We start from the raw sequence: 115,343 nt of genomic DNA, 5'->3' as shown, positions 1-115,343 counted from the left end.
CCACCAAAAATGTATAAGCCTTCTCCAGGTTCAGCACTAGCAAGCATCTTAGCGTTTACAGTATCTTTTTCTTCTACTCGGACATCATCGTTATCATGGACCGCCCCAGCCAAATTATTCTCTATTCTATCCTGACGGGAACCAAACACTTTGCCAGTTCGACCAAGCGCCAACTGTAACGATTCACCATGGTCTTCATTTTTAAGAATGAATTTATTGTTTAAGTTGCCCATTAGTGCTTCATATTCATCCCGGCCGCAAACCTTCTGGAACATTCCGGCTGTCTGTGCTCCAAAAAGAACGTGAAAACCATATGAACGAACCAAGGCAACAATCATGTAAAAACCTTTAACCGCATACATTCCGTACTCATCAAAGAAAAGTCGTACAGGATATCTAGCACTGGAAGGCCTATTGTCTACTGTAGTAATTCGAGAACCTTGTAGCTTGTAGCCAGCAGCTCTCATCAAAATAGGCCGTAATCCCTGCAATAGAAGCCTACCCAATGCTGCAACGGAATCGGGGTTTTTGGCAATGGAAGGAAGAAGAACTAATAATACTCGCCCCCCTAAGCATACATCCGTCATATTTACTTCCGAAAGTTTTGTCACGAATATATGCCCCATGGTTTCACTCAGGTCAGCCATGGTTTCACTAATCATCATCACACAATATGTGTGCTGTTCATCTGCTTTACTATTAAGATCAAGGTTGTCTATCTGTTCCTCAGTCATATCAAATATGGCATCACTAATAGAAGGCAAGGTTTTTAAATATTGCTGGAGTGGTTGTCGGTACTTTAAAGGCACATCTTTTCGCGCTGCCTTTTTGAGCATAGTTTTAATGACAAGAAAGTTTCGAACCACTTCGATGTTTAAATCTAAGCCTTCCACATCCCTTTCGTAAGCAAGATACTGATATGCTCCCCCAATCATAGTAGAACTACGACCTTCCCAAAAAGAGCTATCCCCTCCATCCGTTTCACGCCCTAACCCCATGGTTATAGTCTTCATCTGGTCAGGGGTTCCCGCATTTAGAATATTCATGTTATTCGAAATGCGATCGTCGTCGTGCATGTTAGTAGTATCTAAGGAGTCCATGGGAGTCAGAAAATTGAGAACCAACAAATCGTGGAGTCTATCTAATCGTTTCAAGATAGCGAAAATTGTCCAAAACAATTTTATATCTGCCTTACCATCAACTATGACTGCTGATGTTCCTCCTGGCTGGAGAAGTGCTTGAAATAGCAATGTCAGTATAAGTACAGTTTTACCCGAGCCCGTACTGCCCATGACGAGTGTATGTCTTGTTTCCATATCCGGGTTGGATACGAGTAACCTACGTAGAAAAAATTCAAACCCGAATATTAATGTACCGTTTCCTCTTTTACGCTGGGGAATAAGATGGCCAGCTTTAACTGCGTCTTTTAACGACTCCTTTTTTGAAATAAACTGCTCCCACTCCGGCGCGTCAAAAGGATATTCATGCTTCTCTCTTGAGTTTGTAAGCTTCAGACAAATTGCAAATGCAAAAATAAAGTCCCCATTTTGAGGGAACATAAACAAAGCAATCCCGCATGCAGCAATTAATAAAGGAAATGACACATTTACTGCTGACTGTATTCGCATCCACATAGTGCGAGAATCACGATGAAAGAGCTCTGGGTTATTCAGTTCAGGGTTTGTGTTTAGAACCGACTGCTTCTTAAAACTGGCCATACTAATCAACTTCCTTGTACTGCTTCATTAACTCAGGAATATCCTCATAAGGGTCATTGAAGACTTTCTCATCCTTTTCTATATCGACACCTAGTGACTTTAGAATCTGTTTTGCTTCATTCTCTCGGCCATCAGCCTTTTTCTCTATCTCGCTGAGATCAAATAATCTACTAAATTCATCCTCATCCATGTTCAGGAGGTCTTCTCCTTTCTTACCTGCTGTTAATATTCTCTCTGCATTAATGTGAAGGTCTTGCACTGCTCCTAGGACACTTGGAATTGTCATTCGAAATCCGGCTTTTCTTTCCATAAGAAAATGCGAGCGAGTACCACTTGCTTCTAAGAAAGGCGTTTCTCTGCCGATAGACTGCAATACCATTCCTAAATTTCGGTCATGCTTAGTTACCCAAGTAAACTCGTTTCCTGCAATACGGTTTACATCTTTAAAGAGAAGCATCAACGCCCAGATTACAGTAGTAGAATAAGCATGCTTCTTTGTTACCATTGCATAGAGGATTTCTTCGAATGTACGGGTTGTCTTTCCATCCATTTTTTCCTTAAGCTGTGTAAGAACCTTTCTTTCAATACCGTTAAATAAAAGTATTGTGTCTTCGATGCTGCCAGCGTAAGGGACGCCATCATTCAATAAAGTTGTTGGACGAAAGCCACCTATTATCGCTCCTCCTCTCTTAAACTTATCCGCTTCATTACCCTGTTTATCTACATATTCAATTGGAATGGTTTTCCCATTATCATCAAACAACCGTGCTAGTTTATCTTCCGAATGTAGTTGTTGCGGTAAAGGACAGAGGAGAAGCCTCTCTAAGCTGATAGTCGCTGTTCGAGAGCAAAACTCTATTGTTGAGTCTTTCGGGTTCTCGCAGTAATAGAAGTAACAAATAGGCCTAAAATTGCTAACAAACCCCGTTTCTTTTTGCATTTCTTTGTCACGTTCTATTTCATCTAATGTGACACCCAAAGGAGGATTTGCTGTGAGCATTTCGTAAGGAGATACACCCATAGCGTATCGGTTTTCATAGTCAGAGCGATTTTCGAAATTGTAATCATGTGAATAGTCACAAGGGTTTTCACCCTCTAAACGTTCTTTATATTTAGGAAACATCCAGCCAATGGAATATCCCATCAATTTATCGTAGAAGTTGGGCGGTACTATACGTTTTAAATGAGGATGAACCTTGGAAGCAGCCCGTATCATTGATTCAACGTTGTGTTCTTTTCTGGTTTTAGAGCGTATTGAATATTCTTTACAACCTAAGTAGATCAGAGCTAAAGCGAAGGGCCATTTAAGTATATTTCCGAAAATAGAGTCGTAAGCTCCAATATACTCGGGTGTAATCATCGTATAATGCAATTCTAATATTTGATATAGCCCCTCCTTAAACCCCCATCCTTGAAATCCTGTTAGCCAAGAGGTAGTTACAACCACGAGGTTCTCAAAAGCAAAAAATGTAAACATCTGAGCTATCTTTAGCATTCTCCACACAAAAGCAAGTATGTGGAAAAAGTGCGCGTAAACCCCGTAACCCATACCTATTGCTAATGCTAGAGCTAGGGCGACTGAAGCATTCAACTCTGATTCTTTTTCTGGCGTACGCTGACTCATAACTTAGGAATCCTTAAAAATTATGTTTGTGTCATCAATACGTCGCTCTTTAAGAATCATTTTTAGAGAATCATACTTTCCTTTGGTCAATGGAATGGGTAACACAAGCCGTGCCCTTAGACCTTTTCGATGAAGTATAAAGTTTACGGTTATGACGAAGTAGTAATAGAGGAAGACAACACATCCGAAAGTCGTTAAAACTTTTGCCGAAAAGTTCTTGTCGGAAGCTGTTAACGATTGCATAGCTTGAGTTATTTCGAAGGTTAAGACGATACTGATCACACAAAATATGACCGAAGCTCCGACAATCGCTTGCCCTACTAAATGTGACTTAAGTACTGGATGTATCGTTCTGAACTGTTTCCACATTCCGATATATGTGACGAATAAACTAAGTACCGGAGCAAGAAGAGAAACTCCACCTGAAACAGGCATTAAGAGTAATGAAAGATACTGTAGAAATATTAAAGTTAACATTTTTGCACCGTTGCTTTTAATCCATTTAAGGCATATATTTTTCACATCATAGCAAATTTATCAACGGATGGAATGGTTTTAGCTAAACGAAAACAACCAAATCTAACATCTCGTTCAACCCTCAAAATCAAATCAACCAAACAACCAAACACCAAAAAATATGGCATTGCTTTTCATCCGTAAAAGACATATATTTTTGTGATTATAAAATATGTCATAGGTAGTAGTAGTTTGGAGTCACTGTTAGGAAGCAACGTCATTTTGTTTTCTCAAAAAGAAAAAGAAACTTTATGCATTATCTCGAATGTCGAATATGGACGCCGTGTTGCTGAGTTACAACTATCTTCGGCTGATAGCTACAAACCTGTTTTGAGTATTCTTGTCTCTATTGTCGATAGTAACCATCCAGAGTTGGACACCCTCGATCGCTGCTTCCTTGTTAACTCATCAATCTCTACAGATTCCATTGAATTAACAGAGCTTTTAGAAAAGTTTAAAAGCTCAACCCAGTCATACCAACAAACGATAGAGATTGATGGTGTTGAATTTTCCTATCTGCGCAAGGAAATAGAAAGGTTACAACTAATAGGATAAATGTAATGGAAAACGAAGAGTCTGTTGGCTTTAAATCAGTTACCCAATCTGCCGAGTTAATTATCCATGCAGGGTCTTCTCCCATCCCAGGAGAAGTCAGAAGCCGCCTAGAAAAGATACCAAGTATAAAGCCAAGACCAGCGCGCAGAATAATGGGTGTGAAATTGGCTGAATTGGGTGTCAATAGAAACCCTTATGTTGCAAATAGAGCAACTAAGGCTTTACTTGCACTGACTTCAATTACGTGGGGCCTCACCCTGCTTTTATTGACTGGTTCGCTGGTTAATTTTTACCTGCTTGAAAGAATAAATATCAGCGCTACCTCCCATGACGCAAGGATTGAGCCTACTGGCAAGCCTGTACGCATCGGTAACTTGGATTAGAGGAAGGATATGTTTCGCTCATCCGTAATTAAGAATCATCGAGGGCTCCTATCTGGTTTCGTAGTGCTGGTGGTCATTATCTATTTCTTAGAGTTTGCACTAAACACTCTTACAACAAATAAATCTGGTTACTACAAGATCCCCACTTACAACGATAAGGGCATTACCCGAATAGTTCCTCAGGTCCCATTAAGTGACCGTCTTTTTTCTGACTCTGAAGTTATGGATTTTGTAACTGAAGCTATGTACAACACACTCTCTCTATCTTTCGATAGTTATGAATTGTCTATGACAGAATCAGCATTACTATTCTTTACTACTTCTGGCTGGAAGTCATTCTCAAGCGCAGTTCAAGAAGCAGAAATTTTATCAACCATTTTCTCTAATAAAGAAATTATTGAGTTTTACCCTACCCGAGCGCCTTTTATGGAATTCAGTGGCACAGTTGACGGGAAAATTGATGGAAGATTCACAAAAGATGCCTACTGGGTATGGCGAGTTAAAGTTCAGGGCAAGATTATGAAAAAATCTTTGAAGGTTAAAGACGCAACTGAAACTGAGCTCGAGGCTATTCAGAATCAAAGGCACCAGGCCGCTAATGTAACTTTCTGGCTTGATTTACAACGTGTGCCAAAGGGTAAGGGGGCAAGTGCAGTTAAGATCATAAGTTCTTCTAATTGGGATGTTGATTGGTTATGAATATTCCACGACTTATTCGCATACTTAAATTCGACTGGCCATTTGTGCTTGCTATCGTTTTATCTGTTTTAGCTATTTTTAAACTTTCCGATTTCAATGAAGAACTATTAGGGAACCCGGATAGAGTTTTTCTTTATTCTGATGGTAATGGTGGTTACACAAGGGCCTTTGTATCACGTGACCCACGCTATACAGACGAGAAGGTTGTCAGGTTTCTTCGTCGTATGGTGAGCTCATGCTATACCGTCGATTATAAAACCGCTCAACACCTAATGAACGGTGAACGCGATAACGATTATGCCAACTGTATTGAAAAGCACTTTGCGCCAATAGCCGCCACATCACTGTTCAATGTTTATCCTACTGACCCTATGATTGAGGCGATTCTTATGTCAGAAGGTAAGGCTAACGTTGTTGTTCCTTACGATCCTATCGTTACCTTAAAGAACAAACCTGGTAAGCCTTTAGTTTGGGTAGTTGAGGTTCCGATAATGGTAACAGTCCAATCGGTATCAGGAGACCAAACAACCTCATTCATTGCTCACTACACAGTTCTACCTGAACCTAGAGCGGATAACGCAAGTTCATTACTCATCGACAGGGTGGTTTTTAGATGAACGTTAAAGACCTATTCAATTTTATTAGTACAGCTTTGGGGAAGACTCCGTTAACAGGAAGACAAAGTTCGAAGTCTACTGAGGATAGCTTTGTTAAAGGGGATACCTTTAGTTGCCAATCAATACCCTCCAGCGAGGTTAACCGTAACCACGATGCCGTGTTTGAAACAGATAAACGTCATAATTTAATCTATGACAATTTTAAGTCTGTCCAGCGATCTCCATACTACGCTCTGGTTTTATTTTTCTTAGCTATTGTTGCATTTTTATACGCCTTGAACCTGTTCATAGATACCACAAAGATTACTTCAACAAACTACTTTATTGCATCAACGACAAGTGATACTGCTGTATACCCAATACCCACAGATAAGCATATCTTGCCGACTAAGGACCAAGAAAGAAACCCTGGCGAAACTTACTCTGAAGAAGAGTCAGAAGTATTAGTTCGTGAATATCTAGTTGATAGCCTTAAAGACTGTTTTTCAATGAACTACTTAAATGCAGCAACAGTACTGTCTAGGTGCAAGTCCAACCATTTGGACTCTGAAACAGACACCCAAGACATATTTATTGAGCTTCTAAGAGCAAGTAACTATATAAATATAATGAAGAAATACCAGACTTCTGCATTACTCCACGTAGACACAAGCTCTATTAAACTTTTGAACAAAGCAATAGCTCAGCGTGAAGCCGTACCTGGCAGCGGCGTTATGCGTAGCCGCGCTGTCTGGATTTACCAACTTAAGATGCATTATACGATGGAGAAAGTTTCTGTCTCTTCTCCCACCTTGTGGCAAGTTGAGATGATCAGAGAATCTGCTTTCAACAAAGAGTTCCCTGTTTCTATCTTCAAAATACGCGATATCGAGTGAGTGAACATGAAAAGTCAAAATAAAGAGCTTCAAGTTAACCCGAGAAACTTTCAACCGTCTTTGTTGCAAAAAAATTTACATAAATCACGCAAAGGAAAGTCAAAAACTAAAAAAGCGTTGGCAAAAGCTCCAAACTACTATAGAGACCTTTTTCAGCCAATTGAAGGGGTCTTTAGCCGACCTTCATTTGGCGAGTTTCAATTCACTTACTGTGGATACATGATAGCTAACCAGCGTGAGGGTGTTCTCAATATCTATGTACCACAAGAAACAGACTCCCCATTACTAGAGTCACTCGAATCATACGGGTTTTATCTATGTAAAAAGTACCCTATTTCTGTACCCAATAGCTCTAGATCCTCAAGACTTCTTATGAAGCGCTATCTTTCAGAAAAAGTATCAGATCAGCAAGCTGTGGAGACAATAATGCAGTTAAAGATCATGCTAAATGCAGCAATAAAAAAACAACAACAAAGTGAGGATTTAGATATATCGGCAATGCCTAGCCTCAGTCCTACAATATTTAAGTCACTAAAAGATATCGGTATAAATAAGCAATCAGAGTTAAGGAAGGCAGACTTAAATGTTTTGTTCCATAAGATCAAAAGTGGAAACTCGAAGAGCTATAAAGGGGTACGCTTGTTATTTCAGCTACATTGCTTAAGAGAGGATACTCAAGTTCCTTACTTATCTAACGATACCAAACAACGCTTAGTTGATTCTTATAATTTTTTCGCCAAAATTAGAGGATACGCCCCTCTGACTTATATGTTTTACAGCTAGAAAATAACCTTGCATTAGTTTCTTTCGACATGCAATTAAACCATCAGTTACAAGGTAACCAGTCGCTCATTAGGCCTCTATTTATTAGTTAGTTTCAAACAGCAATAGATGTTGAATGTATGTAATTCTCCACAAAACATATGGTGACGTTAGCTAGGTATCGTTCACCATACTACAAGTGCTGATTCCCTCATTAACTCTATATTTTAAATCCTTCGATTCTAGTTTCCTTTACCTCTACTGTTAGCTTGGGGTGTGGTAACTGTCCTCTAGCCAGCATTTGAATAGGATTTCCTGTTCGTTTTGTAGTGGTTTCTTTATTACTTTTTTCATACGCTACTTTGGGTGATATTGAAGACTCCCAGTAAAGAAGGTCTACTGGAAGAGCGCATAGAAATTGTAGAGGTTTCCGTGTCTTGAACTCACCGTGAACTAAGCGCCTTTGTGCATATGAGTAAATTAGATCCTTTTCTGCACGAGTGGTGGCCACATAGAATAGCCTAAGCTCTTCATGAACATTGTCTTTCTCATTACCTTTGAAGTGTGCTTCTTCTTCGCAGCCAATGACATATACACGCTTAAACTCTAAGCCCTTACTAGCGTGTTCTGTCATTAACTGAACCGCACTAGCCCCTTGCTCACCAGAATCCACCAGCATGTTAAGTTCTTTGATACAATCATGTAAGTGTCCATGAACCTCAGTGAAAGCAAAAAGGCGCTTTGTTAAGGTAATGACGTTTTGCTCTCTTTTATTAACTTCTGAGATTACTTCTGCTGTCATCTCTTGAGTTTTATACTTCTTCTTAGCGTTATCTATAATTTTGGGTTTGAACAGCTCGACCCAGATTTGATGCAAACCTTCCTCTAAGCCAGAAAGTACTTCTCCCCACTTATTTCTCAGTTCAGAATCACTAAGTTCATAGTTATTTATTTTTGCTAAGTCAGTGATTGAACCGCATTCGAACAATGCTTCTTTGATAATTGAGTGGCACTCCAACAAAGAGGCAAATCCAAGCTTTCTATCTTGAGATTTTACAGTTCCATACGTGGTCATGTACTTACAGTATTCAATAACTGTTAGGTTTTTATCAATGAGCTTTTGGCGCATAGTTACGCCCTTAGTTTTAAGGCTTGCTGCATCAATGACACGTGAAGCAGCCATAACATCCTTCTCATTAGCACAGAAACGTAGGAATGCACTCCAGTCCTTTACTTCTTTACTATCAAAGAAATCCTTGTCGCCAACAACTCGGTATTCTACCCCATGCTCAATAAGTTGAGCTTCAATTGGGTCTTTGATTACTTTTGAACGATACAGAATGGCAATTTCTTCTGGTTTTAATTCACCAGATTCGATAGCCTGTTTAATCTCATTGGCTGTCGTAATTGCCTCATCCTTGTCATTGGCAAATTGTCGGGCAATTGGCTTATCACCCTGAATATTTGCCATTGCTATCATATGTCCGTCTGTAACCTTTTGGTCTTCATGCATTAAGTCAGCAATAGCATTGGCCACATTTACAACTTGTTCAGTTGATCGAAAGTTCTCTCCCATCTGAACAATCTTCATGTCTCCGAATTCTTTTTGAGCATTTAGTAACTGACCGACATCTGCAGCCCTGAAAGCATAAATACTTTGTTTTTCATCACCAACCATAGTTAGGTTATTGCCTTGACCAACAATAAGTTTTAACAATAAGCCTTGGACTGGGTTAGCATCCTGATGCTCATCGGCAAGTACTGCTTTAAACTGGTTTTGCAACCAGGTTCTAAAACCTACATCATGTGTGAGAATTTTTACCGCATGGACGAGAATGTGGTCGTAATCAATAGCATTCAGCTCAATCATTCGTCTGTAGTAGACCTTCCAGATACAAACGCAATGGCTTAACAAGGCTTTCTCATCAAAAGTCAGATTTGGGTTGGTTTTGGACTGGTGCTCGAACTCAGACTTAGGACCACGACCATAGGACAAGGATAGCCCCATGAAGTTTTGAACATACTTTGCACCACCGTGCTCTTTTAAGAACTCATAGTCTGAGTTCGATAATGTTTTCTTAGCTGACTCATTTATTAGTGTAAGGGACTCAGTTTCATCCAAGATAACTAAGTCACTCGATGTATAACCGCACTTTACAAAATATGGGTGTTGCTTTTTGATGGCAGGTTTTATGACTTGGTTTAGTGCAAAGGAGTGCCAGTTACAGATAACAGCTTGATAAGCTTTGATACCTATACGTAAGTAAAGACGCTCTAACATTTCCGCAGCAGCTTTCTTGGTAAAGGTTATGGCACAAAGTCGACAGGGTTCCAAGCCTGACTCAATGAATGTCGCGGCCTTCTCCACAATAACGCGAGTCTTACCACTACCTGCCCCCGCATTAATCATGCAAGGTACTCCAGTCGTGTTGACTCCTTCATACTGACTCGCGGTTAATTTCATTCTCATCCCTCCCATTTAAGTGTTTATATATGGTATTTTAATTCAACCTCAAAGTCAACTTTAGTCTATTGTTTTTTGTTGCTAAATGATATATTTCATTTAACGGAGGATTGCGTCTATGTTTGAATTTTTGGGTGTAACAGCAGCTGACGGTCTTGAGCAACTTAAAGAACCGGAAAGGTCTTATTACGAATATGTAATAGAGCATGGCGACACGGGGCTGTACAAAGCCATGCCGTGGAAAAGTAAACGAGATTTACTTCTTACTTACAAAGGTGAGATTGAAGAGTGTACTTTAATCTCTAGCAAGCTAAACAATATACATCCTAAATACATACGTACAATCATGAGAAGCGAGAATGGTTGGCCAGGAGCTGACCAGAAAGCCAAGAACGGTTCTGGTGATTTAGGAATAATACAAGTTAACCCTAAGGTTTGGGATCAAGAGTTTCGTAAGCTTGGTGTGACTATAAACTGGGAAGACGTCAGAGATGATGTATGTGCAAATCTATTTATTGGTGGTGTCATTCTGGCCAGAAGATTAAACGCAACGAATGACATTTTTAAAGGCCTCGCTAACTACCATCGATATGCAACTTCAGACAATAAATATTTTCATTACTCGTACCGCCTGAAAGCAATGAAGCACTTTGCTGATATTGAATCTGAGTATGGTCGTTGGATTTCTCACCGAATACACGCAGTCAATAAACTAGGAGAATAGCCATGTGGGTCGCTATTGCAGAGAAGTCTTCTCAAGCTGAAAAGATCGCATCAGCTTTGAATCTTAGAAAGCAAGGTGGATTATATTCAGGCTTCTACAAAGGGCAAGAACTGATCCTTTGGTATGCCGCAGGTCACTTCCTCGAACTGTCTCCCCCTACAGAGCAAATACAGAACTTCAGTTGGAACGATCCTCGTACTCACGAACGCATCCCTCGCAAGGTTCCTTATAAAGTTTGTCCGGACATACCAGCTCGTGACGGATACCCGGCAAGAAAACCAGGAGAGCGAATCCAATTACTTAAACAGTATGTCGACAAAGCGACTTTAGTCATTGGTGCTACAGACCCAGACCGAGAAGGTGAAGTCATATACCGTAGCATTTTAGATTTCCTTAAATACGATGGCCCATTAAAACGAGTTTGGTTAACAAAGGGGTTATCCAAGGATGCAATACAAACCTCTTTCGATGAAATGGTCGATGCATCTCAATACTACGGCGAATATTTAGCTGGGTCTAGTCGTCGTATGGCAGATTACGCAGCCATGGTTCTAACTGCCACCTACACTTATTACTCAAGAAGGGGAATGCTTGGAAAGTACCTAGGCTCAGGGGATAAGAAAAGCTCAACGACATCTGTTGGTCGAGTTCAGTCGACTGTTGTAGGTTTTACTTACCATCGTCATCAAGAAAGAGCAAACTTTAAATCTGTAACTCACTTTCGTCCGGTACCGCTGATCAGGTGTAACGGCGCTGTAAGTTTTGAAGGCCGATACCTTCCAGAGATAAAAGACTCCGACTATGACTCCCCTATCCCTGGCGTAAAGTGGGATGAAAAAAATCTAGCATCCAAAATATCGCCTGATATGTCTGAGGAAGAAGTCGAGGAGTTAACCATAAACAATAGACCTAAACCTCTTTATATCGACAAATCTATTATGATGGATTTTACGGAAAGGCTTAAGCAAGCGAGCATATTGGATTTAGATATAAATGAAAGTATGGCGACTTCTGCCCCACCAAAGCCTTTATCACTGACCAAACTACAGAGTCTGATTAGCAACGCTAGTGCCACTGATGTCCTCAATGCAGCACAACGCCTATACGATTCTGGTTTTATCACTTACCCAAGAGGTGAAGAACAAGAGATTTCTGACAAAGATTACAATCCTAGGGATATTGCCGACAAATGTACTCAACTAGCAAAATGGGACCAATTTGGCCAAGCCGCCCTTAAAGTCGCTGCCATTCAAACGGGACAAGACGATACCTGCGCAAGTTTCAAACCAAGCTGCTATACGCCAGGAGATAAAATACACGATGCTCTAGCTCCTGTTGTTATACCTAAACCAGGAGAGCTACAGGGGCTAGCTCTTCAGGTCTTTGAAGAAATTACGTCGCATTACTTGCAAGCACATTTGCCTCCATCAAAATATTTAGTTCAAGAAGGGGTTTTAAAATTCGATACCCATGGGCTTTTTGGAGAACCGGTATCTAGTTTCAAGATCACAAAGCGATCTTGTATAGAAACTGGGTGGGAACATTACTTTAAAGGTAAAGAGACCGTCCAAACTATCAGCTTAAACGATTTAGACAAAAGCAATGTTTCAATTCCAGATGTTGAGCTAAAGGAGTCTACTACAACTAAGCCCCCTCTCTTCACTGAGGCCTCACTACTTTTTGCGATGTACCATGCGGCAAAATTCGAGCCTAATCCTATTCTTAGGAATTCACTCAAAGAATCAAAAGGCATTGGGACACCAGCTACTAGGCCAACTCAAATCGCAACTATCTTAATGCGTGAGTTCGTAGCGTATACTAGCAAGGGTAAAAACCCTTCGATTGATATCACCCCAAAAGGGATTGAATTGTATAAGGCACTACCTGATTCATATAAAAGCCCTGGTACTACTGCCAAATGGGAACTCAAACTTTCTGACATGAGTAAACTCCCTCAACGAGAAGCAGAAGCAGCGTCTCTGGAATTTATAAACACTCAAATTGAAAATACTGAAAAGCTAATAGGTTTCCTGAATAAAAACCTGTTTGATAAAACACCAAGAGACGGTGTGAATCCTAACATGCCACTTTCAAACCAAACCAAAGATAAACTTCAGAAGCGTTGTAAAGGGCTCGGACTACCAATGCCCAGACAGGCCTTAGCAAGTGAGGCTAAAGCGAGGCAATGGCTACGAGAGCACCCTTGGTTGGTAACTGACGCTATGCGAAGAAAGATTTCACAAATATGCTCTTTCAAAAAGATCCAGCCGCCAGCGCTTAAAATGACTGACTTTGGTAAAGCTCTAGAATTTATAAAAGCTCACGAAGATGATGTCCCAAGTACTCCATCTAAAAAGTTTCTTGATTACGCAAAACAGTTGGAATCGAAGACTGGCCTGAAAATTCCTTCTCAAGCGATTAGTAACGCCAAATTACTATCTAAATATGTAGAAGAGGCAAAACGTATTAAGAAACCAAGTAAAAAGACTATTGCTGCTATTAACGAGCTGGCCAAAAAGCTAAACGTTAGGGTTCCTGCTAGTGAATTAGAAAATGACGAAAGAGCAAAAAACATACTTAGCCGTATGAAAGCAATGATTGCTACAGCATCAAAATAAGGGGTTCAAGTAGATATGATGAATGATATTCTCGAAAAGTATAATATTCTCGAAAAGTATAAACAGGCGTTCCTAACTTCTGACTTTTATAATGACCAAAAAGTTTTAGCACCGGATGATTTAGTCCCGATGATAAGAGGGTTTCTCCATGCTAATGGGGAAGATTTATTAGTGGACAATCACACTAATATCTCTGCGTTCGCCAAGTCAGTCTTTGCGGAGACCAACCAGGAAAAGTTCGAAAGCTTCTTAACCGAACTAAAGTTACTTGTAGACGAGCTTAATTTAGACTTTAGAGGTTCTGCCGACATACCTAACTATGACAATCTCTCTATTACGCTTAGCTTCGACACAGCAAGCGAAGACCAGATTGATAGATTGATCCGTTTCGTCAGAAATAACCTCACGAATAATTTCCGAGCATCAGGCCAATACCCTTTAGCTGTATGGAAAGCTTTCATTATCTCCTCAGATTGCTGGTCGGTAGAGTTCCGATTCTCACCGAGATGGGAATTTAAAGAAGATATCCAAGGATAGAAGATTTAGAGTTAATGGTGTTAAATGCTGGAGGACATTATCAGTATTGGCAAATCAACTAACTAGGAAGATCTATGCACAAGGTGACTACGATATTAAAAACAAACATTGGGAACGTGGAAGGTTACTTAGATGAGAGCGGTAGCCTGTTTATTCTGAACCCGGCTAAGATTGAAAATCGCAAGCTTGCTCACTTCCTCCCAACACCTTCGCAACGTTCAAAAGATGATGTGGAACAAAACCCGAATAACTACCTAAAGGTCGAGGAACCGAGTGAGTTCGCAGGGGTTTGGGAAGTGAGTGGACCAAATGTAGGAAAAGGGGATGCGTTAAGAACTTATCCTTTTATGTTTAAAAGAGTGAGCCCCCCATCTGAAGGTAGTTAATACGGCACAACTATATTTTGGGTGGTTTCTTAATTGTCAAGATAAATATTTTTAGGTGCGGTTATTTCTAAATCGAATTAACAAACCGTAATTTGGACTTATAGACAGGGTCTTATTCAGTTAGTTAGTGTTCACTGACTGATATTTTGAATTTTGCTTTTTATCCACAAATGATCCTCGAACTGCACCTTGATAAACTTTTTTTATCGCACTATCTTGATACCCGTGAGCTCAAGTAGTTCAGTGCATGGAAGCAAATAGTAGCTGTGCTTAGTTTCTTTCGTGATATTAAACTGGAGCTCAAAATCACTTAAACCCCACCATAGGCAGGGTTTAAGAGAGAAGCCAAATCGAGTAGCTGCAACTACTCATTATGGCTGCTGGGTATCATTCTCGACACCTGACACACGAGACTATAGATCACCAGTAGCCTATTTGGCAATTTTCTTGTTCAATAGTTAATGGTGATTAATATGTACCCACAAAGGTTTATCTATCTGATTATGAGAGTATGGAAAGCAATGGTCTCGGTATTCAAACTCAATCCACACATATGTATCAAAGGGTTAATGTATCTAGTCGAGTTTTTTAGAGACTAAACCATTTGTATGTACACACTTCTTAAGGTGTGTACATTATTTAGACAAAAATGTTAAGTCCGTGTGCTCTAACTTCTTATACACATTTGGGTATTGGGCTCGAGAAATCTTTAAGTTTAAAAGACCTTGGGCTATTTCATCACTTTTAAATTCGGAGAGGTCAAGTTTGCTTTGCAAATATCTACCATAATCAAACATTCTATTTACCTTAGCTTGTAATACTCCCAGCTCAACTAGTTGATATTCCGCATCTTCTCTCCAACTAGGCCTACGGCTCGACTGCTTATTCTCATATTCATTTTCTACTCTAGCGGATAAGTACTGAGTCTTACTTAGTATTTTTGCCATTACCAGAACAACATCTATGTCTGCGTTTTCCATGCATTTTGTGAATATGGCTGTTGTATTGGCCAAATCTAGTTTCGGTGGTACAGGCTTCTTACCTGTTCTTTTCGGCATACCTTTCCAAAATTCAATTGATTCGGTGTAGAAGCTAGCCATCTCAGTTGTGTATTTAGTTAAGTCAGACAGAGTTTGAGGTAACAATGCTCTTGCTGCTAAAAGTTGGCTCTCTTGTCGCTGAACAACAAAGATTGAAACTTTTCTGTTACGCGGGGCAGATTGCTACGTGACACTATAGCAAAGAACTGACAATAAAGATCAAAACTCAATTTCACTCAATAGGCCAACTCAAAGCAAGAAGTAACAATAAAGTTCGAAACTTTTCGACGCTTTTTGTCATAGTTTGTCTTTTGCTGTAGCAAGCTTTTGCCCCTTTCCTTCTTAGAGAAAAAACCGTTCAAATACTGTTAATTAGATTTTCCCTACGAAAACTAATCTGGATGGTCGGTTCGAGCGTTTAAAAACAGAAGCCAGTGAAAGGAAAATTCTCACTGGCTTTGTCGTAGTATTGTGGTTCGAAATACACCTGACTTGTAATAGTTGGCGTCTTTAGCATTAGGTCTGGCTATCGTTTTGTATCTTTGTTCCAAGCGACTTTTTGCCAAGCTCCTCCCTCACGCCACACAATCCCCTCAGAACGACGCCAACAAGACTCATCATTGTTTCCGTTAGGCCACGTGTTTCGCTCCGCAATCATTACCCACATTGGTTCTATGTCAAACTTGCTAACATAGTCATGAAGAGTTTCATCATCAATAACTACTGCAGTTTGATGCTCAAAAGGCTCTTGAGCTTGTATTACAACATCACCATGTATGTTTAACCATTTGCTTGGCTCACTTTGAGACAACGAAAGTTCAAGTTCATCGGCAAACCATTTTTGTGGCATATAATTCGAAAAACCATCAGGAAGAGATTTGTCTAAATGACTTTCCCAATGGTAGTTAACTGTAGGTATTGCAAATGTACATTCTTCAGGCCCGTTCCAAAGAGAGTCTGAAAACTTTTCAGATTCCCACGTATTGCGCCAATATGCTTCGCGAAGGTACGGACCGTCAGTAAACTCCCTCGGTTTAAAAGAGTCAACATCAATACTTTCATTCTCTCTAAGAAACTCGGCTAGCTTTCTCACACTTCCTTTTTTAAGAAATACGCAATAAAGGAATCTGAATTCTTCATATCGCATTCCATGCATGCCGACTCTACGACCTTGATATTTTTCGCTAGAACAATTGAATTCATACAGCACACTCCACGCCTTATTATTTTCATCAATCCTAGAGAGCTTCTCAATCATCGTCAGCGTCGGATCTTCTTCAAAAGGCCACTGCTTCAAATTCTCTTCTGTAACTTCGGGAAGCTCGATAATTGGCTCTACCATCCATTTTTCAAGGTGGAGGTCTTGTTTTACGGGAGGTAATATAGTTGGTTCAATATTTCGTCGAAAGTCATGATGGCTATATCGATAAATACACGGCTTTTCAGCTCCCCATCCGCCTTCAAGAAACCAGTAGTTGTCAGCTAATCGGGCTTGAATTTCGTCTAAAGCAATTCTTTGGTATTTTTTACCTATCCGCTCTAGGTCATTTTCATGTCTTGAGTTACTAGTACCATATCCATCTCTAGGAAAAAGATCTGAGTTCCAACCAAGTTCATAGGCTCTTTTAGTGATCCATAATCTGCATTGTTGTATATCAACCGAATCAAACTCCTCGTAGCCACCATCACGAAGGTAGTCCAACGAAAGTCTTTTCCTCTCGTCTTCACTTAATAAGCTTTCTAAGCGGTGGCGAGCATTAACTATTGCTTCTTCTAGAGCTGTAGCTTCCGTTTTGACAGCCTCATTCTCTGGTTGAGCAAAAAATATAGCTTGAAAATAATTGGGACTGGATGCTTTTTCAAACTCCTCTAGAGCGTCGACGCGCTCAGTGAAGGGATGTATCACTTCCTCTAAAAAAACTCGCTTTAGTTCTTTCTTCGAAACTGGTTTTGGACTACTAAGGGGAGTAGTTAAAAAATTTCGCACACGACCTGGGATACTGTATTTCCCATAGTCCCCCCACTCACTTGAAGCAGAACTAAATATTTCTTTGCCTCCTCTTTCTTCAGCAATTTTCTCTACTTCATCTTCAGTCAGACCAAATATTGGAGGTTCAGAGCCTAGAGGGTGATAGCAGTCTTCTAGGTTAATACCTTCACTCAATGCGTGCTTGCTATTTGCAAGTTCAATTATCCCCAATGCATAGTCTCTAGTAAGTAGTGCTACCGGTGGCTGTTTGTCTGCAAAAACTTTGGCGAAGACTTCATGCGAGTAAACATTTAGACGTTCAGAGCTTTGATCGATGCAACAAGCTCCAAAGGCTGCTGCATAGAGTCGCTCTATAACATACGGATCATCGCAATCGTGCAACTTTTCGAGCAGGAAGGTAAATATGTTTGAGTTTACTAAAAATAGCGTCGTTAGTGCTTTGGTCGCTTGGTCACGCAATGTCTGGTTAGACGAAGATAAGGACCATACCAAAACTAATGACGCTAACTCCAAATGTTTTAAATCTGCAGTGCGACTATGCTTTGATAACGCCCATGAGACAATTCTTTCAACTTGATTGAGTTCTTCTCGCGACGCCCAATTAATCCAACGTGTCCAATGACTATCTCTTTCTGGCATTTGCCATTGCTTCAGACGTTCATGAAGGCGAAGAGCGTTAAAAGGATGGTCAATAGTCATTGAAACTTCCAAGAGTAACCCTAGAGGCTCAACATTGTAGCCATCTAATCGGTTCAGTAATTCTCGCGAGTCATTCGAAAAGGCATCTGCACTCCTCCACTTGAAGCTTTCCGCAAAGCTCTCCTGCAGTGACTGTTCTCTTTCCCAATGTAATTCCCAATCGGGTAGAGTTTTAGCAAATTCTACCCCGAGTTTCTCTGGGTAGATTGTGGATAGAGCGCTAATCAATCCTGTATATTGATAGTGAAGACCATGGTCTGGCTTCCCATCATAAAATAGGAAATTCAGAGGAAAGCCCGCATCGAAAGCCGTATTTAACTGTTCCCTAGACACTTTCGAAAGCAAGGATGTCGCCATGAGGTGATCTTGGAACCTCTGAAATGAGAAGCGCACTAGTTCTGATGGGGGATTAAAGGGATCATAACATTCCGAATAAGGAGGCGGGTCGCGTCTGAATAAACTTGTTTCTATTAACACCTGTAGCCAAGTTTTTCCTTCTGGCGCAGTTCTACCCTTAAAGCTCTCGTCTGCAATTGCTATCGCATCTTCGACTTCTATGAAATCGCAACCATTCATAGCCATCATACTAGCGACTTGAACAACACATTTTTTAATGGAATTTGAAATGGTAGCTGAGTTTGCTGTTTGTATCCCAGTGCGCCAACTCAACGCATCGAGATACAGGGCCATAGTTTGTGATATTCCGTTCAACCCGCGAGGAAATTCCGTAAGTCCTTTAGCATGCAAAGCCTCACTAGTCGTTTTTAGGAATAATGGATTGTTGAATTCTGGCGATAACCATGGTGTATTGGGCCGAGCTATGCCTTTGGTATCAAGGTATCGAATTGCTGCACGTTCCATCTCCTCCGGAGTGGAAAACCCATTTATCCGATATTTAGGAAGTTTTTCGAGCAAACTATCCGGAACCGCATAAGGAAGATACTCATCACGACAAGAGAAAACTGCTGATAGGTAAGGGTATTTTTGAATCGCGTTAACTATTTCCGGGAGATTACACTTCCAGTAATGTGCACCAACACCCTCGTTGATTGCGTCAAAGAGCAGAATGGTCCGCTCACCTTTACGTTCGCCAGCTGTATTCAGGGGGCCCAAAACATCATCGACTGTTCTACCCTCTAGACCACAAATTCCGCCGAATTGCTCCCAAAATACTGACGTCGAGAAACTCTGGCCTAACACTAGGACTGTTGGTAATCCTGCACTAGTTCGCTGCTCTGCAACTTGCCCTAGAATATGAGACTTTCCCGCACCTGCAGGTCCATAAATTAGAGCGCAGCGTAATGACTCTGCTATAAAGTTAGAATTTCTTAGAATTTCTCTTAATGAAAAGCAAGAGGATGAAAGCTCTTGGAGACGTATACGCACATTTTCAAGTTTGCTTTTATCATCCTCTATCAATATACCTTTATCTACCGAAGCGTACTGTCTTTCAAGTTTCCAAACAGCGTCTTGAAGCCGATCTAAAATACTCGTTGCTACCTCAATGTTCCATTCTTCATTTAAGTCGTGTGTAAACGAACCTTTAAGCTGAACAAGTTCCTGCCATGTCTCATTTGCAATTAAAAGTGTGTCGGCATCTGATGCAAGATCTGCTGAAGAGAACTCTATAGTGGGAACTCTTGATTCCTCAAGCTCATTGAATGCGCCTATCAACTGCTCAGTCGTGCTTGGACCTCGAGCTATGGTGTCAAACAAAGATTCAACCGAGACTTCTACGTGATCGTGAGGATTGAAACGGTCATCTAACGCTCGTTTCGCAGTATTAACTTGGTCTTCAAACCAAGAATCGTTTAGTACATCACCTCCAAACCAAAACTTGATCAATGCGGCATTCTCTTTTCGAAGGAGCATTTCTTTTAGAGTAGTTTCGGACCAAAGCTCGAATTCAATGTCAATTGACTTTTCTTCTGCCCAACCTTTCCACTTATTTACTCGCTCATCCCACTTTTCTCGCTGAGATTTACCTTTCGTCCCTCTAGGTGGAGTTAAGTCTTTTGGTATTGCGAAAATATAAGTTTGAAGTTCAGGGTGTACCTTTAACGCTTGTTCTACCGACTCATCCATTTGACTCCATTGGGAGTCACCAATCGAAGTGAAATACTTTGCTTGATAACCAATTTTCCTTCCATTGTTTAGAATCCAAAGAGCCTCTACACCTCCATCTCCTCCACAACCATCATTCGGTTGGAATTCAAGACCATTTTTAGGGTTCTCTCGACGAGCAAGCACACAAATTAGATCTTCAAAGGACTCTCTAGGCCCTTTGTTGAACGCATTTATAGAAGAAAAATCAATCAAGTTTGTATGTCCTTTTCCTGTCTGGAAGGTTGCGAAATTGGGGTTTGAAAGATAACAACTAGGAAAGAATAATATATCAAACAACTAGAATACTTTGTTGACGTAATTCAAACATCCAATCAATGACTTACACCTCATTAATAGGAGTAAAACTCAGGTCTAACCGTCTTGACTCGTTTATGCCCCAAAGCTTGCCAGCCAAAGATTTAGGACAAATTTCTTTTGTCATAAATTGACCAACTTTTTCTAGTGGATGATTATGTACTTAGTTTGATACGAAGTTGTAGCTCGATTCAGAAACGGTAAGTCCAATTATTTTGTATATGGAGACAAAGTGAAACAGTTAAAAGTAAACACGCTTCATGAACTGCAAGAGTTAATTGCCACGTATGGCGAGGCGGTACTTTTCAGGGGGCAGCTTGAACATTACGGTGAGCCTAGTCATCCTTCTGTTATAGCCTCATTTGACCGCAGAGTTTGCGTTCCTTCTGAAGCCGTAAAGTGGATGAGTTATGCCAGTAAAGTTCTTGAGGTCCTTATTGGTGACCATGTTAAAGATATTAGTTATGTACAAGCACTTTTACAGCATTATGGATGGAGATCATTTTATATTGATTGCTCATCCAGCCCAGCCGTGAGCGCATGGTTTGCTAGTCATAAGTACACTGAGTCACTAGGCATCGATATGTGTGAAGATTGTGGTGAAAACTTTCTCTGGGAGCGCAAGAAGTTTGCGCAGTATAATTTTGAAGAGGGTGACGGGCATCTTTATATAATTGATAAATCAATCGCAAAAGAAGTAGGACTTGTAGATTTGTCTACATTAACACTTAGTGGAACTTTTCTCCGAACAGATGCGCAAAAAGCATGGCTGTTAGGACCGACTTTAGGGAAACCGATACCCAAGGAGTGTTTTGTTGCTCATATTACAGCGAGTAGGAGCATCTTTCGGGACTATGCAAGCTTACACGATTTAACAAACACTGATTCTTTGTTTCCGCCAGCTTCAAAAGATCCAATTTTGAAAGCACTACTAGAGTTGCCGTGGCGAGAAATAAAGTCGCTCCGTGATCCAGAGTTTTCGGTTCCAGTCTTTCAGCGAGCACTTGAATTGCCAGAATATCAAAACAGTTTTGAAAAAATCGCTTCACCTACAACTGCTTTTTACCGAGGTCAGACGATAAGTGAAATGTTCGATTCATTAGAGTCTCGCTATGGATTACTGACTGGTGGTGAAATTATTTCTGCATCAGAATTAATTCTTTTCGGAAGTGCTGATACAAACACACCATTGAATTTTCCTAAAATCGAAAAAAAGCTTGAAGGGAATAACTACCTAGCATTTGAAATAGATGAAATCGTTAAACATCCTAATGTGGGAGATAACATTATTTATCAAAAAGGGGTTGGTATAATTTCTCACTCATCGGAACTTTTTGAAGTTTGCGCATTAGTCGTTATGCATCCTGGTATTGAAATGACCAATGCTGGATTTAGTCCAGGCTGGTTCTATCGTAGAAAGTCGAGTGGTTTATGGGAACGGGAATATCATGAATATGAATGCGACTGTGGTAACGAGAATATACATAATCGTAATATTTCTGCACTGCACATCGCTGAAGAGCTTTTAACGTTGTAAGGGGAATAGTTTACATGGACCATGAAATTACCAATTACGTAATGGCTTATTAAAGTTCGCCACGAGTATCGAGTTTTCCCTACATGAAGTAATTCGTGGTTTGCTAAATTAAGTAAATACTCTAAATTGATTCTGTCCAAAAACGATTCTGAGATTAAATATCCTTTATAAGGAGCAGTGCTTATCCTGTAAGCACTGCTCCTTATAAAGTTTCAATCTTTAATGTAAAAGTGGCGAACTTTATCGTCAGAGTTTCGATCTTTGTTGTCCACCGACATCTCTCGATTCTTTTCTTCGTGATATTTAGCCGCATAAACCGCCAATAAGCTTGCTGTAAAAGCAATCATTGCTGCATTCAGAGTTTGCCAATGAGACCAAACTTCTTGGACATATGACCAATTTCCACCACCATCAAACCATGGCTTTAATATCATCATCACGAAATACACCCCAATCAAAATACAACCAAAGGTAGAAAAGTATACTCTTACAAAAGTATCCAAGAGAGTTTTGGGAGACCCCATTCTTTTCTGTATTGAGCTAAGAAATTCAGTACTGATACCGATAACTTTGCGAAGATAATTGGCCCCATCACGAAGCTTCTCTACCCCAGATAGTTCTTTATCCATGTTGTACCACTCCTAGTAAACAATTTTTTAAAGCTTAAGGTTACCAAATTGTACTCGTTTCTATGCATAATGAGCGCGATACTCAACCACAGTCAACTAAGAGGTTCATAGTTTCGTGTCTATGCTCTAGATAGCCGATTAGGTTGAGGAGCTCTCGGAAGGAATTAGACCAAGCGTAAGTAGTAAGCTTACGCTTGTTAGAAGAGTTCTTAGTGAGGATTAGAGACGTTCTTGGTCAATGAGTTGCTCTAACGTATTTCAAATGTATTCCCGTAGGAGTGATATTGGTTAAATCTCGGCTATATACATACCCATACTTTTGTAAGAGATCAATTGAGTGATACGTCCAGCCAGCGGCAAAGGCTACACCAGCCAAGGCAAAATAAACACAGATTTTATTAGCTAGCTGCATTGCACTTTGAGAGTAAATTTCATTGATTTTTTTCCCGCACAACATAGCTTTTGGGGCCATAAAAAAAATACAACCTAACGCCCCTAATAATCCAATCGGCACCCACAGAGTTAGAACGGATAGCTGAACAGTGTCTGCTTTATTCAGTAGTTCAAGATAGTCTCTATAGACTACATAAGATGGATAGCCCCAACAAATTATCCCAAACAAAAGAACAAAGATACCAGCCAAACGTAATCTTGTTTTATGTGACATTCTCAAGCATCCTTACGACTTGATTAGAAACTTTGTATTCACCCCAAACAACCTCAATTAAGACATATGTTGCTGTAACAAATAGCGCACCAACCATTACGGGAGCTCCCAGAGCTGCCGTAGCAAATAACAGAACTTCACCAGCTGCTGTTTGCAACATGAATTTGAACATATCGGCACCTACATTGCCAAACCAATCCACTAAGTGATAGTCGTCTTTAAAAACTAAGTCGCTGGTGGCTAGACTAGCGGACACCACAAAGGTTAAGGCACCCGCACCTTTGAAGTTTGCAGTTCTAGATTGAGGACTAAAGCCTGCTTGCACCGACTTAAATGAATTTAGAGGGTACTTCTTACCATTCATATTAAGCCGAGTACCATTGACAAACGCATGCCGTAGCACTTTGCCATTCTCGTTTGTCCCTGAAAATGCGACAAATAATTTACCTCGGCTTTCTACCAAATCAGCTTTAACGCCTAGATCGCCAAACTGTTTAGCAATTGATATCGCATTAAACATAGGCTCTGTGTGATTGAACCAAGACTTAACGGTGTTAATGCTCAAGGCGATAGCAGCGACATCCTTACCAGACTCCAGCCAAACGTTATGTAATATTTTATGTGCATCCTCTAAATCTGTAATTAACACATGCTGGTGGTTTTTAGCCATTTCATCCCCAAGTGAACACTGTAATCCTATTGAGTCACTGAGAAGCTGAGGAGCATTCAATCCTAGAGAAGTAGGTCCTAACCCTGCTTTTTCTCTATCTCTAAGAACCCTCTCACGATTTTCCATCGCTTGCTGAAGGAGTTAATTCAGCTCTACGCTCTCGTTGCTGACGAGCGAAGAGCTCTTTTGTGGTTTCCGGCTTTCTTCTGGGGTAACAGGGGCAGATTCATATCTCATAGGATCATACTTACACTATAAAAATATGATTATATCAATATTTTCAATACGTTATCATTATCAACAATGCCGATCTACGCTTTAACTGCCAGAAAAGCCATTATGGCTAGTTAAATGTTCACATTGAAACCTAAATCACATCAACTTGAACTCAAGTAGAAAGCTTTTAAAGAATAGTTCCCAAATTGGTATGTAATTTATGATATCGATACTATTCATCTCAGACCACTGAGTTGCTTTAATGTGAACTGGAAACAGCATCAAAACTTTACTATTAAAACTAAGAGTCTATTGTAAGGCTTCCAGACCTTTTATTAACTTATAACTAGGTACTTATAAATAATGAAGATTCTCAGCTTTATAACCAAAATCTTTATAAGAGAAAATCAATTAAGTTCCCAAAAGTTTTCAGCTTCACGTGACTTGAATGAACTTGCATTCCGTGCCCAGCAAAACTATCGAGCTAATCCGGATAAGCTCGCAAATAGAAGAAATATAACAGCAATTGTGAACGCATTTCATGCACTCCATTCAAACTTAGCAGCTCAGCCTCACGACAATTATTTCTTTGGTAATTTAATCAAAGACCATAAAAATGGTTATACCAGCATGGATACAGCAGTCAGTTTAACTCTTGACCTTATCAATGAACCTAAAGCACTTTTCTCATCACAATGTGAATATTTTTCAAGGAACTTAGAAGTCATCCTAAGAGATTACTCATTCACAAGTCCACCTGAGAAAATTATATCCCCTTACCTAAACGAAATAAGTGATGTGGCATACGGAGGCATTTAACATCTCCCTAGGCTAACTATAAGCTAAATTGCTTGCATGTAGATGGTGTAGTCGGAACTATTCCCTCATCTCTAATTTCCCGACATAGTTCCTCTACACCTTTAACAAACGCCATGTACCACCCTGAGCCATTATTAAACAGTTTGCTAAGTGTAGTAATCGCTGTAAAACACAGATTCTGCGCCTTGGTGGGCTAAATGCCAGTTTTTCCAATGCTCCCTTTCGGCTTCAACTTGTTCTCTATCTACAACCCTAGGGAGCAACAACTCGATGCCTCCCCTTTCTTCATGGGATATTACGCAGTTATGGCAATTCTCGACTATCATTCGGTTAATTTTATGTGTTTGGTCTCGCGTAAGTTTTGTACCTCTTGGAATTGGAGGAGAAACTCCAACTTGTGTATACAGCAAATGCCTTGGTCCCAGTGGTAAAATGACCTCACTGTTTGGATTTGCCCAGCCACCATTAAAATCATAATTTTTGCTATCTTCATAATTTAACCGTACCACTGGATTGTCTGACGTATACCAACTCATCCCCTCAGCAGGAAGGAGTATGGTCCACTTGTTTCTATGTAGTTGATCAGCAACAGTGGTAAGGACATGTTTTATAGACCACAACCAAGAAGCTCTTCCAACCAAAGATGTAACTTTTACTACAAACTCACCCTTAGCATTGTCTATGATCTCCACTCTTAAGGGTAAGCTATCATGGTAACGAGCCTTCCCATCAGGCTTATAACCCGGAGGTATTTTTGATTTAACCTCTTTAAGGACATCTTTGACCACTTCATTAAGTGCCACTTCATTGAAACGCTCTAAATGCTCTAGGTAACGCTTTGGAGTCCGTAAGTCCTGAAGTGCAACGAAGTTAGCTAATTTCTTATAATCATTCCTTGTAAGCTTCTCATTGCGAGCTACTTTCTCAATCGACTTACTGGCAGGAAATTCATACTTAGAATCGAACCAATTTTCTAATATATCATCTGGGCTACCGTTTTGAGTGTTTACATACAAATATTTATGGTAACCGATCGCTGATGGATAGTAGTCCTTCCATAATGGCACATTCTCGTGTTGAACAACTTTCCTATAGTGGAATACCTTACCCTGCTCGTTGCACCAATTTTTTAGATACATCTCAGGTAAAAAGTGATTGTCTTTTTTTACACTCAATGAAGCCTCCATTTTCTCTTTTAACGCTGCATTATGGTGCTACAAAACCTTACCGTACCACCGGGCTTATACCTTACTACTCGAATCTATAGTGCAATTACAGTGTCTCTCCATGCTCATGAATCGTATACTCAAAAACCTATGGTTCACAGATGTGCACCAGGCCATCTAACCATCCCAATAGCTCATGCTCTTCCTTACATTGCACCAGTACATAGCTGGATATATAATTACTGTATATACATACAGCAGTCAGACGTGTTTTTAAAATGGGTGTTTTACAAATATTTGATCAGTCAATAAATTGCGGCATAACAGGCTTTGAAGACCCAACAAGCGGGAGTGTCCGTAAATCCCTGTCATTGTCAAAACAGCTAGTTCATCATCCTAGCGCAACCAAATTAACTGTTGCTCATCAAGATGTACCTTACTTCGGTATTTCAGATGGCGATTACCTGCTTGTTGACTCAAGCCTTCAACCTGAAGCAAACGACTGTATTTTGGTTGAATACCTTGGCGAAAACGCTCTTGTGTCATTTCAAGAGATACAAAAGCAAGAAGATATTGTAGTTCAAGGCGTTGTATCTGCTCGTTTTCATTGGTACAGAAAAGGCTATTCGATACCTATTCATAACTCATTGAAAGAGTTCGACCTTCATGAGTTATTAATACCTCCTGAGCAACAACATACATGTGTATTGATGCGTGCAAACGGTAAGTCTATGTTACCAATCATTGATAACGGAGATTTGCTACTCCTTAACCGCAGCCTCTCATTTAAAGAAGATCATCCCGTTATCATGGCTTTAAATGGTGAATTGGTATGTAAGAGGTTGAACAAAAGACTGAAAAAAGCATACAGCGACAACCCAAAGTTCAGATCTGTTTATCTATCATCAAGTGACGAAATTCGCATTTACGGCTGTGTCTCTATGGCTATCCGAATTTACCGGAGAGAACTTCGTGGCCGATAAATCATTCGCACTAATAGACGGAACAGGATTTTATGCGCACAGTAGTGCTCAATTTCATCCTGGTTTAAAAGGGAAACCAGTACTCGTGTCAGCAGGCCAAGGTATTAGTATTGCCGGAGCAAATATAAAGGAATTTGGGATACCCAAGTTCTCTCCTATTTGGGAAATCGACTCTAAAGTTGCCATGCATCATGGCGCAATATTTAAGTGTAATTTTAATACCTTAGGGCAGATATCTAGGAACTTTAAGCAATCACTTATAGATGTTTCCGAGGGGCTACCCATTTTTCATTACAGCGTCGATGAATCTTGGGTGGAGACTACGGAGCTACTGAAGAATGGCATTGACCTGGAACGCGAAGCTTGGCGTTGGCGTGAACACATTTGGAAAACAACGGGTGTTCCTACAGGAGTCGGGATTGGTCCTAGTTTAACTCTTTCAAAACTGGCTTCGTTTGCAGCCAAAAAACTTCAGGGTAGTAACGGTGTATTTGTCATTAGTAAAGACAATTTGATTCAGACATTAGAAAAGGTACCTGTTTCAGAGGTTTGGAACGTAGGCAGGAAGCTATCTAAACACTTTTCTCATATGGGCATTTATAGCGCGTTAGATTTAGCTCGCCAAGATCCTAAAAAAATGCAAAAAGCCTTTTCGATTTCCGTCGCCAACACGATCCATGAGTTAAATGCCACACCTGTCTACAATTGGAACGACACACGACCTAAGAAGCAACGAATTTGGTCCACCAGCTCATACCGGGACCGTTTACAATCAAGGGAGTCCATAATGTCGGAATTATCTCTTCACCTTGCAGAGGCATTTTTTAAATTACGAGCGCAAAAATCAGAAGCCCTGGCTATAACAGCATTTGTGTCCACATCCATACATGACGATCCTCAGGAGCAGTTTAAGGCTAGCCGGAGCATACACTTCAGTTACGGTGTATGCGATACCTCTGTAGGTCTAAAGACTTTGAGAGCTATTCAGGGTGACCTTATTCCTACTCAACCGACAAAAACGCGCATTTATAAGGTTGGAGTTGGCCTTACTAGTTTAATCGACGCAGAACACAAGCAAGCAGATCTATTTGAACCAGAGGTTAATAACCATAAATTAAGCAAAGCAATCGACTGCATTAATTCGCGCTTTGGGAAAGGGACAATAGAATTTGGAGCACGTACAAAGCGGTACTCAGAGCGACCAGGGAATGTAAAGTTGCTAGAGCTGGAGAATTATTTCAGCGATTTTAATGAGCTACTTGAGGTTAAGTGTATTTGAATGTATTGGGTTGTGTGAATTAGTGAGAATGCAATCTGTCAGTTTGGTCTCCTGAGGGAGATAAAATCTGAAAAATCTGAAAAATCTGAAAAATCTGAAAAATCTGAAAAATCTGACAGATTGTTTATATTGCTATAGGAGAGGAATAAAGTTTCATACTAATTCCTACTACAAAGTCTGAGTCACGCTACAACTTAGTAATAAAGTATCATAATGGTTGTCTTGAGCATCCACAGATTGAGCGGTCCCATTTAAACACGTTTCTGGACAGAAGTTTGCCAGTGATTTTACTAAATTAGTAATTCATGAATAACTTTATGTATCGAAAAGCCGCTTAGTGAAGTGTCCAGTCTGGCTGGAGCAGATTAGTCGAGCAGTTCATCCTTTTCTTTCGCTTGAAGTTGCGTCTGATATTCTTTGAAAGTGGTGAGATTACCGATAATCCCCGCGAGCGGGGTTCTCAAATCATGAGATACGGAAAGCAAAATTTGGTGGCGCAGTTGAACTTGTTCTAGCGCATTTTGTTGGCGTCGATATCGCTCAGCGAGCTGACTGGTAGTAAAGGCAACCACAATAAAAACAAGTAAGTTGATGATGTCATCTAAGTGGAACATCTGAAGCGAATATCGAGGCGTGGTAAAGAGGAAGTTAAAACTGACGGCTTCGGCAATCGCAGCCACATAAGCTATTTGTGAGTGACATTGAAGGGCAATCACAACGATAGAAAGCTGGAGTATCAGCAACACCGCAATGGTTGAGCCTAACCAGTGATCAAGTCCTAAAGATACGACAAGTGCAAGAACAAACACCGATGCCGATAAGAGATAACGCTTCTGTAGCCAACTCATTGCCATATAAGTCATTTGAAAGAAAATCTTAACAGCGACTCTATCAGATGCGCAGTCAGGGTTCGCGTAAAAAAAGCGTAAAAAAATGGCGAAATCTAGAGGCGTTATATCCAATCAGAGGAAGTCACAAACAGCATCATAACTTCCTCGACTTATGTATTGGTTAAGGTTTTGCAGAGCCTTCATCAACCCACTTCATGTTCAGATCTCTCTGCGGGAAAGGGATGGTTAGCCCCGCCGCTTCGATATTCGGTTTCACTTGCTTCTGCACCGCCCAATAGGTTTCCCAGTATTTGTCCGTCGGACACCAGGCGCGAAGTTGGAGGTTCACTGAACTATCGGCCAGCATGTGAACAATCACTTGAGGCTCAGGATCTTTAAGGATATGTGGCTGGGACAACGCCAACTCTTTAAGCACATTCAATCCGATTTCTACTGAATCTTGGTAAGAGATGCCAACCGTGATATCCATACGACGTTTGTTGTTTCGGCTAAAATTACGAATGGTTGAATTCCAAACCGCACTGTTCGGACTAGAGATGTAGAGACCGTCCGCTGTCTCGAACACAGAAGTGAATAGACCAATATCGACCACGCTACCAGAGTAGCTTCCGAATTCGACGAACTCGCCTTTTTTGATTGGCTTCAGAAATAAAATCATGATACCTGCGGCAATGTTACTCAGTGTGTCTTTCAGAGCTAGGCCAATCGCTAAACCCGCTGCACCGACTAAGGCAACCAAGCTGGCAGTATTCACACCAAAGAGGTCTAGAACAATGACCAACGCGACTAAATAAACCGCATAAGACGCGACTTGAGAAAGCAAGCGAGCGATAATTTCATCCCCACCGCTGACTTTCTCTGTTGCTTTAAATACCCCGCGCTTGACGAGCTTGGATACCACAGAAGCCAAGATAAAAATAAAAATCGTCAAGAGCGCATTTTGCAAGATCTGCATAATGAGTGCCTGATGAGTATCGTAAAAACCAGCGATATGTTCCATGGTTACTCCTCTATCTCTTTTTGTACGGATTGATAATGGTTACTACGTGAATCAATAAGTTCACCGTTCAGTATTTGTCTATTACAGCGCTCCATAGATGAGATAACCATTGTACCCCAAATAACACAACAACAGAACAGCGCCTTCACTGCGAGAAATCGTCTGTGATTTGCCAAAACGAGCGGCGGTCAACAGCAGTAATCCCGTGACAAAAAGCATCGATGTCCAGTCACGCCAGAAGACTTCAGCACCAATATTGGCAATAGGTTCAATGGTACCAGCAATACCGATGACGGCTAAGGAGTTAAACATATTTGAGCCGACCACATTACCCACAGCTATATCATGCTCGCCTTTACGAGCTGCCACGATGGATGCTGCTAATTCGGGTAAGGACGTTCCTAAGGCAACAATAGTTAGGCCAATCAATAAATCGCTGACACCGAGTTGTTGTGCGATTTCCACCGCTCCCCACACCAAAATACGCGAGCTGATAATCAGTAACACTAACCCTGTAATCAGCCAGAAAATGGATGACTTCAGTGACATACTTTGGCTAGATAGTTCGTCGTCCATCTCTTGTTCTAAGTGGTCTCCCTTTGAGCGTAATGCGCTCCAGATTGACCAACCAATCAAAAGCATGAATCCACCAATCAACGCCCAGGCTTCTAATGTGCTGATATGGTGATTCCACAGCATTGCGCCAATGACAAGCGTGACGACCAAAAGGATGGGAAGTTCTTTACGGATGATGCTTGAATGTACAGCAATCGGTGCAATGATCGCGGTTACACCGAGTATTAAGGTAATGTTGACAATGTTCGAACCGACAGCATTTCCGAGCGCCAGAGCAGGGTTGCCATCCATAGCCGCCATAGCCGAAACCACCATTTCAGGTGCAGATGTACCGAATCCGACGACCAACATACCAATCAATAAAGGTGGCATTCCTGCGTAGTTGGCACTAGCGGCTGCGCCTTCAACAAATTTATCTGCACTCCAGACAAGCAGTGCAAAGCCAGCGATAATCGCGAGTGAAGCTAATAGCATGTTTAATCCCTATTAAATAACGTAAAAGTATAGAATAACGGCCAAAATTAATCGGTAGATGACATAAGGCATCATCCCAAATTGATTCAGGAATTTGAGGAAGTAGTGGATCGCAAGTATTGCGGTGAGAAAAGAGGTAACGCTACCAATTAAAAGTGCCAGCCAATCTACGGTTACCGAACTATCCATCGCTACTTCAGCGATTTTGGCTGCTGCCGCGAGAGCAGTAATCGGTATTGCAAGCAAAAAGGACAGGCGAGAAGCTGCTTGTCGATTAAATCCTAGTATCAATGCTGCGGTGATGGTTACACCTGAACGAGAGGTGCCAGGGATTAAGGCTAATGCTTGCGCACACCCGACAATCAGTACATCTCTCCAACCGAGAGATTCTAACTCTCTAACTTTTCGACCAAAGATATCGGCTAAACCCAGCATCACGCCATAAGCTACGGTTGTAAACAGAATAACCATAACAGAGCGAAGCTGGTCATCGATTAAGTCAAGAAGAAATAACCCAGCTAATGCCGCAGGAAAGGTTCCCCACAAAATCGCCCAGGCTAAGCGACTGTTGGCGGAGGAATATTGACGTTGAGTGATCGATTTACCCCATTCAGTGATCAATAGAGCAATATCTCGTCGAAAGTAGACGAGCACGGCGAGCAGCGTACCGATATGAGTGGCGAGATCGAAGCTAACTCCCTGATCGACTACACCAAGGAAGGTCGGCATTAAGATCAAATGAGCAGAGCTAGAAATGGGGAGAAACTCGGTAATTCCTTGCACTATCCCTAAAAACAAAGCGTACCATGCATCCACAGCAGGTTTCCTTTTGTCATCTCGGGCAGGCAACAACAAAAGCAAAATAGCAATCCTGCCCGCATCGCTATTTTGCTTAAGTCTTGCCAGAACATGTTGAACGTGAATACCACAAGCATAAGGCTTGGAGACTGTTGATATTCACTCCACTACTAATCAGTAGTGGAAGGCTACTCCCTTAAACGAGCTGAATTGTAACTAACAAATACGATTTATATCAAATGTTAAATAAATAAGTTGAAATAAGAAAAATTGGGCTGAGAGTTTGTGTGCGAGTTTTTGCTCTAACTAACAATACACAGTTTCACAATCCATCAGAGATAAGTTTTGTGAGGGCTACGCATAGTACAGTTGACAGTAATGCTCTTTGCCGCAAAGAAGGAATGGGGCAAAACCGTCTTAGAACTATTACATACACAACGTGCCCACTACGAATGTGTTCACGGGTAAAAACACCATATGTATCGCTTCAACTAAACAGGTACCGTACACAAAGACCACAGCCAACACCGACCAACTTCTTGGATTTATATCCAACTTTTTGGCTCGATAAACAAAAAATTGTATCGGCGTATACTACTATCATCCTACCTGGCTGATTTTGCAGAAGAAAGTTCATGGCATGCTTACTGCTTATTGCCGTGATAACTAGTATTCACTTTAGGTATTTGTGTGTCCTATAAAGTTCTTCCACTGTCGGAAGTAATGTCTCATGAATTTGGATTGATAGAGGGCAACTTCCATAATATTTCGGAAGCGGATATCGCCTCTGCTATTCCTTCACATCTTACTTTTGAACAGCTAAAGCAGCATCTCTACGAAGGCAATCTCGTACTCGTGAGTGATACGCCTCAAACTCCCGCTCTACTTAGTTACAACGACCCAATAGGTCCTAAAACTTGGAGGCTGAACTCTGAGGTTATCCCAGCATTCTCTGATGATGCCGCTAATAATTTATTAGCAAAAACGAAAATCACCAGAACAACGGGAGGATACAGCTCTTGTCTAGGGGAAACCTCGACGCTCGAACGAGTTTACACGCCGCAGCCAATCGCAACCGAAAGTGAAGAGGAAATCACCAAGGAATTTGAGTACAGCTTCGAAGTTGGCTGCTCGGATGCCACCATAAAGAAAATGGTGCACAGTGACTTTGCTTTAGCGAAAACTGAAAAAGAGAACGCGTTAACTCGCTGGGAACAAACCAATACCGAGCAAGGCACCCGCTACACAGCGTTATGTGTATTTGATGAGCCAAAGCGTTTAAATATCCACATCGCTGATGACAATCTCGGGCTGACGCCACAGGAAGCCGTCACACTAAAAAAAGTCGGCAGCCATAAAGCTGAGGAAGGTTTTATACCTGTTGTCCCTGCAGTGCGATTGGGCGAACGTTTAGGTTTGCCTACTGAAGGCTATTACTACCACTTTAATGATGGTGAACTTGTCCAAGAATACAAAATTCTTGGGGAAGAAAAATGGGCGTTTTACGCTACGCAATCGACACAAGACAAGCTCAATGACGAGCGTGGTTTTACTAAAGACCAAAGCGCTATTTTGGTGTATTGGAAATTAGCCGATCAAATCATCGAAAATCAATACATCATTTATCTTGAGCGACAAATCACGCGTGAAGAGCTCGATAATCTCAGTGAAGATTGGCTGTGTGAAAACGGGATAAAGTTGGATATCCCCGCATTGTTTAATGCGGTCAAACAGCCGGAAGAAGCGCGCTCAGAAGGTAACAACGATGAGACGCAAGCGGAACAAACCGCAGCGACGCACACCGTAACGGTAGGGGAAGACTGGCAAAGCATCGCTGAACTATATGGTATGGGAGCTAAAGCCTTGCTCTTGCTTAACCCAGTGTTTGAGGCCGACCCTCTGTCACTTGCGGTAGGTGATGAAATTATTGTTGCTGAGAAACAGCAACAACAAGCACCGGACAAAAAGAATACCTTTCCGCCGCTGCGCCCACAAACTTACAACAACATCCGCAACAGTCATTATCAGCACAGTGATCCATTGCTCGGGTTGACCAAATATAGAGCCATTAACACTGCCGATTGCATAGAAGGCGATGTGGTAATCCTCAATTTAAAAGACGCCACAAGCTCGCTCGTGTTCGCTAAATCCTGCACCAGACCAGAGGGATGTATTGAAATTGGCGACCAACAAGAGTCAATAAGTAACTTTGGTCCTTGGTCATTCTTCTTTGCACAAGCCAATGCAAACCCAGCTGCTGTCATACCCGCCATTCAAGCGACACAAGCACAAATGGCTATGGGCAGTTCCGCAGCTGTCGCCGGTTCCCCAGAGCAAATGCAGCAAACCCAAACCGCAGCGATGCAGTTAGATAAACTGGCCGGCACATTGAAAGACAAAATCGTCGAGGGCTACCGCTGGCAGGTCGAAGGTATTGGCGCTTTGTTTGCCATGCAGCAAAGCTTATTTGGCGATAACACCCAATACACAGACCAAGATTTACGCCAAGTAACCACGGCGCAAAGCCGCGTTCGTGTCCACATTACCGAGCCCCAAGATGGCGAGTTTTATCCGCACGTACAGGGCTATCATGTAGATGACACACGAATCCCCATCAAATATGTGAAACAAGGGAACAATGGTCAGTTGTCCGTTGCGATTGAAGAGAACGGACCAACCATATATTGGACTCCAGAAGAAAACGGTGAAGCAAGTTGGCAAACTACCCCCGATCATAGTGATGGGTTTGAAAAAGACGATATACTGGTCACGCCAATCCACTCGGATAGCGATGCGAACGTCACCGTTACGCCTGCGCCTGAAGAGAAAGACTGGCGTGATGCGATCTTGGTATTCCCTGAAAGCTCAGGCATTGCTCCGCTCTATGTAGTTTACAAAGAAAGACTGAGGGATAAGCCCGGAGTCGTTACTGGTAAGGGCGAAGATATCTTGGGTATCTGGTTAGCTGATGCGGGTAAAGATTTAGGAGCTCCAATACCGTCTCAAATTGCTGATAAGCTAAGAGGAAGTGAGTTCAGTAGCTTTGACGATTTTAGAAGAGTCTTCTGGGGCGAGATTGCCAATGATCCTACTCTATCAAGTCAATTTATACCTGCGAACCTTAAACGGATGATGGATGGCAAAGCTCCTCGAGCAAGGTTTAAGGATACCGTTGGAGGAAGACGTTCTTTCGAACTACACCATGTTGAAGAAATACAACATGGCGGTTCTGTATACGATGTTGACAACTTAAGAGTAAACACCCCCCGTAACCATATTGATATACACAAGAGTTAACGATGGAATTAAAAGACACACTGAGTGCTTATACTGAAGCTGATTTCATAAACTTAATAGATGAGATAATTGAATCAAAGGGCAGCGATGATTATCAAGATAAGTTGCTTGAACACTTCATATTAATTACGGAGCATCCGGCGGGTTCAGACTTAATTTACTACCCAGAGAACCCGGGTGAGGATACGCCTGAAGGGATAGTCAAAATAGTGAAAGATTGGCGTGCTAGTCAGGGACTTCCTTGCTTCAAAGAGTAAAAGCTAAAAGGCGTCACGATGACGCCTTTTCTCATTCCCATTCCTCAACCTGCTCTAAAAACCGCTCAAAATCCTCTTGTGTCAGAACCTTATGGCAGCTCTCGGTGAACTCAATATTTTGTCCATTGCGATTGAAGATAACGTACCAACCATCAATTGGACGCCAGAAAAAACGGTGAAGCAAGTTGGCAAACTCCCGATTCAAGTCAATTTATACCTGCTAACCTTAAACGGACGATGGGTGGCAAAGCTCCTCGAACAAGGTTTAAGGATACCGCTGGGGGAAGACGTTCTTTCTAAATGCACCATGTTGAATAAATACAACATTGTGGTTCTGTGTACGATGTTGACAACTTAAGAGCCCCCGTAATACAACATGAGGATTAACAACGAATAGCATTAGAAGAATGGATTACTTTTAGTAAGGCAAAACCCAATTAACAGGATATGAATGAGTATTTACTCTGTCTTATAATGGGGCAAAGGTGTGTTTGCCGTGATTCAGCGATATCACATCTCTGGACAGAAATGAGCGGGAGTATTAGCTCGCAAGCATCTTCTTCGGATAACTTAAATTTGGGGTAACTATCAACTAGCTTAGTAAGCTCATCACCCACATATCTAAACCTATGTGGCTGATGCGATAGAGGAGGTAACCAACTTAGGCTTTTTCAGCATTGTGCCCTACAACTGGGAGTGTAGCCCAAAACAGGGGTAGGCATTGGAAGGGTTAGCTAATAAGCTGCTCTGAAATACCTTTGAATGAGGCAAAACAGGTATCAAAGTCATGCGGCTCTGTGTTGTACACCATTGGAGCAACAAACGCGTCAAAACGTTTACGAAACTCCTCGTTGGATTCTAGCTCTTCTAATCCTAGTTTTAACTCATTGCGCGGATCATCGACAAACTCATGATGTTGATTGCCATATCGCGCCCTGTCTTCTTCCAAAACGGTATCAAACATCGGCTTTAATACGCCCATATCAATCGTATGCTCGGCGCTAATACAGTGAACATCGTAGATATGACGAACCAATGTTTCGTCATCCTTACGCTGTGGATCTCGCTTGACTGACATGGTGCGACGCAACATGGAAAGCACTTTTTCAACCAACGTCGAGTCAATAGATATACACGACATTGTGCTTACTTCGGCAGGTTGATTGTAGCTCTGCGCGACCAGCGATGAAATAGAGCGAGGCTCAACGCCCTGAAGTTCGATTGTCTCGATAAATTCCAGTTTGATATAAGGTCTTAGACACGGTGCTTGATGGTATTGTTGTGGGTACTCTATTTCGATTTCAACATAGCGATAGCTATCACGTACCGTTTTATCGCTATAATTCAGATAAGTGTGGTCAGCTAACCTCGCTATGAGGTGCTCGACTAACGCTTTGCGAGCTCTTCTCTTCGCACCAGGGCCCTTATCGAGAAACTCCTTAGTTGGAATTAATTTTATGTCGACGTCTTCAGACATTCGCAGAATCTTAATATTGGACTTGGCCAAAGCAGTTCCACCTGAAAAAACAAGCTGGTGGTGCTCACTTTCCACACCTTCCAACATGGCAAGCAGAGACACCACCCAATAGTCCTTTTCCGCGATCGACGGGTTGCCTAACTCAAGGGCATCAGATACTTCAAGAAATTGATTTTTTAGTTTTGATATACTCATTGTCGCTTGTTCAATACTCTGTTACCAACCTTAAGGCTGCGATTGAAATGCTTAGAGTCCCACTTGTACCTGATGGACGCTGGTATTTGAGTGGACTGTCCATTGATACTCTTCAATGACATAGCATCCAGCTCAAAGTCTACACCGCGCATTTTTAGGATCTCACGCATGATTGCGTCAGTACCACCGGGATTCGTAGGCATAGGTTTATTAGTTAAGCTGTTGATTGTTGACTTGGTGTATAAGCCATACCCGATTTTCATCAGCACACCTTTATCCACAAGTTTCTTCAATACACGACCAACCTGGTCATAGCTAGCATAGTTGTCGAAGTCTTTACGTTCGAACACATAGCGTCGAGAGCGCTTTATCTTTTGATAAATAAGATCAGTTGCTGTCATGACTCACCCTCCTACATAGTGCTTGACCCTAGTATACTCGAAGCCCATCGTTATTTGAAACACATACGGCATTCATTTAAGAAAAAATACGACGTGCATATTTTTAATAACAACCTATGAGTATGTTTTTACTTGATTTTTTTTCACTTACAAATTAACGACCTCATTTAAAAAAAATAAGCGACCCAATTCAAAAATAAACCTTTACATTGGTGTAAATGGCTATATAGCGCGTGACTACCGAATGAAGCTCATGTGTGCTCACTGACAGGGAGGAGTTATTGGGAGGAACTGATTGTAGTTGATATGACCGAAGCTATTCATTTGTCTGGTATACTAATTTCAACGTTTAATGCTCATGTTTATGTCGGGCGGCATGATAATGAAACTAATGAATAACTATTGGCTGCTCCTTTCAAAGAGAATGAAACCAATGGAAGTATTGATTTAGCTTAAAAGTCTTAAAGGTGAAAAGATGCAGGACTTTGATTAAGCGGCTCAGTCCGCTTTAGAAATGCTTGAGGCCAAGATTCTGGAATTGTTAGTGAAAGCAGATAAAGATGGATTATCCGAGGCCGAAAGTTTCTACTTTGAAGATTTGCTTCAAGAACGTCACGAGTTAGCAAATGAATTAGAAACCAAATAAGCGGGGAAAAGATGGCTTTGAAAACAAGCAACTAGTGATTCTGATATTTACGCAGCATTACAACATCTAATGTCATTACCTCATACTGTGACTGCAACAATGCCGCAACCTTGGGCTAAACAAACATTTTTGGAATGGTTGAAAGAATCACTCCCCAAAAAGATTCAGTACGGGGATCATTTTGATGTTGCTACTGGTGTTTACGCGCATGTAGTTCCAGTTGGTCACGGTTACTCAAAATGCCCAAATGATGATCGATACTTGATTGTTTTGTCTATTCGGTCAGGTAATACAGATTTAGACCATTTGAACGAAATTAACTGATAAAGGGAAAAAACGTGGATATACATGATTTTACAGGTTTCAAGCTTGAACTTGTTCCTAACTGCTCAGAGTCTCCAATGATCTTGAAGATTGATGGAACAGCGTCCCTTAGCATTGAATTACCATCGACAGGAGAATTTCATATTTTCCCTGCTGATGATGATTCCGATTATCACGTTGTAATGTTCAAAATGAATGGAGCGAAAAATAACCCGCCTGAAGTTAGTTTTCACGTGCTCGCGTCAGAGCTGGAAACATTCAAGAATACTACCGTTCTGCCAGTAATCAGTTAGAGAGGAAAATTCATGGCTATGAATCTAAAAAGTAAAGCAGATGATGGTTGATGTCGAGAACGCAAAGCAAGGGATGCGAGGCTACAAAACTGCCTAGAAGCTTGGGTGGCATGGCTTCGATGATTCAGGTTTGTTTCATTGTTCAGGAAACAATTGTCTATGGATTTACGCTGGTTGCATTGTGACCGTTCTTGGCTCGCTACTCAAATAGTAAAAAGTGGCAGTGAAACTAGGTAACGCTGCCAATTTAGTATGAAACTTTAATGCTCAGTATGAAGCTTTATTCTACTCACACTATTACATAAGAAAAAACCAACTAAGAATTCAACACTTACTGCCTACCAGTACTCTCTTTATAGTCAGGGAACCTTTCCTGATATCGTTTAGCAATAGAATGATTGCTATTGTTTTCTGAGACAGCCCTGCCCCCTTCTAAAAACAAAATGTGCCTCACTGGTATACGTTCTCTGAGTAATTCTTCTAGTTCACTAAAATCGAAACGTTTCCCTAATTTACATTTGCAAACCGTACGTACTAAGCTCCCCATTTTGGAAACCCTTTGCTTCTCTAGAGCAAGGGTATCAATATCATTATCACTCCAAACGTTCGGATTAGGAGGAATATCATTATGGTAGTATGCAAGATAATGGAGAATACAGGTAGAACCATTAGGATTTCGGTCACCTATAGGTGTACCATTTGGTTTGCTTGAATAAAACTGCTCCCATACAACAAATCCCTGTTTGTTAGGTACTACCTGACGGGCTATTTGAGATGAAAAGTGAGAGGTAGGTGGTTGATAATTAGGTTTCAGATAGTCCCAATTTGGCCGATCACTTTTTGCTTCAAACAAACATAGTTTCCCGACTCCCTTGTCATAATCAATCAATAAAACACAAGCATCAACGCCCCATGCTTGCTCTTCATTTGATTTCAACTTCTGTGAAAATGCAGCTGATTTTAACGGTAGCCTAGCATTAATCCTATTACGAATTTCTGCAGTTAGGACAGATGTATATTCATTTTCACTAGAAATGATACCTATACTAAAATCGGTTCGAAGATCAACATCAACTTGATTGATCAACTTTTCTATCAACTCTCTCGTTTCTCTGTCAAAAAGTGCCATTTACTTACTTCTCCTAATTTACTCATCTCGATAGAATTATGATTAGCGTCTCTTTTTAAAACGGCCTGAGCTACTTCTTTTGTTCTTTTGAAACTCTCTTGCCAGTTCAAAAATGTTTTGTGAGCAACGTCGTACAGAATGAAATGGATGGGATTCTACGAATCGTAACTTGGCTCTTGTGATGGCGACATACATTAGATTCAACTCATCTCGAATTTCGTCTTCTGTACGCTCGATTAATTTCAATTGGTCACAAAAATCATCCCCTAGCACCACCTGGTCAAACTCTAAGCCTTTCGTTCTGTGGCAAGTTCCTACGACAACTTCAGCAGCCTCAATTTTATCCACTTTAGAAAGCTTCAAGTTCTCATAAATATCAAACAAACCAGTATCATATTTAGAGACAAGTCTGAGGATTCTAGCCATATCGATGTTTTTCGTTTTTTTCGCAACTTCTACGAAATCTTCGAATGTAGTAAAATCACGCTTAAAGTCGCGTGAGCGTATTTTATCGTACTGCTCTAGCTTCAAGTAGAGTAAATCAAAGAGCTCGTTAAATGGATAGTTATTAAAACCTCCAGTCCAGTAAATGCTCTTGCCACGTTCGTCAGCTTCTATCGCGACTTCAATCGTTAATACGATCGTACGGTTGATATAGGCTATCTGGAGATTTTCATCTAAATCGTTTTCTGAAGTTAAAACAGACTCGATAATGCCATTATCGGTCCCCTTAAGCCGTTCATGAACACCAAGTTGGTTCAGAAAGGCATTGGCATATGTAGCAACCTGTTCATTGAAGCGAAATGACTGGGTTAATGAGAAAACTTCGGCTCCACTATTTTCTTGAACTTTCAGTGCATCTTCGGCACCGCGATAACGATAAATTTGTTGCGACTCATCACCACATACATAGACTCTCATATTAGTTTGAGCTTTCATAAAAGCTCTCACTGCAGGGTTAAGGTCTTGCCCCTCATCTACAAGTAGCACATCAAAATGCTCGCTCAAATCTACTTGGGCAATAGAGAAACCTTTTAGGTAACCATCGTGCGTCATGGGAACCGGACTTTCCAATAACTGCATTTCATTCCAGATTTGCTTGGCACTAGAAACTAGCTGTTCTTGAATATCCAATGATTTTTTATTTTTGGGGTTGTATGGAGCGTGTTTTTTTTCTATTTCTTGATCTTCACTACAAAAATAGTTTTCTAAAGTAACCATAGTCCCGTTTGCGATGGACCAGTCGCACCTGAGGTGCTTTCTAATCAGCCCCATGCTGAGGTTTTCTGCAAACTTGTGGCGGTAGTATTTTCCTACGAATTGATATGCTAACTGATGGCCAGTGAGTGATAGACAATTGGGAGGTAAATTAGCGGCATCTGCGATCGGACGATTATAAGTAATATAGAGCATTCTTAGCTCTGGATATGCATTCGCGAACAATCTAAATAATGTAGTTTTACCAGTTCCTGCAAGCGCTTTGATCACAGCAAGCCTAACAGGTTTGTATATGACGTTTTGTTGTTCTAACGTTGGTTTCATTTTGCCCCCAAAGCTGTTTTAATATGGTATATTGTGACAGCAAAACAAAAAGCAGTCAACTATCATATATAATAAACCCCGGAAAATATCCAGGGTTTATCAATTAGTTAGATTTCAGTTTCTAGAGATTACATTGGTGAGGTTTTTCGAGATTAGAAACCGTTAGTGGCGTTAATTCATCGCTAAAGCAATGGTACTCATCAACGAAGTTCTTTTCACACATACGGTAGGCAAAGAGCTCATTACCCACATTTGGAAGCATAAGTTTTCCATTTGTAGTGTCTGTAACTAATTCAGCACCTGCCACATCTAATGAATCAAGGCTTGAAACTTTATAAACTTCTATTTTGGTGTTATCGCTAGTGACATGATCATTTAACTTAAACTCCCCCATTGAACAAACATCAATAGAACCACCGAGAGTATCTAAGTAAAACTCTACATCACACTCACCAGCTAGTGGACTTTTTAACGCTACCCCTTCCTCTGACAACTTTCTCATTTGAAGCATTGCCTCATATGCATTCAAAACACCATAGCCGCAATATCCATTGTCACAAGAATAATTAAGAAAACCACTTCCCGCTTCACCGACCACTGGTTTGCCTGTCGATTGTTTAAGAATGGTAATGATTTCTGTAGGAGTTAAATCGGGATTTTCGTTGAGCATTAGTGCAATTGTGCCCGTTACTAGAGGTGTCGAAAGACTCGTTCCAGCCGTTTCGGTGTAGTCCAAAGCTCCATCATTATTCGAATCAACGATTGTCGGCAATGAGAGGCGGTCACCATAAGCAACAATGTCTACGTTAACATCAAAGTTAGAAAACCCAGACTTATATCCATCTAATTGGTTTGAGCCTACTCCGATCACACCGGGACAATCTTTTGGTAACCCTGTTTCATAATTAACGCCTCGATTCCCTTGCGCTGCCACAAAAGTAATCCCCTTATCTTGCGCTACTCGAATCGCGTCTTGAACGTCACCACCACACATTGTGTTCCGCAACGTTAACGACATATTTATAACATCAACTGGCTCTGAAATTAGCGGTACACCAGGAACCTCTTGTCCACTCAGCCACTTGATTGCAGCAGTTAAGTCTTCAACTTTTGCTTCACTACATTTCAGTGCTCGAGCTGCAACCAATTCAACATCAGCTACACCTTTTACGCCATCCCCTTGAGGGTTGGCACCAATTAGTGATGCAACCATATTGCCATGACCTATATCGCAGTGTTCACCACGGTCAGATATCGGTGTGTCAAAATTTGCTGTGTAACCTTCAGTTCCGATAAAACTATATCCATCAACAAAAGGAAGCTCTGGAGTATTTAAAAAGCCTCCATCTATAACACCCACACGTGTCACGTTATTGGTTTTTGCAGTATCTCTGGCCTTAGAAATACTATTCGCCCCTTTAAGTAAGTCTTGGTCTGCCCAATAGGTATTTAACTGTGACTGGTGGTAACCAGTTGAGTCTGACATCGCTAAAGGATCGACTCCTTTAAATAAGATAGGTTCTGCAATGTTCGCATGAGCATAACCTTTAAAAACTGCAGCGCTAATTAGTAGAGATAGGGTGATTTTGTTCATTCTATTTGTCCTTAAATGCTGCAATTGCCGTAAGTAGGGTCAGTTAAATTTTCAACAAACTGAAATTCAGGGTTGAACTTGAAAACTGACAGTTCAGTAAACTGACCGTAGTTCACATTACCTTTAAAGAATGAATAGCCTGTCGAAGAGGCATTGAAATCCACTGCTGGGAGTACACTCAGGCTATTCTCTTTTGCGGCAATCTTGTTCAGATGATCTATGTATTGTTTAGCGCTTGCGTTTAGTTCAGATTCAAAACTTGATAATGGATTAACAAGTAGAGTCTCTATACCACCATTATGCACCTTGCTTACTGCCAACTTGATGTCGTTTAGTTTGTCCAGGTATACCTGCTCATCAAATTCGGGTGTAAATGGGAGCTGACCATGACCCATCAATAAAAAAACCTTTTCATAAGCATGTTGGAGTGATTTTAGCTCCGAAAACTGCTTAATCTCTTCACTGTTATCGATGTACGTTGAAGCGACTTCAAGACGCTCATTAAGACTTGTGTTAACAATATCAAGGCTAAAGTTCGTAGATATTTGCTCGCTGCCATCTTCAAGTGTCAGTGTGAGGCTCAAATCACCTGAAGACTTAAGTAATTCATCTGCTGAAAGAATTAAATTCGATTTATTTACAGACCAATGAATATTTTTTTCATATTCACTTAGAGGAATTTGATTGAGAACCGACTGTGGATCTCTTACAGTAAGAGTGTAGTTATCTGATTTTGAGTTTGTTTCTAATTGGACGGTTATTGACGCCCCATTCTCCACTAGTGATTGAGTTGGATCTGTTACAGTAAGTACAAGTGACTTATCGCCACTACTGCTATTGGTGCCACCACCTTCTCCGCCACCACCACAGCCAGATAGGACTACTAAAATCGAGAGTGCTAAGTAGTTTTTCACTTCAAATCCTTTTTTTTATACGTAAATGACATAGATTAGTTTTCTAAATAAACCAGCGATTTCGCTAGTTTATTGATTGCTCTCAGATTATCCTTATCCAGATTCACGTTTTGAGCTTGCAGTTCAACTTTTGTCGTTAAGTTGAGGACTTAGAATGCTTTTTCATAAGCTTTTCTTTCAAAGCGGGCAATTTTCGCTCAGATGTCTCGTATTCGACAGCTAGTTCCAAGAGCTCATCATTACTAAATCGACTCGTTAACCCAACGATCGCTGCCAAGCCTTTTGACATGGCGCCTTTTTTTCGTGCGTTATCCACAACGCTATTACGAGTACCCAATAATGAATACACCCCTAACTTCGACATACCCAGCTTCAGGAGACGACTCTCCAGAGCATCATAATGCTTCACTTTACAGCGCTGTGACTCTGTAACGCTTAAGATAGGATTGTTTACACTCTGAGATAGAATGTGGATCTGTTGCTCTTTTGGCATTTTCAAAAGAAAATCAACGCATCGAATATGCGATTCCTTTACAGGTTCGTCGGGATTATTTTTGTACTTTTGAATCGCGACTTCATTTGAGCCAAGAAAATAAGCTAATGAGCGTACAGACTGCCCCTTTCTCCGTGATTGCAATTCATCAAAAGGTAATTTGTCTAGATTTTTCTGAAAGTCACTAAATAACATTATGCCTTTATGTTGCGGTTTTCCCGCAACATACCTTAATCTAATTAATCCGAGATAATATCTCTTCAAGAAGGACTTTGTCGTTTTCTAAGGCCTCTGTCGCTGACAATCTGCCCTGCCCAAGCTTAAGGTTTTTGTAAAGGTACCAAGTACCACGTTTGTCTATAATTCGAGCATCTAAGCCTAAATCAAGAACTTCACCGTAGTAATCGAAACCCTTACCAAACAATATTTTGGTTTCAGCTTGTTTAAATGGAGGGGCAAGTTTGTTTTTGACAACCTTAATCCTGGTTTCATTACCCATTGTACAATCGGTGACTTTATAGCTCCCCGTTCTGCGAATATCAATTCGCGTTGTAGCGTAGAACTTTAAAGCATTTCCACCTGTTGTTGTCTCAGGGTTTCCAAAACCACCAATTTTAAAACGAATTTGGTTTATGAAAATAGCCATGGTATTCGTTTTCTTTAGAATACCTGTTAGCTTCCGGCATGCTTGCGACATTAACCTCGAATGAAGGCCCATACTAGCTGCCCCCATCTCTCCTTCTAACTCCATTTTAGGACACATTGCTGCGACACTATCGATAACAATAATGTCTACTGCTCCCGATAGAGCAAGAGTTTCTGCAATAGACAGAGCTTCCTCCGCACTATTTGGCTGCGAAACATACAATTCTTCGCTATTAACGCCAATTAATTTGGCATATCCAGGATCAAGCGCATGCTCAACATCAATGAAGGCACAAATACTTTCTTTCTTTTGTGCTTCAGCAATGACTTCCAATGCCAATGTCGACTTTCCGGAGCTCTCCGGGCCAAAAACTTCATGAATACGACCTCGCGCTAACCCGCCCACTCCTAAAGCTTTATCAAGCTTAGGTGAGCCTGTAGATACGATGTCAAGATTGTTAGTTGTTGCTTCGCCCCCAAGGCTTTGCACAGCACCCTTGCCAAATTGTTTTTCAATTTGCCCTAAAGCAGCAGCAAGAGCCACGCTTTTAGGTGAAGGATTGCTGTTATTGCTAGCTATTGTAACCATAACTACCTCGCTCTGTTTTGTTATATATTATAGTTGAGCAAAGTGTTTGTCAATGGTATTTAATACCATATTAAATCATTTTATAGCTACTGTTTATTTCTGGAATGAGGTACTTCGGTAGGCATATAGGTAAGAATTGTATCCAGATTGATCAGGCTGTCATCTGGCTCCAGATTTCCGGCTTTTGACTCTATCTGACTTGCACTTGCATTATCAATTGGGCTAGGTAATAGCTGAATCCCAAGTACAATGCTAGAACACAGAAACCAAACAATGAGTATCGTCTTTTGCAAATTATCTCTACGCTTGTGCATCTCTAACCCTCCAATTTAATATCATATATTATAGATTGGTTTGTAAATTTTTCTATCTATATTCGGGCTTATATCGATATAGACGCAAAGTTGAGATATAGGGTTGCTCTTCAAACTTACTACGAGCTTTACTAGACCCCAGTCTTTTAGACTTTGGGGTAGACTCAATCGAAACCATAGAACCAATGAGTACCGTTCTCGCTGAATCCATATCGGTAGTTACAACAAATATTGGTAACGAAGCAACTCTTGAATGACTTTTCTCTCCCACTCCTGGTACATATTTAGTGATGTTCGCTTTAATACTTGTTGGACTTGGCGTCCGGTGCACAAGAAACTCCGAATCAGAAATCTCTGCAATTTTCTTAGAAACGATGTCAAAGCTATCAGAACCGTTATCAATGATTTCTTTAGCTAACTCAAGCGCTTCTTCTTTTGAGTATTTCTTTTGGTTACCCCACCCTTTTGATTCGTTATAAAAAACTATTTTTTTAGGTAGCGCCTCTTCTACCACCAGCAAGCGTTCACATTGTTTAAAGTGAACCCTTTGCATGCCTATCTCTGTTAATAATTTTCTTACATAATTCAATGCGGCAGTATTGCTTTTGCATTTACTCGAGGCCTTAGCTTCTTTTACAGCGTCTGAAAATGCCTTTTTGGCATGATTTACTTCTAGTAATTTGGGAACTACATCTTCAGGAATGAAGACCACTCCAGGTAACTGGTTTAACTCTCGTCCTGATTGGTATTCATCGTAAGTGATCGCCGTTATAGCTCTAATGACCGCTTTAATTGGTTTGATGTCAGAGGGATTGTTTAACTGAACGTTAAAGTACGTTTGCTCTAAGGAGTGAGCAAACGCATGAAGTGAGGATTCTAATGACTGAAGTTTTCGTATGACTGGCACACTGTGTAGTGACTTGGACACTCTTCTTCTCTCTCTATCATTTTGGATTGATTTGTTTCAACCCGCTTAGAGCCCCTTTGAGAATAGGTTGCCACCTTATCAAGGAAACCTCTATCGTTAAAAACAAAGTCAACATACTCTTCATACATCGGCAACCCAATTTTATTTTCCCAATATCTATAAGTAACTACTCTACCCCATGGGAAACTTTGGGTTAGTTGGGGCTCACCGAATATCTTAAATAGTTCAGTTTCAGTAGTTAACCCAGGATCAACTAAGTATGCTGGATTATTAGGGATTCTTGTACCACCAGCACCATATTCACCAGTAAAACCAAATACTGGATCAAGACTATCATTTTGAGCACAACCGAAAAGGGAGGCGCTCAACATTACAGCTAACATTAATTTCTTATTCATCATCTTTTCGTTTCGTCATGATATTGAGGGTTTGTTTTACAAAACTAAAATCAGGTACAACTGGCATAAATGCCGCTCTCATATACTGTCGAACTGTTCGATGTATTGAGAACAAGAACCGCCCAATAAAACTATCTATTTCCGATTCATTTAGTTCTTTGTATGTCACCTTAATTTGGAATATTGAGGCGACTACCACGACGCACACTACTGGAATTAACCAGTTAGGAACGAGTGTGTAGTACATATTCAACCCCCAAAAAATAGCCGCTATAACACCAAGTAATGGAAGAAGAGCAATTGCAGCAACCATAGGAAGCCTCCTGTTGTTTTATAATAGGTTACAGCATATACAACTTAAAATCCAATTCCTAAATTCATATCAGTGTCAACCTCTTGTTTAACTTTTTCGTCTACTTGTTTGCACTTGTCTTTTACTGGTCCAGAAAGCTTATTGAGAATTTCATTATTCACAGATGTATCTATAGTGAACTCATTAACTATATTACCAAGCTTGGCTTTAACAACTGCTGGTGGAGTTGGTTCAGCCCTGTCAACAGCTTCTATTTCAGTACTTATGTTAGAATGCAAAGATGGTTTACCTGTCCACGAACTTACCTCAACCTGCCTTAATATCTCAAGAAGGTCCTTGGGGTTTGCAGAGTACGGTAGGCTTAACTGACTACCTTCAAGTTTGGGTTCATTATTATTATCGAAAGTGATATTTAAGAGTTTAATGTGCCCATTGTTCGAGTACTTATGGATAAAGTCTTGTTTAGCTGCAATCTGCACCTCTGTAGATAAATTTCTACCAGCGTCTAAATTCGCTTTATAACCACGATACAGGTCAAACGACTGATGCTCATGTTCAACATAACCTGTTTTTCTAACGACCAAACCTTGATCAATTACTTTACCATCAATGAACTGGTTGAACTCTCCAGCCTTTTTAATCGCGTTTACCAGGAGCTCATCCACATTTAAAGAGGTCTCGGTAACCTTGCCTAATTTCTTGAGAACAGAGTCCCTAAACCCTTGGAGCTTGTTAACCAATGAAACCTTAATAACTGGCTGTATACGATCAATATCTCTTAGATCAATACTTTCAGCCTTCATTGCTAACCATTCTTCCGCAAGGCTACGTCTATCTAGAGGCTTGTTTTCATCAAGGTGCCCATAGTTTTGTTTTATTGTAGCCTTGTCTTCAGTGGAAATGTTTTGCCAAACAGTCTCCATAAGGTCCACATACTCGGAGTTTGTGAACATCTTCTTAAATCCCAAGTGTACCGCTTCATGTGCAATAGTCTTTCGAAGTCCTGACTCATATGCGTTATGTTCACTTTGTAGATTCACATGCATTTCACCATTGTGGGCAACCCCAGCGAGTGTAGAGCTGTAACTTTTCAGATCATTACTAAGAAAGTTCATTGAATCTATCGTTTCATGTACACGAATCTTTAAGTAAGGGTGATTAGCCTGAATCTCTTCAAGAATCTTTATTGATTTGGGGATATCCAGCTCAGGATCTACTTGGGAAGTGGGAGCAGCACCTATTGTTCTTAACGTGTCAGGATTATGTTTTATAAAAGAATGTACAGCTTGAGCTTTACCATCACGCTCGAGCTCACTGTAAAGAATAGTTTTACCTTTAAAGCCTTCCTCCCTCAGCTTCTCTATTGCCAACATTTGATCGATAATTTCAGGCTCAGTTACTGCTTCAGGTAAAATGATTGCTCGAACATCTTTTATGGTCAGTTTTTGAATGGGGTCAGCTTTCTCAGAACCTATTGGCGAAAACCTTGTAGCCTCAGCTAGCTGGTATAATTCATTCGATAAACTATCGCTCAAAGCTTCTTGCGAAACAGGTTTGTTTAGCGATAAAGATTCCACTATTCTACTGAATACATCTTCCTTTGCTTTTGATACATCAATACCTTGGTCCACCGATAACTGGGATACTATCCCTTCAAATTTTTTAATAAGGTCCGCATAATACTCAGATGTATGGTTAGTTGACCCAACAAGCTCACCATCCAGGGTCGCTTGTATTTTACTAAGGTCTTGGTTAGATAAATGTACTAATGCTGCCATCATCTGCGGAATAGTGACATTATTGGAGTTTTCAAGGAAGGCCATAGCTTCATGTTTACTTTTTAGTTCTACACTCGGCTCTAACTTGCATTCTAAGATGTTGTTTAATAACCAAGTATTGAAAGCATCCCTCTCACTGTACTCATCCAACTGCAAATTTAATTGTAATGATAGAGCTTCATGGTCTACTTCTGATTCTTTTGTATATACGTCTAGTAGTTGTTCAAGGTGGTACCTTAAGCCCATTAATTCGTTTCGCGGATCTAATTGTTTGTATAGTGTTGTTGCAGTTTCGTCTAGTAACTCAATACTTTCTTTGGAGTCATCGAGCTGCATCTCATTCATAAACGATAAAACTTGTGATTTAACGGCGCTATCAATTTTGTCATTTAATGATTCCCCTTGCTCTAACAAAAACTGTTTAAAGTCTGGTTCAACGCCCTCAAGCTTTTGAGCAGTAGTGAACTTCAAGTACTCTTCAGCAATTTCTACTAAATCTAAATTCTGAATAAATCTTGCACCGGGTAGATTCTTCTTTGGCAAGTCTGCAAATCTTCCCTGGCTATATTGATAAGCTAAAAGTACTTCTGGTCTTTTACAAAGCTCCAGAGCAGACTCTAAACCATTTTCACTAATAGCGTTTTCTAAATTTGTTGAATCAATACCTAGATTATTTAGTGCTTCGAGCATGCCGGGCCACTCTGAAAGACGCTCCATATCCACAGTGAAGTTCGATATTAATGGGTTGTTTAATTTTCCTTGGGGTGTCCAACAATCAGACTGAGTGATCGTATTTTGAAAATCTACGATTAAATCGATACCTTGATTCGATTCAATGAACTCCTGGAAGGTATTCGTTTCTACCTTAAACCCCTCTCCACTTTTGACTTTATCTAAAAGTGAACTTAGGTTTCCATTTAAACTAAAGCTCGCAATGAGAGAGTTCTCATAACCATTTTCATGAGTCACATCCCAATCTTGCTGTTTCAAATGGTGAAGGGTGTAATAGGTATTGGCCATGCCTTGAGGCACTAGTTTTAAGGTATCTACCATCTCATTTGCTAATGGATGATCAAGGCTTAACTCTTTCCCTTTAATTGAACCATTAGAAAACTCACCGTGTTCCATTAGGTTGTCTACAATACGCTCTCTATCTCGGGTAATGATATAGCTATAAACCATAATTTTAGACCTTGTTATTTATCCGCAAATGACATATTTACTATATTCCATAATCTTTATAAATTCGATTTATTTCAACTCGCGCGTGTGTTAATGTGGTATTTATACTGTGTAATTATCCTTCAGGTACAGCTCATGAAAATCTCAAATTGGCCATCACTCATTAAATGGATTATCTCTGTTGGACCAAAATCAGCCTCTACAAGTCAGCAATATATTACTTCACTGCAAAGTCGTGACCGAGACGCTTGGCGAAAACGAGTATCAAAGTTTAGCCCCAAATGTACTTTTGCTGGTGTTATTAGTGATGCAATGCACGAAAAAAGAGGCGGACTTGTAATTGGTATCGAGACTAAATGTGAAGGCAAGATAAATTTGTTGATCCCTAAAAACAAATGCAACGAAATGGATTTAGCGAAGTCGATACTATCTAATGCATCTATAGTTTCTATCACTTTCACTCCATACATTCATTTTGAGTACGGTCTAATTGGGCTAGTAGAAAGCATAAGTTCTTTATGCCACAACACAGAGAACCAAATATCAATTAAACCTAAACAATTGCCGAAAAATGCAACCTCGACCAACACTACTATCACTCAAAGTGTTCCTCGTTCCACCAATAGCTGGAACAGTTCGAGTGACGAGCAATTGATGAATTACTTGAGTCAAGATATTGGTTTGAGGCAGATAGCTTTACAGATGAACGTAACACCAAAATTCATTACAAATAGAATGCTGCAACTAAGCATAATTGACATTGACCAGTTCGCTGAAATAAAAAGGCAACTGTTAGATTTAGGGTGCTTTCAATAAATGGCTAATGCCACTTGATACCGAAGAGGATTAAACAAGTGGTAGTTTTGTAGAAATATCTATCGTAGAAGCAGCGATCAACAAGTGCTTTGCTTGGTCAAAAACCTCAGGCAAAAACACTATCAAATGAACCAAACAAAGAGGAGCACCAACTTAGTAAATGGTCTCCGAACGGAGCACGGCTTTGAATGTCATATCACGTTTGACCTTGTTTTGACTCACAGCGTTCCGGCGACGGAACGCGATTCAATTCTTGTATAGCGCCAAATGAAAAATTTATATTAGTATCCCCGATGATGATCGTTCAGGCCTTGATATATAGCACTAGCGATTAAATAACCTGTCAATCCAAATACAGACAGAGCATTAGTATGTAGTGCACCATTGAAGTAAGTAGTGATTAGAGATGAAATAAACACCACTACAAAAATTAAAAGCGCTATCTTGAAGCCCCAGTCAACAAAGAAGTCTATTGCAGGACCAAAGCTCAAAGCTAGGTTGTTATTCTCCATTACATTCTCAAGCCTTTTCACAAGCTTCTCCTAGTTTTCTTTATAGGGTTTTCGAATAGATTTTGGCGCTTTGGGTAGCCCGTTAAGCATATCTATATGAGCTTGTTTCTTACTATGCCCTAGCTCAACTTCCTCTGCAATTTGGTAGACTCTTACCTTGCTAAACCCCCACCGATTGGCTAGGTGTGCTGTAGTCCAACCTTTTCGTTTATAGCACTCAATGTATTCGTCTTTAGTCACGGTAACAAGAAACCTATCTTTGTAAAGTATGCTTAACTATATACGTTAAGCATACTTTACTCAACAACTCAAGATTTTTAGTCTTCGCGTTTCACTAATAACATACTAGAATCTGAGTATTCGTTTAGTTTGCACATAGGCCAGCTCTTAATAATTTCGTAATTTTTTCTGTTGATTTCTAAAGGTACTTCTATCATCACATCAATGAAATGTTTACTGTTATATGGAGTAGACTGCCGATGTAATACAATTTCTAACTTATCTTCGCGTGGGATTGCAGTACTTTTTACATAAACACTCGGAGACACAACAGCCTCTACCGCGGTCCGTTCTCTCAAAAATACTAGCAATTGCTCTTTAATGTCGCTCATTATTTTTTCTCTATTTATTAATAACTTAGGGTATACATTGTGTTTCTGTACACTCAGATATCTGACCATATACAGCGACAAAATCAACCTATAGATTCTGTTCGCACTGTATTTGACTTTTTTCATTAGGATTCTGTGATGAAAGCCTCAAATAAAAATGATAGCCTCAACATATCATTGATACCCATTAATTATCATTGACAGTCATCACCTGTTAATTGACAATGTGACTGTCAATTTTATGGAGAGTCACAATGTCATCAGTCACTGAATCCGTTTTGCAGAATTTGGAAAAAGCAAACGAGAGCGTAAGTCGTACCGAGTCAGAACGTCGAGCAAACATCCTTCAGCAATCGAAGGTTGTACTCGATGAACAGTTTGAAGTCAGCAAGGTCATTCTTAATCACTCAGTTCCACAAACCAAAATGAGCAAAATGTGTGGCTGGGACTCTGTCAACACGTTTAAGAAAAAGGAAGAAGATTGGGTGGAGCAAGGCTATCAACCACCTGAAATGATCCGTGGTAAGTATGCGTATTCGCCAGACTATATTCATGAAATTCTCGATTTAGCTGGTAAGCCAAAATGGTCTGATTTTAATCGTGGTACTCATATTATCAATGTACAGAACCAGAAAGGTGGTACAGGTAAGTCCATGACGACTATTAACCTGGCTCAGGCATTAGGTTTACAGCACCTTGAACGTATCCGCATTCTAATCATTGATTTAGATCCACAGGGTTCACTTAAATTGTTCGCTCAATCTAAGGAATACAAACAAAATGATCTGGACCAACTCACTGCCGTTGACATTATGACAGCGGATCTTGAGGGTAAAGATTCTCTATATCAAAATTTCGTGAATTATGGTTTAAGTCATGAGGATATTATTGATGAAGCAATCCTTAATACCTTCTTACCTAATGTTCGAATCATGCCAGCGTTTCCTGAGGATGAGCGATTTTCGTCTTTACATTGGCTCGGAGAAGAAAACCTAATTCCAAGATTAAAAGAACGAGTTATCGACCCTATTCGTAACCAATACGACTTAATCTTTATTGATACAGGACCTCAAATCAACCCGCTTACTTGGAGTGCACTGTACGCTTGTAATGGTTTGTTGGTACCAGTATCTCCAAAGGCTCTCGACTGGAGCTCCACAACTCAATTCTTGGATAATTTACCTAACCAGGTTCGAGCTTTGCCAGAAGGTTCAGAAGGTATTCGTTGGATTAAAATTGCCCGTACCAACGTCGAAGAAGAGAAAGACCGAGATACTGAGCTATCAAATCGTATCAAAGATGAGTACCGTTCCATGGTATTCAATAACTACATCATTCGCTCAAATGCTTTTGATACCGCAGCCAAAAATTATCGAACAGTACTAGATGTCGCTTCTAGCGAAGGTATTTGTATCCCTCGACAGCTACGTGACTCTAAGGACTCAGTAATTGATTTAGCAAATGAGCTTAAAGATCACTTAAAAGATATCGATTTATAAAGAGGGCACCATGTCAAGTCATAGAAGAAATGTCCAAGCTTATACACCAGGTGGTAATCGTACCTCGAAGTTATCATCAGATAGTGTTGCAATCACAACGAAAGAGGAGCAACTCCTTAACGAGGCAGCTCAAGCAGGAGTATCCGAACTAGAAATTGCGGTTGATGGCCAAGAAGTCTTGTTTCAACTGGTCGAAATTCCTTTTGATAAAATTGAAGCCGAAACATTCGTATCAGAGGATAATGTTCGAGATCAATCAATTATGTCTCGGCTGTCAGTTATAGATATTACCAACAAGATCTCTGATAAGGGTCAACTCTATCCCGGTCTTGCTATAAAACACACTGATTCACAAGGGGGTGTCACTTATGAAGTTATTGATGGCTCTCAACGCAGAAGCGGTTGTTTCTACAGTAAGCGCGGTTTTAAGATCTATGCTACAAGTCAAAATATTACACGCGAAAGTAAGCAGTCTTTATCTGAAGTAAGTAATACACATAGACCCATGTCTCTCTATGAGTTAGGTAAGCAATGGCTGAACCTCAAGAAAGAACAAGGTTTGAACAATATTCAGATTGCCACCGAGAAAGGCTATGACAAAAACTTAGTCTCAGCTGGTATAAAAGCGGCAGAGCTACCAAAATGGCTAATAGATGTCATTCCTAGTGTTCCTGATCTAGGAAGACCTTCAATAATTGAATTAGACAAGAAAATAACTAGCCTTTCTGATAAAGAAAAATCAGGCTTTGAAAATTTTTGCTCATCTTTATTAGAAGAGACAGAAAACCTAAGGCTTACAGCATTAAGCGCTAAACACGCCAACGCTCAAATCGTAAAAAAGATTCTGTCATACAGCTATGCCGAGCATGATGAGGATCAAGGGCAAGATGCATTGACAAAGCCAAAGAAACTTAAGAAGAAACTTGATAACGGCTCTGAAGTTCACGTAAAACATGACTCCTTGAAAGGTGAGTTCAGTTTCACAGTTAAAAATATAAGCGATGAGCAAAAGCAGCAGCTTGATCAGCTTTTAGGAGATTGGGGATTATCCATATAGTGTGGCGTTTATCTATCATGCTGAAAAATTGGGCATTTAACTGTTTATAGTGTCATTTTCTTTGAACTAAGCTGTAAACCTGTATATAATTCGCTTCGGAGTTAAATTGCCCCCAAGCGTTTATCTCTGTCCCCCTCTTACGCTTTTGCGTAGGAGGGGGTTCTTTTTTTCAAACCAGAAAATATACAACTCCCCCTCCCCTTATATCTTTACTTGATCAACTCCAAACTTGCGAAAATAAGCTTGTAGCCACAGAATTCTTTAGGCCAGTGTATCCTTTTACTGATATAAGTTACTCTTTTATCAACCTCAATGGCTTGTACTATTTTAAGAGAGTGATGAGAGCAAACCAATGGACTTGTATACTAATCGAACTTCAAAAAATGATTTCATTAAACATGGCATCACAGATCATATAGAAGATGGAATGGACTTATTCATTGCTTCAGCTTTTTTCACAGAGTTTGATGTTATAGATGAGGTCCTTGGAAAAGGATGTAATTTAAAAATCATTGTGCGACTTGGTTTTCCAACCTCACCATCTGCACTAGATAGATTACTAAACAATAATAAGGTTGAAGCTAGGTTCTTCACGACCAACTCATTCCATCCTAAGCTTTACATTTTTGGTGATAAGTCCATCTTGTTGGGTTCAGCGAATCTAACTCGATCCGCCATATATTCTAATCAAGAAGTTATGATTGGCATCCACCCGGAAGATCATAGATTTATAGAACTGCAAGAGTTATTCAGTGAATACTGGCGTGACGCAAAAGTGCTCAATAGAGATGCAGTCAAATGCTATCGGAGTATCTATAACAAGTACTATCATGCAAATAAACTATTAAATGACATGGAACACGATGTCATCGACACCATGGGGGATGTGAACTTCTCGAACATCAATCGCGGTAAAAAGAAAGCATCACAGAAGTCTATTTTCCAAGATACATACCAGCGTTCATATCAAGAATCAGTTAGTGCTTTTAATCGAATAGTAGAAATCTACAAAACCTTCGATAGAAAAGTTAACGGTGACTTAATACCATTAAGATTAGAAATTGACTCATTCTTCAGCTTTGTTCGCGACTTCTATGCCACTCAAGACACTTGGAAGCACCAACCTCTTGGATGGGATGAACAACAACGGTCTAAAACGGCAAAACTTATTAATGAATGGATGAATACAAAATGGGAACATTTTGAGGATCGCATTGTTCCGCATAATTATCCCCTTATAAAAAAAGTCCTCGGTTCAAAGGAAGCAATCATATCAGCTTCAATGATTGATATAGTTGAGGCACTTTGCATTCTGCACTCTTTCCATGACCGGTTTCGCTTCTACAAAGGTGGCCTCAATACATTAAAGGAGAGCTTTATGGGAAGTAATGAAGAACAGAGGGTAAAAAAGACTCTGATATACCTACTATACGGCACTGGAGACCCTGTAACACGTATGGCAAACTGCATATACGATAGTGAGTATAAGTTGAACCAATTCGGAAAATCTAATGTTCAGGAGCTAATTGGATGGATTAACAAAGAAGATTTGCCAGTCATCAACGGTAGGACAACTAAAGTACTAAGATACTTCGGCAACAAAGTTGTTCAAGTAAGTGAGTAACGAAAGTTATAGTTATTGACGCCTCACTTCTGTTGAAATGAGGCAATATGATATCCTAAAAACTACGCTACTTCTTCTACCTCTGCATCGGTCTCAATAAGTCTAATCATTTGCTCATATAAATTAGTCCGCTCAAAGTTCTCCTTTGTATATTTGCTTCGAAGATACTTCTCTACCCCTTTGACAGTTACATTTCTATCTGATGATAATGGTTGCTTAAACACTTGAGCCAGCAACTGGCAAAAGTCATGCCCATTCGCGGTCTGATATATACAATAACCAGCTTGATTTAACTCTACGTATTTATTGTATATGTCGATACAATGAGTTTGTTCTACTCTCGGACTTCTTCTGATTGCAGCTTCGATTAAGATTTGAATGTTTATTGACACATTAAAATCGTTAACCGTCACAGCTTCGCTAGTAAAGTAGTTCATACCTTTGAATCTCACATTCAAATTCAGCAACCTACAAGCGAGTTTTACAAGACCGATTTCATTACAGACGCTCATCAGATTACTCATTAATCTCTGACCAACTTCATCGATCTGCATCGGACCCAGAATATGATTTTGTGTATGTTCAGTTATAAAATCTGTGATAAATTCATCATGAAGCATCATAATTTCTGTATCATGCACGTCCGTCATAAATGTATCGTTGTAAGTCTTTTCTAGTACGTGGTCGAAGTCTGCATCGACTATACCGTAAACTTGATTAGAAATACGAGTCCTCAGCCTATCAACAGCTTCTATGACATCCGCCTTTCCACTTGCTGGAGTGCAGTAAAAGAACTCTGTATTTCTCAACACCATGTTAAACAGAGTAATATCGGAGTCGCCTTCAACAACAAATATAATCCTATTGCCTACGTGGTCAGTTTGGACCTGTAAAAGCAGAGCGCTAAATTTAGTTTCATCGCTACGTTCTCTGGTAGCATCTCTTAAACTCGACATAACTAGTTACTCTTTGCAATCACATGCTTGTCAAAGAGGTCAATTGAACTTTCCCACTCATCACCAATCACATCCGGTGAATGCGTTGTTACTATAAGCTGTGAGTAGTGATTAAACTTTGATATTTGAGAGAACTCATTAAGGAGGTCTTTCTGCCATGAAATGTGTAGAGATACCTCAGGTTCGTCTATCAAAATGATTGCACCATTTTCTGCTTTGAAAATTAGATCAAAGAAAATAGATACTTGGTTCTTCTCGCCTGAAGACAACTTTTCTAAAGGTATATTAGCACCAACATGATTGAAGAATGCGAAGCCGTATTCCGGGTTAACTGCTATAGTTTTAAATGAAAACTTTTTCTTCTCAATTAGCTTCGAGAACTCGCTCAAACGTCCTACAAAGTCTTCATGCAAAGATTCTTCATAGAATATTTCATCCAATTTATCACTCAAGTTAATGGTGTAGTCTGATACAAGGTTTAAGTCATTCAATTCGAGATACTTACTCGACTTTGGTAGCAATCCGAAACGAGTGTAAGGTGCTAACAGGTCTTGTAGGCCAACTATCCTCTCTTTCTGCATGTACGGTAATGCGTTATTTTGAACTTCGTGTGATTCTATTGAAATGCATGAAAATAAGTCATAAACCAACTGGTCAAGCTTGTGCAATTTACTTAGCGCAAACTTCATTTTATCTTCTAGAAACGCTCTTTGCTTTGTAATGATGCTATATGCTTCAGTTTCGTCATTCAGATGTACAGAATGGATAAGAATAGAAAAAGCTTTTCTGTAATCAAATACCTTTTCTTCAGACAAGTTTTGGGTTGAAGGAATGATGATCTTTTTTGTGTCATTAAGAAATGACTCGATCTGCATACCAGATTCTGAGTTGAAGTAACGGACAAGACCAAGATTGGTTTTCAGTTCGAATGTATCAAAACTTATTTTAGATAATTCTTTGTAGTTATTTGAGATAGCATTATGAATCAATTTGAGAAGCATAGTCTTACCATAGCCATTGGGGCCTGTAATAACCACATGATCGGACTCTGGAAGTTCAATGTCATAGTTTAAAAAACCAAACAGATTCTTAACTGTAATTTTTTCTATTCTTAGGAACATTTTGTAGTATTTTTATTGAAAATTATGTCGCATTGTACCATTAGAGGTAATGTCGTAAAGTGCATATTGATTCTGGGTATTTCTGTTTCTGTGGGTTATTCAGTGATTTATGGGTAATGACCAAAGACCAACGTAGCTTGAATAGTAAAGATTTATTAGTCTGAACTCGTTACTTTATCTAGACGATTTATATCCACATTCTTAACCAAAGCATCTGCATCAAATATCAATTGATTTTTTTCATTAACTTTTGGTCTGAATAAAACTAGTACTTTACCAAACTCCCCTTCTGCCTCAGCTGTTAAGGTCGTATTTCCTGAACTATCAACCAAGTAGTTTGTTGAGTCTGAATCCAACCTTCCAATTCGGCCATTCACGTGAATAATTCCAACGTCATAGTCTCTTGATGACAAACTCTCGGAAAAATACTTTTTTAACTCTTCAGGGTTATCCAATATAGATTCAGGGTCATCAACGTACGCACTTGCAACCTTAAGTTCTATATTCTGTTTATTATGAATTGATGTATAATCCGGCCCATTTGGAGTATTTGAAATGCCAGGGCTAACATATAAGCCCACAATTGCCCAAATTGCTGAACATGATGTAACTATTGCTCCTCCACCTTTTGATGAAACCTTGAGATTGTTCCATTCGATTAGTTGCTCCTCTTCCTTTAACGAGGCGCCTCTTTTGAAAATTTTATAACCAAAGTACGCAACGAAAGAACCAATAGAGAAACACAGAAGCATCCCTATACCGTTAAAGACAATAATACCCAATCCTGTCGGAGGACATTAAAGTTTGAAACTTTTCTATTTCCGAAGTGCGTTACTATCGTGGCTAAAAGAACCCAATACTGACAATAAAGATCGACACTTAGATTCAATCAATGTGGCTATCCAACGAAAGTGTGACAACAAAGTTTGAAACTCGCTTTTGGACAGAAATGAGTTAGAGCCGACCAACGGCTCTGTGCCATTTGCGGACGTTGTTAACGCCTAGGTCACATGCTGCGCAAACTAAGGCACGAAGAGTTTGCTAAACTGCCGAAGGCAGAGCAAACCGAGTGACGTGTTAGCAGTCATGTGCACCGACTTGTTAGATTTCATTTAAAGAGTTAATGCCCTGTTCATGTAGTTTATTTAAACCATCTTTCATTGCTTTAACTTGCTCTATTGAATGACCCTGCCAGCTTGATACTTCACCTACAACTTTAAATGAATGGATTGAACGATATGACATAGTTGGATTCCCTGGGAACTTTCTATCCGTTAGGTCAGGATCATTTTCAATTGGACCTGTTGGCTCAACCAAATAAATTCTTTCGCGACCATTACCTAGGGCAAGCTCTGCTCCCCAAATGGCAGCATCTAGTGTAGCTGTCAAAAATATATACTTAGCCTTATTATTTTGTCCAAAATTTGAATTAAACCCTGTTTCTATAAGATCTCCCAATTTAAGATCTGCTTTGGTTCCATGAAAAAACGTTTGAGAAAAAGGTTTTGCATTTTTTTGGGCATTCTCAGTCATATCTTTTTTCCTAGTTATGGTTTTTATACTAAATATTGCGAAATTATAGCTAACATGAAATCTAACGTTTTAGTATTTATTTACACATGAGTGTAAATAAATCATTTGTTGAACGGACGGCGACTTGTGAATCACTGTATTGGAATCATTTATGCTAATGGAATTTGCTTTTTTAAGCCTGAGGATGATTGATGACGTTATCCGATTTATCTTCATCATTGCATTCCATTGTCACTGTCGTTCAGTCGATTAATGGTCTTAATTTACGTTACTTTTCTGGTTAATTGCAAGTGTATTTTTTACACACGCAAGCGCCAGTCTATCAGGCGGCATTCAGTCTAATATTTGCGTAAATGGTTTGACGTCATCATTGTTTAACTTGAATCCAATCCTCTTATCTGTTGCGTTAAGGGGAGCACGATAGCGACGAATATCAATTGCCCTTGATGGCAGTGCGAGCAAACCCAATGCAGTTTGGTTTCCACGTTATCCATGGCGATTTTATCGGTTAAATCACGGCACTGTGCTCGAATGAGGGGGATGCGCTTGTTACGACAAGCATTGGCTAAAAAGCCATAATGGCGAATACGCATAAAGCCTTTAGGCAGGACATGTTGTAAATAGCGCCGAATGAACTCATCCATACTTAAGGTCATGAATTTGGTTTTATTGTTGTCACGATAATCCTTGTAACGAAAGCGCACACGACTGGCGTTATAGTTCACTAATCGTGATTCAGATAAGGCACCTTTGCGGGTATAACGTGCAAGATAGTGCAAGAGTTGATGTGGGTAGACACAGGCTTTGCTGTACACGCACCAAGTGGCGGGTAATGACGGTAGCGCTATGGATTGTGCCTTGAGTGCCGCTATCATTTTACCTCGAAACACAGTGGATAAAGCCTTAACAGGATAGAGATAACCTTTAGTGATAGGTTGCCACTGCGATTGTCGATTGAGGCTACCTGCGGGGATTAAACAATGCACATGAATATGTTGGCTGAGGTTTTGCCCCCAAGTATGCAACACACAAGTCATGCCGAGTTGACCCTGATGACGATGGGCAGCGAATGTCATGAGTGTTTGCCAAAGGCTCTTAAATAAACAGTGATAAAGCACGTTAGGTGCATAGTGTGCGATTAGGTTAAGTTCATGCGGTAAGGTAAACACTAAGTGAAAGTAAGGGCAAGGTAGCAGTGACATCGCTTGTTTGGCAATCCAAGCTTGCGTGGCTTGTCCTTGGCAGCGAGGACAATGCCGGTCTCTGCAACTACAACTAAATTGCTCCTCATGACCACACTGGTCACAACGCCACTGTTGATAACCGAGTTGTCCTGTTCTACACGCCAAGATATGTGCACACACTTGATATTGTTGACGGGTTAATCGGTGCTGTTGTTGGTAATGCGGTAATCCTTGGCTGAGAATATCCGCCAGATGAAGCGGTGGCATGCGTTACTGCAAGTTGGCTAGTAAATCAACGCCCCCATGCCCAAGCTCTGGCAACCAATGCAGATAGCACTCGGTCGTTTTAATGCTGCGATGCCCAAGCTGGTGCTGTAATTGATGCAACGGCATCCCTGCCTCTAATTGATGCGTGGCATAGGCATGGCGTAACTGATGCGCGTTCACTTTATCCTTAAGCCCAAGCTGTGCGGCGATTTTTTTCAGTGCCTTCGTATAGGTGGAGCTACTGAGAGGTTGGGAGGCTAACCAGCGAGAATAGAACAGCCACTCTTTGGGGTGATAGGCTTGCCAGTACACGTGGAGTTGATGCAATACCGTCTCAGGAATCACCACATAACGAGACTGGTTGCCCTTGCCGTGTTCAATAAAGGCCGTTTTACGTTGCCCATCAATCTGTGCCACTTTGAGGTGGGTTAATTCATTTAAGCGTAATCCACAGCCATAACTGAGCATTATCATGGTTTTTAAACGTAAATCTTGGCAATGGTGAATCAGTAAGTGGATATCTTGTCGGCTTAAATATTGGGGTGGCTTATGCCGTTGCTTGGGTAAAGTGATGGCTAATTGCAACGGCCGGTGGAGTATGTGTTTGAATAAGAAGAGGACACTATTAATTTGCACCAATTGGCTCGCTCGGGTTAATCGGCGCACCTCAGGCTCATTAAAATAGTGATTCAATTCCGCATCCGTGACTTGCGCTAAGGATTTACTGAAATAGTTCTCAATGCGCTGTAAGCAACCACAGTAGGTCTCGCGAGTTCGTTGTGAATAGCCCATGAGTTCAATTTCAGTGGCGACTTGTTCAATGAGAGAGTTCATTGTTACCTCCAGATTAATGGGTTAAATCTCAAGGTAAGTGTGGTCGTTGATTGGGATGTTTGCGACTCCGCGCAGCGGCTTAGTTCAACAATTTAATAGTGTGCAAATCGCGCATATTTCTACCACGTAATAGCTCACTTTTCTGGTTCATACGTTTTTATCAAATTAGCTAACCTTTTGCTAGCTATGAAAATATTTGAAAGTTAATGACGTGGTCTAAGGACAAAAATGCGCAAATTGCTCATTTACCTGAATATGGGGGAAGTTTGTTGATTTTGGATATAAAAACGGTATCAGCTGAACATTTTTCACCGTCCGCTGATCGCTCATTTGCGACGCTCGACTAGACTTGTTTTGGGGCATAAATGTGTTGACTCGTTTTTTTGTAAGAGCCTCTTGCAAAATTGGGCAGTGGGATTTGTCCAGCAGCCTGTTGGTCAATTGCGAAACAATTTGCTTCACAAATGAGCTGTCCTGAATTTAGTCAACAGCCTGTTGACCAAATTATTCTTATGAAGGTTTACTGCGTTCTAAACACGTTTAGGAGCAGAAATGAGCCGTTTAAGTAACCTCAAGCCAAAGCTTAATGTAATGAGAATAAGGAAAACGACTATGAACATAAATATTGGCTTGTAGAAATTAAACGGTTCTTCAGTACGGAAAAAGTACTGATAGATACTATCTCCAGCAGCAATGCCTAATGCGATATAGCACTTATCGGCAACTTCCTTTGTCATATATCCTCCTTCGCATATAACGCATTTTATACGGCTTTTCATAGTCCTATCATGCAGCCTTTTCAATCACAGTTCAATTAATAATCAATAGTTTAATGAGATGTTATCGGTATTAGATTGCAAAATGACGTATGATTTTTAAAAAGCTTACTTCGACACTTCCTCGAATAACTACAAGTAAGGCAAACGTACAATCACAAATTGTGAGTAGACTTTCGCGCAGAGAAGGAATGGGGCAAAATCGTCTCAGAGAAGAAGGCAAACTACGACAAATGGCACCGAAAAGTTTCGTACTTTATTGTCATAGTTCTAATCTTTATTGTTCGAGTTTCAAACTTTGTTGTCCACCGACAAATCCTTCCATGGATCTCCCTTATCTTAATTTTACTATTATTTTGTTAATTCATCTAAACAAGCTTAGATCATTCTTGTATCAACAGAGCTCAAACTTAGATTCTTTTTTCTTAGGCTCACCTTACATTCTGTTTACTTATGAACTATTAGTTATTCCGAAAGTATTTATCTGTATTCATTAATTCGTATCGGCAAGTGAGCTTTTTCTAAGGAGTATTTTGTGGCTACCATTCATTCAAACGCATTTGAATTTAATCTCGATGGCTTAACTAATATCAATTTCATAGAACAATCCCACTGTATCACCCATGGTCAACCTTATGATGGAGTCCGTTGCTACAACGCTTGTCACAAGGAGCCAGCAAAATTGGTTGTACTTGCTGGCAGGAAGGGGTCACATGAAGTTTCTAACTGGCTAGTGTCAAATGTAAATTGGCCCAAAGAAAACGGCCTAGGAGGTGCAATAGCAGATACCTATATGGATGACATTCCACGTAAACTCAATTTTGCCATTCGTGGTTGTATCATACTCACCATCTTCGGTATTGAGTACACAATCGAAGACATTGTCCTCGCACAAGGTAAGTCTGGTGCTTACAACAACTGGTGGCTTGGTTCGAGCTCAATGATAAAGATAAAGGCAGAAAACATGACAGATTCATATGCTCAGGAGCTGTCCGAAATGGCCAACAAGTTGATTATGGCAGGACTATCTAAGAGTTTCGCTAGAGCAATCAATGCTATCGGCATTGGAATATACAAATTAACAAAACCACATAAAGTGGGTCGTTGTCTAATTGGGTGCACGAATGACCAATTCGATAAAAGTAAGTCCGTGGTTTTCATAAGTATGAAAAACAGTTCGGCTGATGCAACTATGATGGGTACTTACGCGCTTGATTCTGAAAAATTGTAGTATTTAAAACACTTTAGATTAAGAATATACATTGTATATTCTAATACTTTTTTTTTGAACAACCATGTTGATTAATAGTTAATCAAGAGTTCTGGAACACTATGCCAGATGGATATCTGAGTAATATACACTGTATACTATTTTAACAAATAGCTCCCTTTAAAATATACAGTGTATATTTACAATGTGACATCAATACTGGTCCCATTAGAATATACACTGTATATCACCCCAAAAATTCACATCACTTAAGCGTATTGATTAACTTAATTAAACTATCTGGGTCAGAGGTGTAGAGCGATACCAGCTCCTTTTTACTTAGGTTAGTTAGTATCTTGGCTATCAAATCCTGGTTAGTATTGGTTACTAGGTTCTGAACCTTAAACTCTGAATACCCCATAACCATCGCAACATACAAGTGCCTGTTTTCCTTAAACCACTTCCAATAGGCAGACTTAGAGAAGCCTTCATCTACAAGTCGATCTGGAGCACTAGGCAATCCTAGTTCGGCGTTAACCTCTTTTATGGTTTCCAATTCCACCAGCCTGTTGACAAATAGCTTTAGTTCATCGTAATCATTACAGTAGTTGAATGCATTATCCAACATGAAAGCCTGTTTCGGCTTTGATTTCTGCCACAGTTTTATTGTGCTTTCACTCTGTTTAAACGCTTCAGCTAAGAGAGATAAATCGTTTTTATAGTCATAAGTAAACATAATTGTTTTATAGATTTAATAGTGATTCGAGTAAGGGTTTTGGCGTTACATTTCTTGTAGAACGTTTAGTTACTTTTGTCGTATGCATATTACTATCGACTCGATCAGGAGAAATTGTAACATTCGTATTTACTGGCATTGTACATAAATCCGTTGATAGAGATAGACGCTGTTCGAGTGAAAACTTTGATATTGTTTCACGAAGAGAAAATCTCTTTATATCTTCAATTTGAGCTTTAAACCACTCGAGGGTGATAAGAGCCTCAGATAGGTTTGACTCATATTCTCCCAACCGAGTTAAGTAGTTTTCTACGCTTGGGTTAAATGAAGCTAGAAAATCTTGTTTGTCTAAGTTAATCACATTTGAGGCTGGTGTTTCGATATTACTTAGTCGCGTGTATAGAGCTGCATTCAGATTTCTCAATTCAGTTTTTAGACAAAGATATTCCTCTGAACTTTTATACTTAAAAACATCGTCAAATTTCAAGTTAGATAGGTCTTTAGATACCTTAGCGATTTTTGAAACTGTTTCACTATCAATACTATTAATGGCATTTGAATACACTCCTTTAAGTGCCCAGTTCATCGCAATAGATTGCTCTAGTACTGAAACAACTGAGTTTAGCTGTTCGATTGTAAAGTGTGTAATTTCCTTCTTAATAGATGGCTTAGCATTCAGTTCTGTTAGTTGGTTAGTAGAGAGAGAACTTTTGTAGAACTCTTCAATCGATTTGAACGAGTCTGAGCTTAATAAAGACCAGCACTTTAATGTTCGATGAATCTGAGGCTGATTATCGGTCAAGAATAGTGTGGGATTGTTTAGCTTGACAGTTGATTCACCAAATCGAGCCAGGTATTTCTTCAATCTATCACAGTGATTCCTTAATCTACTCTCACAGCCTTCCAACGGCCTAGACAGTTGCAGCTTTATTTTGTGTCTTATTGCGTTTCTACGCTCCCGAACATGAAGTAATAGCTTAGCTTTATCGATCCTATGCTTTTGCATAGAAACCATAAAAGGCAATTGTTTTAGTTCTGATGCATTCATGTCTTGGTAGTCGAAACAACCAAGTTCTGACAGTAACTCTGTTCTCTTGGCTATGTCGAGGAATGTCGGGTAGTACTTTAACGATATCCTAACGGCCCCTGTCTCTACCATAGAACGTGCCACAGCTCCTAATTGCGTGGACCGTACTGATTGTTTTCTATTAGAGAGAGACAATCTACGTCTTCTTATGTTCTGAATGAGTGCAAGATCATGTTCAGCTTTAATTCTTTCGTAAGGTTGGGTTAAGTGCCACTGACTGAGAGTTCTTTCATTAACTACAATATTTAACTTGTCGCCTAGAGCGGCATTAGGGTCAATATAATGTGCTGGTGTAAAAACATCTTTAACTTCTTCGCCCAAGAGATCGATGTCAGGGTGAAGCACTCTATGATTATCTGCATGCGCATAGTGAAGTCTTGGATTTGTTTCAAGATTATAGAAAGAGAGTCTTGTTGTTCCCTTAGTAAGTTTACCTGATCTAATTTTTGCTACACGTTTTGTGAAATCTAATGAAGGTTTAACTTTTCGAGCCTTTTCCTGGTATTGGATATCAGTAACATGCGATAGATAGGGTATAGAAAGCTTGGTGTTTATCTTTCCACCGCCAAACATAGAACTAAAGGATGCATAAATCACTTTCGTAGCTTCTTGGATAGAACTAAATTCAATGCTACTAATTTGCTCATCAATTTCGTTATACCAATTTAGTGCTTTTTTGTTTGCATAACCCTTAAGTAGACTAGTTTTAAAGTACTCTGAAAATGCACTAGAAGCTTTACGTCCATTACACTCCAACTTGATTACCTTATCAGAGTTACTTGAAATCAAATCAAAGAGTTCAACTCTCTCAGCATTGACCATCACTGAAATCCTTCCTAAGAGATCACAATGTTTAGATCGAGAAGTGTCCTGGCTGATTGGTTCCAGCTTTAAATTATGAGCAATACTCACTTTTACAGGTAACTGTGTTTTAGGGAGGATCTTCGTGGTGCAGTTAAAATCGCTTTCATTCAAATCGCTCGCATCTATTGGACGCTCCCAGTAGCTAAGAAAGGACTTATGATTATCAATAAACCGCACTGGGTCATTGTCAACATTAAGAGTTTTCATTAATACGGCTTCAGGTAATTTCGATGAGTTAATGCTGATTTTTCCATGAATAGATTCGTACTCTGCATTACTTTTAGGATAAGGAATCCAGCCATTACCTCTCAAAAGTTCATTCCAGATAACCAAAGGTCTATAGGGAAGGGCATTTACTCCATCTAGACTCCATCTAAACGAAAGATAAGCAGCATGCTTTTCAGAAAAAATGTTTATTAAGGGTTTCTGGGCCTCTTGAATGTACATATCAAGAAATGCTCTTCTGGCTTTAGCGTTCAAGCTTCTATCATTTTTGATGTCTATAACGCCTTCATGTTGGTCGACGTACCCACTTTTATATAGTCGTTTGAACTCTTCAGCTTTTTTAGATGACTCAATTGAAATTTGAGCAAAATACCTAACCAACTTTTCTAAATACTTTACTTTTAGAACGTTCGGCTGAAATGCTACTCGTTGATATGCTGCAAAATCGATAGCTTTGGCATGCATCATTCTCGCATCCATATTGCAACTCAGCTGAAACATGAAATCTCTAATGCGCAGAACCTCTTCCTGTAAAAACACTTTCCATCGAGTATGTTTAGCTAGTGAGTTTTGGGTTTTATCGTGTTGAACCATTGTGCATAGTGTGCATCCAAATCGACTAGATCCATTGCAACCATTTGAATTCTTTTGTCCTACTGCAATCTCACAGACATCAGAAGAAGCATTCCCATAAATGGCCAAAAGCAGGGCGAAATCAGAAAGGAAGCCGGGAAGGGGAGGGAGCCCAGCTAAACTACGAGTAAGAGGCTTAGCTCCAGAAAGTTCTAAGGAAGTGAAAACCTCTTGGGTAGACCAGTCACGTATTGGAGCGTATAGAAACAGTGGGTAGCCTGTATTTAAGTCAGACTCTTTCATCTCTTTCAATAAATCACTTATAGACTTATCACTGGTTCCCTGAATAACCATATTACCTTTTCGCTTTGTACTCTCGTTGTTTCTTTGCCCTGTAGCGCAAATCACATCAAAACGGGTGTATTGCTGTAGTTCTTCGTCTGATTTAAAGCGGTCCAATAGGTTTTTTAAATATCTTTCGCTAGGAACAATTTTGAGAATAGAGCTGCAGTCACTATTACGTTGTGCATTTGGTATTAGCTTATTACTAGTCAGGTATTTGTTCGCGTACTCTTCATGAAATGACGGAGTGACAATATCGTAGTAAACGTTAATATCGTTATCTTTTGCATAGTCAATAAACTTAGATTTAACCCACCTGGTGTACATAACCATTGGAAGTGATTCCGAAAGAGTGTCAACCGTTGAAACAATTAAGGGGCGAGTTTTTTCGATCCAACCATTTTGAATACAAACTCGATAAGCTTCAGAAGCAGCATTCAAAACTGTGCTGGAGTCTTTACCCATACTGCAAGGAACAAACACTAGCGAATCACTAGATCGCAAAATCGTTATAAACTCTTCTACAACCGCATTGAACTTGAAGCTAACACTCTCGTGCAAAGCCACCAATTCGTTTTCTATTAGGTTTGTTGTTTCAAAAATATTAACCATTGGCTGAACCATTACTAAAGACCGACAACTATATAATACCATATTTAAACACACTTTATAGACTTAAATATACTTAGTGCACTTTTTTGTGCACATATATTGAAGGAGGTGTATTTATATGGTATTTTACTTCTATTCTTTTAGTCATCGGGTCAAGACATGTACACACCAATTTATTCTGAACAAGACCTTCAATTAGTACTCTTCAGAGCTAACGAGGGTATTTGCACGAATGGCATTTCTGTATTTGAGGGGGTAATAACAGGCAAAGAATTTGCTGAGAACTTCACTGAAGAAGAGAGCTCAGATAGTTTAAATGAGTATCAAAAAAGACAGAGAGACCTTGAGAAAGGTCGTGCACAAGGTTTGATTAAGTATTTCGACAATAGGGAGGATACAGTACTCCCTAGCATTACTGTCTTTGTTTCTTCATTAAAACTCCATGAGGAAATATCTATTGGTAACAAAGAAGTCGTCACAGCCACATTAGAAAGTTCATCTGACCGTCTTGTATGTGATGGTCAGAACCGTTTGAATTTGTTTAAGGACAGAGTTACGAATGCTAGTCCTACTCAGTACCATACGCTGGGAGTTAAATTCATTGTTACAAACACGGACACCTTAGAGCCAGTCACTCAAAAGATTAGACAGGTATTTTCTGACTACCACTTACACCTTCGTAAACCAACATCAGCACAAAACTTATTCTTTGACAGCTCGCAAAGCTTTTCCAGATTAATTAGGGACCAGATACTCGATAATGTATTAGTTGATGGTCATTCACTAAAGCGGTTTATAAGTACCACAGGAAAACCCAAGAAATCCCAGTTAATGGACTTGAAGCAGTTAGGCGATTTCATTTGTACCGCATTAGGTACAACTCCTGTAAAAATGAACAAATTGCTTGAAGGTTCAAGCGATACCGAAGCTGAAATAATTCGCTTAACAACTCCATTCCTCACCAAGTTTTTTTCTCTTATACCTATGAGGTTTCTTTCAGACTCAGGGCCAAATGTTATGTACACGAAAAGTATATTTTGGAAAGGGACTGCGATAGTAATTCGATCTATCTTTGAAGAGCATTTGTCTCGAATGCATAAAGCCCCCATTGATTGGTCAGTACTAGATGGGATAGTTCGATTGCCTGTGAAAGATATTACACATGACTTTTGGCTAGAGAATAATGTAGTACAGAAATCTATTTCAAGAAATGGAAGTATTAAATACAGAATGATCCGCAGCTCAGAGAGAAGCTGTGCTACTGCTATTTGTAAAGAACTAGAACTACCCTCAGTGGGAGAAGAAGTATGAAGTCACCAGAGAGTAATGACTTAGACCTGAAAGCACATCGATGCCCTAATGCGATGACAATGGCGAGAATGGGTCTATCTCGAGCAATTAAGGAAGGTGTTAATGAGTACAACATATACAGCATAGAACCACTGTTAGGAAAGCACATATCTGCTTACTTAAATGATGTCCAATGTAAATTTGAAATTCACATTGAATCGGTAAGGATACGTGACGAACATAAAAAGTTATGGTGTAACGAAAGCACAATCTTTGATGAAGATGATTTCGAGTTTGCAGAGCACTACTGTCGGTACCGTATCGCCTTCACCAACAAATCAAATTATGGTGAAAGTTGAGTACAACCCTTAAAAGAAACCGTGAACCAATTTCCTTAGTTCGAAAACTAAAGTTGATTGTAATTCGCTCAAGGCCTATATTGCTTTTTATCCATAAATGACAATGGTAGATTGCAATGAATAACATTAATCTCATTACAGTGGGGATTGCTTTAGCGGTTTCCGCCCCCTCTGTAATTGCTTCAATCAAAGCACCACACAATGCAGGGAGCTACAATAAAGTTATTAAGGTTCCTTCACACATGAACCAAACAAGTGCAGTTGGCTTGGATGATACTTTAGGCTCCAGAAACATCTCTGACGAAACAATCGTTGAGCTCCCAACCGTCCCAGATGATCCAGTAGGGGACTTTGAGATCCCCAAACCTGGAGAGGATGAAGATGAGGCAGTAGATATTACTATTAACTGTGGATGTGCTTCTGTGAATGTCGCAAGGGGAGCATGTTTTTCTCCAAAAAGAGCTAAAAGCGCAATGGACAGCAAAGCAAGTGGGTACTTTAGCTCATCTTATGGTTCATATTGGCCTAACTCGTCGAACATTGATTTCCTTGTAACATATAACCTGGAAACCAAAGGGATCACAAAAATAGCCATCACTGATCATAGTAAAATATACAATCTCACTGATGAAATCGCTAATGCTGGTTTATTTGAAATTTCCGGGCCAGTGACATCAACTGCTACACCTAGCTGTAGAGTAAGCTTAACTCGTGCTGCGTTTGCTGACATGGGATACTACACAATGGGTGCAGATGATCCATGGAGAGTAAGGTATAGAGGGTGGGCACATTACAACAAACCTTCCGGTTCCAGATACAAAACTGTAAATGGTGGTACCACAAGCACTCGACCTCCATCCGGGAAGACCTACTATTACTAGATAGCTTGAGTTTGTAAAAGCTTTTCTGGGCCTCTCAAACAAACCTTCCTTGGTGTACCAGGTCTTAATATACAAGTGGTACATCAAGGACGTTTTCTTAAAGCGTTAGTTTTCGTCCTAAATGTCACCCCAGACACTATTGGACCATAGTAAATCAATAAGATAGAAGAACACCTCTATCTAAGTGTGACATCTAGGACGAAAGTTTTCTATCTAGTGCCACCGCATATATTTAACTCATTGATATGCTTTTCTACTTTCTTATACTCAAGTAGGCTTTACGTCCTAGATGTCACAGAGAAGAGATTTTTATCTTTATTTTCAATGCTTTAAATATATTCAATGATATCTATAGTAACTAGCTTTTCTTAAATTCCCAACTGGGCTAAACCATTTTACCCCTACGAATGTTTTCGTCCTAGATGTCACCTATCACTCTTTACTGTATATCGAACGTAGAGAAAGTATGACTCCAGTGTGTAGCTTTTTATATCAGCCTAAGGCACAAATAAAATATCTTTTATTTTCAGTCAGTTATAATCATTAAGTTTGAGCTTTATTCTATAGAGTACTGGACACACATTGTTGCTTCTTAAAGTATCATTTTAAAACCGTCCTAAATGTCACCCCTCACGCTCTTGACACAGAAAAACAATTAAAATACATATACTTATAAAAAATCCGATTAAAACATCGCCATAGAACAGTGACACCTAGGACGAAAATAGAGAAAAAAACGCATTGCATATTCATTGATCCCTTACTTTCGTCCTAAGTGTCACCCCTCCAACTAGAAGCAATAGATACTATCCTTATAATTCAATACGTTAGAAGGAGTTCTGAAAAATTAGCTTAACCTTCATTTACAGGGTTTTCATTCAAAGGAAGCAAAAAAGCAGGTTATAAAGAAGGAATTGGGTCTTCATCACCCACAAAACAACTTCAATCACGGATAAAAAACAACAATTAGGGAGTTGGATCACAGTTATTGAGAGGTTTAGCCACCAGCAATATCTGGTAAAGGTGACACTTAGGACGGTATTTTGAGGCAGAACTAGCACACTTGATTGTTGAATGTGCTAGTTGGATGGAAATTTACTTCTTTGGTGTGCTAGTTGAAGCTAATCTTCATCATCTGTGACTATTTCATAGTCGGTTACATCAATGACGTCATCTGATTTCTTCATTGATGTACCTTTAGCATCTTTTGACTCTTCACCAAACTTCTTAATAGCGCTTAGGACAGCAGGGGATATATCTTCACCATTCAGCAATAGTTCTCCAATCTGCTCAGTCAATGCGACCATTTCACTCTGCTTTGGTTGAAGGTTGGCATTGATAGCTTTGATTGCTGACCTTGCAAGGGATAGTTTACTTGGGGCCTTTTTAGAAAGCTCCCAGGTAAACTTAAATGCGACAGTCTTGGTACCTTTTCGAACATCCTCGTAGGAAAGACTTTTGAAAATGTGCAACTTATTAAGTTCTTCAATTGCTGGGTTAAGCCAACGTTTCTTAAGAACCGCAGTTCTGTCATACGAAGAGGGCAGTTGCCACCTAGAGCGCATCCAATCAACATCTAGAATTAGGTTATTTCTTAAATTCTTCCACTGATTGATAGCCTCATAAAGCCTCATGGTATAAACGGAAGATAAGTTTCCTGCTTCACCTATCAGCAGCTGTGTATAGTTTGATGTGGTTTGGTTAATGATACTAATCAACTCAGCATTCAAATACAGCACTACATGTCCTCGTTTAGGACGATAGCTCTGTTTAGTGGTCCAGTGGATAGCATCATAAGCTTTTTCACCATCTTTGCTGTCTTCATCAGGAAGATAGATAACCACACTTTTCTCATGTAAAGATTGTGCTGCGCGTTGTATGTCTCTTGATAGGTTTTTCTTCGACTCATCATCTATCTCGAAGTATTCGATGAACTCTTTGTTAGAAATAGTGATCGGATACTGACCATATTCCATTGTTTTTAAATGTTCGGGAGTAGGGTTTTCCTGATTAATCCGCTTGAGGCACATGTATACAAGCCGCTTCTCATAACGAGTAAGGCTATAAGCTGCCGTTGTTAAAGCGTTCGCTTGTCTAACAGTAAGATCGTTTTTGCTGTTGTTCTCGGTCATGATACTGATACACACAATAAGAAATTGTACCAAATGTAACATTGTAGGCTTAAATGTGCCAGTAAGTAAGCAAACCAACCTTATACATACTTATACAGACTTATCCACAACCGAAAGCGTCCTAGATGGCACGGTAAGTCGTCCTAAGCGATCTTCAAATCTTCCTAAATGTAATAGTGTTTCGTCCTAGATGATCTTAAACGAATTCCTAACTACTTGAATTATAAAAACATAGATAAGTTATCAACACCCTAATAAGATCTTAAAAAAGATCTTAATAAGATCAATAAAAATATTATTATTAAATAGTGTCTAGAAATTAATCAGTTAGAAGGGTAAAGGGACGATCTTGGAGAACAAAGAAGTAGTAATAGTTCTTTTTTTGCATGTTAACTCAAAAAGCCACTCAGTAGAGCTATATGAGCTAATTTGCTCTATTTAGACACATATACCGGGTTGTGTCCAATCATAAGCATAGAGGCGCTCTCAGCTTGCATTTGCCCTAAATTTTCAATGACGATCTTTAGATCATTCATTTAATTAACCATTTGGTTTAAGGATCATACGCACGAACACAATGGGTTTAATCTTCCGAGGCTCTCCAGAACCATCATGTCATATAAACAAAGAAAGTTAAAAAATCATACACAAACAACTGTTATAATATGGTATTTACTGTTATACTAATGGGGAATTAACGGTTCTATCCCGTTGAAATATATGTAATAGCTTGGGGGCTAAAATGAAAAGAAGATCTTTTGTAAGTAGAGAAGAACTAAACTACGCTAAAAATTTACTAGTCTCTTATGGCTGTATGAATAAGGTGATTAACAGCGCAATTCAAATGGTAGATGAACTTGATATTGAGCCTGGCCTAAAGTTCCAGGCTAAGATGGGATCATTTAAGAAGGAATTGGATGTAGCTATATCAGCTATAGGAAAACCAGAATCACGTGCCAAGTTCATTCTAAACATAACGAACTTCTTGGTATCATGGTATGAAAGTGGAAATAAGTGCTTAGACAAGTTCTCGGTTGCCAGGTTTTCAATTTTGCTCTTTCATGCTACTGAACTTAAATTAATATCCGCTCGACAACAATTGGATATCATTTATGGGTGTTTGAAAGTTAGCGAGTTACCAAAATCAGACACACATCTGTTAATCCAGCTGCCCATAACCCAGGATATCTTCACTTTAGAGAAAGTGCAGTCTCACCAATCTAAGGCTCATGTTATCAACCAAGACGATCATACCCTCGTTCAACTTGATATATCTGATGTTCCAAAAGAAAACCAAAGTGCGATAATTGGTGCGCTAGACGATTTAAGTCTGGATGAGGTCTCACTTTCAAAAGATGGAAAGTACCTTTCATTACTCGCTCCATTAACCTTGGAATGCGGCTTAGAAGATACACTCAAGAAGGTTGAAGCTCTAAAGGCGTGTTCAATGCTTGATGTATTTTGCCAATTTAAACCAATCTCTTTAGAAGAAATAGCTGTTAAGTATTGGGATGGTAAGCAGTACTTTGATGAGCTGGCGACAATGTATAAAGCAAGCTCTCAGTCAGAATCTACTCGACAAACTATAAGCAGTGCACTTGAACTAGTTAATACCGGTTACATTCTGAGTTCTTTAGATGGTTTATCCACTCTTTGTCATCGTTTAGCTGTAGATACGGACAAGGACTATAAATATAAAGGATCGTCAGCTCTATATGAGCTTCTGGACACTCTAAGGGGGTTTTATAGAGACTTACTATGGAAACTCGAAGATATGGGTTATGAGTTTCAATATACATCTGCATTTTCGAACGTGCTTTAGTTGATTTTCGGGGATTCCGATTAATGCTTCCACTAACTAAACACATTAACTCGGATTCCCTTTGCTCCCTGTCGCACTTACAAGGTCATAGCGCTAGATTTTAGCTGTATGTACTGGATAGAAACTAGGCATGGGTATAGAAGTTAATCAGAAACACTTCGACTTGATTTAACGTTTGACACTAATTAATAAATCAGCACTCAGAGGGAAACATTTTGTCAGATTTAGACTTCACAAAGCACTGGACATCCGAACGTACCCGCAAAAAGCAAACAGCTCTAACAAAGCTATCAAATGGACTTCTAAAAGAAGTAGTCGAAGACCCATTCTCTAGAGACTTGTTTGAACTCGAAGAAATTGAAGCGATGAAAGTCGCAGCAAAGGCTTTGAGTAAAGCAAAAGAAAAGTTTACCAAAATTAAAGAGAAGAAAGCCCGTATCGAAAAACGTAAGGCTCAAGAGTTAGCAAACATCAATAAACAAGCGAAAAAATATGCTATTGAGGTATTAGATTCGCTTAATTCCAATCCGGATACTTTTACACGAGAACAGCTGTGCCTATGGGTGACGGTCGCTCACTTTACTAGTTCTGTTTTAGATCCTGAGAGTTGGGAGATAGACATTAACGATAATATTGCTAATCACTATTTAGAGAGTGATCACGCATTAAGAAGGCGTAATGTTTGGACTATGAGAAGTAAGGCTCTAAACGCTTTCGAAAATTATTTTAAAAGAGCATGGCAATTCTCTTTTGAAACAGACTCTTGGGTAGTACGAGTGCCAATTAAAGAGTCCGTAGCACAACTTAAGGCACTAATAAATCATGATGAGTACATCAAAAATGAAAAGCTATATGCTCATTTACTTGAGCCTTTAGAGGCTTACAATCGTGAGGTTGATGCAATTAAACGACGCAAGAACATGAAGTCTATTTAACCAGGAGAAGATTCACCAATGACATACGAAGAATTGTACGCCGACTGGGAGTATTTGTTTAAAAAAGTTGGCTGTGCTGAAGACATGACGGGTGGTTATGTTGACTCTGAAGATTTAGAGGAACTACTTAAAAAGCCAACTAAATCTACAGCAAAGAACTGCTTGAATAGACAGATCGATTATTGGTTCAGAGCTGGAATTCAGTTCGACTATGACCTCAAAGGTAGGTCGGTTTTCGATCTCATAGAAGAGTATCCGAAGATAGAAGAAATCGCAGACAGACACTTTGTTGATTTAGATGATTGTCCCGACCCTTTCGTTAAGACAAATGATTAAAGGGGAAAGCATGGTAGATTTATCTATTTATAATATTCGACCTGAGCCTAAAGAAGCTGTCTGCATTGGCTGCGGGTGTAGTGATAATAATGCATGTTTTGAGAACTCCCAGGCATGTTATTGGCTAAAAGTGGATAGAGAAAAACAGCAAGGTGTTTGCTCAAACTGTCATGACCTTTTGTCTCAGTAAATTTAGGAAATGGATGAATTTTCTATAATCACAATCGCTTAATGCCTAACTATAGGAAGGAAATAATGAGTCGTCTTGAAACACTTATAGAACAGAGCAATGATGAACTTTGTAGTGTGTCAGTCCCTGTTAAAGAACAGTGTCTGAACCGATGCAATGAATGTCCAGTTGATGATGAGTTAATTGGAACGTTGACAACAGATAGTAAGAGCTCAACAGAAGAGTCACCAAATGAGTGAGAAAGTACTTCTAGGCACATTATTGGTTGCAGGTTTTTTGTTAGCAGTGAGATGGGCATTTAAGAGTGATACATCTTCATTTGATGAAGCACTTAACAGGTTTCTATCAAGTGAACAACGAAAAGAGAAGAAAGGTAACTCAAATCCTAGTAGTGCTTACGAACGACGCAGGAAGGCTATGTTTAGCGGCACAGATTCGATGGGTTGCTATCAAAAGCACAAAAAGGCCAACGAAAGGCTTCATCGTAAAAGGTGAACCTTAGATAAAAAAATAGGCCCCATATCATGCAATATGATGACCTGGTTTATTAATTGGTCTGGGATGTATTGGTGTAGGAGAGGAATAAAGTTTCATGCTGGTTGTCTTGAGCATCCACAGATTGAGCGGTCCCATTCAAATACGTTTCTGGACAATTATCATTTTCGGAAAATCAAACATTAGCAATCCATGAACAACTCTATGTCTGGGAAACTACTCCCGAACTCATTATTAAGGTTGATTTAAAACGCCCAGCCCCAATATTCTTATAATCCACCCACAACGCTACCTTGGCTATGCAAATCAAACGAGACTTTGACTACTACCACAACCTTCACAACGTCATTACCCACGCCCTGCTTCATTTGCTGTGTCAGGTTTCCGCATCTTCCCGTTTTGTTCCAGTAAAATCACGCAATGACATACTGATAAAGTACCTTAAGCCAAAGCTCAACGATAAGTCGTTATCGAATATCAAAAAAGACATCAAACTGATGATCAGCTTAGCAAGAAAAAAAGGTGGGAACCTAGAAATGAAACTGCATCAACTTAATTCACAATCGAAGCATACAAAACTCATCGGTGCTGAAAAGCTTTATAACCTACTCGTACACCTTTATGACGTAGAGGGTATCGAATCAAGACTGTTTGAGGAGGGTAGTGAAGCGGAGCCTGGGATTCTTTATATGCTAGAGGAACAAGTCGAACACGGTTTTGACCAAGAACACAATCAACTCACCCCGTTATCGATGCTTATCCAACTAGAGCGTGCACCTGAATTAATTGAATCGATTAATGCTCACGGCCTATTTCTTGCTGAAATGAAAGAGTGGAACACCGAGAAACATCAAGCCCACATCTTAGTACACCCAGCTTAAAAAAGCTGGCTAGCCATCATTTAAACGCCCGCTCATTCTATCTTCCATGAACTGGCTTCACCAGCTAGTTCTAAGTTGGACATAAACGTTTTAGAAATGGCGGCGTACTCTGATGGCTGCCATTAAGTATAAAACTTTAATACTCAGTATCAAACTTATTGCTTAGTAACGAAACTTTATTCCTCACAAACAAATGGAGTTAATGGGTTTGAAAGCTCTCCACTAACAGGGTTCCCCCTAGTCGCCACCGAGGCCCACCCGCCGGACTTACCCCTGCATTACTAAGTCTCGTTCCTCGCCAAGTATTGCCGCTCATGGCTGTTATCCACCAGCGCTAGTACGATGCCAACAAAACCCCATTGTCACCGTCCTAGCAGAATGCTGGTGGCCATATGATCCGCCTTCGGCGAGCTAAAAGCATTTGTATCGCTTTTCTTAACGGCTTCGCCTAAAAAGCTGACCCTCTATCGAGCCCTATTGTGTCGCCTTTGTCCGGCCCAAAGTCCAGATAATAAGTTAATTATATTTCACAAAGGTTAGTGTTTAAATGTGGTATCTATTTGTTGTTTTTTATATAATTATGACATAGTTAAGGCAAGTGAGATCAATTGCTTGGGGGCAGTATGATAAAGGTATTAGAGAAGAAAGTTTCTCTCCATAGAAATAAACTAAGAGTATTCTTCGAAGGGCAGTATTTACTAATGGCGGGTTTTAAAGGAGGGGCTAAGTTTCAGCTTAAGTCTGACCGTACAAAGAAAGAAATTAAAATAGTTATTGATCGTTTCGGCTCTCGACAAGTGACCAACTCAAGACGAAACGGTAAAGAGCGACCTGTCATTGACTTAAAGCACGCTGATTTAGATATTTTCGGAGACCATGTAAAAGCCTACATCAAAGATGGTGAAATCCGAATTGTCGAATTGCATTCAGTCCAAGAGATTCATGACAGAGAGCTGAGGTTTAAGGATATGACGAGAAATCTTAAGCCATTAAACCATGCCGTATTCAGCTTTAATTCTAATTTGGTACTCCTTTCTAACGAGTTGGAATACAACTCGCCAATAGAGCTGTTTGATCTAAAGAAGAGTAGCATCAAGGCTGAAGTGATTAGCTTACAAGGTGCGCCAGAGGCTAATTGTTACTTTTACTTAATGACTGCCTTCATCAAAACACTTCAACCATCTGCAATTTTTATAGATACACAGTGGACAGAACCTCTTGAAGCCGCATTTTCCCATACTATGAAAAATATGGGGTACGTAAAAAGTGATGAATTGAATGGTTACTTATCTAAAAATATCTCAGGGGCTGAGCTTGGTTCTGCTTCTGTTGAACTAACTCCGGCTTCACTTATCAAGAAGTTATGTCTCGATAGAGTGATAAAGACTTGGAGGAATCTAAAACAAAAAGAGCGTGTTCAGAGAGCTATGTCAAAGTACAAAGCGAATATACCTTTATCCACTTCAGATATATTTAATGGTATAGGGGTATTGTGCTCAAGTATTTCCGATGGACTTAAGCGTAGTAACCTTTCTACTTTCGTAAAGGTAATTGTCGAATCGAGTGAAAGGTACTTCAATGCATGTCTGCAAAATAATCCTGTGTGGGCTGGGGAGGCACCGGAAGAGCAATACGGATTAAATATGCGATTGGAGAGTGTTGATTTGTCCAGAGGTGGTGTTAGAACGGAAGTCAATTCAGGATCGCTGCCTTGCGAAGGGAGTTCCATAAGCGGTAGATCTAAGAACGGAAATAAATTTGCAGAAGCACACAAAAATACAGGCGGGTGTTTTATCGATTTCTTGCACTGGCAGTCGATAACGAATCCAATTATTTCTGTTTTTGAGAATGTTACTTCATTTACTAAATCAAACTCATACGCTGTTATCGTAGATACGTTTAGTAAAGTGTTTGGGTACAACTTTATAAATATGACATTAGCAGGTTCTCAGTTTGGTGCACTTGAAGATAGAAAGAGGCTTTGTGGTATTGGATACTGCAGCTCCTTCAAAGAGGGTTTAAAGGACTTTATGCCCCAAAAGGTAAGGACAACTTATAAATATAGCTGCTTAGCTGATGTACTCGATGATATACCTGAAACTCATGAAAGCTATAAGCCCTATACATATTTAGTGGAAAAGGAAAAGAGAGACATTGCTCAAAAGAAAGGCTTTCGACTCCAGTGGCTTAAGCCTACTGCTACAAAGGTAGGGTGCATAACCAAATCATACCAAAAGTGTCGATCTACCGATCCATTTCTAATCCATAGCAATGGTAAATTAGCTAGGTTATTTACAACTGTTGAACATGCCAAGTGCAAGCAAATACCAGAATCGTTCGTTCGCGATCTGACCGTAGGACTAGCCCACGAATGTTTGGGCCAGTCGGTGATTTACTCGGCCTTTTGTTGGGTTGGTGAATGGGTTGGTAAGTGGCTTAACAATGTGTTAAACACACAATACGAGCGAATGGCGGTATAGAATCTAAATAGAATATCGACCTGCAATAGAGCTCTTTTTTATTGCTGGTTATGAATTTCTCTCCACTAACAGGGGTTCCCCCTAGTCGCCACCGAGGCCCACCCGCCGGACTTACCCCTTGCATTACTAAGTCTCGTTCCTCGCCAAGTATTGCCGCTCATGGCTGTTGTCCACCAGCGCTAGTACGATGCCAACAAACCCCCGTTGTCACCGTCCTAGCAGAATGCTGGTGGCCATATGATTCGCCTTCGGCGAGCTAAAAGCATTTGTATCGCTTTTCTTAACGGCTTCGCCTAAAAAGCTTTCCCTCTGTCGAGCCCCATTGTGGTCCCTTTGTCCAGGCCAGAGTCAATCTAAATAGTTAATTATATTTAACATTTATTTGTGTTTTAATATGGTATTTATTGGGGGTTGTTAGTATAATTAACACATCAAATAAATACGTCAAATCATTTGTTAAACATAGATAGCTTGGGGGCTACAGATGCAAAATTTAGTTAATAAAAAAATCGAGGAATACATTGGAGAAGACAAGGACCTGCTTGAATATAAGAGCCAGCTTGATCCTTCATCAATTGAGCGAGCTTTTAATGGCCAATCTCAATTTCCTGAGCGTCACGCCGCTCAAGCAGTAGTTGACTACTGCAACGCATTACGGACATTCAAAATTTCACTTCATGAGCTGATCAAGTCCACTTCGGAAAGCGCACCATCGAAGGCGTTTAATTGTTCAGTGGAAGAAATTGTTGAAATTGAGTTTGAAGAATTTCAAAGAAAGTTAAAACGCTACTTCGATGAGTACATAAGTGCAGAGTCCAAATGTATCTCATGGCATGTAACAGGGCCAGCGAGATTCCCTGTGGCGAAAGCAGAAAAGGCCAATAAGAATAGTAGGGATAAGCTTAATCAATATGCAGATTATCCTCAGAGAGCCTTAAAAGCCATTGCAAAGAAACTGTTCCCCGATGGGGATGGTTCAGTTGTCAAAATGTCATCAGATAACCCGGTTGAGCAATTAAGAATTAAAATTAGTGAAGCGGAAACAATGCATGGCTACATGAAAATAGCTAATCGTTTAGTGCCAGCTGCATATAAAGCGTCTGAAAATGGAGAGCTTACAGATAATAGTGCTGCTGTACTTGAAAACAAGATGCTTGAACGTGGTATACCTCAAAACCTCCTTAAAACGTTTTTGGAGCCAAATCCAATAGTAAACACTTGGGGACGATTTAGCTTAGCAAACTCAAATGCTAATATCCGACGATTAAAACAACGTTTAGTCGAAGCAGAGCGAGTCGAAGAAAGTCGAAATTCAAACTCATTAGAAGGTGAATTAGAAAATGGAATTAAGCACGGGGTTATTGATGGGCGCATTGGTATTTGGTTAGGTGGTAGGCCACCGAAAGAGGTTACCCAAAGACTAAGAAAGTTTAGCTTCAAATTCTCACCAACCCGAAATAATGCATGGGTTCGCGCTCATACTGTGAATGCTGAGGCGGTATTTAAGAGAGACGTAGTACCATTTCTTGAACAGCTAGATCCTCAAACATTTGATTAAACGCTCCCCAAGCGAAAAGCCCTTGCTTACAAAGCAGGGGCTTTTTTTTGTCCGTATAAATTCAATAAAAGAAATAGAGACCTTGCAAGAAAATTTCTCTCCACTAATAGGGGATACCCCTAGTCGCCACCGAGGCCCACCCGCCGGACTTACCCCAGCATCACTAGGGCTCGTCCCTCACCAAGTTCTGCCGCTCAAGGCTGTTGTCCACCAGCGCTAGTACGATGCCAACAAACCCCCGTTGTCACCGTCCTAGCAGAAAGCTGGTGGCCACATGAATCGCCTTCGGCGAGCTAAAAGCATTTGTATCGCTTTTCTTAACGGCTTCGCCTAAAAAGCTGTCCCTCTGTCGAGCCCCATTGTATCGCCTTTGTCCGGGGTAAAGTCAACCAATATAGTTAAATATACTTAACTATATTTTATGTTTTAATGTGGTATTTTAGAGCGTGTTTTAGTATAATTTCCTTAGTTGCTTATGTAACTATCTATTTTAAAACAATTGCTTGGGGGCAATATGAAGATTTCATCATTCGATAAGAAAGTAGTCATTTCATTACTTAATCAGCTAACACCCGAAAAGACTGAAACATCCACGGAGAGAAACGGCGAAATAGACAAAGTAGCCCTAGCTGTTCGATTAGGGAAAATCCGATTCATTAAACAAGAAGACCAGTATGTAGATTTAAAAGCTCTATCTGGTGACCTATTTGATCCTGATGTGAACATCGATATAAGTAAAGAAGAACTTAAGCGAAGTGAAAGTGCTTTTAGAGTGCGTGTTCATCGTGAAGGTGTTTGGATTGTCGAATCGCAATATTGGACCGGGAGAGCTTGGGAAGGTATCGAAGGTATCTCAAACAATGTTATTTGTGGCTTTGTAGGTGATGACTTTGTTGGCTCTGGATACGAACTGGATTTAGGTCGCGAAGCACTTACTGCATACAATAGCCAACCCCTAGACGCGCTTGGCTTTGTAATTGATCCGTTCCGTCAAGAATAGTAATCGGTAAATCTAACGTGTATAGAGGGCTCAATGGCCCTCTTTTTTAAAAAGTTGCTTGGGGGCAGTATGGACAGAATCGTAAAGATCAACGAAGAAAAGAAGGTACAAGTAAAAAAAGCACTTACACTAGCATTCAAGTGCGTAAATGCTATTCAAGGCAAACGTCTTAGAAGCATCCGAACCCAACCTATTCAGAGCAAATATGGAAATTCCGACAAGGTGCAAGCATGCTGGTACAAACAGGTACGTGAATTCGAAACCAAACTTGGGTACTTACTGGATGATTTAAATACGGTGCTCCCTTACCTGGAGTGGGTCAATCAAGTACAAGATTTAGGAATCAAAAAATCTGAATGCAAAGGCCAACTTTTAGAGGTTGATTACATTACATGTAATCTCCTTACTAATCTGATTTACAAGTGTACCGCTTTTACAGAATCCTCAGAACACCAAGTAGGTCGATTTACATTCCACGAAATACTTCATGAGTTCATAAATTTAATGACTGTAAGGCATGCACTTGTTTACGGGCTACCACCTAAAATTGAAACAGTCTTCCTAAAGATGATCCGCAATAAACAAACAAGCTTTTTTAAGAATGGCTTTATCCCAGATCTGTTTGTTGTTGATGCTTGCAGTGAGATCAATAACACACTTAAAGCCATTAAATGTAGTAAAGATCGCGTATCTACCCACTCTGTAGAGCCTGGGTATAAGCTTACAGCTGAAGAAGCTAGCTACTACGATTTATATATACTGTAGAAAAATTTGACTGGTCATTATGGCCAGTCAAGCGCTCTCCACTAACAGGGGTCCCCCCTAGTCGCCACCGAGGCCCACCCGCCGGACTTACCCCTGCATCACTAGGGCTCGTCCCTCACCAAGTTCTGCCGCTCAAGGCTGCTGTCCACCAGCGCCAGGACATTGCCAACAAACCCCCGTTGTCACCGTCCTAGCAGAATGCTGGTGGCCATTAGAATCGCCTTCGGCGAGCAAAAAGCATTTGTATCGCTTTTCTTAACGGCTTCGCCTAAAAAGCTTTCCCTCTGTCGAGCCCCATTGTGGCCCCTTTGTCCGGGCCAAAGTCAACAAATATAGTTAATTATATTTAACAATCACTTGTGTTTTAATATGGTATTTATGTGTGAGGTTAGATATAATTATTAACAGTTAATCAATGATATACATTGCTTGGGGGCAGTATGGAAAATTTAGCATTAAAGTTAGTACCCGTTTCAGAACAATTTGAATCAGAATCCTTTTATCAAACACCTGAAGAGATCAAGAAGGAGTTCGAGGTCTCCTCAAAAACTTCAATCGCACGTAAATCTGTTAGTGCCCCATTAAAACAGTTTCTCTCACAGTTCCCTCATTTAGTGTCAGCCCCAGCTTTGAACTATGCGAAAGGGCGTGAACAAGAAAGTAAGGACACTCAAGCTATATACGATTTATCAGGTATGTGTGCAGAGTACGATTACACATTTTGTCCTGATCTAGACATTCTTAAAGCGCATTACTCATTTGTATATTGTGGATATTGCACCAATGTATTGCCCCCTTTACCCAGAAAACAGGTCTGGAAAAACCTAGCTAAGCTCTGTAGTCAAGAGGGCGGCATAGTCGTTGTTTCAGCTCGCTCTAATACGGACCGAGGAATTAAGGGAGTACCGGAGTTTGATGGGTTTCGTACACTCCGAGGTACGTATCAAAAAGGATATTTTAAAGATGAGTTGTTTTTTGAGGCGAAAGAAGTCTTTTCCCACGTAATAGAGCTCAAAACAAAGGGCGCATTTAGGATGGTCATTTGTTCACACTCGAACATCAATTTAGACCAAGGGGAAGGCTAATGTTTGATATCAACAACCAATATACAACAGTTGAGCTTAGCACTGGCCATATAAAGGAAGGAGATGTAGTTGCCCTTGATGAAATCTCTAAGGAAGAATTTTCATTAGTAGCAAAACGAAATACGGGCTATTTCATTAAATTGCATACACAACACGATTTAAATATCCGTAAAGAATATTCTGACGAGCTAAATTTTATCCTTTCGAAAGCAGCCCAATTGGGTTTTAAGTGTGTCGAGTTAGATTCAGATGCAGGAGAAGAGCGATCATTGCCGATCTTTGAGTGGTCCTAACCTATAGAATTTAGCCATCGTCTCGGTGGCTAAATTGCTCTCCACTAATAGGGGATACCCCTAGTCGCCACCGAGGCCCACCCGCCGGACTTACCCCTGCATTACTAAGTCTCGTTCCTCGCCAAGTATTGCCGCTCAAGGCTGTTGTCCACCAGCGCTAGGACATTGCCAACAAACCCCCGTTGTCACCGTCCTAGCAGAATGCTGGTGGCCATATGAATCGCCTTCGGCGAGCAAAAAGCCTTTTATCGCTTTTCTTAACGGCTTCGCCTAAAAAGCTGACCCTCTATCGAGCCCTATTGTGTCGCCTTTGTCCGGCCAAAAGTCAATCAATATAGTTAAATATATTTAACTGAAATTAGTGTTGTTATGTGGTATTTAGCAGTCTGTTTGGTATAATGGCTATTATGGATTGGGGCAGAAATGCTTTAATCGTTGATTGATATTCAAGGCTTGGGGGCTTTATGAAAATTATCGTAACTGAAGGTGCATTTAAAGGTTGCAAGGGAGCACTACTTGAAGTGCTAGAAGATGGATTCTCTTATGTAAAACTTGAGACTTCAAAGGGTAGTGAAATTAAAGTAGTTTTGCGGGGCAATGAATTTGACCAATATACGGAGTTTTTAACTTCAGTTCGATTTGGCTCTTCAGAGAGCAAAGCTTTCGTTGTCAGTGCTATCAATCCTAAGCATGCAGCCTATATTGCAGCCCAGAACATTAAAGAGTGTTGTAAGAATGAAAATGTTCATGACTTTTTTGTAGATTTGGTAGCTGACCGGGAATTCAACATCAGTCAAGGATTTCAGTTCTCATCCAAAGAGCTAGAGCAAGATTTGTTTACTGGCTTAACAGCTTAATCTCAAGGAGTAAGAGAGGAATATCCATGCTGAAATATATTGAAAATAGCTTAACTTCAATACCATTGTGCGAATCAAGGTTTTCTTCTGGAGAGGAGGTCATTGTCGTTAATGGTTATGGCTTAGTTCTGCAAGGCTACAAAGTGATAGGTTTCTCACAACCGTGTCAAGAGAGGCAAGCCTATATTCACTTAGATTGGGACTGCTATTGGTTCTCATTACCAGATAGCAGGGTATTTAAAACCTATGAGCTGAGCTCTTTTTATCGTATCTACTCACCAACCAAAGGATTTTTAGGTTTGGACGATGATAACAGCCTGATCTGGCTCAGTAACTCGCAACACAGTGAACTTTACAGTCAAACCACAAAAGACAATTTTTCAGCTACTTCAATGTGTGAAAACGGTGTTGCTGATGCTGTTTATGTTAAAGCATTAGACTCAGAACCTACCAGGGATTAACGCTCCCCAAGCGACCAGCCCCGGCAATATTGTCGGGGTTTTTTTTGTCTCTCGTGTTAATGAATTCATAGAACTAAAATAGAAACTTAAAATTGCTCTCCACTAATAGGGGGTTCCCCCTAGTCGCCACCGAGGCCCACCCGCCGGACTTACCCCTGCATTACTAAGTCTCGTTCCTCGCCAAGTATTGCCGCTCATGGCTGTTGTCCACCAGCGCTAGTACGATGCCAACAAAACCCCGTTGTCACCGTCCTAGCAGAATGCTGGTGGCCATATGATTCGCCTTCGGCGAGCTAGAAGCATTTGTATCGCTTTTCTTAACGGCTTCGCCTAAAAAGCTGACCCTCTATCGAGCCCTATTGTGACGCCTTTGTCCGGGGCAAAGTCAATGTAATTAGTTAATTATATTTTACTTTATTTAGTGTTTAAATATGGTATTTGTCTATAGGGTTAGATATAATTATTACCAGTTAATCAACTAGATATATTGCTTGGGGGCATTATGGAAATTACAACAGTTATAGACGAACAAGGTCTGTCATTCATTCTTTCACAATCATTAGGAAATGTTGAGGTGCTTTATGACTGCGGTTCTTCCGTACTTCTAGACACCCCTAGTAGTGCGGAATACAAAAAAAAATTTGGTGCTAGTCGTCCCTCAAGAGCAGTAGTTGTTCACAGTGATATAAAGCCCAATTGCTTAAAGAGTCAGTTCATTATCAACAATATGAAAATGTCGGCACCCTTAGAAGACACTTTCTATTACCAATGGCTGGAGAGAAATGAGTGCGATACTCGCCAGGTAACAGGCAATAAGATCATTGATAAAGCCAATTTTTTGAACGCTCTTGGTTTCCACCCAGACATTCACTTCCTCAGTGAGGATACTTTGACTGTAATCAAGCATGCACATGACCATTTCTTTTTCAACAAACTTAATGAGAAAGAGCAATCTGATGATCACTCCATTGAACATGAACTGTCATTGCTTCTACCAATAGACAACACACTAGTATTACCTCAAAAGCAGCTGAAGCACTACAAAGCGATAAAGAACTTATTACTTAAGGCTGGAGGCAAATACAAAAAAGGTGCATTTCATTTCGAGTATAGAAACGTAGTTGATATACAAAAGAAACTTATCGAAGGAGAAGAGCTCAATGATAAGAAAAAATACCAAATGTTTTTCTCTCCGGACACTCTAGCAGATGAAATGATGATTGACTTAGATCTCAGGCCTGAACATAGATGGATGGAACCTAGTTGCGGCGATGGTAGGTGTGCAAATCGTATGGCTCGAATTAGTGATAATGGTGTTGCTATCGAGCTGAACCCTCAGAACTTCGACATGCTTAAGCATCATAGATACGCAACTCACTGTATGGACTTTATGGAGTACCCTGAGGGTAATAAGTTCGACCGTATTTTGGCTAACCCCCCATTCAATAAGCACCAGGATATTAAGCATATAAGAAAGATGTTCAATCACTTAGACATCGGTGGCCGCTTAGTTACCATAGCAAGTGATGGAGCGGTTAACGGGACCCGTAGAATTCAAAGAGAATTCCAAGAATGGCTGAAGGAGCTGGGCGCATCGGTCACTAGTTGTAAAGAAGGGACTTTCTCCGAATCTGGTACACAAGTGAAGACTGTAAAAATAGTGATTTCAAAAGGTAAATCTAATGAGTGTTAAATGTATAGCAAGACCTAAAGAAGGCGAGAGCTGTTTAATTACTGGACTAGAGGCATCTAATCTATATTGCTATGGGGAAAATTTTATCTTGAAGGAGTTGGTACCAGCTCCAGCTGATGGTTGGACCTACGAAGATTTAGAGGAGTGCTGCTCTAAGTTTGAATACGATTATGCAGATGTCTATCTAGGCGAGCAATGGATAGGCAGCACAGAAATTTAGTGGTTAATTGAGAATGCCATGGCCTTAGATTTTTTAAGGGCCATGTCACCCCAGGAATTCACTAAAGACGAACAGAGTAATAGAAAAAATACCACAACATAGATGTTATAATGTGGTATTTTAATTCGTGTTTTGTTATACTCTTTACATGGCTTGTTAATAAATTCAATTGCTTGGGGGCAATATGAGACACAATAATATTCTCATTTCTTTTGAAGAAATGAAGCAATTTCTCAAGTTTCATTACAGACATTCACGGCTATATGGCCGTAACAAAGATAATGGCTGGGATGATGGATACGGTGACCGCATTGTAGAGGCTTATCATATCGATATCATTAACGGTAAGCGCTGCTATATCTCCCGGCATGAGCACCAGAAAGCTGATGGCTTAAGTTTCTCTTCCCAGGATGTATTCAACTATATTGGATACATTTCATCAAATGACACCCTCGAGGCTGAGCTTGAAGTGTTAAAAGAAATGCTAGGCACTGACAGTCAAACAGAACCTAAGTTAGGTAAGAGCTCACATGTTACTACTAAAGATTTGGCAAAACAGAAATATGCTATTTACACGAGAATTTTAAGCCTTCGACCTCGAGCTAAAGTTTCTTGAGGATTACCAGTATAAAGTTTTATTTCGTTCGGCAACTAGGAGCTAATCTTATGAGTAACAATATTATCGCTTTCTTATTAATAGCAGTACTTTCTCCCTCGGTCAGCGCGGTGGGTCAAATCGATGAGAACGTGAAATATACCTCAATACCAACGGTTCATCATCTGAACCAAAAGTAGTAGAGATACTTCAAAACCCCTCAAAAAAACTCAGTGTTAAGCACTGAGTTTTTTTTGTCCTGTGAACAAGATATTGAGATGAATTTTCTCTCCACTAATAGGGGTTCCCCCTAGTCGCCACCGAGGCCCACCCGCCGGACTTACCCCTGCATCCCTAAGGCTCGTTCCTCACCAAGTGCTGCCGCTCAAGGCTGTTGTCCACCAGCGCTAGGACATTGCCAACCAACCCCCGTTGTCACCGTCCTAGCAGAATGCTGGTGGCCATATGAATCGCCTTCGGCGAGCAAAAAGCATTTGTATCGCTTTTCTTAACGGCTTCGCCTAAAAAGCTGACCCTCTATCGAGCCCTATTGTGACGCCCTTGTTCGGGCCAAAGTCAATAAATAAAGTTAAGTATATTTTACTATTTATAGTGTATTAATATGGTATTTATTGAGGGTGTGAGTTATAATGTTTTTAAGTTAAGAGAACAACTTATTCTTAATCTATTTTTCCGATGCTTGGGGGCAACGATGATTAAACCAATTTCAGTTACTGTATTATTTTCTGAATCAAAAATGCTTGAAGAGAAAGATTACTCTATCGAAGATTTTGAACAACTTGCTCATGAAGTAGCTGCAAAATGCGAACTAGGGTATGAAAAGACAGATGTTAAGGTAACTTTCGATTCTGGCACGATTTTCAATATTGACCTAAGCCTGGGTCGTGGTTGCGACAAAAGTATAAAAGAGCGCCTAGGGAAGTTGAAATCGTATGTAGAAGAATTCAAGGAGCGATTGACACGAGAAGAGCTGCTTGAGTTTGGTTTTCTAACTAAGGTCGATTTAGAAGATATCGACAACAGCAAGAACAAGGCACTTTATTCCTCTATTATTGCCGAAGAAGCTAAGCGCAAGGAAGAGGAAGAAAAGAAAGCATACGAAGAAAGGCAAAAGCGCATAATGGAACATCGGAAAGCGGTAGAGGCTTTCCAGGACAACTTATCTATCCCTGAAGATGCCCAGGCGGTTATCGTTGCCAAATTTACCTCTATGAGTGATAGATCAGACCCTTATACTGATTATTATGAAACACTAACTAATAGAACCATCATCCTGGCATGGTCAAAGCACACCCGTGATCTATTTTCTGAGATGCGTAAAGCAGCGCTAAACCACCAAGACACCGCAGCCCTATCCGACAAAGAGCTTAGTACAGAGCACAGAGAAAAGTATTCTATGGGACGAGGCTTTTATCTGACAAATAAAGATTACATTCGTTGCGGTATAGAAATTAGGAAGATAGTGCTCAACACGAACGATAAAAAATCAAGTGTTCCTTATGGAGAAATAGCTATTCCAGAAAAGAAGGTTACTGGCAAGAAAACAGAAAACAGTAGTAATCAATCCGAAGTAGACCTTAAGAACTCTATTGTTGGGAAGGCCAAGCCAATTGAGGTGATGCATCACACAAAAAAAGGCCATTTAGTTTTCGTGGTGAACTTCGAAGAAAAACAAAGCCCTGATGTTTTTAAGTCGTTGCTTTCAGTGGCTAAGGAGAACAATGGGTATTACTCAAAGTTTAAATCTGATGGCGCTATCCCAGGTTTTCATTTTACTGACCGTTCGGATGTAAATGGCTTCTTCAAATGCATTGGTATGTTGGCTGATTACTCATGCCTTAACGAGCCATCTAGTAATGGTCAGCAAGACAACTCTACCAAGGAGCCTATCAAGCTTAATCAGGCCGAAGTCGTCAGCGTCGAAAGTGGAAAAGTGAAGGAAGGGCAAGGAAGTAGCTACATCAAATCTATGATTGCCAATAAGAAAAAGCAACATGAAGATGTAAAGAAATGGATTGGATTTACTAAGGTTATCACAGTACAGGTGGGTAGCTTTCCACAGGAACAGATAGATAAGCAGTCATTTCTCGATATGTCAGAGTTGTTCTTAATGTCAGAACCAATCGTTAGTAATAACACTGTGGTTTATAGCTATGAAGATACGATTTTCACACTCGAACTTGAAGCAAACATTAGCTTGAATGTACATTAGACCTGGTATTGGTTTTGGGTTGTTTTTTATGTGGAAATTATATTATTACAATTTAGGTGGGTCAGCAGTAGAGAGAAAGCCTGAACCTCTTTCGCATACTTTAGAAGACAGCCTGAACATTCTCGAGCGAAGGTTTAAAAGCCAATGCCTAACAGAAGTGGTGAAGGCTAAACATTTTTCCTTGTACTCTATCTGTGTCCCCCATAAGGGAAAGAGCAATCAAAAGTCAATTAGTGGAAGATTGCTGGTATATAGAGAACCAGCACCAGAATAACCGCTCCCCAAGCGACCAGCCCCGGCAATATTGTCGGGGCTTTTTTGTCTCTGGTGTACATAAAACCAATCAACTACAATCGAAACATAAAAATTACTCTCCACTAATAGGGGTTCCCCCTAGTCGCCACCGAGGCCCACCCGCCGGACTTACCCCTGCATCCCTAAGGCTCGTTCCTCACCAAGTGCTGCCGCTCAAGGCTGTTGTCCACCAGCGCTAGGACATTGCCAACCAACCCCCGTTGTCACCGTCCTAGCAGAATGCTGGTGGCCATATGAATCGCCTTCGGCGAGCAAAAAGCATTTGTATCGCTTTTCTTAACGGCTTCGCCTAAAAAGCTGACCCTCTATCGAGCCCTATTGTGTTGCCTTTGTCCGGTCCAAAGTCAATCAATATAGTTCAGTATATTTTACCATGTAAAATGTATTAATGTGGTATTTTAGGGCGTATTTTAGTATAATTTCCTTAGTTGCTTATGTAACTATCTATTTGAAAACAATTGCTTGGGGGCAATATGAAAACAGAGTTCTGCAATTACGATAATCTTAAAAAAGTCGCTCAAGGCCAAGCAATGCTCTTTGTTTGGCCAAATGAACTAATCAATAAATCACTCACAACAATTTCTTTTACTGATGAATCTAAAGAACTAGGTCTTCAACCACTACTGATAGACGCATTCACTGCTTCCATACTAGTAAAGGTGTTAGATGCGCTAAGAGAATCAACGCAAGATAAGGTTAAAGAGAGAATTCAAACAGACAGAGCGAACTTCTGTCTGTTCTACGAAAGAGCAATGAGTGTCATCTGACAATCAAGATCATTTGTAAATGTTAGGAGGAAAGACATGTTTAAGTACTTACCAATAGCAGCTTTTCAAGCTGAATCGTTGCCAGAGACGAATGCAATTGCTACTACCCCCGATAAAACTGAATATTATCTAGACATAGCCGCTGCCAAGGAGCTTTCAGTATATGACCAACTGGTAGATATTGAACCAGAAATTGCTACATTGGCTGAAAGCGGCACGGAAGTAATAAACCTAAGTGTTTACTAATTAATGGGTATTTGACCCCAGGTAAGCCGCAATGAGTTAACATTGCGGCTTACCTACTCTCCACTAACAGGGGTTCCCCCTAGTCGCCACCGAGGCCCACCCGCCGGACTTACCCTTGCAATGCTAGGTCTCGTGCCTCGCCAAGTATTGCCGCTCAAGGCTGTTGTCCACCAGCGCTAGTACGATGCCAACAAACCCCCGTTGTCACAGTCCTAGCAGAATGCTGGTGGCCATATGAATCGCCTTCGGCGAGCTAAAAGCATTTGTATCGCTTTTCTTAACGGCTTCGCCTAAAAAGCTTTCCCTCTATCGAGCCCTATTGTGTCGTCTTTGTCCGGGCAAAAGTCAATCTCAATAGTTAACTATATTTAACTTAAATTTGTGTTTTAATATGGTATTTAATGGCGTGTTTTAGTATAATTCCTTTAATTGCTAATGTAACAATACATTCTAAAAAACAATTGCTTGGGGGCAATATGACCAAAACAATAAGCAGCTTATCTATAAGCAAGAGAAAGAAGTACATAACTACCTGCGGAAAGACCATATCGTTGTGCCCTGAAATGCACATCTGTAACTATAATTACATGGATCAATATCGTACTCAGATTGCGAGAAGGAAAGAGCTATTCCAGAAGAATGAAAATGCATATCTCTATTTTTCATACAATCTGGAACCAGGCAGTCCAGTGTATTACTTTTCGAATGGTTACAATGGGATTCACATCGATGACGTAGACCGGGAGGACTGTCTATTCTTCGGTATTATCCTCACTACTCAGATCATAGAAACGGACCTACTCATCATTTTTTTAATGTCTAAGATGCTGGTCAAAAAGAAAATCAGAGAAGGGACATATGTCTATGGCATTCATGACAAGACACTACCAGGACAGCTAGCACACCACGAAGTCGTATGGGATAAGCGCAAACAACTTTTCAACGATCATTCTGAAGTAATTAAGAAAATAAATGAGATTCATAGCTACCTTACAAGCAAGGAGATATTAGAGCTCCATAAGGAGGCCGTTCATCATTCAATCACTGCTAGTAAGGAGAATGTATGAGATTAGTAGGATTAAAGGTATTCAATAAAGATAAAGTATTAAAAGGGAAGGTTACCCAGCAATACACATCCAGTACTGATGATAGGGAGGTGCTACTAATCAACGATGATTATGAGATCTGTATAGAGCAGGTTGATTACATACTCTTCACTCTAAAGCCGGATGAGCGTGGTGAGCATCTAAGAATAAAATAACCCTATGATAGCGGCTCAGGTCCGCTATCGAGCCTTAAGCCAGAAGAAAACATAATATCAGTCTCTTTCAATATCAAAGCTCTCAATAGACTACCAAAATTACATGTGTATAAATGTGGTATTTAACTCGGCCACTTGCTATAATATATAATAGTTGTTAGCAATTGCTTGGGGGCAATATGAAATTTAGAGAAATTGATGGAAAGCAACAGGTTTGTTTCGAACTGGAGGACATTCCAAGTTTTGGCAGTGACATATGGTTTCAGGTCGAATGCTTAGATGGTCTGTATTGTCTGCTTCTTAGTTACCTACGAAATTGCGGACCAACAAAGCAAGAAGAGACGATAAATAAAAAACGTAGACTCGCATTGCTACACATAAGAAAAGCATGGTGGATAATAAAAAGACAGAGATTACCTTTAGATGTCGTCAAAGGATTTAGTGTGTCAAACAAGTTTGCAAAACTTAAAGGCTTTACAGTTCTAGGATAGATTAAACTACAAGGTAATTGAGTGATGACTGATACAAGTGATCTAAGACATGTGTATAGGCTAACACTGCTTGGCAGTGGTACATGTAAGTTTGGCGACTGTGAAGTTTGCAACGAGCATTTTGATACCGGTTACTACCTAGTTCAAATGAGAGTGTATCTGAATAGATTTACCGGGAATGAACATTTGTCATATTCAGGGTGTTTTGCACTATTTGGTCATAAAGAGTGCTTGATTACTCAAACATGACTATATCGATGATTTTTATCATACGCTAAAAAGAGGCTCCCAAGGGAGCCTCTTTTTATTAGGTGGGTTTGTGAGATTTTAGCTCTCCACTAACAGGGCCCCCCCTAGTCGCCACCGAGGCCCACCCGCCGGACTTACCCCTGCATCCCTATGGCTCGTCCCTCACCAAGTTCTGCTGCTCAAGGCTGTTGACCTCCAGCGCTAGGTCGGTGCCAACAAAACCCCGTTGTCACCAACCTAGCAGTTTGCTGGTGGCCATAAGTTTCGCCTTTGGCGAGCTAGAAGCATTTGTATTGCTTTTCTTAACGGCTTCGCCTAAAAAGCCGACCCTCTCACGAGCCCTATTGTGTCGACTTTGTCCTTCCCAAAGTCAATAAAATATGGGAACAATAATTTATAAATATTTGGTGTTATAATGTGGTATTTATAGGGGTAAGAGTGTATAATAAATACATGAAAACAAAGACATAGTTTTCATGTTAACTGATTTTTAAATAGCTTGGGGGCTAAAATATGTCAATTGATAAAAACTTCGCATACTCACTTCCTTGTACTGTAGGTAAGCAATTCAAACCATTTCATCTAGTGAATGTTCCAGCTTCAGTATTGGTCTCACTACTAAACATCGATAACAAGGGTAGTGTACTTAAACGTAGCCAGCGAGAGGTAAATATGAAGCGAGCGAAAGATTTCGCGAAATACCTTGTGAACAACTATAAGCGTTTTTACATCATTCCAACTATCATTGGTGTGGTTGTGTCGAAGAAAGATAAAAAGCCTGAATTTGAAGAGGTTATGGAAGGAGCGCGAGTTGGTCTACTTCATATATCTATGGATAGCTCCATTAAGCTATTCGATGGCCAACATCGTTCTGTTGGAATCGACTTCGCTCTAGAAATGTTGTGTGATGAACTCGCCGAGTTAGGTTTTGATCTAGAGAACGTAGATGTTCCTATTATGCTATACACGAACTTGACACTTAAAGAGAGGCAGTTGGGCTTTTGTGACATCAACCAAAACTTGGCCAAACCTCAACAAAGTATTTCAGATGCCTTTAATACACGTGACCCTCTTCCATGTTTAGCTCGTTACATAACTGAGAACTGCGTTGCGTTTAAAGACCTGGTTGATATGGAGCACAATACTATCACCAAGAAGTCTGAAAAGTACTTTCCTTTGAAAGCTATCAAAGATATCAACCAAATCCTGCTGGGGTTGAGTAAGGAAGTAAAAGAAATCTCTGATTCAAAGTACCAGCTAGCAAACGAGTTTTGGACTACTGTTTCTAGAGCCATGGGTTGGGGAGGCTTAGCATTTAGCGATACGTCAGCAGAAGAATTCCGTAATACCTGTATTCTGACTCATGTAGCTACACTAAAGGCTATTGCAGTAGCTGGAAATATCGCAATGAATCACTATGGCTCTCTCGAAGCAGTTCAGTGGGATAAGCTTGAAGAACTTAACTACTCACGCGATCTAGGTACGTCTGACTTTACTGGCCGCATCATAGATGACAAGAGTGGCAATATGTCAGTGAATAAAACTAGCATTGACTTGGCTGCAAATAAACTCCTTACAACCCTGGGTGTACCACTTTCTGAAGCACGGCAAAAGTTAGAGGATCAGTACTTTGGTTCTCAAAGTATGAGCGATGATAGTGGTGACATTGATGGAGCAACAGAACAAGCCGCTTAACCAAGTTTTAATTAGAGAAGCCCTGACTAAGCTCAGGGCTTTTTGTTGCGAGTAAACAATATAACGCATTCACAATTTTCTCTCCACTAACAGGGGTTTCCCCTAGTCGCCACCGAGGCCCACCCGCCGGACTTACCCCTAAGCACTAAGAATCGTTCCTCTTCAAGTGCTTCATTTAATGAAACCCTAGAGCAATCTGATTGCCAAAGAAAAGAATTTGTCATTCAGATTGCTACCCTAGGGTCCAAAAGTTTATCTCGCTCAAGGCTGCTAGACCTCCAGCGCCATAGCAATGCCAACATCAACCCCGTTGTCATTGCTATGGCAGTTTGCTGGTGGTCTAAATGAATCGCCTTCGGCGAGCTAGAAGCTTTTGTATCGCTTTTCTTAACGGCTTCGCCTAAAAAGCTGACCCTCTATCGAGCCCTATTGTGTCGCCTTTGTCGGGGCTAATGTCAATCGAAAGGACAATACTTATTTTTTAATATATCGTGTTATTATATGGTATTTAACTGGGTGGTTTGATATACTAAACACAAGTAAGTTACTGTTTATATTGTTAAATTGCTTGGGGGCATTATGAAGACAGTTATTCAAAACATTGAAAAAGTGACTATTGGTCATATAGTAGGCGGGGTTAAACAGGAGTCAGAAGTACGTCTATTAATCATTGAATCTAAGGACGTTGGCACGTTCGCTACATGTGTAGTAGAGAATGATGAATTTGGTACAAGCTTGTATGAGGTATGTAGCGTCAAAAGTCTAGACAACATTGTTGATGATGTTCAACAAGGCAGAAAGGTCGCGCTTAGTACATGGGAGCCTACCTTAATCCCTAATGTCGAGTATGTAGCGGAGCAGTTTGAGATCGCAGAGCTATTAAGTAACAAACCAAATCACATTAGTTTATTGAAGTAGGGGCACCACTATGAGAACCGAGAAACAGATTGAGCTAATTAGTAAGCACTATAAAGACCAGATCAGTGTATTCAGCGGAGAACCGCATCTAATGGTATGGACAGAAAAAGGAACTGGCTTTGTTTCAGTCAAAGAAATGTCTCAGAATAAATTCGATGAATTCTTTAAGGTTGCCCTTAAGCGTGAAGAAAAAGCTAACAATGAAGTTAAGCTAAAACAGATTTGTGCAGATTTCGGGGTTCTAGAAATACTTCAGTCAACGGCTCAATGGCGGGATTCAATCGAATCATTATTGACCTTGTTTTCATTTGCGTTACTTCCGACACGCCTTGTGGAGCTAGAGAAGGAGCTTGAAAGAGCAGCGTTGTCATTCGACCATCAATAGATAAATATTGCTCAGATTTACTGGGCAATATTTGCTCTCCACTAACAGGGGTTCCCCCTAGTCGCCACCGAGGCCCACCCGCCGGACTTACCCCTACATCACTAAAGCTCGTGCCTCGCTAAGTGCTGTCATTGAAATTTCATTCAAACCTAAATCACTATGGACGCCAACAAAAATCCGTTGTCATCCATAGTGCAGTGGTAAGGTTTGATGAATTTCAATGTATCGCTCAAGGCTGTTAGACCTCCAGCGCCATAGCAATGCCAACATAAACCCCGTTGTCATTGCTATGGCAGGGTGCTGGTGGTCTAAATGAATCGCCTTCGGCGAGCTAGAAGCTTTTGTATCGCTTTTCTTAACGGCTTCGCCTAAAAAGCTGACCCTCTGTCGAGCCCTATTGTGTCGTCTTTGTCCGGTCTAAAGTCAACTAAAATAGTTAAGTATATTTTACTTTATTGTGTGTTCTAATATGGTATTTATAGTTGCGTTTATTTATAATACATACTCTGAACAAATAAATATCATAGGCTTGGGGGCAGTATGAAATTAGAAGTTATCATCAATAATTACACCATTATTTGCAGTCGTTTATTCGGTTATGTTGGGAAAAACAATGTCGGTTTAGTAGAGGGTAAGTTTATTTCGATTACCTATGAAAAGGTGATCAATGATTCAATATACATGGACTCAGACATAGCTTTTATCTTAGGTACTAACTCGGATATCGACACAAGACATAATATCGTAGAAATCCTAAGTTGCTTATCAGAGGAAGGGCATCGTGGTTCTTCTTTATCAAAAGTAATTTCAATAGGTAAGTTTCTGCTAGGGAAGAAGTTTAATGAACCTAGGTTAAAAGTGATGAAACAGTTTAGGGGAAAGACGGTTTCTACTTATGAATGGGATGTGTCAGGACAATCCTTAATAATCGAACAGACCAATGAGCCAGATTCATTATTATCTAGTTTCAAACTTATCTAGCGATATCTGTCATATATCAATTGAACATACTAGCTAATTGAAAAGGAATATATTAAGGGTAGGGGGAACATATTGAATTTAGCAGCATTGTTATTACGCATTTACGCAGTAGCTGACGCTCTAACATTTATTTTTGAGCGTTTGGGTTTCTCAAATGTGGCTGATGCTTTTACAGTATTTGTACTAATTGTTGGGTTTGCAGAGGCTTTCGGTCTAATAGATAAAATTGTAGAAACTATCAAAACGAAAACGAGTACAAAGCAAAGAGTAAAATTGGCGATACTTTTAATTTTAATACTAATAACTATCCAATTGTAACAAGTAAATTTGTTTCAATTGGACGCTCTCCACTAACAGGGGTTCCCCCTAGTCGCCACCGAGGCCCACCCGCCGGACTTACCCCTACATCACTAAAGCTCGTTCCTCGCTAAGTGTTGTCATTGAAATTTCAATCAAACCTAAATCACTATGGACGCCAACAAAAACACGTTGTCATCCATAGTGCAGTAATAAGGTTTGATGCATTTCAATGTATCGCTCAAGGCTGCTAGACCTCCAGCGCCATAGCAATGCCAACATAAACCCCGTTGTCATTGCTATGGCAGGTGCTGGTGGCCTAAATGATCTGCCTTCGGCAGCTAAAAGAAGTTTCAACGCTTTTCTTAACGGCTTCGCCTAAAAAGCTAACCCTCTATCGAGCCCTATTGTGTCGTCTTTGTCTGGATATAAGTCAATTAAAATAGTTAAGTATATTTTACCTATATTTGTGTTTTAATGTGGTATTTTAATCTGGTTTTGGTATAATGGAAACAGTTGGGAATACTACTGGCGGGACAAAAAATGAAAGTAACAGTTCATAACTTCTACATCACTAACGGCAAGATTATTGGTCAAGTTGGTGACAACGATATGGGTTTAACTCAGGGGAGATTCTTTAGCGCGGAATTTCAGAAAAAAACTCCAAACGCTGTCTACTGTGAACTGGGAATAAAATATGAATTCGGCAAAGCCTCAGAAACACCTATCGGAGACCTTGTGAAAGAAAAGTTGTTCGATCTTCAATTCGAGATTACGCAGGGGTCAATAGTTGCTAAGGCACAAGAGTTACTGAGAGAAACGTTTGGTGTGGAAACTACGCCTTCTGTAATTTCAGAAGTCCAGTACAAAACACGTTTAGTACGTAAATTAGAGTGGTCATTCTTTGGTCGCAAGATCACCATGACAGAGTCAATTGATCACTCTGGATATAGCGAATTATCCATTTAAGCACTTAGGGCTAAAGCCCTAAATGCTTAATTTCCCGCTTCTTGGGGGTCACCCCCGACAGCTCGGCCCCAGCCAACCCGTCATCCCCCGATCACAATGCAATATTAAAGAACTTGACATTGATTATTTCGATCTATATTTTGGCGAAGCCCTTTTAATTATTTTAAATTTAAAAGTATTAAAATATTTTAATTCTAAAGAAGGGTCTGCGTTTTGTTTGACAGACTTGTTTTTCTCCCATATTTGTAAATATCAAAAATTACACTGTCCTTTTGGGCTCCTTTCTATGACCTTTAAGTGTCCGATTACTCTCACTGTGACGTAATACTTTACTCACTTATTAAATGTCCATCGGGTATATTAGCTTGATTATTGCCATCCAATTGCCATTACAGTCCCACCAAATAGCCGCTAATCGGTCAGGACAAAAAAGACCCTTTGCCAGGGCATATCTACAACTGTGAGTAATTAAGGCTGTGGTGGATTTATCTTAAGTTATCAACTTAAGAGCATGTTTTAGCTTTAGACAGCTCAATGTGTGATGTTGCCAAAGCGATAGATGCGTCCATTTTTAGGATGTTAAGAGACGTATCTTTTGAAATAATGTGAATATTTTGAGTGAAGGCTAGGGGGATGTTGGGGAGAGCAACTGAGGTCTACTTAGAGCAAGGAGCTCAGAACAATTTACTTTAAAATGAGGTTGGAACCTTAATGATAACCTTCCACCTTTGTATTCAGAAATTGAAAATACTATTTATTATTTGACCTATGTGAATAACGAGGTTGGCAAGCAAATGGCTAGTGTGGCACGTGGGGCCATCGACTGTCATCAACTGACTTAGTGTATAGACAGTCAGAGCCAAGTTGTGTTGTTCCGTTAGAACCTCACAAGCGAATGTTAGCTACAAATCAAAGTATTGAGCTCCCATGATGTTCAGATGATTAGGCAAAGAAAACGTCGGTTGCTTGATTCGGCTCTTGACGTATGTGCTAACGTAGAAGCACCAAACTGGCTTAACTGACTAAATAAGCTTCCAATTGTCGAGGACTTAAATTATATATATTTGCAGCCTAAATCGTCGATTTGACGAAGGCGGTGTTCGCGAACATTTTGCATCACTGTAATACGATTAAAGTCTCGGTCAATCATGGGATTTAGCATCGGTTGAGGTACTCAAAGCTCTGCATGTTCATTAAGTATAAGATGACATATTAAAATTGCTCTTACACTCTTAGTGTATATTATCTATGTTATGTTAAATTCACGACGATTGGAATTTTGTACACGTAGTTGTTACCACCTACCAAATATCAATAAGTTAGATACCTCCTTTAGAAAGTTGACTATGTGAAATCTCTTTCCCCTGTGAATTTGAAATTTGTGAGTATTAAACATAATGGCCATTTACCATAAAATACGTTATCAGAAGATCTATTTAACTAAAGTTAAATAGATCTTCTGATAAAAAATAACTTAGTTTTCGATTACTCTTACTAAGATTCGAAGCAATATTTACTCATTTTATTCTTTGGTAGTTTTACTCTATGTCGTTTTTCAATTAACGTTGATACCTTGCTATTCTGGCAATATTCCCATGTATTTTGTCTAATCACTACATCGACTAGGTCTAAATTTAAACCTAAGTATTTTTGTACATTTGAACTGTCAGAAAATTGTACATATACCATTCGATTCTTTTTCGATATATAGAGAGATGATACTTCTATTTGGTAATTTCTCTCCAAGTTCTCCTTTAACTTCTCTCGCCAGTCTTCAATCAACACCTGCCTCCTAAAGTGAAAATATTTGAGGTTGTCACATACATGCTATATATTGCATTTATCACTAAAAAACAATAGAGATATTTTACTATGTTTAACGACTGTTCAACACTATTTATTGGGTATGATGACGGTAATGCCCAACATAAGATCTCAGCTGAATCTGTTAAAACCTCCTTTCCTACACACATCCAACGTTCGACTGAACGTTTTGCGGTACTAGATGAAACCTTTTCAGTATCAAGTAATGCTCCTGTTCAAACGAAATTTACTTCTGCTGTTACAGGTAACGCTTACACCATTGGTGAGGTAAAACAACCTATTCCCAGGAACGATGACTTCTCCAATAGTGAAGCAGCTCAGGTTTTACTGCAGCATGGCTTAAATCAATTTGGAGATGAGTTACTCAATAAAAAGTACGTTCTTTGTACTGGAATGCCATTAAGACAGTTCTTTAAAACAGATGGGTCCGTCAACGAAAACAATGTTAAGCAAAAGATGCTCTCTATGCAGAGATCTTTTGATCACTTAGGTACTGACCCGGAATCGAAGCTGCGGAAGTCAAATATTGAAGCTCTACTTGTTCAGCCCGAAGCACTAGCAGCCCTTCGTGTATTCCTATTTAAGAGAGATGATTCAGGGATGTTGGTACATAACCCTGAATACATAGGAAAAACGATCGCAATCGCTGATCCTGGTGGTAAAACAACTGATATAGCTGTGTTTGACGATGGAACTATTGATATGGATCGTTCTGTCACCCAGGACATCGGGTTCAATCAGATTGTCAAAAAAGCATCCAACTACCTTTACGATTTAGGTTTCACCACACCCACACATCAGCAGTGCCGTAAGTTAATTGATGAAGGTATTGTTACAGTTCGGGGGGTTGAGAAAGATCATTCTGAATGGGCAGAGAATGCACGGAAGGAGCTAGCTAGTAAGATTTTTGGCGCAATCACTGATACCTTATCTAAAGCTGTAGATATTGATTTAATCATATTCATTGGAGGTACTATTGCCGCATTGCGTGAAGAAATTACACCTTTAATTGAAGAGTATTACGGTAAAGATAACAACTCATTCCTCATACCAGATGAAGCAGACAAGCTAAACGCTTGGGGCCTTGAGTTGTTTGCAGAGCTTTGGTACCAAAACAACAAAAAGAATAAGTAGGCAAAGGTCATGGGGCGCTTTTCATTAAAAGTGGAAATAAGGATACCAAATGATTACTCAACAGAATGCCGAGAGTTAGCGAATTCAAAATCAATAACTCTCAAATCGTTAGTCGAAGAGTTAATTAGAATTGGGTATTTCATCGAAGAGGGTGAGTTCGATAAGCTTATGTATTATTTTGATAACATCCTCCCTCATGAGATCAGAGACTGGGATTGGTGCCGCAACTTAGGGTTACACATTGATAAAGTAAAGAGAAGAGCTAGCATACACATAACGGATTCTTCTGTGTATCACCAAGGTCTCGTTCATACTTATTTGTCTGCACATTCCGAAAACGATCCCAAGCAAGCTCTTAATGATGTCAACCAACATGCTATCAATATGATGAATTCTGCTATTCATTTCCTTCAAAACCAAAGTAATAAAGAAAGGTTTAAGTGTAATGAGTACAAGACACTCGAAAATGTTGAGCAACATTTGGCTAAAATAGCTTCAAGTATTGAAAAGCTTTCAAACCACCCTATTGGCTTTAGAGCTGTTGAGGGGCAAACTGAACAGCCAGATGCTTTTTCTACGAAAGATGATTATCTTGAAAGTAAAGATGGTGTCTCTGATAGCTTAGCTATTGATAATTTCAACATGGAGTCATTGCTGATAGCTTAAGAAAAATGGGGCTTAGCACTGTTTAGTTAAGCCCCACTTTTGAAAGGAGTTGGTACCTATTTTATTCGTCAAAGAGAGCCTCAATTTGTTCATTGTCTAAGTCCCCTTTCCGACTTTTGAACCTATTAAAACCTTGTTTAACTGTTTCTTTAACTCTTGCTTTAACAGCGTTAAAAAAGTCCTTCCAGTCGATCTTGTAATCTGAGTCCAATGTGTATGCAATAATGCTAGGAATTGAAGATCGTGCAACGCTATCCAGAACAGCCATCTCTTGTGGTGTCGGTTCCGCCTCTTCTAAATGCAATTCAAAAACCTTGATCGTTATGTACCACTTCTCACTATCGTAGTGTACTAAGTCACTATCGAATTTCGAAAGGAGAAATTTAATCTCGTTAGAACTTAGTTTATAGGTAGGGAAACCAACGACAATGTTCATGAATTTTGCAGCCATACCATTGTCTATTATTTTTCTTCCTGGAATCTGGCTAGCACTACCCTTTCTGAGCTCGTTTTTGATGTGTGAAAAACTACAACGCTCTGTGAACTTAGCCCTAAGTTCGACTAGGGTGTGTTTTGCTGCTCTATCTGCAATCGTACTTGCTTCAGTTATACTGATTTTTTTGTTCCTATTTTGTTTTAGCAAAATTGCTGTTTTAAGTCTTCTGGCGTATAAGCCAGGGAAACCTTCTAAGTCACTGTAAGGGTAATCGTATGCTGATTCTAAACATTGTTCATACAGTTCCACCCAAGGGCTTTTTAACTCTTCTAGCTCTACAGTCATTGTGAACTCCACTTTCTATTGTTTATAGTCCATTTATAGCATATATCTAATTTTATTAACACAAAGCTGACTTAACATTTGCTATAATATATAATAGAATTCTTAGCAATATGGTTATTACCGCAATATAATAAATACAAAAGTAGTAAACCTTTGATTTAAGGTGATAAGAATGCCAAAAACCAAAAAGTTACTTATCTCTAGGCTGGCAGACATTGTTCAAAAGATTGAACTACTAGAGAATCCCAAACGCAACGCCCGAATTTTAGAGTTGGCACTAGGGCTAAATGGTGAGGGTCCACATACTCAAGCTCAGATTAAAGAATTTCTTGACGTGGAGTACCCAGAAGCAACTGTTAGTACCGAAAGAATCCGTGTCATCAAGAGTGTACTTGTAGATTCGTTTGGCAAGGAACTAGTTAAATCGTGGGATGAGTTTTTCGAAAATCTGTTTGATTACCTGTACTCTCAGGTCCCAATTGAAATTGGGCTACTTGCCCAACGCTTAGCCGATCCCAAATATCAGAGTTTTAACCCCAAGCTTGGACATCAAGAAGCATTTAGTGAAAAACCATTTAATGTTTTGGGGCTGATGAAAATCCTAGAGTTCAGACCAAAAGTCGACACGAGACAACTCAAAATTAAGAGGCTCTATTTTGAGTTCAATGACACACGTATAAAGGGTCGTGAGAGAAATACTAAAGAGTCTACGCTTTTCCTTATTCCAAACAACTTTAACGTTAAGTTAGAAAACCTTCTTAACCACGCAGAACGAGCTGTAAAGTTTAATGGGATGATACAAGAGCAAATCTTACTACCTCTCATGCCTAAAAAGCTGCCTGTACATAAAAGAGAGGAATTAGCTCACTCTTTGCTTATCTGTCATAAGGATTTCATGTGGCTAGATGAGCGATTAGGCTACTTGACCCTAACTAACTCTTTAGATAATAGGATTACAAGATTTGCAGCTAAGATTTTTAAAGTTGTTGATGAGATTTCAATTGCCCTATTTTCATGCCAAATATCAAGAGCAGTACGGGCCCAAGCTCGCGCATTAAGAAGTGACTCAGATTTAGAGTTTCTACAAGAGCGCTCAAATTTATTGAATAATGTCTCTTATGGTTCTGACATACCTTTCAAAGTGCAAGACGCTTTAATGTATTTCGTTAGAGCGGGATTATGCACGATTGATGAGAGCAATACTCTTCGTCCTACTGAGCTGTTACTGGATAACGTTGATGTTTCTCTTCGTCGTTCAGAAGAAATAATGATGGACGTACTAAAGAATGCACCAAACCAAACGTTAAGTAACTCTGAATTCCGCGAGAAAAGCATAAAAGAGATATCTGAGAGGACAGCAAAGCTGTATGACGAACGTTTTGAAGATTTTATTGCTAAGGACATTATTCTTAAGAAAGACCAGCTCGTGCTTTTTAATAGGGATAGCGTTGACTCTTTAAAGAGATGCACTAGAAGCGCTATTGAATCTCAAAGAAGCATTTATAAAGGCGCTCGACAACCTCTTTATCTAAGACTAATTGAACTTGCCAGTTTATATATTGAACGAGCCAAGAAAGCTAACGCTTCAATTGCATCTAATCGTACACAGTTGAGAAAAGCTAAGGCAGATAAGAAGGTGAAGCTTGAGAAAATCGAATCTCTTGAATCAACCTCTTCTGACTTACGTTTGTTAAAAGCAGAGTGCTCTGATTTCTCGTTAAGAGTTGATAAGTTACAAGAGGAATTGCAACGATTAAACAGAAAAGTTTCTCAGTATGAAAAGGCAGGTGAATCTAGGAGATCTTTGTTGAACTCAGAACTTGAAAGGATTCATATTGCTGAAAGACACATGTCATTCTGCGAGCGATTGCTAACTACAAGAGACTCAATTTATGAAAAATCAATTCAAATCGTTGTCGATGAGCTTTGTTCTACTCTGATGTCACTCAAAAGTAGTGAGGTTGATGAAGAAATACTCAAATCCAAGTCAGACGTTGCTATTAACGATGTTCTCGGCTCAATTCTAAACAGAGTTGAAGGCATCGATTCTGAGTTTTCTAATGATCTCGAGAAGCTTAAATTTACTGATATTCTAATCTACCGTGTGATATCAGATTCGATTTCCTTACTCGATAGACTCGACTCTGAGCTACCAGAACCAAATGATAAATTTTCAGATTTGATATTGAATTTGATTTTGGAGTTACCTGAGGATTCCGATGGTAATAGGAGCACTACGTATAGCGAGTTTAAATCAGCTTTAATCGAAAGAGCTATCGCTGACGAAAGAAACCATGCTGTTGGCCACTTCAACCAACATAATAGCTATAGCCCCCTCTTTGTTCGTGTGAGAAAAGCGGAATACTCGTACGTAGGTACTGAAGCTTCTAAGCATGCTGACTTTGAGTATATATAACTAAGAGATCAGGAGTACAAATGCTAAAGATTTTTAACAAATTTATGATGTTACTTGCCCTATTTGCTACCGTAAGTTTGGTGTCATCAGTTGTTGAAGGAAATGCAGTCTTAGTCTTTATGACGTCGGCATTTGTACTTGGTTTGCTATGCATCATTCATAAGTTCAAAGGTGGAGTACTATCTCCTACCCTCTTAAAGGCCGTTGAGGTTGCAGTGGTAATTGTATCTATTGGATGTTTGCTTACAGCTCCTCCCGGCGAGGGATTTTACGTTTTAGCTTGGTTATGGACGACCGTGTTTTTCACGCTGTATAAAAAGGCCGATACTCATGTCTAATTCATTAAGCAAAAAAGTTAACATACGTGGGCCAAATAACTACCAGTTTTTAAAGTGGATTCTGGATGCTAACGATAATTTTTTGGCACTTAACCACTGCAATGACCCGGATGGTTTTCGTACAACATCTAAAGCAATTCAATCTCAGCTTAATAAAATTGATGAAACGGATGTACAGAAGATTCGGTCTACTTTCATGCAATTATTGGTTTTCTTTCCAGAGTCTAGAGTAGATAAGTTCGTCGGTTTGTTTCATGCTGCGAAATCTCGTGATAAAACTTCAACAACCACAATGGCACTGTCTAAGCTTACCAAAAAAAGGTTTGATTCCTTATGTAAGAGAGTAGCTAAGTCTTCAACGAATGATGAGTTTTTAAATCTGCTACTCGATTTAGCGGAGACAGAATATGGGTTGGATGAAAGTAACATGAGGTAGTGGTTTGGTAGGGCCCATATTACTATTCATATTAGAAAATAAAGCAGCTACGATAGCTGCTTTAATTTAAAAATTAATAGTTAAAAAACTGGGATTGTTGACTATGAATGCTATGTAAGAGCTTATCACTATATATGGCCCCAGTGGATACTGCCCTCTCGTTCCTCTTATATATGTTATGACGATGAACACAAACATAAAGAGTATTGTGAGCATTGTTATCTCTACGCCAGCCCAAGCCCCTATACCAGCCCCCAGCCTTAAATCACCATTTGCCATTCCAATATTTTTGTAAAGCACTTTATGCATAGTATTGAAAAGGTAAAGAAGCCCATACCCTAATAAAGCACCGCTAAGCGATTCTTCGGAAGATAGATAGCCATACTCTGTACAAGCCAGAACCAAACCAGACCATAAAATGAAATTTGTTAGTTTTTCTGGTAGAAATTGACTCGCTAGGTCAACCAAAAACGCCATTGCTGTTAGGCAAAAGAAAATGAGCATTAAAAGAAACTGCTCAAATGAAGTTGCTATTTGGTATAGAGTCACCGTTGAAGCGGCTACGGTAATTTCTAATACAAATACCTCTTTATAAGTTTGGTTGTTTCCCTTCAGGCCACCAGCAATGCAGGAGAAAGGTACCCAGTATCCAACACTTTTGCATAAGCTAGTGAAGTCAAACCGTCCTTCACGGTTACTTGGTTCTAAAGAGTATTCAGGATAATAGGTGATGAGATCATTTCTGATCTCATCTTCTTCAATTTGTGGCAGAAATCCAGCTATGACATAAGTGATCTTTGCAATGAGACTACCAGTAATTACCAGGAACAGATAAGAAATCATTGTTATCTTGTAATCTCCATAGTTTCTTGCTCTTTGGAGTTCATATCAGAACGCGAACCATCACCTCTTCGCAATGTTGCTCTCCATGGCTTATCTAAATCAATCTCCGTTTTTAAAGGAGTACTAATTTCAGTTAGATTCTCAAATGCTTTAGCTACGAAGTAGCTGTATGGCTCACGTTGATTCTTCTTCGCTGTTCGAGGCATTTCTTTTGCAGCTTGTATTTCACGTTCTGCTACCAAACCAGCTGCTGCAGATTTTAAACTTGAAATCTTTAAGGACTTTTGTGTCCCATCTAGTGGGTCTTCATACAGTAGATTTTGTCTACTACTAGGGTCATTCTCAATAATACCTTTCTCTTTAAGATCGTTAACTACCTTCCTTACTCCAGTTTCGTGCAGTCTGGTAGCAACTTTGTTGTAGTATTTAGATAGTTCACCTGTATTACCCACAGGGCTATTCCATATGCCGAAAAGAGCTTGCCTAAGCGTATCCTCAGGTATTTGACGTTTTTCAATAGCGTCCTTTAGACAAATTCGACTAAAGTATATAGGGTCATTAGCGCCCTTAATTGGGCTTGAAGGCGTGGTAAGATATTCATGTACCTTTGCGTGTAGCTTTTTATCAAGAGCAGAAAATTTCGTCACGTAGCCTTGCTCATTGCGTGTAGATTCGATCATCATCCCCACTCTAGCTTCAGTCGCCAACCAATTGCCTATTTCACTAGCTTTAGATGCATATTCTTGTTTAGCTAAGTTGTCTTCAGGTTTTTTTATTGATACCAATACTTCAAGTGCTTTTTGAGTTAGCTCTTTGGTATCTGATTCTGGAGATGTCTTTGATGCGTATAGGAAGGCTGCTTTCTTTTGTATAGCTGACTGTCCTTTGTCGCCTACAAGTTCATTAGCAAGTTTCACATAAGCTTTTACATCAGGATTATCATCGAAGTCGAAGTCATTAATATTGACCTTTGTTGTCTCCGAGAATGTTTTGGTTACAACCTGGATAGGCTCCTCTGATTGGTTAGTCACTTCTACTTTATGTGGTGTCTCAATTCTACTTGTAACGTCATGGACGTCTATGGCATTTTTGGCTGCACTCTCAGCTATGTTTGTAAGTAGTCCAGTAAGATGGGCCACACTCTCCTTATCTGAGGATTTGAGTGACTGAAGTACTTTTAAAAGTTCCTTTTCTATCTCACTTTGGTGTTGTCCATTTCTGGATTCATCCTTTATCTCGTTTGCAGGAGCTGTATTTTCTATGTCAGGGCTTGTTGTGTCTTTTGACGGTATCGCATCTGAGGATGTCTGTTCACTATTAGGGTTATAGGAAGAGGAAGTACCATCAAGGTCTGGTGCAACATCTAGGTTCGCATTAAAGTTTTGGTTCTCAGAAAGCGCAATTTCCTCAAACATTTCGACTTGCGCCTGGATTGAGTTTGCGGCTCGTTGTTCATTCCAAGCTTTCTGCTTAGATTTATCGAATATAGACGTTAATTGTTCTGTTGTTGGCACATTAACATCTGGAGCTTCTACGTCTACTAAAGGTAAATCGATTTCACTTCTAACATTCAAAGTAGAGGCTTCTACAGTGGTTGTTGATTTCCAATATTTCGAACTATCGGCCCAGGCACCTACCGTCGTAAAGCTTGAAATTCCAACAAAAGTATCTTTTGGTGTGAACTGGTCACTAAAGTTAATACTTGTAGCATTTAGTTCATCTAACACTAGCTGACTTAATGATTTTGCCCCAGTATTAGTTTTTATTACTTGTTCATCGCTGTTTGGTGGTCTTGTTGTAGAGTTGACAAGCACATCTGTCGTTCTATCAATCTTCTCCATAGATTGCTCAGCCAAGGAACGCTCGCCTACCCCTGTAGTTTTCTGATGCTTAAGATCCAGTCCATCGGACTTGGGGTCAACTTGACCCAATTCAATACTTACGTCATTGATTGTCGTATCTATACTGTGTCTTTCTGCTTGACTTACAGATGATGGCTGTTCGTTAGATACGGATTGGACTTCCACTTCTTGGTCAGCTAACTCAAACAAATCTATTGTGCCCTGGTTTTCAACATGTTCTGAGCCAGCAACACTAATGGTTTGCTCTTCCTCATCTATGCCGAAATCATCAAGACCCCATTCAACGTCTTCCATACCTGAAAAATCAGGCATATCGCTCTCTAATGGGTCGATTGTTGAGGGTTTAAACGATGGGGCGTCAAGTTCAGATAATTCATCCAACCAGTCATCTGCATTATCGAGTAATTCTGGGCTATCCGTTTCTGCCTCAACCTCAATGCTCTCTTCCAGGTTATGATTGCCGTGAGTGAGTTCATCGGACCAAGCGTCAGGGTTAGTCAGTTCTTGCTCGTGGTTTACAGGCTCGTTGTCTGTTTCTAGGTCAATAGCATCAACTATATTTTCTTTGAGCTGTTCTAACTGGGCTCCCTCTATTTCAGGTTCCAGTTCATTCATGTCAAGGTTAGCTAATGTGTCAATATCAAAGTTGAAATCATCGACAATGGGTTCTATTTCATGTGTGGTTTCAATAAGATCATGGTCCAAGCCTGTATATTGTTCTCTGAAATCAATATCGAAGCCACCATCGGCAGCAAGCTCTGCGAAGTTGGTACTATCTAAGGTTAATTCATTATCGTTATCTAAACCTTCTGTATGGGCGTTTTCGATGTTGTATAGCTCAATTAAGCTAAGAGTCTTTGTCGGCTCTCCAGTTGATGCATTAACCCAGCTACCCTCTTGGTTCAACATTATCGGGGTATCATTTGATATTGGGAGTTCGTACGTCCCCCAATCTGTTGAATCAATTTGTACTAAGCAGGTTTCTAGTTCTCGAGAAAGTTGACCAGGTTCCTCTTGCAGTGGTGCTTTTGGCTGCAATAGCGGTAAATCCACAGGGTCGATTGTTGTTGATATAGGCGTTTCACCATGCTTTGAAATATAGTAAACGGTTGTAGGTATGGTGAATTTAGTGCCATTCAATGCGTCAATTTTATTCTCTGCAAGAGCCAATGAATCGAACTCATAGTTACCGTTTACAGCTCCATTAGGTGCAAATGATTTAACTGTGTAAGGTTTTGACTGCCGCTCAGCGGGTTCGATATAGAAGTTTTGATCTGCACTAGAAAAAGCAGATGTATCGATATCAATAATGTTTGGTTGAGAGCTGATTCTGTCAAGCTCATAAGCAACTTCATTACTGTCAATTTCTAATTCAGTTACTGGTTCAAGTTCGTTTGTCGTCGTACAATTTATTTTGATTGTCTGATTTGAGTTTTCGAGCTTTGCTTGTATCGACCTTGGGTCCACTAATGTAGACATTACTTCCGATACGCTGAGGCCGAATTCTTCCTCAAATGTCCTTGAAGTAGTTCTGTCTGGCTTACCATCTGCATCAATATCTCGTAATACAAAGTTTTGATCAGTAAGCCACTGATAATTATTGTTACTAAAATATATTGATTCGACTACAGCGTTGATGTCTTGTGCAAGGTCTGCTCTGCTGTTGTATCTCGGTTGTTTCAGCCCTTTACTACCTCCGATAACAAGCTCACCATCTTCAGAAACTCTTATTGGTCTAGCAAATGTTCCCGTTTCATTCTCAACAAGCAAAACGACATCATGGGCCAATTGAATATCCCTAATATCGTTGTATGTATCTGCGGAAGTAAAAGGTACTTTTGATTCCTCGTCAAAGCATCTGTATGTTGAACCAACATATTCGAGAGCTTTGGTGTAAGCACTATCAAGGTTTTTTTCAGCTTGAGAAAACTTCTCATAAGCTATCTGAACTGCGTGTCCCTTTTCAATTTCTAGGTTTATTAAAATTTCTTTAGCGGTGTCTGCTTTCTCAATAGTTTGCCAATCTCCGTCGATGTGACGTTGTAGCGAATATGACACTATTCGTTCTATATTATGTTCATTAGGAGCTACGTTAGCTTCTTGAACAGGTAGCTCAGAGACTCGGTGATCTATTCGCTCTTGTTCTACGGATACTGCTTTTGGAGTTTCGAATTGCATTCCAACGGGAAAGCTAGTGGTTAGTAGGGTCCCATCGATGCCATATGCATCAAAGATATCAGTGAATTTATCTCTTTCTGCATCCAGAAATTTCCTGGGAGCGACATACTCTTTTGATGGTGTAGTATTGTTGCTTATTACCAGCTCTAACTGGTCTCCCATAACTTCTATAGCTTTATCATATTCAAAAATATCGAATAAATTATTGTAGTCTGTAGCCTTAATTGCAGTGGCTTCTGGAAGTACATCTAACTTTTCCCAATCAACGCTAAAGCTTTTTACCCCAAATTCGTCGTAAGCTTGAAGAGCGACCTTCGCGCCTGTATTCAAATTAAGAGCTCTAATCGAGTGTTCACTCGTAGGGGCTTTTAAAAAACAGTCATTATCTGAGGCGTTTAATAGGGGGTTGTTAGGGTAGTCCTGGCTGTACCGCTTTATTGCGTGAGAGATATTATTAGCAAACATCGCACAAACAACAGCAACATCTAAACCACGTTCCTTAGCGGCGATAAACAAAGACCCTCCATTAGCAAAGCCTTCACTCGTTATGATCGTTGTCTTAGGTGTAATATTGCCGAGTTGAACAAAATTGTTTTTCATGTCGTCATTCATGACTTCAAACATTTTGTTAGTGGGATTTTCTTTGTTCCAGGGAGAGCCATTATGGGCTAAGAACTGTAACCCTCTAGTCTCCTCCACATTAGGGCCCATTTGAATGCTAACCGCTGGTTGGTCGTATAAAGATGTTAGTCTCATCAGACCATGGAGTTCTGGATAGTTTAGTAAGGCCTCCAAATGTTTTTTTTGGATATAAGTGCCTTTTACGGAATCTTTAGTGAGTTCTGGTTTTTCGAAATTGGCATCAATTAAGGTTTTAACCTCGATCTCACGTTTAGCGTTAGCTTCAGCTATCTCTTGCATCTTCTGTTGATGCTTAAGCTCTGCTTCTTTTGCGGAGGCAGCTATTTTATCCGCTAGTTCTTTTTGACGAGTTTCGTGAGCAAGACGAGCTTGCTCAGCTGTTAGGTTTGCCTCGTTACCCAAAGGGGCACAAGGTAGACGTTCGCACCAGCCTTTGAAGTCAGGTTTAAAACTGATAAATGTAGAGTCTCGACCTATAAGCGAAATACCGACGGCAAGTGAGACCGTTGGCGTTATGTCACTCGGATTTTTGTCGTTGTAAAAAACCCTAATCCCAGCAGCAACCGACCATTCTGACTTTTTACCGCCTTTGTGGTGGAATTCCTTAGCGATACCTCCGACTTTTGCACCATTTTCACCAATAGTTGGAGAGTCAGCGTATGAGTTTAGGTCAATGTCAAAATCAACGCGCTTACCACTAGAGCTTGTGTACTTTTGACTATCTGCGTAACTTTGTATCTCACTTAAGTGCTCTTGAAACATATTTTTACCAAGAAGCTGCAGTGATTTAGTGTCTGCTTGATACGTTTCGCTCAACATTAGCTCATAAAGTTCAGCTTTGTGTTGATACATTTGAGCAGGATTAGCTAGTTCATTTTCATGAACCCCGTTATTTAGAGACTTTATGTTTTCTCTAACTAGCTTCTCTAATCTAAAAAGTGAAGAATGATCTATGTACCCAAGTTTAACTGCTTGGCTAGAGAACTCACTTAAAAGTGAATCTTGAGCTTTGTGAGTTTTATCTAAGATTGATGCTGAGTTGTGTTCTGGACTAAACCTACGTTGCCATGCTTCATATGCTTTGTTTTTAGCGGCCACATACTCAGGATTTTTATATACATCGTCTCCGGTAGCCCTGAGCTCACTTGCAATTTTTCCGAGCTTTTTACGCTCTTCAAAGAATTCAGAAATACCATTTTTTGAATAGACTTCAAATCCAGATGTTAGATGGATGGCCAATGCAGCGGCTTTAGCCCAATGAACTTCTGCAAATTCCCTCGAATAAGTTTCATTGAGACTTTTTGACTTTCCATTCACGTAATCGGAAAGCTTTAAACTAGCACCCATTGAGTTCTTGGAGCGTCCGAATGGATGTCCATAATCTCTCAAAATAGTTTTGTTACGGTCTTTTTTAGTGGCATAGACCGTGCCTCGGAGACTTGCTTCTAGTCTTTCTACAATGTTACTAGGTGTATTGTGATTCATAGTTCCCCCCTACTCGCTAGTTTCATGTTCAATTTGGATAGGTCTAACGAGTTGCCCAAGTGCATGAGGTTCGCTTTGTCTATAAATAGATTGTTTATACGTGAATTTTTTTAGTGCGCCTGACTCTGTGGCCGAATAAACCCATCCGAACACCATAAAGCC

At 40.0% G+C, this 115,343-nt stretch carries 98 protein-coding genes and 2 pseudogenes (2 of these 100 cut by a window edge); 59 read left to right on the top strand and 41 right to left on the bottom strand.

Annotated elements, in window-relative coordinates; all coding sequences use genetic code 11:
* Both R8O70_RS12820 and R8O70_RS12815 read right to left on the bottom strand, forming a co-directional pair.
* A protein-coding gene (locus R8O70_RS12820; RefSeq protein WP_206937375.1) for a type IV secretion system DNA-binding domain-containing protein crosses the window boundary here: on the bottom strand, positions 1-1,718 show its 5' portion. Its footprint begins 997 nt before the window's first position; only the first 1,718 of its 2,715 coding nucleotides appear in the window; its start codon is at positions 1,716-1,718; its stop codon lies off the left edge, out of view.
* Between the two features lies 1 nt (position 1,719).
* Positions 1,720-3,342: a hypothetical protein gene (locus R8O70_RS12815; protein ID WP_025634005.1), complete on the bottom strand. Its 1,623-nt coding sequence runs from the start codon at positions 3,340-3,342 to the stop codon at positions 1,720-1,722.
* Positions 3,343-4,050: 708 nt separating this feature from the next.
* On the opposite strand from R8O70_RS12815, the gene R8O70_RS12810 reads away from it, so the two are divergent.
* From R8O70_RS12810 to R8O70_RS12785, 6 genes are read left to right on the top strand one after another with little or no spacing between them, the layout of a single operon-like run.
* A complete protein-coding gene (locus tag R8O70_RS12810) occupies positions 4,051-4,413 on the top strand; it encodes a hypothetical protein (protein WP_025634000.1) in 363 nt (120 codons plus the stop codon).
* A 5-nt stretch (positions 4,414-4,418) separates the two neighbouring features.
* Complete coding sequence (locus R8O70_RS12805) at positions 4,419-4,796, top strand: hypothetical protein (protein WP_025633999.1); 378 nt, start codon at positions 4,419-4,421, stop codon at positions 4,794-4,796.
* Between the two features lie 9 nt (positions 4,797-4,805).
* Entirely contained in the window at positions 4,806-5,495 is a 690-nt protein-coding gene (locus R8O70_RS12800; RefSeq protein ID WP_054574978.1) for a DotI/IcmL family type IV secretion protein, read from the top strand.
* Complete coding sequence (locus R8O70_RS12795) at positions 5,492-6,112, top strand: DotI/IcmL/TraM family protein (RefSeq protein ID WP_025767073.1); 621 nt, start codon at positions 5,492-5,494, stop codon at positions 6,110-6,112. The genes R8O70_RS12800 and R8O70_RS12795 overlap by 4 nt, the downstream gene beginning before the upstream one ends.
* Complete coding sequence (locus R8O70_RS12790) at positions 6,109-6,987, top strand: hypothetical protein (protein ID WP_025633994.1); 879 nt, start codon at positions 6,109-6,111, stop codon at positions 6,985-6,987. Before R8O70_RS12795 ends, R8O70_RS12790 begins: the two co-directional genes overlap by 4 nt.
* Positions 6,988-6,993: 6 nt before the next feature.
* The gene (locus R8O70_RS12785) at positions 6,994-7,770 is read left to right on the top strand and encodes a TfoX/Sxy family DNA transformation protein (RefSeq protein ID WP_025633992.1); all 777 of its coding nucleotides are present in this window, start codon (positions 6,994-6,996) and stop codon (positions 7,768-7,770) included.
* 199 nt (positions 7,771-7,969) lie between these two features.
* On the opposite strand, the gene R8O70_RS12780 is transcribed toward R8O70_RS12785, so the two are convergent.
* Entirely contained in the window at positions 7,970-10,213 is a 2,244-nt protein-coding gene (locus R8O70_RS12780) for an ATP-dependent helicase (protein WP_025633991.1), read from the bottom strand.
* Positions 10,214-10,331: 118 nt separating this feature from the next.
* Here R8O70_RS12780 and R8O70_RS12775 point away from each other — a divergent pair, with 118 nt between their 5' ends.
* From R8O70_RS12775 to R8O70_RS12760, 4 genes are all read left to right on the top strand, one after another.
* Positions 10,332-10,937 (top strand): transglycosylase SLT domain-containing protein, encoded by a 606-nt coding sequence (locus R8O70_RS12775; RefSeq protein WP_025633990.1) that lies wholly within the window; start codon positions 10,332-10,334, stop codon positions 10,935-10,937.
* A gap of 2 nt (positions 10,938-10,939) precedes the next feature.
* Positions 10,940-13,555, top strand: coding sequence for a DNA topoisomerase (locus tag R8O70_RS12770; protein ID WP_077284299.1), 2,616 nt, complete (start codon positions 10,940-10,942; stop codon positions 13,553-13,555).
* A gap of 15 nt (positions 13,556-13,570) precedes the next feature.
* On the top strand, positions 13,571-14,092 hold the full coding sequence (locus tag R8O70_RS12765) for a hypothetical protein (RefSeq protein WP_077284301.1): 522 nt from the start codon (positions 13,571-13,573) through the stop codon (positions 14,090-14,092).
* A gap of 74 nt (positions 14,093-14,166) precedes the next feature.
* Positions 14,167-14,478, top strand: coding sequence for a hypothetical protein (locus R8O70_RS12760; RefSeq protein ID WP_025767076.1), 312 nt, complete (start codon positions 14,167-14,169; stop codon positions 14,476-14,478).
* Positions 14,479-15,113: 635 nt separating this feature from the next.
* Here the strand turns inward: R8O70_RS12760 and R8O70_RS12755 are convergent.
* Complete coding sequence (locus tag R8O70_RS12755) at positions 15,114-15,623, bottom strand: hypothetical protein (protein ID WP_213899629.1); 510 nt, start codon at positions 15,621-15,623, stop codon at positions 15,114-15,116.
* A gap of 421 nt (positions 15,624-16,044) precedes the next feature.
* Positions 16,045-20,526: a hypothetical protein gene (locus R8O70_RS12750; protein ID WP_213899630.1), complete on the bottom strand. Its 4,482-nt coding sequence runs from the start codon at positions 20,524-20,526 to the stop codon at positions 16,045-16,047.
* Positions 20,527-20,860: 334 nt separating this feature from the next.
* Between R8O70_RS12750 and R8O70_RS12745 the strand changes: the two genes are divergently transcribed.
* On the top strand, positions 20,861-22,165 hold the full coding sequence (locus tag R8O70_RS12745) for an FRG domain-containing protein (protein WP_213899631.1): 1,305 nt from the start codon (positions 20,861-20,863) through the stop codon (positions 22,163-22,165).
* A 212-nt stretch (positions 22,166-22,377) separates the two neighbouring features.
* Here the strand turns inward: R8O70_RS12745 and R8O70_RS12740 are convergent, their stop codons facing one another.
* The 3 genes and pseudogenes from R8O70_RS12740 to R8O70_RS12730 all read right to left on the bottom strand — a co-directional run bounded on the left by R8O70_RS12740 (position 22,378) and on the right by R8O70_RS12730 (position 24,368).
* On the bottom strand, positions 22,378-22,794 hold the full coding sequence (locus R8O70_RS12740; RefSeq protein WP_213899632.1) for a hypothetical protein: 417 nt from the start codon (positions 22,792-22,794) through the stop codon (positions 22,378-22,380).
* A gap of 235 nt (positions 22,795-23,029) precedes the next feature.
* Positions 23,030-23,461 (bottom strand): hypothetical protein, encoded by a 432-nt coding sequence (locus R8O70_RS12735; protein ID WP_077284305.1) that lies wholly within the window; start codon positions 23,459-23,461, stop codon positions 23,030-23,032.
* Positions 23,451-24,368, bottom strand: a pseudogene (locus R8O70_RS12730) (hypothetical protein). The gene R8O70_RS12735 and the pseudogene R8O70_RS12730 overlap by 11 nt, the downstream one beginning before the upstream one ends.
* Positions 24,369-24,710: 342 nt before the next feature.
* Here R8O70_RS12730 and R8O70_RS12725 point away from each other — a divergent pair.
* Positions 24,711-25,166 (top strand): hypothetical protein, encoded by a 456-nt coding sequence (locus tag R8O70_RS12725; RefSeq protein ID WP_025767120.1) that lies wholly within the window; start codon positions 24,711-24,713, stop codon positions 25,164-25,166.
* Between the two features lie 146 nt (positions 25,167-25,312).
* Here the strand turns inward: R8O70_RS12725 and R8O70_RS12720 are convergent, their stop codons facing one another.
* A complete protein-coding gene (locus tag R8O70_RS12720; protein ID WP_176043453.1) occupies positions 25,313-26,341 on the bottom strand; it encodes a DUF4238 domain-containing protein in 1,029 nt (342 codons plus the stop codon).
* Positions 26,342-26,610: 269 nt separating this feature from the next.
* On the opposite strand from R8O70_RS12720, the gene R8O70_RS12715 reads away from it, so the two are divergent.
* Both R8O70_RS12715 and R8O70_RS12710 read left to right on the top strand, forming a co-directional pair.
* Positions 26,611-27,315 carry a S24 family peptidase gene (locus R8O70_RS12715; protein WP_025767122.1) on the top strand — a complete coding sequence of 235 codons (705 nt, stop codon included), beginning with the start codon at positions 26,611-26,613 and terminating at the stop codon, positions 27,313-27,315.
* A complete protein-coding gene (locus R8O70_RS12710) occupies positions 27,305-28,594 on the top strand; it encodes a nucleotidyltransferase (protein ID WP_213899633.1) in 1,290 nt (429 codons plus the stop codon). Before R8O70_RS12715 ends, R8O70_RS12710 begins: the two co-directional genes overlap by 11 nt.
* Before the next feature lie 368 nt (positions 28,595-28,962).
* Here R8O70_RS12710 and R8O70_RS12705 read toward each other — a convergent pair.
* The 4 genes and pseudogenes from R8O70_RS12705 to R8O70_RS12690 form a co-directional block, all read right to left on the bottom strand.
* A pseudogene (locus tag R8O70_RS12705) lies at positions 28,963-29,442 on the bottom strand (DUF4118 domain-containing protein); the annotation flags it as partial.
* Between the two features lie 163 nt (positions 29,443-29,605).
* The gene (locus tag R8O70_RS12700) at positions 29,606-30,445 is read right to left on the bottom strand and encodes a mechanosensitive ion channel family protein (protein ID WP_104965929.1); all 840 of its coding nucleotides are present in this window, start codon (positions 30,443-30,445) and stop codon (positions 29,606-29,608) included.
* 81 nt (positions 30,446-30,526) lie between these two features.
* Positions 30,527-31,495, bottom strand: coding sequence for a calcium/sodium antiporter (locus R8O70_RS12695; RefSeq protein ID WP_039428122.1), 969 nt, complete (start codon positions 31,493-31,495; stop codon positions 30,527-30,529).
* 12 nt (positions 31,496-31,507) lie between these two features.
* On the bottom strand, positions 31,508-32,311 hold the full coding sequence (locus R8O70_RS12690; protein WP_039428124.1) for an undecaprenyl-diphosphate phosphatase: 804 nt from the start codon (positions 32,309-32,311) through the stop codon (positions 31,508-31,510).
* A 672-nt stretch (positions 32,312-32,983) separates the two neighbouring features.
* Here R8O70_RS12690 and R8O70_RS12685 point away from each other — a divergent pair.
* The 3 genes from R8O70_RS12685 to R8O70_RS12675 all read left to right on the top strand — a co-directional run bounded on the left by R8O70_RS12685 (position 32,984) and on the right by R8O70_RS12675 (position 36,205).
* Positions 32,984-35,590 (top strand): S-type pyocin domain-containing protein, encoded by a 2,607-nt coding sequence (locus tag R8O70_RS12685; RefSeq protein WP_086484042.1) that lies wholly within the window; start codon positions 32,984-32,986, stop codon positions 35,588-35,590.
* A 2-nt stretch (positions 35,591-35,592) separates the two neighbouring features.
* Positions 35,593-35,847, top strand: a complete 255-nt coding sequence (locus R8O70_RS12680) for a bacteriocin immunity protein (RefSeq protein ID WP_025767126.1) — start codon at positions 35,593-35,595, stop codon at positions 35,845-35,847.
* Positions 35,848-35,938: 91 nt separating this feature from the next.
* A complete protein-coding gene (locus tag R8O70_RS12675) occupies positions 35,939-36,205 on the top strand; it encodes a hypothetical protein (protein ID WP_025767127.1) in 267 nt (88 codons plus the stop codon).
* A gap of 372 nt (positions 36,206-36,577) precedes the next feature.
* Here R8O70_RS12675 and R8O70_RS12670 read toward each other — a convergent pair whose 3' ends face one another.
* Both R8O70_RS12670 and R8O70_RS12665 read right to left on the bottom strand, forming a co-directional pair.
* On the bottom strand, positions 36,578-37,513 hold the full coding sequence (locus R8O70_RS12670; protein WP_025767128.1) for a nucleotidyl transferase AbiEii/AbiGii toxin family protein: 936 nt from the start codon (positions 37,511-37,513) through the stop codon (positions 36,578-36,580).
* Positions 37,514-37,515: 2 nt separating this feature from the next.
* On the bottom strand, positions 37,516-37,920 hold the full coding sequence (locus R8O70_RS12665) for a DUF6088 family protein (protein ID WP_025767129.1): 405 nt from the start codon (positions 37,918-37,920) through the stop codon (positions 37,516-37,518).
* Positions 37,921-38,904: 984 nt separating this feature from the next.
* On the opposite strand from R8O70_RS12665, the gene R8O70_RS12660 reads away from it, so the two are divergent.
* Positions 38,905-39,183 (top strand): hypothetical protein, encoded by a 279-nt coding sequence (locus R8O70_RS12660; RefSeq protein WP_077284317.1) that lies wholly within the window; start codon positions 38,905-38,907, stop codon positions 39,181-39,183.
* Between the two features lie 331 nt (positions 39,184-39,514).
* Here R8O70_RS12660 and R8O70_RS12655 read toward each other — a convergent pair whose 3' ends face one another.
* The 10 genes from R8O70_RS12655 to R8O70_RS12610 form a co-directional block, all read right to left on the bottom strand.
* A complete protein-coding gene (locus tag R8O70_RS12655; RefSeq protein ID WP_025767132.1) occupies positions 39,515-40,312 on the bottom strand; it encodes a hypothetical protein in 798 nt (265 codons plus the stop codon).
* Positions 40,313-40,354: 42 nt separating this feature from the next.
* The gene (locus tag R8O70_RS12650; RefSeq protein ID WP_025767133.1) at positions 40,355-41,854 is read right to left on the bottom strand and encodes a UvrD-helicase domain-containing protein; all 1,500 of its coding nucleotides are present in this window, start codon (positions 41,852-41,854) and stop codon (positions 40,355-40,357) included.
* A 121-nt stretch (positions 41,855-41,975) separates the two neighbouring features.
* Entirely contained in the window at positions 41,976-43,448 is a 1,473-nt protein-coding gene (locus R8O70_RS12645) for a S8 family peptidase (protein ID WP_077284319.1), read from the bottom strand.
* Positions 43,449-43,459: 11 nt separating this feature from the next.
* Entirely contained in the window at positions 43,460-44,362 is a 903-nt protein-coding gene (locus tag R8O70_RS12640; RefSeq protein ID WP_025767135.1) for a hypothetical protein, read from the bottom strand.
* A 136-nt stretch (positions 44,363-44,498) separates the two neighbouring features.
* Positions 44,499-45,050, bottom strand: coding sequence for a hypothetical protein (locus R8O70_RS12635; RefSeq protein WP_025633965.1), 552 nt, complete (start codon positions 45,048-45,050; stop codon positions 44,499-44,501).
* Between the two features lie 40 nt (positions 45,051-45,090).
* Entirely contained in the window at positions 45,091-46,089 is a 999-nt protein-coding gene (gene recA, locus R8O70_RS12630) for a recombinase RecA (RefSeq protein ID WP_077284321.1), read from the bottom strand.
* Between the two features lie 366 nt (positions 46,090-46,455).
* Positions 46,456-47,331, bottom strand: a complete 876-nt coding sequence (locus R8O70_RS12625) for a hypothetical protein (protein WP_139351515.1) — start codon at positions 47,329-47,331, stop codon at positions 46,456-46,458.
* A complete protein-coding gene (locus tag R8O70_RS12620; protein ID WP_138058892.1) occupies positions 47,280-47,732 on the bottom strand; it encodes a hypothetical protein in 453 nt (150 codons plus the stop codon). Before R8O70_RS12620 ends, R8O70_RS12625 begins: the two co-directional genes overlap by 52 nt.
* Complete coding sequence (locus R8O70_RS12615) at positions 47,722-48,042, bottom strand: hypothetical protein (protein WP_025633960.1); 321 nt, start codon at positions 48,040-48,042, stop codon at positions 47,722-47,724. Before R8O70_RS12615 ends, R8O70_RS12620 begins: the two co-directional genes overlap by 11 nt.
* Before the next feature lie 44 nt (positions 48,043-48,086).
* Positions 48,087-50,948: a hypothetical protein gene (locus R8O70_RS12610; RefSeq protein ID WP_139351516.1), complete on the bottom strand. Its 2,862-nt coding sequence runs from the start codon at positions 50,946-50,948 to the stop codon at positions 48,087-48,089.
* 189 nt (positions 50,949-51,137) lie between these two features.
* Between R8O70_RS12610 and R8O70_RS12605 the strand changes: the two genes are divergently transcribed.
* The gene (locus R8O70_RS12605) at positions 51,138-51,818 is read left to right on the top strand and encodes a hypothetical protein (protein ID WP_025633958.1); all 681 of its coding nucleotides are present in this window, start codon (positions 51,138-51,140) and stop codon (positions 51,816-51,818) included.
* A gap of 281 nt (positions 51,819-52,099) precedes the next feature.
* Here R8O70_RS12605 and R8O70_RS12600 read toward each other — a convergent pair whose 3' ends face one another.
* On the bottom strand, positions 52,100-52,351 hold the full coding sequence (locus R8O70_RS12600) for a hypothetical protein (RefSeq protein ID WP_025633956.1): 252 nt from the start codon (positions 52,349-52,351) through the stop codon (positions 52,100-52,102).
* A 296-nt stretch (positions 52,352-52,647) separates the two neighbouring features.
* Entirely contained in the window at positions 52,648-52,941 is a 294-nt protein-coding gene (locus tag R8O70_RS12595) for a hypothetical protein (RefSeq protein ID WP_025633953.1), read from the bottom strand.
* 254 nt (positions 52,942-53,195) lie between these two features.
* On the opposite strand from R8O70_RS12595, the gene R8O70_RS12590 reads away from it, so the two are divergent.
* From R8O70_RS12590 to R8O70_RS12580, 3 genes are all read left to right on the top strand, one after another.
* A complete protein-coding gene (locus R8O70_RS12590) occupies positions 53,196-54,440 on the top strand; it encodes a ParA family protein (protein WP_025633952.1) in 1,245 nt (414 codons plus the stop codon).
* A 10-nt stretch (positions 54,441-54,450) separates the two neighbouring features.
* A complete protein-coding gene (locus R8O70_RS12585; protein WP_025633951.1) occupies positions 54,451-55,497 on the top strand; it encodes a ParB N-terminal domain-containing protein in 1,047 nt (348 codons plus the stop codon).
* 352 nt (positions 55,498-55,849) lie between these two features.
* Positions 55,850-57,121, top strand: coding sequence for a phospholipase D family protein (locus R8O70_RS12580; RefSeq protein ID WP_077284325.1), 1,272 nt, complete (start codon positions 55,850-55,852; stop codon positions 57,119-57,121).
* Positions 57,122-57,183: 62 nt separating this feature from the next.
* Here R8O70_RS12580 and R8O70_RS12575 read toward each other — a convergent pair whose 3' ends face one another.
* The 7 genes from R8O70_RS12575 to R8O70_RS12545 all read right to left on the bottom strand — a co-directional run bounded on the left by R8O70_RS12575 (position 57,184) and on the right by R8O70_RS12545 (position 63,753).
* The gene (locus R8O70_RS12575) at positions 57,184-58,077 is read right to left on the bottom strand and encodes a DUF4435 domain-containing protein (protein WP_077284327.1); all 894 of its coding nucleotides are present in this window, start codon (positions 58,075-58,077) and stop codon (positions 57,184-57,186) included.
* Between the two features lie 2 nt (positions 58,078-58,079).
* Positions 58,080-59,198, bottom strand: a complete 1,119-nt coding sequence (locus tag R8O70_RS12570) for an AAA family ATPase (RefSeq protein ID WP_042776222.1) — start codon at positions 59,196-59,198, stop codon at positions 58,080-58,082.
* A 155-nt stretch (positions 59,199-59,353) separates the two neighbouring features.
* Positions 59,354-59,980, bottom strand: a complete 627-nt coding sequence (locus R8O70_RS12565) for a hypothetical protein (RefSeq protein ID WP_213899635.1) — start codon at positions 59,978-59,980, stop codon at positions 59,354-59,356.
* A gap of 319 nt (positions 59,981-60,299) precedes the next feature.
* On the bottom strand, positions 60,300-60,731 hold the full coding sequence (gene arr, locus R8O70_RS12560) for an NAD(+)--rifampin ADP-ribosyltransferase (RefSeq protein ID WP_077202317.1): 432 nt from the start codon (positions 60,729-60,731) through the stop codon (positions 60,300-60,302).
* Between the two features lie 374 nt (positions 60,732-61,105).
* On the bottom strand, positions 61,106-62,182 hold the full coding sequence (locus R8O70_RS12555) for an IS91 family transposase (RefSeq protein WP_077202318.1): 1,077 nt from the start codon (positions 62,180-62,182) through the stop codon (positions 61,106-61,108).
* 3 nt (positions 62,183-62,185) lie between these two features.
* Entirely contained in the window at positions 62,186-63,016 is an 831-nt protein-coding gene (locus R8O70_RS12550) for a tyrosine-type recombinase/integrase (RefSeq protein WP_077202319.1), read from the bottom strand.
* 530 nt (positions 63,017-63,546) lie between these two features.
* Entirely contained in the window at positions 63,547-63,753 is a 207-nt protein-coding gene (locus R8O70_RS12545) for a hypothetical protein (protein WP_077202320.1), read from the bottom strand.
* 574 nt (positions 63,754-64,327) lie between these two features.
* On the opposite strand from R8O70_RS12545, the gene R8O70_RS12540 reads away from it, so the two are divergent.
* A complete protein-coding gene (locus R8O70_RS12540; protein ID WP_025633943.1) occupies positions 64,328-65,023 on the top strand; it encodes a hypothetical protein in 696 nt (231 codons plus the stop codon).
* Between the two features lie 244 nt (positions 65,024-65,267).
* On the opposite strand, the gene R8O70_RS12535 is transcribed toward R8O70_RS12540, so the two are convergent.
* The gene (locus R8O70_RS12535) at positions 65,268-65,738 is read right to left on the bottom strand and encodes a hypothetical protein (protein WP_025633942.1); all 471 of its coding nucleotides are present in this window, start codon (positions 65,736-65,738) and stop codon (positions 65,268-65,270) included.
* Between the two features lie 7 nt (positions 65,739-65,745).
* On the bottom strand, positions 65,746-69,453 hold the full coding sequence (locus R8O70_RS12530) for a hypothetical protein (protein ID WP_139351517.1): 3,708 nt from the start codon (positions 69,451-69,453) through the stop codon (positions 65,746-65,748).
* Between the two features lie 147 nt (positions 69,454-69,600).
* On the opposite strand from R8O70_RS12530, the gene R8O70_RS12525 reads away from it, so the two are divergent.
* The 3 genes from R8O70_RS12525 to R8O70_RS12515 all read left to right on the top strand — a co-directional run bounded on the left by R8O70_RS12525 (position 69,601) and on the right by R8O70_RS12515 (position 71,971).
* Complete coding sequence (locus tag R8O70_RS12525) at positions 69,601-70,752, top strand: DGQHR domain-containing protein (protein WP_077202323.1); 1,152 nt, start codon at positions 69,601-69,603, stop codon at positions 70,750-70,752.
* Entirely contained in the window at positions 70,749-71,090 is a 342-nt protein-coding gene (locus R8O70_RS12520; RefSeq protein ID WP_042776211.1) for a hypothetical protein, read from the top strand. Before R8O70_RS12525 ends, R8O70_RS12520 begins: the two co-directional genes overlap by 4 nt.
* Positions 71,091-71,206: 116 nt before the next feature.
* Complete coding sequence (locus tag R8O70_RS12515) at positions 71,207-71,971, top strand: hypothetical protein (protein ID WP_025633937.1); 765 nt, start codon at positions 71,207-71,209, stop codon at positions 71,969-71,971.
* A gap of 1,121 nt (positions 71,972-73,092) precedes the next feature.
* Here R8O70_RS12515 and R8O70_RS12510 read toward each other — a convergent pair.
* Positions 73,093-74,103, bottom strand: coding sequence for a RepB family plasmid replication initiator protein (locus tag R8O70_RS12510; RefSeq protein WP_158083951.1), 1,011 nt, complete (start codon positions 74,101-74,103; stop codon positions 73,093-73,095).
* 742 nt (positions 74,104-74,845) lie between these two features.
* Here R8O70_RS12510 and R8O70_RS12505 point away from each other — a divergent pair.
* The 30 genes from R8O70_RS12505 to R8O70_RS12360 all read left to right on the top strand — a co-directional run bounded on the left by R8O70_RS12505 (position 74,846) and on the right by R8O70_RS12360 (position 104,200).
* Complete coding sequence (locus R8O70_RS12505) at positions 74,846-75,925, top strand: hypothetical protein (RefSeq protein WP_025633934.1); 1,080 nt, start codon at positions 74,846-74,848, stop codon at positions 75,923-75,925.
* A 215-nt stretch (positions 75,926-76,140) separates the two neighbouring features.
* Positions 76,141-76,860: a hypothetical protein gene (locus R8O70_RS12500; RefSeq protein WP_025633933.1), complete on the top strand. Its 720-nt coding sequence runs from the start codon at positions 76,141-76,143 to the stop codon at positions 76,858-76,860.
* A gap of 18 nt (positions 76,861-76,878) precedes the next feature.
* Positions 76,879-77,196 carry a hypothetical protein gene (locus tag R8O70_RS12495; RefSeq protein ID WP_025633931.1) on the top strand — a complete coding sequence of 106 codons (318 nt, stop codon included), beginning with the start codon at positions 76,879-76,881 and terminating at the stop codon, positions 77,194-77,196.
* Between the two features lie 255 nt (positions 77,197-77,451).
* Entirely contained in the window at positions 77,452-77,625 is a 174-nt protein-coding gene (locus tag R8O70_RS12490; protein ID WP_155486753.1) for a hypothetical protein, read from the top strand.
* Positions 77,618-77,881, top strand: coding sequence for a hypothetical protein (locus R8O70_RS12485; protein WP_025633930.1), 264 nt, complete (start codon positions 77,618-77,620; stop codon positions 77,879-77,881). Before R8O70_RS12490 ends, R8O70_RS12485 begins: the two co-directional genes overlap by 8 nt.
* A gap of 299 nt (positions 77,882-78,180) precedes the next feature.
* On the top strand, positions 78,181-78,762 hold the full coding sequence (locus R8O70_RS12480) for a DUF2913 family protein (protein ID WP_054574998.1): 582 nt from the start codon (positions 78,181-78,183) through the stop codon (positions 78,760-78,762).
* 623 nt (positions 78,763-79,385) lie between these two features.
* The gene (locus R8O70_RS12475) at positions 79,386-81,242 is read left to right on the top strand and encodes a DNA cytosine methyltransferase (protein ID WP_054574999.1); all 1,857 of its coding nucleotides are present in this window, start codon (positions 79,386-79,388) and stop codon (positions 81,240-81,242) included.
* A 484-nt stretch (positions 81,243-81,726) separates the two neighbouring features.
* Entirely contained in the window at positions 81,727-82,800 is a 1,074-nt protein-coding gene (locus tag R8O70_RS12470) for a hypothetical protein (RefSeq protein ID WP_025636739.1), read from the top strand.
* Between the two features lie 514 nt (positions 82,801-83,314).
* Complete coding sequence (locus R8O70_RS12465) at positions 83,315-83,800, top strand: hypothetical protein (protein ID WP_042776734.1); 486 nt, start codon at positions 83,315-83,317, stop codon at positions 83,798-83,800.
* A gap of 69 nt (positions 83,801-83,869) precedes the next feature.
* The gene (locus R8O70_RS12460; protein ID WP_213899636.1) at positions 83,870-84,565 is read left to right on the top strand and encodes a hypothetical protein; all 696 of its coding nucleotides are present in this window, start codon (positions 83,870-83,872) and stop codon (positions 84,563-84,565) included.
* A 440-nt stretch (positions 84,566-85,005) separates the two neighbouring features.
* Positions 85,006-85,650, top strand: coding sequence for a hypothetical protein (locus tag R8O70_RS12455; protein WP_025636769.1), 645 nt, complete (start codon positions 85,006-85,008; stop codon positions 85,648-85,650).
* Positions 85,650-85,943, top strand: coding sequence for a hypothetical protein (locus R8O70_RS12450; protein ID WP_025636768.1), 294 nt, complete (start codon positions 85,650-85,652; stop codon positions 85,941-85,943). Before R8O70_RS12455 ends, R8O70_RS12450 begins: the two co-directional genes overlap by 1 nt.
* A 464-nt stretch (positions 85,944-86,407) precedes the next feature.
* On the top strand, positions 86,408-86,800 hold the full coding sequence (locus R8O70_RS12445) for a hypothetical protein (RefSeq protein WP_042776621.1): 393 nt from the start codon (positions 86,408-86,410) through the stop codon (positions 86,798-86,800).
* A gap of 26 nt (positions 86,801-86,826) precedes the next feature.
* A complete protein-coding gene (locus tag R8O70_RS12440; RefSeq protein ID WP_078535620.1) occupies positions 86,827-87,261 on the top strand; it encodes a hypothetical protein in 435 nt (144 codons plus the stop codon).
* 502 nt (positions 87,262-87,763) lie between these two features.
* Positions 87,764-88,954, top strand: a complete 1,191-nt coding sequence (locus R8O70_RS12435) for a class I SAM-dependent methyltransferase (RefSeq protein WP_054575002.1) — start codon at positions 87,764-87,766, stop codon at positions 88,952-88,954.
* Between the two features lie 88 nt (positions 88,955-89,042).
* Complete coding sequence (locus R8O70_RS12430; RefSeq protein ID WP_254919935.1) at positions 89,043-89,174, top strand: hypothetical protein; 132 nt, start codon at positions 89,043-89,045, stop codon at positions 89,172-89,174.
* A 184-nt stretch (positions 89,175-89,358) separates the two neighbouring features.
* Complete coding sequence (locus R8O70_RS12425; protein WP_025636572.1) at positions 89,359-89,790, top strand: hypothetical protein; 432 nt, start codon at positions 89,359-89,361, stop codon at positions 89,788-89,790.
* A 691-nt stretch (positions 89,791-90,481) separates the two neighbouring features.
* The gene (locus R8O70_RS12420; protein WP_139364687.1) at positions 90,482-92,002 is read left to right on the top strand and encodes an LPD25 domain-containing protein; all 1,521 of its coding nucleotides are present in this window, start codon (positions 90,482-90,484) and stop codon (positions 92,000-92,002) included.
* 788 nt (positions 92,003-92,790) lie between these two features.
* Positions 92,791-93,084, top strand: a complete 294-nt coding sequence (locus R8O70_RS12415) for a hypothetical protein (RefSeq protein ID WP_025636822.1) — start codon at positions 92,791-92,793, stop codon at positions 93,082-93,084.
* A gap of 36 nt (positions 93,085-93,120) precedes the next feature.
* Positions 93,121-93,330 (top strand): hypothetical protein, encoded by a 210-nt coding sequence (locus R8O70_RS12410; RefSeq protein WP_025636820.1) that lies wholly within the window; start codon positions 93,121-93,123, stop codon positions 93,328-93,330.
* 476 nt (positions 93,331-93,806) lie between these two features.
* Entirely contained in the window at positions 93,807-94,397 is a 591-nt protein-coding gene (locus R8O70_RS12405) for a hypothetical protein (protein WP_139364688.1), read from the top strand.
* The gene (locus tag R8O70_RS12400; RefSeq protein WP_025636691.1) at positions 94,394-94,591 is read left to right on the top strand and encodes a hypothetical protein; all 198 of its coding nucleotides are present in this window, start codon (positions 94,394-94,396) and stop codon (positions 94,589-94,591) included. The genes R8O70_RS12405 and R8O70_RS12400 overlap by 4 nt, the downstream gene beginning before the upstream one ends.
* 1,253 nt (positions 94,592-95,844) lie before the next feature.
* Complete coding sequence (locus tag R8O70_RS12395) at positions 95,845-97,026, top strand: DGQHR domain-containing protein (protein WP_025767162.1); 1,182 nt, start codon at positions 95,845-95,847, stop codon at positions 97,024-97,026.
* A gap of 579 nt (positions 97,027-97,605) precedes the next feature.
* The gene (locus tag R8O70_RS12390) at positions 97,606-97,944 is read left to right on the top strand and encodes a hypothetical protein (protein ID WP_025636798.1); all 339 of its coding nucleotides are present in this window, start codon (positions 97,606-97,608) and stop codon (positions 97,942-97,944) included.
* 10 nt (positions 97,945-97,954) lie between these two features.
* A complete protein-coding gene (locus tag R8O70_RS12385) occupies positions 97,955-98,329 on the top strand; it encodes a hypothetical protein (RefSeq protein ID WP_025767163.1) in 375 nt (124 codons plus the stop codon).
* A 540-nt stretch (positions 98,330-98,869) separates the two neighbouring features.
* Positions 98,870-99,310, top strand: a complete 441-nt coding sequence (locus R8O70_RS12380) for a hypothetical protein (RefSeq protein WP_025767164.1) — start codon at positions 98,870-98,872, stop codon at positions 99,308-99,310.
* A 72-nt stretch (positions 99,311-99,382) separates the two neighbouring features.
* Positions 99,383-99,628 carry a hypothetical protein gene (locus tag R8O70_RS12375; RefSeq protein ID WP_025636793.1) on the top strand — a complete coding sequence of 82 codons (246 nt, stop codon included), beginning with the start codon at positions 99,383-99,385 and terminating at the stop codon, positions 99,626-99,628.
* Between the two features lie 522 nt (positions 99,629-100,150).
* On the top strand, positions 100,151-100,576 hold the full coding sequence (locus R8O70_RS12370; protein ID WP_025767165.1) for a hypothetical protein: 426 nt from the start codon (positions 100,151-100,153) through the stop codon (positions 100,574-100,576).
* A 1,872-nt stretch (positions 100,577-102,448) separates the two neighbouring features.
* Positions 102,449-103,534 (top strand): ParM/StbA family protein, encoded by a 1,086-nt coding sequence (locus R8O70_RS12365; RefSeq protein WP_025634167.1) that lies wholly within the window; start codon positions 102,449-102,451, stop codon positions 103,532-103,534.
* Between the two features lie 9 nt (positions 103,535-103,543).
* Positions 103,544-104,200 carry a hypothetical protein gene (locus tag R8O70_RS12360; protein WP_025634166.1) on the top strand — a complete coding sequence of 219 codons (657 nt, stop codon included), beginning with the start codon at positions 103,544-103,546 and terminating at the stop codon, positions 104,198-104,200.
* Between the two features lie 61 nt (positions 104,201-104,261).
* Here R8O70_RS12360 and R8O70_RS12355 read toward each other — a convergent pair whose 3' ends face one another.
* On the bottom strand, positions 104,262-104,981 hold the full coding sequence (locus R8O70_RS12355; RefSeq protein WP_025634165.1) for a hypothetical protein: 720 nt from the start codon (positions 104,979-104,981) through the stop codon (positions 104,262-104,264).
* 172 nt (positions 104,982-105,153) lie between these two features.
* Here R8O70_RS12355 and R8O70_RS12350 point away from each other — a divergent pair, with 172 nt between their 5' ends.
* From R8O70_RS12350 to R8O70_RS12340, 3 genes are read left to right on the top strand one after another with little or no spacing between them, the layout of a single operon-like run.
* Positions 105,154-107,397 carry a hypothetical protein gene (locus tag R8O70_RS12350; RefSeq protein WP_025634164.1) on the top strand — a complete coding sequence of 748 codons (2,244 nt, stop codon included), beginning with the start codon at positions 105,154-105,156 and terminating at the stop codon, positions 107,395-107,397.
* A gap of 20 nt (positions 107,398-107,417) precedes the next feature.
* Positions 107,418-107,735, top strand: coding sequence for a hypothetical protein (locus R8O70_RS12345; RefSeq protein WP_025634163.1), 318 nt, complete (start codon positions 107,418-107,420; stop codon positions 107,733-107,735).
* Positions 107,728-108,171, top strand: coding sequence for a hypothetical protein (locus tag R8O70_RS12340; RefSeq protein WP_025634162.1), 444 nt, complete (start codon positions 107,728-107,730; stop codon positions 108,169-108,171). The genes R8O70_RS12345 and R8O70_RS12340 overlap by 8 nt, the downstream gene beginning before the upstream one ends.
* A 66-nt stretch (positions 108,172-108,237) precedes the next feature.
* On the opposite strand, the gene R8O70_RS12335 is transcribed toward R8O70_RS12340, so the two are convergent.
* The 3 genes in view from R8O70_RS12335 to R8O70_RS12325 are tightly spaced (at most 9 nt apart) and all read right to left on the bottom strand, a layout consistent with a single transcriptional unit that may run on beyond the window.
* Positions 108,238-109,014, bottom strand: a complete 777-nt coding sequence (locus R8O70_RS12335; protein WP_213899637.1) for a prepilin peptidase — start codon at positions 109,012-109,014, stop codon at positions 108,238-108,240.
* Between the two features lie 2 nt (positions 109,015-109,016).
* Positions 109,017-115,181: a hypothetical protein gene (locus tag R8O70_RS12330; protein ID WP_025634159.1), complete on the bottom strand. Its 6,165-nt coding sequence runs from the start codon at positions 115,179-115,181 to the stop codon at positions 109,017-109,019.
* 9 nt (positions 115,182-115,190) lie between these two features.
* Positions 115,191-115,343 carry the final stretch of a hypothetical protein gene (locus R8O70_RS12325; RefSeq protein ID WP_025767006.1) on the bottom strand. It continues 1,332 nt past the right edge of the window, so only the last 153 of its 1,485 coding nucleotides appear in the window; its start codon lies off the right edge, out of view — the gene reads right to left on this strand; the stop codon is at positions 115,191-115,193.

It is taken from the genome of Vibrio sp. 779(2023) (assembly GCF_033344285.1).
GTDB classification, from domain to species: domain Bacteria; phylum Pseudomonadota; class Gammaproteobacteria; order Enterobacterales; family Vibrionaceae; genus Vibrio; species Vibrio alginolyticus.
Note: the sequence above shows the minus strand (reverse complement) of the source record. Positions and strands in the feature narration are given on the sequence as shown.

Bases quoted from the DNA above. Each gene is read 5' to 3' on its own strand.
- R8O70_RS12355 (WP_025634165.1), bottom strand. From the start codon at position 104,981: ATGACTGTAGAGCTAGAAGAGTTAAAAAGCCCTTGGGTGGAACTGTAT.
- R8O70_RS12365 (WP_025634167.1), top strand. From the start codon at position 102,449: ATGTTTAACGACTGTTCAACACTATTTATTGGGTATGATGACGGTAAT.
- R8O70_RS12665 (WP_025767129.1), bottom strand. From the start codon at position 37,920: ATGACAGCAACTGATCTTATTTATCAAAAGATAAAGCGCTCTCGACGC.
- R8O70_RS12470 (WP_025636739.1), top strand. From the start codon at position 81,727: ATGCAAAATTTAGTTAATAAAAAAATCGAGGAATACATTGGAGAAGAC.
- R8O70_RS12645 (WP_077284319.1), bottom strand. From the start codon at position 43,448: ATGAACAAAATCACCCTATCTCTACTAATTAGCGCTGCAGTTTTTAAA.
- R8O70_RS12465 (WP_042776734.1), top strand. From the start codon at position 83,315: ATGAAGATTTCATCATTCGATAAGAAAGTAGTCATTTCATTACTTAAT.
- R8O70_RS12650 (WP_025767133.1), bottom strand. From the start codon at position 41,854: ATGAAACCAACGTTAGAACAACAAAACGTCATATACAAACCTGTTAGG.
- R8O70_RS12775 (WP_025633990.1), top strand. From the start codon at position 10,332: ATGTTTGAATTTTTGGGTGTAACAGCAGCTGACGGTCTTGAGCAACTT.
- R8O70_RS12395 (WP_025767162.1), top strand. From the start codon at position 95,845: ATGTCAATTGATAAAAACTTCGCATACTCACTTCCTTGTACTGTAGGT.
- R8O70_RS12770 (WP_077284299.1), top strand. From the start codon at position 10,940: ATGTGGGTCGCTATTGCAGAGAAGTCTTCTCAAGCTGAAAAGATCGCA.
- R8O70_RS12335 (WP_213899637.1), bottom strand. From the start codon at position 109,014: ATGATTTCTTATCTGTTCCTGGTAATTACTGGTAGTCTCATTGCAAAG.
- R8O70_RS12700 (WP_104965929.1), bottom strand. From the start codon at position 30,445: ATGGAACATATCGCTGGTTTTTACGATACTCATCAGGCACTCATTATG.
- R8O70_RS12380 (WP_025767164.1), top strand. From the start codon at position 98,870: ATGAAATTAGAAGTTATCATCAATAATTACACCATTATTTGCAGTCGT.
- recA (WP_077284321.1), bottom strand. From the start codon at position 46,089: ATGGTTACAATAGCTAGCAATAACAGCAATCCTTCACCTAAAAGCGTG.
- R8O70_RS12765 (WP_077284301.1), top strand. From the start codon at position 13,571: ATGATGAATGATATTCTCGAAAAGTATAATATTCTCGAAAAGTATAAA.
- R8O70_RS12495 (WP_025633931.1), top strand. From the start codon at position 76,879: ATGACATACGAAGAATTGTACGCCGACTGGGAGTATTTGTTTAAAAAA.
- R8O70_RS12535 (WP_025633942.1), bottom strand. From the start codon at position 65,738: ATGTTTACTTATGACTATAAAAACGATTTATCTCTCTTAGCTGAAGCG.
- R8O70_RS12715 (WP_025767122.1), top strand. From the start codon at position 26,611: ATGGGTGTTTTACAAATATTTGATCAGTCAATAAATTGCGGCATAACA.
- R8O70_RS12605 (WP_025633958.1), top strand. From the start codon at position 51,138: ATGAAAATCTCAAATTGGCCATCACTCATTAAATGGATTATCTCTGTT.
- R8O70_RS12475 (WP_054574999.1), top strand. From the start codon at position 79,386: ATGATAAAGGTATTAGAGAAGAAAGTTTCTCTCCATAGAAATAAACTA.
- R8O70_RS12390 (WP_025636798.1), top strand. From the start codon at position 97,606: ATGAAGACAGTTATTCAAAACATTGAAAAAGTGACTATTGGTCATATA.
- R8O70_RS12530 (WP_139351517.1), bottom strand. From the start codon at position 69,453: ATGGTTCAGCCAATGGTTAATATTTTTGAAACAACAAACCTAATAGAA.
- R8O70_RS12585 (WP_025633951.1), top strand. From the start codon at position 54,451: ATGTCAAGTCATAGAAGAAATGTCCAAGCTTATACACCAGGTGGTAAT.
- R8O70_RS12595 (WP_025633953.1), bottom strand. From the start codon at position 52,941: ATGAGCGACATTAAAGAGCAATTGCTAGTATTTTTGAGAGAACGGACC.
- R8O70_RS12545 (WP_077202320.1), bottom strand. From the start codon at position 63,753: ATGACAAAGGAAGTTGCCGATAAGTGCTATATCGCATTAGGCATTGCT.
- R8O70_RS12655 (WP_025767132.1), bottom strand. From the start codon at position 40,312: ATGGCACTTTTTGACAGAGAAACGAGAGAGTTGATAGAAAAGTTGATC.
- R8O70_RS12420 (WP_139364687.1), top strand. From the start codon at position 90,482: ATGATTAAACCAATTTCAGTTACTGTATTATTTTCTGAATCAAAAATG.
- R8O70_RS12555 (WP_077202318.1), bottom strand. From the start codon at position 62,182: ATGCCACCGCTTCATCTGGCGGATATTCTCAGCCAAGGATTACCGCAT.
- R8O70_RS12580 (WP_077284325.1), top strand. From the start codon at position 55,850: ATGGACTTGTATACTAATCGAACTTCAAAAAATGATTTCATTAAACAT.
- R8O70_RS12410 (WP_025636820.1), top strand. From the start codon at position 93,121: ATGTTTAAGTACTTACCAATAGCAGCTTTTCAAGCTGAATCGTTGCCA.
- R8O70_RS12675 (WP_025767127.1), top strand. From the start codon at position 35,939: ATGGCAGCTCTCGGTGAACTCAATATTTTGTCCATTGCGATTGAAGAT.
- R8O70_RS12480 (WP_054574998.1), top strand. From the start codon at position 78,181: ATGCAAATCAAACGAGACTTTGACTACTACCACAACCTTCACAACGTC.
- R8O70_RS12695 (WP_039428122.1), bottom strand. From the start codon at position 31,495: ATGCTATTAGCTTCACTCGCGATTATCGCTGGCTTTGCACTGCTTGTC.
- R8O70_RS12425 (WP_025636572.1), top strand. From the start codon at position 89,359: ATGAGACACAATAATATTCTCATTTCTTTTGAAGAAATGAAGCAATTT.
- R8O70_RS12590 (WP_025633952.1), top strand. From the start codon at position 53,196: ATGTCATCAGTCACTGAATCCGTTTTGCAGAATTTGGAAAAAGCAAAC.
- R8O70_RS12460 (WP_213899636.1), top strand. From the start codon at position 83,870: ATGGACAGAATCGTAAAGATCAACGAAGAAAAGAAGGTACAAGTAAAA.
- R8O70_RS12615 (WP_025633960.1), bottom strand. From the start codon at position 48,042: ATGGTTGCTGCAATTGCTCTTCTTCCATTACTTGGTGTTATAGCGGCT.
- R8O70_RS12610 (WP_139351516.1), bottom strand. From the start codon at position 50,948: ATGGAACACGGTGAGTTTTCTAATGGTTCAATTAAAGGGAAAGAGTTA.
- R8O70_RS12635 (WP_025633965.1), bottom strand. From the start codon at position 45,050: ATGTTATTTAGTGACTTTCAGAAAAATCTAGACAAATTACCTTTTGAT.
- R8O70_RS12740 (WP_213899632.1), bottom strand. From the start codon at position 22,794: ATGGATAAAGAACTATCTGGGGTAGAGAAGCTTCGTGATGGGGCCAAT.
- R8O70_RS12505 (WP_025633934.1), top strand. From the start codon at position 74,846: ATGAAAAGAAGATCTTTTGTAAGTAGAGAAGAACTAAACTACGCTAAA.
- R8O70_RS12575 (WP_077284327.1), bottom strand. From the start codon at position 58,077: ATGTCGAGTTTAAGAGATGCTACCAGAGAACGTAGCGATGAAACTAAA.
- R8O70_RS12725 (WP_025767120.1), top strand. From the start codon at position 24,711: ATGAAGATTCTCAGCTTTATAACCAAAATCTTTATAAGAGAAAATCAA.
- R8O70_RS12510 (WP_158083951.1), bottom strand. From the start codon at position 74,103: ATGACCGAGAACAACAGCAAAAACGATCTTACTGTTAGACAAGCGAAC.
- R8O70_RS12550 (WP_077202319.1), bottom strand. From the start codon at position 63,016: ATGAACTCTCTCATTGAACAAGTCGCCACTGAAATTGAACTCATGGGC.
- R8O70_RS12360 (WP_025634166.1), top strand. From the start codon at position 103,544: ATGGGGCGCTTTTCATTAAAAGTGGAAATAAGGATACCAAATGATTAC.
- R8O70_RS12785 (WP_025633992.1), top strand. From the start codon at position 6,994: ATGAAAAGTCAAAATAAAGAGCTTCAAGTTAACCCGAGAAACTTTCAA.
- R8O70_RS12405 (WP_139364688.1), top strand. From the start codon at position 93,807: ATGACCAAAACAATAAGCAGCTTATCTATAAGCAAGAGAAAGAAGTAC.
- R8O70_RS12525 (WP_077202323.1), top strand. From the start codon at position 69,601: ATGTACACACCAATTTATTCTGAACAAGACCTTCAATTAGTACTCTTC.
- R8O70_RS12780 (WP_025633991.1), bottom strand. From the start codon at position 10,213: ATGAAATTAACCGCGAGTCAGTATGAAGGAGTCAACACGACTGGAGTA.
- R8O70_RS12800 (WP_054574978.1), top strand. From the start codon at position 4,806: ATGTTTCGCTCATCCGTAATTAAGAATCATCGAGGGCTCCTATCTGGT.
- R8O70_RS12735 (WP_077284305.1), bottom strand. From the start codon at position 23,461: ATGTCACATAAAACAAGATTACGTTTGGCTGGTATCTTTGTTCTTTTG.
- R8O70_RS12445 (WP_042776621.1), top strand. From the start codon at position 86,408: ATGAAAATTATCGTAACTGAAGGTGCATTTAAAGGTTGCAAGGGAGCA.
- R8O70_RS12415 (WP_025636822.1), top strand. From the start codon at position 92,791: ATGAAAACAGAGTTCTGCAATTACGATAATCTTAAAAAAGTCGCTCAA.
- arr (WP_077202317.1), bottom strand. From the start codon at position 60,731: ATGACTGAGAATGCCCAAAAAAATGCAAAACCTTTTTCTCAAACGTTT.
- R8O70_RS12570 (WP_042776222.1), bottom strand. From the start codon at position 59,198: ATGTTCCTAAGAATAGAAAAAATTACAGTTAAGAATCTGTTTGGTTTT.
- R8O70_RS12520 (WP_042776211.1), top strand. From the start codon at position 70,749: ATGAAGTCACCAGAGAGTAATGACTTAGACCTGAAAGCACATCGATGC.
- R8O70_RS12340 (WP_025634162.1), top strand. From the start codon at position 107,728: ATGTCTAATTCATTAAGCAAAAAAGTTAACATACGTGGGCCAAATAAC.
- R8O70_RS12790 (WP_025633994.1), top strand. From the start codon at position 6,109: ATGAACGTTAAAGACCTATTCAATTTTATTAGTACAGCTTTGGGGAAG.
- R8O70_RS12350 (WP_025634164.1), top strand. From the start codon at position 105,154: ATGCCAAAAACCAAAAAGTTACTTATCTCTAGGCTGGCAGACATTGTT.
- R8O70_RS12450 (WP_025636768.1), top strand. From the start codon at position 85,650: ATGTTTGATATCAACAACCAATATACAACAGTTGAGCTTAGCACTGGC.
- R8O70_RS12795 (WP_025767073.1), top strand. From the start codon at position 5,492: ATGAATATTCCACGACTTATTCGCATACTTAAATTCGACTGGCCATTT.
- R8O70_RS12385 (WP_025767163.1), top strand. From the start codon at position 97,955: ATGAGAACCGAGAAACAGATTGAGCTAATTAGTAAGCACTATAAAGAC.
- R8O70_RS12815 (WP_025634005.1), bottom strand. From the start codon at position 3,342: ATGAGTCAGCGTACGCCAGAAAAAGAATCAGAGTTGAATGCTTCAGTC.
- R8O70_RS12680 (WP_025767126.1), top strand. From the start codon at position 35,593: ATGGAATTAAAAGACACACTGAGTGCTTATACTGAAGCTGATTTCATA.
- R8O70_RS12400 (WP_025636691.1), top strand. From the start codon at position 94,394: ATGAGATTAGTAGGATTAAAGGTATTCAATAAAGATAAAGTATTAAAA.
- R8O70_RS12760 (WP_025767076.1), top strand. From the start codon at position 14,167: ATGCACAAGGTGACTACGATATTAAAAACAAACATTGGGAACGTGGAA.
- R8O70_RS12805 (WP_025633999.1), top strand. From the start codon at position 4,419: ATGGAAAACGAAGAGTCTGTTGGCTTTAAATCAGTTACCCAATCTGCC.
- R8O70_RS12490 (WP_155486753.1), top strand. From the start codon at position 77,452: ATGAGTCGTCTTGAAACACTTATAGAACAGAGCAATGATGAACTTTGT.
- R8O70_RS12330 (WP_025634159.1), bottom strand. From the start codon at position 115,181: ATGAATCACAATACACCTAGTAACATTGTAGAAAGACTAGAAGCAAGT.
- R8O70_RS12485 (WP_025633930.1), top strand. From the start codon at position 77,618: ATGAGTGAGAAAGTACTTCTAGGCACATTATTGGTTGCAGGTTTTTTG.
- R8O70_RS12435 (WP_054575002.1), top strand. From the start codon at position 87,764: ATGGAAATTACAACAGTTATAGACGAACAAGGTCTGTCATTCATTCTT.
- R8O70_RS12440 (WP_078535620.1), top strand. From the start codon at position 86,827: ATGCTGAAATATATTGAAAATAGCTTAACTTCAATACCATTGTGCGAA.
- R8O70_RS12515 (WP_025633937.1), top strand. From the start codon at position 71,207: ATGAATAACATTAATCTCATTACAGTGGGGATTGCTTTAGCGGTTTCC.
- R8O70_RS12620 (WP_138058892.1), bottom strand. From the start codon at position 47,732: ATGATGAATAAGAAATTAATGTTAGCTGTAATGTTGAGCGCCTCCCTT.
- R8O70_RS12345 (WP_025634163.1), top strand. From the start codon at position 107,418: ATGCTAAAGATTTTTAACAAATTTATGATGTTACTTGCCCTATTTGCT.
- R8O70_RS12370 (WP_025767165.1), top strand. From the start codon at position 100,151: ATGAAAGTAACAGTTCATAACTTCTACATCACTAACGGCAAGATTATT.
- R8O70_RS12455 (WP_025636769.1), top strand. From the start codon at position 85,006: ATGGAAAATTTAGCATTAAAGTTAGTACCCGTTTCAGAACAATTTGAA.